At 62.5% G+C, this 111,874-nt stretch carries 102 protein-coding genes, 1 tRNA gene and 3 pseudogenes (2 of these 106 only partly in view); 54 read left to right on the plus strand and 52 right to left on the minus strand.

The window, feature by feature from the left end; genetic code table 11:
- The 7 genes from LOY69_RS01610 to LOY69_RS01640 all read right to left on the minus strand — a co-directional run.
- On the minus strand, window positions 1–182 hold the start of the coding sequence (locus LOY69_RS01610) for an NADH-ubiquinone oxidoreductase-F iron-sulfur binding region domain-containing protein (RefSeq protein WP_265074058.1). It extends 1,378 nt beyond the left edge of the window; 182 of the gene's 1,560 nt are visible here — the first part of the coding sequence; it begins with the start codon at window positions 180–182; its stop codon lies beyond the left edge, outside the window.
- Window positions 182–658: a formate dehydrogenase subunit gamma gene (locus LOY69_RS01615; RefSeq protein ID WP_110651103.1), complete on the minus strand. Its 477-nt coding sequence runs from the start codon at window positions 656–658 to the stop codon at window positions 182–184. Before LOY69_RS01615 ends, LOY69_RS01610 begins: the two co-directional genes overlap by 1 nt.
- 582 nt (window positions 659–1,240) lie before the next feature.
- Window positions 1,241–2,056, minus strand: a complete 816-nt coding sequence (locus LOY69_RS01620; protein WP_115581401.1) for an ABC transporter permease — start codon at window positions 2,054–2,056, stop codon at window positions 1,241–1,243.
- Between the two features lie 7 nt (window positions 2,057–2,063).
- The gene (locus LOY69_RS01625) at window positions 2,064–2,900 is read right to left on the minus strand and encodes an ABC transporter permease (protein WP_102882151.1); all 837 of its coding nucleotides are present in this window, start codon (window positions 2,898–2,900) and stop codon (window positions 2,064–2,066) included.
- A gap of 10 nt (window positions 2,901–2,910) precedes the next feature.
- Window positions 2,911–4,023, minus strand: coding sequence for an ABC transporter substrate-binding protein (locus LOY69_RS01630; protein WP_123391710.1), 1,113 nt, complete (start codon window positions 4,021–4,023; stop codon window positions 2,911–2,913).
- A 91-nt stretch (window positions 4,024–4,114) separates the two neighbouring features.
- Window positions 4,115–5,206, minus strand: a complete 1,092-nt coding sequence (locus LOY69_RS01635) for an ABC transporter ATP-binding protein (RefSeq protein ID WP_213664576.1) — start codon at window positions 5,204–5,206, stop codon at window positions 4,115–4,117.
- 149 nt (window positions 5,207–5,355) lie between these two features.
- Window positions 5,356–6,273, minus strand: a complete 918-nt coding sequence (locus LOY69_RS01640) for a LysR substrate-binding domain-containing protein (RefSeq protein WP_110651095.1) — start codon at window positions 6,271–6,273, stop codon at window positions 5,356–5,358.
- 316 nt (window positions 6,274–6,589) lie between these two features.
- On the opposite strand from LOY69_RS01640, the gene LOY69_RS01645 reads away from it, so the two are divergent.
- The gene (locus LOY69_RS01645; protein ID WP_102862712.1) at window positions 6,590–8,173 is read left to right on the plus strand and encodes a peptidase M20; all 1,584 of its coding nucleotides are present in this window, start codon (window positions 6,590–6,592) and stop codon (window positions 8,171–8,173) included.
- A gap of 374 nt (window positions 8,174–8,547) precedes the next feature.
- Here the strand turns inward: LOY69_RS01645 and LOY69_RS01650 are convergent, their stop codons facing one another.
- The 6 genes from LOY69_RS01650 to LOY69_RS01675 all read right to left on the minus strand — a co-directional run bounded on the left by LOY69_RS01650 (window position 8,548) and on the right by LOY69_RS01675 (window position 14,720).
- Window positions 8,548–10,272 carry a BBE domain-containing protein gene (locus tag LOY69_RS01650; RefSeq protein WP_265074059.1) on the minus strand — a complete coding sequence of 575 codons (1,725 nt, stop codon included), beginning with the start codon at window positions 10,270–10,272 and terminating at the stop codon, window positions 8,548–8,550.
- A 201-nt stretch (window positions 10,273–10,473) separates the two neighbouring features.
- Window positions 10,474–11,685, minus strand: coding sequence for a methyltransferase (locus LOY69_RS01655; RefSeq protein WP_110595350.1), 1,212 nt, complete (start codon window positions 11,683–11,685; stop codon window positions 10,474–10,476).
- 48 nt (window positions 11,686–11,733) lie between these two features.
- On the minus strand, window positions 11,734–12,423 hold the full coding sequence (locus LOY69_RS01660) for an ABC transporter permease (protein ID WP_016963588.1): 690 nt from the start codon (window positions 12,421–12,423) through the stop codon (window positions 11,734–11,736).
- Window positions 12,420–13,115 (minus strand): ABC transporter permease, encoded by a 696-nt coding sequence (locus LOY69_RS01665; protein ID WP_016963587.1) that lies wholly within the window; start codon window positions 13,113–13,115, stop codon window positions 12,420–12,422. The genes LOY69_RS01660 and LOY69_RS01665 overlap by 4 nt, the downstream gene beginning before the upstream one ends.
- Before the next feature lie 65 nt (window positions 13,116–13,180).
- Window positions 13,181–13,933, minus strand: coding sequence for an ABC transporter substrate-binding protein (locus LOY69_RS01670; RefSeq protein WP_102882144.1), 753 nt, complete (start codon window positions 13,931–13,933; stop codon window positions 13,181–13,183).
- 13 nt (window positions 13,934–13,946) lie between these two features.
- The gene (locus LOY69_RS01675; protein WP_102862716.1) at window positions 13,947–14,720 is read right to left on the minus strand and encodes an ABC transporter ATP-binding protein; all 774 of its coding nucleotides are present in this window, start codon (window positions 14,718–14,720) and stop codon (window positions 13,947–13,949) included.
- A 565-nt stretch (window positions 14,721–15,285) separates the two neighbouring features.
- Between LOY69_RS01675 and gabP the strand changes: the two genes are divergently transcribed.
- The 3 genes from gabP to LOY69_RS01690 all read left to right on the plus strand — a co-directional run bounded on the left by gabP (window position 15,286) and on the right by LOY69_RS01690 (window position 19,586).
- Window positions 15,286–16,677, plus strand: a complete 1,392-nt coding sequence (gene gabP, locus LOY69_RS01680) for a GABA permease (RefSeq protein WP_110595351.1) — start codon at window positions 15,286–15,288, stop codon at window positions 16,675–16,677.
- Window positions 16,678–16,865: 188 nt separating this feature from the next.
- Window positions 16,866–18,896, plus strand: a complete 2,031-nt coding sequence (locus tag LOY69_RS01685) for a DKNYY domain-containing protein (protein ID WP_265074060.1) — start codon at window positions 16,866–16,868, stop codon at window positions 18,894–18,896.
- A gap of 369 nt (window positions 18,897–19,265) precedes the next feature.
- The gene (locus LOY69_RS01690) at window positions 19,266–19,586 is read left to right on the plus strand and encodes a hypothetical protein (RefSeq protein WP_102862719.1); all 321 of its coding nucleotides are present in this window, start codon (window positions 19,266–19,268) and stop codon (window positions 19,584–19,586) included.
- Between the two features lie 81 nt (window positions 19,587–19,667).
- Here LOY69_RS01690 and LOY69_RS01695 read toward each other — a convergent pair whose 3' ends face one another.
- Complete coding sequence (locus LOY69_RS01695) at window positions 19,668–20,078, minus strand: hypothetical protein (RefSeq protein WP_110595354.1); 411 nt, start codon at window positions 20,076–20,078, stop codon at window positions 19,668–19,670.
- 260 nt (window positions 20,079–20,338) lie between these two features.
- Between LOY69_RS01695 and LOY69_RS01700 the strand changes: the two genes are divergently transcribed.
- Genes LOY69_RS01700 through gltS form a run of 3 tightly spaced genes read left to right on the plus strand, consistent with a single transcriptional unit; the run spans window position 20,339 to window position 23,282 of the window.
- Window positions 20,339–21,064, plus strand: a complete 726-nt coding sequence (locus tag LOY69_RS01700) for an IclR family transcriptional regulator (RefSeq protein ID WP_110595355.1) — start codon at window positions 20,339–20,341, stop codon at window positions 21,062–21,064.
- 18 nt (window positions 21,065–21,082) lie between these two features.
- Window positions 21,083–22,021, plus strand: coding sequence for a formimidoylglutamase (gene hutG, locus LOY69_RS01705; RefSeq protein ID WP_110651085.1), 939 nt, complete (start codon window positions 21,083–21,085; stop codon window positions 22,019–22,021).
- Window positions 22,022–22,073: 52 nt separating this feature from the next.
- Entirely contained in the window at window positions 22,074–23,282 is a 1,209-nt protein-coding gene (gltS, locus tag LOY69_RS01710; protein WP_110595515.1) for a sodium/glutamate symporter, read from the plus strand.
- Here gltS and LOY69_RS01715 read toward each other — a convergent pair whose 3' ends face one another.
- Entirely contained in the window at window positions 23,283–24,284 is a 1,002-nt protein-coding gene (locus tag LOY69_RS01715) for an alpha/beta fold hydrolase (protein WP_265074061.1), read from the minus strand.
- 227 nt (window positions 24,285–24,511) lie between these two features.
- On the opposite strand from LOY69_RS01715, the gene LOY69_RS01720 reads away from it, so the two are divergent.
- From LOY69_RS01720 to LOY69_RS01730, 3 genes are all read left to right on the plus strand, one after another.
- Window positions 24,512–24,832, plus strand: a complete 321-nt coding sequence (locus LOY69_RS01720) for an isochorismate lyase (RefSeq protein WP_102882137.1) — start codon at window positions 24,512–24,514, stop codon at window positions 24,830–24,832.
- 120 nt (window positions 24,833–24,952) lie between these two features.
- Window positions 24,953–25,534 (plus strand): hypothetical protein, encoded by a 582-nt coding sequence (locus LOY69_RS01725; RefSeq protein ID WP_123391646.1) that lies wholly within the window; start codon window positions 24,953–24,955, stop codon window positions 25,532–25,534.
- 347 nt (window positions 25,535–25,881) lie between these two features.
- The gene (locus tag LOY69_RS01730) at window positions 25,882–26,160 is read left to right on the plus strand and encodes a hypothetical protein (RefSeq protein ID WP_265074062.1); all 279 of its coding nucleotides are present in this window, start codon (window positions 25,882–25,884) and stop codon (window positions 26,158–26,160) included.
- 73 nt (window positions 26,161–26,233) lie between these two features.
- Here the strand turns inward: LOY69_RS01730 and LOY69_RS01735 are convergent, their stop codons facing one another.
- From LOY69_RS01735 to LOY69_RS01755, 5 genes are all read right to left on the minus strand, one after another.
- Window positions 26,234–27,388, minus strand: coding sequence for a Fic family protein (locus tag LOY69_RS01735; RefSeq protein ID WP_265074063.1), 1,155 nt, complete (start codon window positions 27,386–27,388; stop codon window positions 26,234–26,236).
- A 320-nt stretch (window positions 27,389–27,708) separates the two neighbouring features.
- A tRNA-Phe gene (locus LOY69_RS01740) sits at window positions 27,709–27,784 on the minus strand.
- A gap of 104 nt (window positions 27,785–27,888) precedes the next feature.
- Window positions 27,889–28,161: an oxidative damage protection protein gene (locus LOY69_RS01745; RefSeq protein WP_047301095.1), complete on the minus strand. Its 273-nt coding sequence runs from the start codon at window positions 28,159–28,161 to the stop codon at window positions 27,889–27,891.
- Entirely contained in the window at window positions 28,158–29,225 is a 1,068-nt protein-coding gene (mutY, locus tag LOY69_RS01750) for an A/G-specific adenine glycosylase (RefSeq protein WP_102862728.1), read from the minus strand. Before mutY ends, LOY69_RS01745 begins: the two co-directional genes overlap by 4 nt.
- Window positions 29,222–31,447 carry an AsmA family protein gene (locus LOY69_RS01755; RefSeq protein ID WP_265074064.1) on the minus strand — a complete coding sequence of 742 codons (2,226 nt, stop codon included), beginning with the start codon at window positions 31,445–31,447 and terminating at the stop codon, window positions 29,222–29,224. Before LOY69_RS01755 ends, mutY begins: the two co-directional genes overlap by 4 nt.
- Before the next feature lie 342 nt (window positions 31,448–31,789).
- Here LOY69_RS01755 and LOY69_RS01760 point away from each other — a divergent pair, with 342 nt between their 5' ends.
- The 7 genes from LOY69_RS01760 (at window position 31,790) to LOY69_RS01790 (ending at window position 37,560) form a co-directional block, all read left to right on the plus strand.
- Entirely contained in the window at window positions 31,790–33,451 is a 1,662-nt protein-coding gene (locus tag LOY69_RS01760; protein WP_102882134.1) for an OFA family MFS transporter, read from the plus strand.
- A gap of 237 nt (window positions 33,452–33,688) precedes the next feature.
- Window positions 33,689–34,282, plus strand: coding sequence for an imidazoleglycerol-phosphate dehydratase HisB (gene hisB / locus LOY69_RS01765; protein ID WP_011058736.1), 594 nt, complete (start codon window positions 33,689–33,691; stop codon window positions 34,280–34,282).
- Entirely contained in the window at window positions 34,282–34,920 is a 639-nt protein-coding gene (gene hisH, locus LOY69_RS01770) for an imidazole glycerol phosphate synthase subunit HisH (protein WP_110595364.1), read from the plus strand. The genes hisB and hisH overlap by 1 nt, the downstream gene beginning before the upstream one ends.
- On the plus strand, window positions 34,921–35,181 hold the full coding sequence (locus LOY69_RS01775) for a DUF2164 domain-containing protein (protein ID WP_102862732.1): 261 nt from the start codon (window positions 34,921–34,923) through the stop codon (window positions 35,179–35,181).
- A 42-nt stretch (window positions 35,182–35,223) separates the two neighbouring features.
- Window positions 35,224–35,961 carry a 1-(5-phosphoribosyl)-5-[(5-phosphoribosylamino)methylideneamino]imidazole-4-carboxamide isomerase gene (gene hisA, locus LOY69_RS01780; RefSeq protein WP_007921811.1) on the plus strand — a complete coding sequence of 246 codons (738 nt, stop codon included), beginning with the start codon at window positions 35,224–35,226 and terminating at the stop codon, window positions 35,959–35,961.
- 9 nt (window positions 35,962–35,970) lie between these two features.
- Window positions 35,971–36,741: an imidazole glycerol phosphate synthase subunit HisF gene (hisF, locus tag LOY69_RS01785; RefSeq protein ID WP_015633827.1), complete on the plus strand. Its 771-nt coding sequence runs from the start codon at window positions 35,971–35,973 to the stop codon at window positions 36,739–36,741.
- A gap of 63 nt (window positions 36,742–36,804) precedes the next feature.
- Window positions 36,805–37,560 carry a substrate-binding periplasmic protein gene (locus tag LOY69_RS01790; protein WP_102882132.1) on the plus strand — a complete coding sequence of 252 codons (756 nt, stop codon included), beginning with the start codon at window positions 36,805–36,807 and terminating at the stop codon, window positions 37,558–37,560.
- 84 nt (window positions 37,561–37,644) lie between these two features.
- Here LOY69_RS01790 and LOY69_RS01795 read toward each other — a convergent pair whose 3' ends face one another.
- The 5 genes from LOY69_RS01795 to gpmI all read right to left on the minus strand — a co-directional run bounded on the left by LOY69_RS01795 (window position 37,645) and on the right by gpmI (window position 44,064).
- A complete protein-coding gene (locus tag LOY69_RS01795) occupies window positions 37,645–38,457 on the minus strand; it encodes a divergent polysaccharide deacetylase family protein (protein WP_265074065.1) in 813 nt (270 codons plus the stop codon).
- Between the two features lie 116 nt (window positions 38,458–38,573).
- Complete coding sequence (locus tag LOY69_RS01800) at window positions 38,574–39,884, minus strand: S41 family peptidase (protein WP_110595366.1); 1,311 nt, start codon at window positions 39,882–39,884, stop codon at window positions 38,574–38,576.
- A 31-nt stretch (window positions 39,885–39,915) separates the two neighbouring features.
- On the minus strand, window positions 39,916–41,202 hold the full coding sequence (locus LOY69_RS01805) for a murein hydrolase activator EnvC family protein (protein ID WP_265074066.1): 1,287 nt from the start codon (window positions 41,200–41,202) through the stop codon (window positions 39,916–39,918).
- Between the two features lie 220 nt (window positions 41,203–41,422).
- Complete coding sequence (locus tag LOY69_RS01810; protein WP_404941948.1) at window positions 41,423–42,343, minus strand: DUF1460 domain-containing protein; 921 nt, start codon at window positions 42,341–42,343, stop codon at window positions 41,423–41,425.
- A gap of 185 nt (window positions 42,344–42,528) precedes the next feature.
- Entirely contained in the window at window positions 42,529–44,064 is a 1,536-nt protein-coding gene (gpmI, locus tag LOY69_RS01815) for a 2,3-bisphosphoglycerate-independent phosphoglycerate mutase (RefSeq protein WP_102882127.1), read from the minus strand.
- Window positions 44,065–44,229: 165 nt separating this feature from the next.
- Between gpmI and LOY69_RS01820 the strand changes: the two genes are divergently transcribed.
- Genes LOY69_RS01820 through secB form a run of 3 tightly spaced genes read left to right on the plus strand, consistent with a single transcriptional unit; the run spans window position 44,230 to window position 45,422 of the window.
- Complete coding sequence (locus tag LOY69_RS01820; RefSeq protein WP_102862740.1) at window positions 44,230–44,643, plus strand: rhodanese-like domain-containing protein; 414 nt, start codon at window positions 44,230–44,232, stop codon at window positions 44,641–44,643.
- A complete protein-coding gene (gene grxC, locus LOY69_RS01825) occupies window positions 44,643–44,897 on the plus strand; it encodes a glutaredoxin 3 (protein ID WP_102882126.1) in 255 nt (84 codons plus the stop codon). The genes LOY69_RS01820 and grxC overlap by 1 nt, the downstream gene beginning before the upstream one ends.
- Window positions 44,898–44,939: 42 nt before the next feature.
- Window positions 44,940–45,422: a protein-export chaperone SecB gene (secB, locus tag LOY69_RS01830; protein WP_016963308.1), complete on the plus strand. Its 483-nt coding sequence runs from the start codon at window positions 44,940–44,942 to the stop codon at window positions 45,420–45,422.
- Between the two features lie 184 nt (window positions 45,423–45,606).
- Here secB and trmL read toward each other — a convergent pair whose 3' ends face one another.
- A complete protein-coding gene (trmL, locus tag LOY69_RS01835; RefSeq protein ID WP_016963309.1) occupies window positions 45,607–46,062 on the minus strand; it encodes a tRNA (uridine(34)/cytosine(34)/5-carboxymethylaminomethyluridine(34)-2'-O)-methyltransferase TrmL in 456 nt (151 codons plus the stop codon).
- On the opposite strand from trmL, the gene LOY69_RS01840 reads away from it, so the two are divergent.
- Complete coding sequence (locus tag LOY69_RS01840; RefSeq protein ID WP_102882124.1) at window positions 46,061–46,501, plus strand: hypothetical protein; 441 nt, start codon at window positions 46,061–46,063, stop codon at window positions 46,499–46,501. The two genes, trmL and LOY69_RS01840, sit on opposite strands and share 2 nt — an antisense overlap.
- Window positions 46,502–47,115: 614 nt before the next feature.
- Here the strand turns inward: LOY69_RS01840 and ntrC are convergent.
- Together ntrC and glnL are read right to left on the minus strand one after the other, a co-directional pair.
- Window positions 47,116–48,552, minus strand: coding sequence for a nitrogen regulation protein NR(I) (ntrC, locus tag LOY69_RS01845; protein ID WP_016963311.1), 1,437 nt, complete (start codon window positions 48,550–48,552; stop codon window positions 47,116–47,118).
- Window positions 48,542–49,633: a nitrogen regulation protein NR(II) gene (glnL, locus tag LOY69_RS01850; protein ID WP_102862743.1), complete on the minus strand. Its 1,092-nt coding sequence runs from the start codon at window positions 49,631–49,633 to the stop codon at window positions 48,542–48,544. The genes ntrC and glnL overlap by 11 nt, the downstream gene beginning before the upstream one ends.
- Window positions 49,634–50,004: 371 nt before the next feature.
- On the opposite strand from glnL, the gene LOY69_RS01855 reads away from it, so the two are divergent.
- Window positions 50,005–51,099: a bifunctional transcriptional activator/DNA repair enzyme AdaA gene (locus LOY69_RS01855; protein WP_265074068.1), complete on the plus strand. Its 1,095-nt coding sequence runs from the start codon at window positions 50,005–50,007 to the stop codon at window positions 51,097–51,099.
- A gap of 19 nt (window positions 51,100–51,118) precedes the next feature.
- Here the strand turns inward: LOY69_RS01855 and LOY69_RS01860 are convergent.
- From LOY69_RS01860 to glnA, 3 genes and pseudogenes are all read right to left on the minus strand, one after another.
- Window positions 51,119–51,424, minus strand: a pseudogene (locus LOY69_RS01860) (DUF4124 domain-containing protein); the annotation flags it as partial.
- A 120-nt stretch (window positions 51,425–51,544) separates the two neighbouring features.
- The gene (locus LOY69_RS01865) at window positions 51,545–52,099 is read right to left on the minus strand and encodes a chorismate mutase (RefSeq protein ID WP_265074069.1); all 555 of its coding nucleotides are present in this window, start codon (window positions 52,097–52,099) and stop codon (window positions 51,545–51,547) included.
- A gap of 136 nt (window positions 52,100–52,235) precedes the next feature.
- Window positions 52,236–53,642, minus strand: coding sequence for a glutamate--ammonia ligase (gene glnA, locus LOY69_RS01870; RefSeq protein WP_016965623.1), 1,407 nt, complete (start codon window positions 53,640–53,642; stop codon window positions 52,236–52,238).
- Between the two features lie 331 nt (window positions 53,643–53,973).
- Here glnA and thiI point away from each other — a divergent pair, with 331 nt between their 5' ends.
- Window positions 53,974–55,428 carry a tRNA uracil 4-sulfurtransferase ThiI gene (gene thiI / locus LOY69_RS01875; protein WP_102862749.1) on the plus strand — a complete coding sequence of 485 codons (1,455 nt, stop codon included), beginning with the start codon at window positions 53,974–53,976 and terminating at the stop codon, window positions 55,426–55,428.
- A 139-nt stretch (window positions 55,429–55,567) separates the two neighbouring features.
- Complete coding sequence (gene typA / locus LOY69_RS01880; RefSeq protein WP_025130242.1) at window positions 55,568–57,388, plus strand: translational GTPase TypA; 1,821 nt, start codon at window positions 55,568–55,570, stop codon at window positions 57,386–57,388.
- A 276-nt stretch (window positions 57,389–57,664) separates the two neighbouring features.
- Here typA and LOY69_RS01885 read toward each other — a convergent pair whose 3' ends face one another.
- Window positions 57,665–58,108 (minus strand): YkgJ family cysteine cluster protein, encoded by a 444-nt coding sequence (locus tag LOY69_RS01885; protein WP_170002055.1) that lies wholly within the window; start codon window positions 58,106–58,108, stop codon window positions 57,665–57,667.
- A 265-nt stretch (window positions 58,109–58,373) separates the two neighbouring features.
- Here LOY69_RS01885 and LOY69_RS01890 point away from each other — a divergent pair, with 265 nt between their 5' ends.
- The 5 genes from LOY69_RS01890 (at window position 58,374) to LOY69_RS01910 (ending at window position 67,873) form a co-directional block, all read left to right on the plus strand.
- Window positions 58,374–60,824 (plus strand): glycogen/starch/alpha-glucan phosphorylase, encoded by a 2,451-nt coding sequence (locus LOY69_RS01890; RefSeq protein WP_102882117.1) that lies wholly within the window; start codon window positions 58,374–58,376, stop codon window positions 60,822–60,824.
- A gap of 239 nt (window positions 60,825–61,063) precedes the next feature.
- Window positions 61,064–64,705, plus strand: coding sequence for a DUF2339 domain-containing protein (locus LOY69_RS01895; RefSeq protein WP_265074070.1), 3,642 nt, complete (start codon window positions 61,064–61,066; stop codon window positions 64,703–64,705).
- On the plus strand, window positions 64,702–66,081 hold the full coding sequence (locus LOY69_RS01900) for a DUF3999 domain-containing protein (protein WP_265074071.1): 1,380 nt from the start codon (window positions 64,702–64,704) through the stop codon (window positions 66,079–66,081). Before LOY69_RS01895 ends, LOY69_RS01900 begins: the two co-directional genes overlap by 4 nt.
- Before the next feature lie 175 nt (window positions 66,082–66,256).
- Window positions 66,257–67,267 carry a class 1 fructose-bisphosphatase gene (locus tag LOY69_RS01905; protein WP_102862754.1) on the plus strand — a complete coding sequence of 337 codons (1,011 nt, stop codon included), beginning with the start codon at window positions 66,257–66,259 and terminating at the stop codon, window positions 67,265–67,267.
- Window positions 67,268–67,270: 3 nt separating this feature from the next.
- Window positions 67,271–67,873 (plus strand): DUF924 family protein, encoded by a 603-nt coding sequence (locus LOY69_RS01910; RefSeq protein WP_110595374.1) that lies wholly within the window; start codon window positions 67,271–67,273, stop codon window positions 67,871–67,873.
- 13 nt (window positions 67,874–67,886) lie between these two features.
- On the opposite strand, the gene LOY69_RS01915 is transcribed toward LOY69_RS01910, so the two are convergent.
- The 4 genes and pseudogenes from LOY69_RS01915 to LOY69_RS30440 all read right to left on the minus strand — a co-directional run.
- Window positions 67,887–68,219 (minus strand): type II toxin-antitoxin system RelE/ParE family toxin, encoded by a 333-nt coding sequence (locus LOY69_RS01915; protein WP_102882113.1) that lies wholly within the window; start codon window positions 68,217–68,219, stop codon window positions 67,887–67,889.
- Entirely contained in the window at window positions 68,216–68,488 is a 273-nt protein-coding gene (locus tag LOY69_RS01920) for a type II toxin-antitoxin system Phd/YefM family antitoxin (RefSeq protein WP_102882112.1), read from the minus strand. Before LOY69_RS01920 ends, LOY69_RS01915 begins: the two co-directional genes overlap by 4 nt.
- 168 nt (window positions 68,489–68,656) lie before the next feature.
- Window positions 68,657–69,421 (minus strand): methyl-accepting chemotaxis protein, encoded by a 765-nt coding sequence (locus LOY69_RS30435; protein WP_371826192.1) that lies wholly within the window; start codon window positions 69,419–69,421, stop codon window positions 68,657–68,659.
- Between the two features lie 93 nt (window positions 69,422–69,514).
- Window positions 69,515–70,549, minus strand: a pseudogene (locus LOY69_RS30440) (cache and HAMP domain-containing protein); the annotation flags it as partial.
- 3 nt (window positions 70,550–70,552) lie between these two features.
- Here LOY69_RS30440 and LOY69_RS01930 point away from each other — a divergent pair.
- Genes LOY69_RS01930 through LOY69_RS01940 form a run of 3 tightly spaced genes read left to right on the plus strand, consistent with a single transcriptional unit; the run spans window position 70,553 to window position 71,689 of the window.
- Window positions 70,553–70,798 (plus strand): hypothetical protein, encoded by a 246-nt coding sequence (locus LOY69_RS01930; protein WP_102882110.1) that lies wholly within the window; start codon window positions 70,553–70,555, stop codon window positions 70,796–70,798.
- Between the two features lie 32 nt (window positions 70,799–70,830).
- The gene (locus tag LOY69_RS01935) at window positions 70,831–71,085 is read left to right on the plus strand and encodes a hypothetical protein (protein ID WP_011058771.1); all 255 of its coding nucleotides are present in this window, start codon (window positions 70,831–70,833) and stop codon (window positions 71,083–71,085) included.
- Window positions 71,086–71,119: 34 nt separating this feature from the next.
- Window positions 71,120–71,689, plus strand: a complete 570-nt coding sequence (locus LOY69_RS01940; protein WP_102862758.1) for a lipocalin family protein — start codon at window positions 71,120–71,122, stop codon at window positions 71,687–71,689.
- Window positions 71,690–71,774: 85 nt separating this feature from the next.
- Here the strand turns inward: LOY69_RS01940 and LOY69_RS01945 are convergent, their stop codons facing one another.
- A complete protein-coding gene (locus tag LOY69_RS01945; protein WP_265074072.1) occupies window positions 71,775–73,139 on the minus strand; it encodes a formimidoylglutamate deiminase in 1,365 nt (454 codons plus the stop codon).
- Window positions 73,140–73,246: 107 nt separating this feature from the next.
- On the opposite strand from LOY69_RS01945, the gene hutC reads away from it, so the two are divergent.
- The 19 genes from hutC (at window position 73,247) to LOY69_RS02040 (ending at window position 97,038) form a co-directional block, all read left to right on the plus strand.
- Window positions 73,247–73,996 (plus strand): histidine utilization repressor, encoded by a 750-nt coding sequence (hutC, locus tag LOY69_RS01950; protein ID WP_102862760.1) that lies wholly within the window; start codon window positions 73,247–73,249, stop codon window positions 73,994–73,996.
- Window positions 73,993–74,565, plus strand: a complete 573-nt coding sequence (locus LOY69_RS01955) for a HutD family protein (protein WP_102862761.1) — start codon at window positions 73,993–73,995, stop codon at window positions 74,563–74,565. Before hutC ends, LOY69_RS01955 begins: the two co-directional genes overlap by 4 nt.
- A 403-nt stretch (window positions 74,566–74,968) precedes the next feature.
- A complete protein-coding gene (gene hutU, locus LOY69_RS01960; protein WP_102862762.1) occupies window positions 74,969–76,651 on the plus strand; it encodes a urocanate hydratase in 1,683 nt (560 codons plus the stop codon).
- 145 nt (window positions 76,652–76,796) lie between these two features.
- The gene (locus tag LOY69_RS01965; protein ID WP_102882107.1) at window positions 76,797–78,266 is read left to right on the plus strand and encodes a purine-cytosine permease family protein; all 1,470 of its coding nucleotides are present in this window, start codon (window positions 76,797–76,799) and stop codon (window positions 78,264–78,266) included.
- A 75-nt stretch (window positions 78,267–78,341) separates the two neighbouring features.
- Window positions 78,342–79,307: an ABC transporter substrate-binding protein gene (locus LOY69_RS01970; RefSeq protein ID WP_102882106.1), complete on the plus strand. Its 966-nt coding sequence runs from the start codon at window positions 78,342–78,344 to the stop codon at window positions 79,305–79,307.
- A 72-nt stretch (window positions 79,308–79,379) separates the two neighbouring features.
- Window positions 79,380–80,231, plus strand: coding sequence for an ABC transporter permease (locus LOY69_RS01975; protein WP_102862765.1), 852 nt, complete (start codon window positions 79,380–79,382; stop codon window positions 80,229–80,231).
- On the plus strand, window positions 80,228–81,058 hold the full coding sequence (locus tag LOY69_RS01980) for a quaternary amine ABC transporter ATP-binding protein (RefSeq protein ID WP_265074073.1): 831 nt from the start codon (window positions 80,228–80,230) through the stop codon (window positions 81,056–81,058). The genes LOY69_RS01975 and LOY69_RS01980 overlap by 4 nt, the downstream gene beginning before the upstream one ends.
- A 70-nt stretch (window positions 81,059–81,128) precedes the next feature.
- Window positions 81,129–82,652 carry an HAL/PAL/TAL family ammonia-lyase gene (locus LOY69_RS01985; protein WP_253084288.1) on the plus strand — a complete coding sequence of 508 codons (1,524 nt, stop codon included), beginning with the start codon at window positions 81,129–81,131 and terminating at the stop codon, window positions 82,650–82,652.
- Window positions 82,653–82,768: 116 nt separating this feature from the next.
- Window positions 82,769–84,307, plus strand: a complete 1,539-nt coding sequence (gene hutH, locus LOY69_RS01990) for a histidine ammonia-lyase (protein ID WP_102862768.1) — start codon at window positions 82,769–82,771, stop codon at window positions 84,305–84,307.
- A gap of 156 nt (window positions 84,308–84,463) precedes the next feature.
- Window positions 84,464–85,876 carry an amino acid permease gene (locus LOY69_RS01995; RefSeq protein ID WP_110595380.1) on the plus strand — a complete coding sequence of 471 codons (1,413 nt, stop codon included), beginning with the start codon at window positions 84,464–84,466 and terminating at the stop codon, window positions 85,874–85,876.
- Between the two features lie 12 nt (window positions 85,877–85,888).
- The gene (gene hutI, locus LOY69_RS02000) at window positions 85,889–87,094 is read left to right on the plus strand and encodes an imidazolonepropionase (RefSeq protein ID WP_170002079.1); all 1,206 of its coding nucleotides are present in this window, start codon (window positions 85,889–85,891) and stop codon (window positions 87,092–87,094) included.
- A gap of 10 nt (window positions 87,095–87,104) precedes the next feature.
- Complete coding sequence (gene hutG, locus LOY69_RS02005; RefSeq protein WP_102882101.1) at window positions 87,105–87,905, plus strand: N-formylglutamate deformylase; 801 nt, start codon at window positions 87,105–87,107, stop codon at window positions 87,903–87,905.
- A 217-nt stretch (window positions 87,906–88,122) separates the two neighbouring features.
- The gene (gene pip, locus LOY69_RS02010; RefSeq protein ID WP_102862772.1) at window positions 88,123–89,094 is read left to right on the plus strand and encodes a prolyl aminopeptidase; all 972 of its coding nucleotides are present in this window, start codon (window positions 88,123–88,125) and stop codon (window positions 89,092–89,094) included.
- Window positions 89,091–89,528, plus strand: a complete 438-nt coding sequence (gene dtd / locus LOY69_RS02015; RefSeq protein WP_102862773.1) for a D-aminoacyl-tRNA deacylase — start codon at window positions 89,091–89,093, stop codon at window positions 89,526–89,528. Before pip ends, dtd begins: the two co-directional genes overlap by 4 nt.
- Window positions 89,529–89,804: 276 nt before the next feature.
- On the plus strand, window positions 89,805–91,619 hold the full coding sequence (locus LOY69_RS02020) for a glucan biosynthesis protein G (RefSeq protein ID WP_102882204.1): 1,815 nt from the start codon (window positions 89,805–89,807) through the stop codon (window positions 91,617–91,619).
- Entirely contained in the window at window positions 91,612–94,182 is a 2,571-nt protein-coding gene (gene mdoH / locus LOY69_RS02025; protein WP_265074074.1) for a glucans biosynthesis glucosyltransferase MdoH, read from the plus strand. The genes LOY69_RS02020 and mdoH overlap by 8 nt, the downstream gene beginning before the upstream one ends.
- 225 nt (window positions 94,183–94,407) lie before the next feature.
- Window positions 94,408–95,205 carry a transporter substrate-binding domain-containing protein gene (locus LOY69_RS02030; protein WP_102862775.1) on the plus strand — a complete coding sequence of 266 codons (798 nt, stop codon included), beginning with the start codon at window positions 94,408–94,410 and terminating at the stop codon, window positions 95,203–95,205.
- A 146-nt stretch (window positions 95,206–95,351) separates the two neighbouring features.
- Window positions 95,352–96,311, plus strand: a complete 960-nt coding sequence (locus tag LOY69_RS02035; protein WP_102862776.1) for an amino acid ABC transporter permease — start codon at window positions 95,352–95,354, stop codon at window positions 96,309–96,311.
- A complete protein-coding gene (locus LOY69_RS02040; RefSeq protein WP_102862777.1) occupies window positions 96,304–97,038 on the plus strand; it encodes an amino acid ABC transporter ATP-binding protein in 735 nt (244 codons plus the stop codon). Before LOY69_RS02035 ends, LOY69_RS02040 begins: the two co-directional genes overlap by 8 nt.
- Before the next feature lie 276 nt (window positions 97,039–97,314).
- On the opposite strand, the gene LOY69_RS30445 is transcribed toward LOY69_RS02040, so the two are convergent.
- The 11 genes and pseudogenes from LOY69_RS30445 to ubiE all read right to left on the minus strand — a co-directional run bounded on the left by LOY69_RS30445 (window position 97,315) and on the right by ubiE (window position 105,409).
- Window positions 97,315–98,187 carry a methyl-accepting chemotaxis protein gene (locus tag LOY69_RS30445; protein ID WP_371826193.1) on the minus strand — a complete coding sequence of 291 codons (873 nt, stop codon included), beginning with the start codon at window positions 98,185–98,187 and terminating at the stop codon, window positions 97,315–97,317.
- Window positions 98,173–99,231: pseudogene (locus LOY69_RS30450) on the minus strand (methyl-accepting chemotaxis protein); the annotation flags it as partial. The pseudogene LOY69_RS30450 and the gene LOY69_RS30445, both read right to left, overlap by 15 nt.
- Window positions 99,232–99,354: 123 nt before the next feature.
- Window positions 99,355–100,062, minus strand: a complete 708-nt coding sequence (locus LOY69_RS02050; protein WP_265074075.1) for a 16S rRNA (uracil(1498)-N(3))-methyltransferase — start codon at window positions 100,060–100,062, stop codon at window positions 99,355–99,357.
- Complete coding sequence (gene tatC / locus LOY69_RS02055) at window positions 100,059–100,853, minus strand: twin-arginine translocase subunit TatC (protein WP_102882096.1); 795 nt, start codon at window positions 100,851–100,853, stop codon at window positions 100,059–100,061. Before tatC ends, LOY69_RS02050 begins: the two co-directional genes overlap by 4 nt.
- Window positions 100,850–101,290, minus strand: a complete 441-nt coding sequence (gene tatB, locus LOY69_RS02060) for a Sec-independent protein translocase protein TatB (RefSeq protein WP_102882095.1) — start codon at window positions 101,288–101,290, stop codon at window positions 100,850–100,852. Before tatB ends, tatC begins: the two co-directional genes overlap by 4 nt.
- A gap of 10 nt (window positions 101,291–101,300) precedes the next feature.
- The gene (locus LOY69_RS02065) at window positions 101,301–101,582 is read right to left on the minus strand and encodes a twin-arginine translocase TatA/TatE family subunit (RefSeq protein WP_102862782.1); all 282 of its coding nucleotides are present in this window, start codon (window positions 101,580–101,582) and stop codon (window positions 101,301–101,303) included.
- Between the two features lie 25 nt (window positions 101,583–101,607).
- Window positions 101,608–101,940 (minus strand): phosphoribosyl-ATP diphosphatase, encoded by a 333-nt coding sequence (locus tag LOY69_RS02070; protein WP_011058798.1) that lies wholly within the window; start codon window positions 101,938–101,940, stop codon window positions 101,608–101,610.
- 1 nt (window position 101,941) lies between these two features.
- Complete coding sequence (gene hisI / locus LOY69_RS02075) at window positions 101,942–102,334, minus strand: phosphoribosyl-AMP cyclohydrolase (RefSeq protein WP_011058799.1); 393 nt, start codon at window positions 102,332–102,334, stop codon at window positions 101,942–101,944.
- 80 nt (window positions 102,335–102,414) lie between these two features.
- Window positions 102,415–104,019 carry a ubiquinone biosynthesis regulatory protein kinase UbiB gene (gene ubiB / locus LOY69_RS02080; RefSeq protein WP_102882094.1) on the minus strand — a complete coding sequence of 535 codons (1,605 nt, stop codon included), beginning with the start codon at window positions 104,017–104,019 and terminating at the stop codon, window positions 102,415–102,417.
- Window positions 104,016–104,639, minus strand: a complete 624-nt coding sequence (locus tag LOY69_RS02085; RefSeq protein ID WP_102882093.1) for an SCP2 domain-containing protein — start codon at window positions 104,637–104,639, stop codon at window positions 104,016–104,018. Before LOY69_RS02085 ends, ubiB begins: the two co-directional genes overlap by 4 nt.
- Entirely contained in the window at window positions 104,639–105,409 is a 771-nt protein-coding gene (gene ubiE, locus LOY69_RS02090) for a bifunctional demethylmenaquinone methyltransferase/2-methoxy-6-polyprenyl-1,4-benzoquinol methylase UbiE (protein ID WP_011058802.1), read from the minus strand. The genes LOY69_RS02085 and ubiE overlap by 1 nt, the downstream gene beginning before the upstream one ends.
- 155 nt (window positions 105,410–105,564) lie before the next feature.
- Here ubiE and LOY69_RS02095 point away from each other — a divergent pair, with 155 nt between their 5' ends.
- From LOY69_RS02095 to LOY69_RS02105, 3 genes are all read left to right on the plus strand, one after another.
- Window positions 105,565–105,840, plus strand: a complete 276-nt coding sequence (locus tag LOY69_RS02095) for a polyhydroxyalkanoic acid system family protein (protein WP_102862786.1) — start codon at window positions 105,565–105,567, stop codon at window positions 105,838–105,840.
- A gap of 198 nt (window positions 105,841–106,038) precedes the next feature.
- Entirely contained in the window at window positions 106,039–106,461 is a 423-nt protein-coding gene (locus tag LOY69_RS02100) for a phasin family protein (protein WP_102862787.1), read from the plus strand.
- A gap of 10 nt (window positions 106,462–106,471) precedes the next feature.
- Window positions 106,472–107,293: a phasin family protein gene (locus LOY69_RS02105; protein ID WP_265074076.1), complete on the plus strand. Its 822-nt coding sequence runs from the start codon at window positions 106,472–106,474 to the stop codon at window positions 107,291–107,293.
- 67 nt (window positions 107,294–107,360) lie between these two features.
- Here LOY69_RS02105 and LOY69_RS02110 read toward each other — a convergent pair whose 3' ends face one another.
- The 4 genes from LOY69_RS02110 to phaC (LOY69_RS02125) all read right to left on the minus strand — a co-directional run.
- Entirely contained in the window at window positions 107,361–107,981 is a 621-nt protein-coding gene (locus LOY69_RS02110) for a TetR/AcrR family transcriptional regulator (RefSeq protein WP_102862789.1), read from the minus strand.
- A 65-nt stretch (window positions 107,982–108,046) separates the two neighbouring features.
- A complete protein-coding gene (gene phaC / locus LOY69_RS02115) occupies window positions 108,047–109,729 on the minus strand; it encodes a class II poly(R)-hydroxyalkanoic acid synthase (protein ID WP_110595388.1) in 1,683 nt (560 codons plus the stop codon).
- Window positions 109,730–109,837: 108 nt separating this feature from the next.
- Window positions 109,838–110,698 (minus strand): poly(3-hydroxyalkanoate) depolymerase, encoded by an 861-nt coding sequence (gene phaZ, locus LOY69_RS02120; protein WP_102862791.1) that lies wholly within the window; start codon window positions 110,696–110,698, stop codon window positions 109,838–109,840.
- A gap of 130 nt (window positions 110,699–110,828) precedes the next feature.
- Window positions 110,829–111,874: the 3' portion of a class II poly(R)-hydroxyalkanoic acid synthase gene (gene phaC, locus LOY69_RS02125; protein WP_102862792.1), read on the minus strand. 634 nt of this gene lie beyond the right edge of the window; only the last 1,046 of its 1,680 coding nucleotides appear in the window; its start codon lies beyond the right edge, outside the window — the gene reads right to left on this strand; the stop codon is at window positions 110,829–110,831.

Consider the following 111,874-nt stretch of genomic DNA (forward strand, 5'->3'; position numbering starts at 1 on the left):
AGGCGTCCGTCCGGGGTATCGACTTCCAGCAATGGTTCCAGCCAGTACAGGCCTCGGGAGCTGGTGCGTTGCAGTTGCAGCGGCAGTTGGTGCTGCTCGGCCTGGGCGGCGATGGCGTCGGCCACCGCGTCGGCGCCCACGGCCCGGGCCAGGGAATCACAGGGCAGATAGAGGCTAGGCATCACGCGTCCTCCCGGCAACTGTCCAGCAGCGCGTCCAGGTGTTCGGCGCTGACTCGGGCATGCAACTGTCCATCCAGCTCCAGGGCCGGCGAGCAGGCACAGGCTCCCAGGCAGTACACCGGCCGCAGGCTGATGGAACCGTCGGCGCTGCTGCCGTGGTCATCCAGTTGCAGGCGTGCGCGCAGTTGCGCCGCCAGTTGCTCGGCGCCGCGGCTCTGGCAGGACTCGGCACGGCACAGGCGCAGGATGTGCCGCGCCGGTGGCGCGGTACGAAAATCATGGTAGAAGCTGATCACCCCGCGCACTTCCGCCTGGCTCTGATTGAGCGCATGGGCGATGTCGGGGACGGCCAGATCGGGGATGTAGCCGAGCTCTTCCTGAATCTGATGGAGAATCGGCAACAGCGCACCCGGGGAGCCTTTGTGACGCTCCAGCAGGGTGTGGATCAACGGCAGATGCAGTGTTTCATCAGGCATACAGCAATTCCTCACGGTCACGGACGAACCTGGTGGTTGTCGGCTGTCCGAAAGTGTCGGCTGCGGCACTGGTTGCCACGTCACGGTAGCGCGGCGTTTCAGGCCGTTGGCCATGCACCCTGAATGGGTATCTTGTTGTACCCGGTACGGTCGTTGCCGCACCTGTTCAGGGCATAAAGGGCAGCTTGACACGCTGCCTCTGATTGAACCGCACGAAAGCGACCCGTTCGGTTCCGAATACGACCACCCATCGAGTCTAGAAGAGCCCGGGCAAGCCGTTGGAGCGAGCTGCGCACTATCGGATAAAACGCGGGGGGCGAGGCATGACGTCGGTCAGCTAGAAGGCGATTAGGCTCTGTACGAAAAGATTTGAGACGAAGGTCAGGCAAGGCGAAAACGGTCGAGGAACGGCCGGGGTCGCGTTCGACTTTACGGGTTGTAAATGAGCATTCCGATCAGACTCGCGCACGAGACCGTTTTCAACGCAGCATCACCGAGTATCAAGGCTTTTCGTACAAAGCCTAGTCACGAGCGCGAAAGAAGGGGTGGCGAGCGAGCAAGCTCCCTCGCCACAGGGGCCTGTCAGGTGCGGGCGCGGCGCTGGGCGGCGTACTGCAAGGCCAGGCGGCCCATGAGCACCAGCAGGGTCAGGCCGATCAGCAGCACCGAGATCGCCGCCACGCTGGGGTCGACGTTGTCCCGCAGGCCGCTCCAGATCCGCCGGGGCAGGGTGTTGACGTCGACGCTGGTGATGAACAGGGTCACCGCCACCTCCTCCCAGGACAGGGCAAAGCTCAGCAGCGCAGTGGAGAAGATCCCCAGCTTGAGGTTGGGCAGCATCACCAGGAAGGTGGTCTGCATCAGGCTCGCTCCCAGGTTGCGCGAGGCCAGCTCGATGCGCCGGTCCACCTGGCTCAGGGCCACCAGCATGGTCACCACGCCGTAGGGCACCACCATCACCACGTGGGCGATCACCACCCCGGGCAGGGTGTCGTAGCCCCAGCCCGGGGCGATGCGCCCCAGGTTGGTTTCCATGAAATACAGCACCAGCGCCGAGATCACCGGCGGAATGGCCATGGGCAGCAGCACCAGACCGATCAGCAAGGTCGCCAGGCGCGAGCGCAGGTACCAGATGCCGAGGCTGAAGCTCACCGCCAGTACGGTGGCGATCAGGCTGGTGGCGCTGGCAATCGCCAGGCTCTGGCCGATGCTCGACAACCAGTCGGGGTTGCTCAGCAGCGCCTCGTAGTGACGCAGCGACCAGTTGCCGTCCGGCATCGACAGGTAGCGCTTGGCGGTGAACGACACCGGGATCACCGTCAGCAGCGGGAACAGCATGAAGGCCATGGCGACCACGGCGATCAAGCGGGTACTCAGGGCAGTGCGATGTGTATTCATAGTGACCTCAACCCACCAGTCGATTGACACGGGTGATGCGCAGCAGCAGCCAGATCAGCGCGCTGACCAGGGTCAGCAGCACCAGGCTCAGGGCCGCGCCCAGGCCCCAGTTGCTGGTCTGGAACATCTGCAGGAACACGTACTCGGCGATCATCACCGTCTGCCCGCCGCCCAGCAGCACCGGGGTGATGAAGAAGCCCAGGCAGAACACGAAGACCATGATGAAGGCCCCCAGCAGCCCTGGCAGAGTCTGGGGCAGCAGCACTTGCCAGAAGGTCCGCAGCGCGCCGGCCCCCAGTCCGCGGGAGGCCAGCAGCACCCGTTGATCCAGCTGGCGCATGCTCGACAGCAGCGGGAACAGCGCATAGGGGATCATGAAGTGCAGCATGCCGATCACCACCCCCAGCTCGTTGCGGGTCAGCTGTAACGGATGATCGATCCAGCCCAGGGACAGCAGGCTGTCGTTGACCACGCCATTGCTGCGCAGGGCGATCAGCCAGCCGAAGGCCCGCACCAGCACCGAGATCCAGAACGGGATGAACACGCAGATCTCCACCATGCGCTGCCAGAACGGCGGGCTGAACACCCAGCAATAGGCCAGCAGGTAGCCGATCACCAGGGCCAGAAGGCTCACGGTCAGGCACAGGCGCAAGGTGCGCAGGAGCATGTCGTGGATCGCCGGGTCCGTGGCAATGCGCTGGTATTGCTCGATCCCGGGCTCGGGCAGGGTGAAGCTCCAGCTCACCACGCCGAAGAACGGCAGCAGGTAGAACACCACCAGCAGCAACGGCAGGGGAAACAGCAGCAGGCTGCGTTCCAGGCGTGCGGTTCGGGTTGCACTCATGGTCGACGGCTCACTTGGACAGGTGGGTCAGGTACTGCTCCAGGGTGCTGGAGTAGTGGTCGGCGTACCACTGGGTGTTGAGGAAGATCTGCTTCTTCATGTTGGCTTCGGAGGCGCAGTTGATCTCCCGCTGTTCGGCGCTCATCAACTGCTGGGTGGCGGCGTTGGACGGGCCATTGCCCAAGGCTTCGAACAGCTTCAGCTGCCCGGCGGGCTGCAAGGCGTGCTGGATGAACTGCATGGCCGGCGCGGCGCCTGCCGGGTTGTCCTTGAGCACGCCCCAACTGCTGGCGTTGAGGAAGGCATGGTCGAAGCCCCACTGGATGCGGCCCTCGCTGTCCTCGTGGAGCAGGGTGGCGCGGGTGTGCCAGATGGCGCCCATGGAGGCTTCGCCTTCGATCATCAGCTGCTGGCTTTCGGCGCCCGAGCCCCAGAACGACAGGACGTGGGGCTTGAGCTCATCGATCTTGCGCAAGGCCCGAGGCACGTCCAGCGGGTACAGCTGGTCAGCGGCCACGCCGTCGGCCAGCAGCGCGGCTTCGAGCATGCCGTTCATCCACTTGTAGAGGGTGCGCTTGCCGGGGAATTGCTCCACGTTCCAGAAATCGGCCCAGTTCTTGGGGCCGTTGTTGCCGTATTTCTGGCTGTCCCAGGCGATCACGTAGCTGAACAGGTAGCCGGCGACGCCGTGTTCGTGGGACAGCTCCGGGGCCACCAGATCCCGCTGCACCACGCTGTAGTCCAGGGGCTGGAGGACCTTGTCGCGGCCCAGGGTCATGGCGCTGTAGCTGTCCACATCCACCACGTCCCAGCTCGGCCGGCCGCTGGCCAGCTGTGAGCGGATCGCCCCTTCGGTGGGGCCGGCGCCGTCGATGCGCACCGGGATGCCGGTGCTCTGGGTGAAGCTGTCGGTCCAGGCGCTGCGGAAGGCGTTGAGCGCGTCGCCGCCCCAGTTGACTACCACCAGCGGTTTGTCCGCCGCCCAACTGATGCCACTGCGCAGCGCCAGGGGCACTGCGGCCAGCAGGCCCATGGCCTGGATAAAGGTGCGGCGGCTGACCTGCCCGCCACGGGCTTTTTCGATGAGGATTTCGATGCAGTCGCGTTGATGGTGCTGGCTCATGGGGCAAGTCCTCGCGAGGCCGATGCGCCAGGCGCCGGCCGATAGTGTGATTGGCTTTCTACGCAAACGCTCGACAGCGAGCGTGGTCGGCTCAGGCTTCCAGCAGGAAGCTGTGGCGCACCGGCCAGCTCAGCCACACCGGGGTGCCACTGGGCAATCGGGCGCCGGGGTGATCGCCGGGCACCGAGAGGTTGACCGGTGCCAGTTCCGGGCTGATGTTCAGCGCCAGGTGGGTGCTGGAGCCCTGGTAGACCCGCTCGCCAAGGCAGGCGGGCAGCACGTTGTGTTCGCCGGCTTGCGGGCGCTCGGTGTGCAGGGTCATGTGTTCCGGACGCACCGCCAGCAACTGCGGCTGGTTGCTGATGTCCCCGGTCGTGGTGGCGTGCAGCGGGCTGTCGCCAAAGCGCCCGCTGGCCTGGCCGCCGTTGCGGGAAAGGCCCTGCAGCGGGAACAGGTTCATCTTGCCGAGGAACTCGGCGACGAAGCGGTTTTTCGGCCGGTCGTAGATGGTTTCCGGGGTGTCGATCTGCGCCAGTCGTCCCTGGTTGAAGATGGCGATCCGGGTCGACAGGGCCAGGGCTTCACCCTGGTCGTGGGTGACGAAGACGAAGCTGGTGCCGACCTGGCGGTGAATGCGCTGCAGCTCGGTCTGCAGTTGCTCGCGCAGGTTCTTGTCCAGGGCCGACAGCGGCTCGTCCAGCAGCAACATGTCCGGTTCGAACACCAGGGCCCGGGCAATGGCCACGCGCTGTTGCTGACCACCGGAAAGCTCGGAAGGCTTCTTGTGCAGGTGAGCCCCCAGGCCCACCACCTCGAGGATGTGCTTGACCCGGCGCTGGCGCTCCTCGGCCTTCACCCCACGAATGCGCAGCGGGTAGGCGACGTTGTCGGCCACGCTCATGTGCGGGAACAGGGCGTAGCCCTGGAACACCATGCCGTAGTTGCGTTTTTCCGCCGGGCGCCGGCTGATGTCGACGCCACGCTCCAGCAGCTTGCCGGCGCTGGGGCTGAGGAAGCCCGCGAGGATCATCAACAGGGTGGTCTTGCCTGAGCCGGAGGGGCCCAGCAGGGTGAGGAATTCGCCTTGGCGAACGTCCAGATCGATGCCGTCCAGGGCAGTGAAGTTGCCGTAATACTGGCTGATTCCTTGGGCGCTGAGTTGAGTCGAGGGGCTGCTGGACACTACAGAGATCTCCCGGAAACCCACCTGCACGATTGAGTTTTTATTGTGTGTGCAGCAGGTGGTGAACTCATTATTGTGAAAAGCAACGCCACATCAATGGAATAATTTTTGCCTCATTGGTGAGTGAAATTTCCCATTCGACCCGGCCTTCACGGCTCGCTCAGCGGGTTGTCGCTGATGCTTTGGGCACTGACCAGCAGCTGGTTTTTCAGCCAGTCGCTGAACGCCTGGACCGCCGGCCGTTCGGCCTTGGCCGGATCGATCACCAGGAAATAACCGCGCAGGGCGCTGATGCTGATGTCGAACGGGCGCACCAGCAGCCCCCGGGCCAGGGCGTCGCCGCTGAGCAGGTTGTCGCCGATGGCCACGCCCTGGGCGGCGATGCAGGCGGACTGCGCGCAATGGGCGTCGGAGAAGGTAATGCCACGGTCGGGGTTGACCTGACTGGCACCGGCGGCCGCCAGCCAGACCCGCCAGTCGCTGCTGTCGCTCATGTGGATCAACGGAAAGTCCTTGAGGTCCAGCGGGCTCTTCAAACCGCCGATGGCGTTGATCAGGCGCGGACTGCACACCGGTGAAAAGCGCAGGGTGACGATCTGCTCCACCAGCAGCCCCGGCCAGTCGCCGATGCCATAGGCGATAAACAGGTCGGCCTCGGCGTCGCTGGTGTCGTCCTGGGCACGAGGGCTGACCACTTGCAGCTGCACTTGGGGGTATTGGCGCAGGAAGCCGTTGATGTGGTTGCACAGCCAGAAACTGGCAAAGCCCGGGTTGCAGCTGATGCGCAATTTGCCCGACACCGCCTGGCCGTCGAAGCGCCGTCCAGCGTCCTGGATGTCCGCGAGGATGCGCCGCACTTCCCGGGCGTAGCACTCGCCCTGGTAGGTCAGGCCGATGCCGCGCCCGACCCGTTCGGTGAGGGCAAAACCCAGGCTCTGTTCCAGGCTGATGATCTGGTGGCTGATGGCGCTGCGGGTCAGGCTCAGTTGCTGGGCGGCGGCGGTCACGCTACCGAGCCGGGCCACGGCGTCGAGGGCGCGCAGGGCAGTGATCGAGGGATAGCGCATGCAAACTCCGGGTCAAGGAAACCTGTCTTCGAAGGGGGCCGGCCGGTACCTGGATGCTGCCCAGGCAGGACCCCGAGGAGGGGCCGGCCGCGTCGCAGTATGGGCCGCGACGGCGCCGAACTGGTCAATTTTCTTTGACATTGCTGGCGAAAAAATTCGATTGATGTCGCAGCCGCTTCACCAATACTGGACCTCGATCCGGGCCGCAACCGACCGGACCATCCCTATAACAACAAGAGGTCCTGCAGGTCTTGCACGGGTGCCGAGGCGTCCGGGCAGCGGCCGGCCGGAACCTGGATAACCAGGAGTGCCGCGCATGTCCCGCTACAAAGCATTCGCTCTCGATTGGGTTGAGCGCCACCGCCAGCAACTGTCGGACTGGCACCAGATCATCTGGCATTACGCCGAGCCGGCGTTCCGTGAATACAAGTCCTGTGCCTGGTATGTCGAACTGCTGGAGGCCGAGGGCTTCACCGTCGAGCGCGGCAGCGGCGGCATGCCCACGGCCTTCTGCGCCACCTTCACCCAGGGCCAGGGCCCGCTGCTGGCCACCTACGGCGAGTACGATGCGGTGCCCGGCAACTGCCAGGCGGCCACCACCCGCAAGCAGCCGCGCGATGGGTTGTCGCGCTTTGCGCCGGGGCACACTGACCCGCACTCGGCCCTGGGCATCAGTGCCCTCGGCGGGGCCCTGGCGGCCAAGGCGACCATGGTGGAATTCGGCCTGCAGGGCAGCATCAGGTTCTTCGGCGAGCCGGCGGAAAAACTCCGCGCCTCCAAGCCGGTCCACGCTGCCAAGGGCTACTACGACGACCTCGACGCGGCCATCAGCTTCCACCCCACCTACATGCTGCCGCTGAACAACACCACCACCTGGGACACGCACTGCGGCATTGCCTACGCCTACATCTACAGCTTCACCTGCGAGGACCCGCAGAACTGGATCGCCGCCGATCGTTACAGCCCGATTCCGCAGAACCACCTGGCGGCCCGAGCGCCGGGGGCCAACGACGCCCTGGTGCATTTCTACACCCTCAACGAAAGCCTGCGTCGCTCGACCCTGCCGTTCACCGGCCTGTGGAGCTACAACGAGGCGATTCTCACCGCCGGCCAGGCCACCGCCGACAACCTGCCGCCGCACCTGTCGCAGATCCAGTACCTGCTGCGTTGCGACTCCATCGAGCAGGCCGAAACCATCTCCCAGGTCATGGACAACAACGCTGCGGCGGCGGCCATGGCCACCGGCTGTCGCTGGAAAAAGACCTGGGTCTGCAAGTCCCGGGGCGGCCTGCCCAACCACGTCATGGCCCAGGCCACCTACGACAACCTGGCGGCAGTAGGGGCCCCGCAGTGGGACGAAGAAGCGCGGGAAATCGCACGCGAGATCCAGCGCAACCTCGGCCTTGAAGCCATGGACAAGCCCTTCCTGCCGGCCACCGAAGCCTTGATCGAGCCCCAGGAATGCGAACGCCAGATGCGCCTGCAAATGCCGGCCTGGCAGAACTACCTGACCTCCGACGACTACCCGGAATACACCTGGCACTGCCCGACCGTGCGCCTGCTGGTGGCCCGGCCGATGCTCAGCGCGCCGCCGGGCACGGTCTATCCGGACTGGGTGTCCAACGCCTTGGGCGGCATTCGCCAGACCATCGACCCGATGATCGAGGTCGCCGCCAAGACCATCGCCGCGACCCTGGTGGACCTGCTGACCGACGAGGCGTTGCTCAGCGCGGCCAAGGCCGAGTTCGTCGAGCGTACCGGCGGCGGCATCGGCGGCAGCCGCTGGCAGGCGCCGCTGCTGCCTGAGGACTTCAAGGTGCCCCATGATTTCCGTTGGCCGGAGTACATCAGCACCGCCCGGGGCGAAGAGTGGTGGATTCCAGCGCGGGCCGACGAGTAGCGGCAGCCGCTATCAGGCCCTTGCCTGAGGTCGCTCCAAGGCACTTGGGCGAGGGGCGTTATGCCCGTTCGCTCAGGTGTTTATGCACAACGGATGGGTTGCCAGGGCCGGGAACTGTCGAATTTGTGGAGCCGTTCTCATCTTTATGCAACTGGCTGTTTTTTCGGGATTTTATTTTGTGAACAAAAAATGACCAGTCCGAGAAAGTCCTCCAGCGCTATGCAATCCAAGGCTTTGCCAGAATTCCATCAACAGACTTATCCACAGGTCGCGACAGCCTGTCGCACGGCTCCACAGCCTGCTCATCGAACCTGCGACGCAGGCTCAGCCGAGCAGGCTGTGGTCATGCTGCCGGTGGGTGGCCAGGCTGCAACCTACTCGGCCTTTGTGGCCGGGATGGACAGTTCATGACGAAACAGGTTGTTGGGGTCGATGGCGGCTTTCAAGTTGGACAGTCTGTTGATGAGTTCGCTATTCCAGCCGTAGTACAGGTTCAACCAGTCGGGGTCTACCGTGCCGGTGGCGGTGTACTTCATGTCCACATCGGGGTAGTTGATGTAGCAGCCATCGTAGGCAGGGCGCTTTGGCTTGCCGCCGTGCACGGCCGTGAAGATGTTGCGAATCCAGGCGATTTGCACCGCGTCGTCGGCAGCGTGGGTCCAGTACGTTTGGTACTGGGCTTTGAGCAGTGAGCTTCTTTGCGGAACCGCGGTGGTGCCCATGCCCTTTTTGTTGATCGCCCCGCCGTAGGAATCGATCTGCACCAGCGACTGGCTGAAGCGTTTGTCTGGCGTAGCTTCGGTCAAGTGCGTCAGCAAGGCGTTGCAGGCCTGCTCGGAGAATTGTTCGACCTGATAGTCAGACTTGTATTTGCCCCGCTGATTGTTGCCCGAGCCGTTGATCATTTGAGTGACGTACAGCCAATCCATTGCCGTGTGTTCAGCCACCGCCCCTTTGAACTTCCTGCCGGCAAGCGGGTGCCTGAGCGGGGCAATGTTGGGGGCGATGAAGCCGTCATGCAGGGTTGGCGTGATGCCCGCCGCGGCATTCATCTTGCTGATGAAGTCGTTGAGCGGGATATCGTTGGCACCGCCGACCCGGCCATTAGGGCCGGTGTACTGGATCGCCAGCACCACATGGTCGGAGGTATCCACATGGTTGAGTTTCAGCAGGGTGAACAAGCCGCCGTTGCCTACGCCTTCCACCAGGCTGGTCGCGGCGGCGTCGTTATCCGAAAACCATTGCCAATAGGCCCGCAGGAAGTTCGAGAAGTTGGGAATCAGCTCTTTCCACGGGTAGGCCAGGGGAATCCAGTAGGCTTGTTGCGGGGCTTGGGGGAGTTGGTCGAAGTAGTAGCCGATGATGATGCCGAAGTTGCCACCGCCGGCCCCGCAACAGGCGGTGAACAATGCCTTGTCGTTGTTCGAGGGACTGTCCGCGCGAACATGCCGGAACTCCAGTTGCCGTGAGTTTTCCACAGGCACAAGCATGTCGACGCCGGTGACCCAGTCCACGGTCAAGCCCTGAAGGCGCGATAACAAACCGTAACCGCCGCCGCTGATGTGCCCGCCCAAACCGACCGAATAACATGAGCCGCCAGGAAGGGTGCGCCCGGCCTGCTTGTACAGCGACAGGTAGCCGTCCCAGTTCTGATTGCCGGTCAATGCCATGAAACGATACTTCTTGTTCTGGCTATCCCAGGGAGAAGTGATGGTTTGGCTCTCGTCGTACTTCAGGCCTTTCATTTCACCGATGTCGATAATCGCCAGGTTTTGTGTCTCGCCGCTCAACTTGTTGGAAACAAAGCCCTCGTAGCAGTGGCCGCCACTGCGCACCGTAATGCGATAGCCATCATGCAGTGCTGTATTGGCTGCCGTCAGAACTTCATCAGGTGTTGTACACACATAAATTCGGTTCGCGCCCTGTTCGATACTGGGTGGCCAACGCAAGTTGAAACCCTTTTGCAGGGTTTCGTAGGTGTGTGCCTGAGGGTCGATGATGTTCATGGTTAACTCCCTGTCAGTGATGGTGAACTTGGTGACTTCCTGTCGAAACATGACCGCTTGAGTTGCGCCAGAGCTGTGGCTTGAGTGCGGCATATGCCCTGCACGCCTTAGAGACTAGTAGGCGTCATGAGCTTGGTTTTTTTCTTTTGTGAAGTTGCGGACATCCCTCGGCTTGATCGGCGACTTTCAATGGGTTGTGGGTTTCCCATGGGGTGTCCGATGTCCGTTTTTCAAGGTCACTGGCCGCAGGGGGCCTGCACGACGAACTTCGGCTAGAGCCGGTGCAGCGGCAGGTTATGGGCGTTCTGCCAGCAGGAGCAGATTGCGGGGGGTCAAGGGGGCCTTGCAGAAGGTTCCGAGGCGCACGGCATAGCCCTGCTCTTGCAGGAACAGCCCGCGATCCAGGGCCAGCCACAATTCCAGCGGGCGGCGGAACAGGCCGCGCAACAGTTCCAGGTTGCGCACCTGGGCCAGGCGCTGCCAGCCGGCGGCTTCGAGCGCGGCCCAATCCTGGCAATCGACTGTGGATAAGTCCTTGAGGGCGGCCAGGTCGCGGCAGTAGTCGGCGAAGGGCTTGTCCAGCCAGTGGCTGGGCAGCGAAGGTGTCGGCAGGTATTCGTCGAGGCCCCGCACTTGCCGTTGCAGCAGGTCGAAGGCCAGGCGCCGGGCCATGGAGGTGTCGCGCTGACGCCGGACCCGGGCGCCGGCGGTGACGGTTTCGCTCATGGGCAGGGCCAGGTCCTCCAGGGACAGTTCCAGGCGCGAGGCCTGGGCCGCTGTGGATAAGCCCCGGTAGTGGCTGGCGCGGGTGCGGTTGTAGCAGCACGGGGCAATGGCCAGCTGTGGACAACCCTGCTGGCTGGCCAGCTGGATCAAGCGCACATGCAGATCGCCGCACGCATGCAGGGCCACCGGACTGTGCTCGGCGCAGAGGTGCTGGGCTGTGTCATCGGCCAGCACGTCCTGTTGCACATGGCGGGCGGGCAAACCGTGGTGCCGGCTCAGTTGCTCGCCACTGTCGATCAGCGCCGGGTCGTATTCCAGGCAGGTCAGTTGCTGCCCGGGTTGCAGCAGGCGCCTGCCGAGGTGGCCCTTGCCGGAGCACCAGTCGAGCCAGTGAGTGGGTGTGCGGTCGAATTGCAGGCAGGCGGCGAAGGCTTCGATCTGCTGCCACTTGCGCCCGGGCACGTCGACATTGAGGCGCGGGTGAGGCGCGGGCAGTGCCTTTATGGGGAGTTCGCCCAGCGCGCCGAGTGCTCGGGCCTGCTCCGCCAGTGGGGCAAAGGGCGCCGGTGCCTGGAGTTGCTGCGGCTGGTTGTGGGCGGCTTCGGCGTCTTCCAGGGAGCGTTGGCGTAGCCACTGGGCCAGTTCGGGATGAGCGGTTTCCCACGGCAGTTGCAGATGGTGGAACGGGCGCGGGCGCCAGAGCGCCTGGTGTTCAAGCAGGAAGCCGTCCAGGGCCTGGAAGCGATCGAGCAGCGCGGGGCCTTGGAGGATCGAGGGCATGGGCGGTGGGTCCGGGCAGGCCCGCTCCCTGGTGGGAGCGGGGGAAGATCAGCGTCCCTGGCAGGCGTCGACTCGCAGCCAGCGTTCCAGCAGCTTGAAGCCGCGTACCAGGACGTAGGCCATCACCAGGTAGAACAGCCCGGCGGCGAAGAAGATCTCCACCGGCAGGTAGGTGCGGGCAATGATGGTGCGTGCCATGCCGGTCAGTTCCAGCAGGGTTACGGTGCTGGCCAGGGCACTGGCCTTGAGCATCAGGATCACTTCGTTGCTGTAGGCCGGCAGGCCGATGCGCGCAGCGCGCGGCAGGATGATGTAGAACAGCGTCTTGGGTCGGGACATGCCCAGGGCCCGCGCGGCCTCGATTTCACCCGGCGGGATGGCCTGGATCGCACCGCGCAGGATCTCGGCGATGTAGGCCGCGGTGTGCAGGGTCATGGTCACGGTGGCGCACCAGAACGGATCGCGCAGATAAGGCCACAGTGCGCTTTCACGTACCGCATCGAACTGCGCCAGCCCGTAGTACACCAGGAACAGCTGCACCAGCAGCGGTGTGCCGCGGAAGAAGAAAATGTAGGCGTAGGGCAGGGCGCGCACGTACCACAGCCGTGATGAGCGGGCGATGCCCAGGGGGATCGCCAGCAGCAGGCCGGCGATGACCGCGATGGCCACCAGCTCCAGGGTCAGGGTTGCACCCTGAGCCAGCTTTGGCAGCCATTTGATGATCACTTCCCAGTTCATTGGGCGCTCCTTGCGAAGCCGCGAGCGGCGCGTTTTTCCAGGAAGTGCATGCCGGTCATGGCCAGCACGGTCAGGCCCAGGTACATGAAGGCGGCGACCATATAGAAGGTGAACGGCTGCTTGGAAACGGTCACGGCAATCTGCGAGTGACGCATGATTTCTTCCAGGCCGATCACCGACACCAGGGCGGTGTCCTTCATCAGGATCATGAACAGGTTGCCCAGGCCCGGCAGGGCGATGCGCCACATCTGCGGCATGATCAGCCGGGTGAAGATCCGCCATTTCGACAGGCCCAGGGCCATGCCGGCCTCGCGGTGGCCCTTGGGAATGGCCAGGATCGCGCCGCGGAACACTTCAGTGGCGTAGGCGCCGAAGCACAGGCCAAGGGCGATCACCCCGGCGGCGAAGGCATTGAGTTCAAGGTCGGGGTTGCCGAAGAACTCGCCCAGGGCACGCATCAGGTTGACCGTACCGAAGTAGATGAGCAGGACCCAGAGCAGCTCGGGAACGCCGCGCACCAGGGTCGAATAAGCGCCGCCAAGCCATTGCAACGGCTTGTACGGAGAAGTCTTGGCCAAGGCGCCGAGCAGGCCGAGCACCAGTCCCAGGCACAATGCCGAGAGGGCCAGCTTGACGGTCATCAGCGCACCGGCGGCGAGCGCCGGGCCGAATCCGTAGAGATCGATATTCATGGGGTCTGGATGGCTTTGCTAAGGACCGGCGCCCAGGGGGCAGGCGCCGGTCAGGCAAGTCAGTATCAATAGATGCTGAACGGGAAGTACTTGTCGTTGATCTTCTTGTAGGTGCCGTCGGCCACGATTTCTTTCAGAGCGGCGTTCAGCTTCTCGCGCAGTGGATCTTTCTTGCGCACGGCAATCCCGATCTTGTCGCTTTCTTCAACCGGGTCGCCCTTGAACTCGTAAGGCTTGCCGGCTTCGCTTTTCAGCCACTCGTAGTTGACGTACTTGTCGGCCAGGATCGCGTCCAGGCGGCCGGACGTCAGGTCCAGGTAGGCGTTTTCCTGGGTGTCGTAGAGCTTGATGGTGATGTCGTCACCCAGGTTGTCTTCCAGCCAGGTGCCGGCCAGGGTCGCCCGTTGCGCGCCGATGATCTTGCCCTTGAGCGAGGCCTTGTCGGTCTTGAAGTCGGTCTTGGCCTTGGGCGCGATGAACTGCAGCTTGTTGGAGTAGTACGGGTCGGTGAAGTCCACCGCCTGCTTGCGCTCGTCGGTGATCGACAGCGAGGAGATCAGGAAGTCGAACTTCTTCGCGTTCAGGGCCGGAATGATGCCGTCCCAGTCGGAAGTGACCACGGTGCATTCGACTTTCATCTTGGCGCACAGGGCGTCGCCGATGTCCTTGTCGAAGCCGACCACTTGGCCGCTGGCATCCTTGTTGTTGAACGGTGGGTAGGCGGCCTCGATGCCCATTTTCAGGGTCTCGGCGGCAGCGCTGGCGCTGAAAGCCAGAGTGACGGCAGCGGCCAGGAGGATCTTCTTATAGCTCTGCATGCGTGTAGCTCCGTTAGCGGTTGCTGGACATGAATTGTTTGCAGCGTGCCGAAAGCGGGTTCTCGAAGACCTGCTGTGGCGATCCCTGCTCTTCGATCAGGCCCTGGTGAAGGAATACCACTTCACTGGAGACCTGGCGGGCAAAGCTCATTTCATGGGTGACCAGCAGCATGGTACGGCCTTCGTCGGCCAGGGCGCGGATCACGTTGAGGACTTCCTGGACCATTTCCGGGTCCAGGGCCGAGGTCGGCTCGTCGAACAGGATGACTTTGGGTTGCATCGCCAGGGTGCGGGCGATGGCGGCGCGTTGCTGCTGGCCGCCGGACAGCTGGGCCGGGTAGGCGTGGCGCTTGTCGGCGATACCGACCTTGGCCAGCAGCGCTTCGGCCACTTCGATGGCCTCGGCCTTGCTCTGGCCCAGCACCCGGCGCGGTGCCTCGATGATGTTGTCGAGCACGCTCATGTGCGGCCAGAGATTGAAATTCTGGAAGACGAACCCGATTTCGCTGCGCAGGCGGTTGATCTGCTTGCCGTCGGCGGCCACCAGCTCGCCGTTTTTCGCGGCCTTGAGCTTGAGCTCTTCGCCGGCCACCAGGATCTGGCCCTGGTGTGGGTTTTCCAGCAGGTTGATGCAACGCAGGAAAGTGGACTTGCCGGAGCCGGAGGAACCCAGGATCGATATCACGTCACCGTCGCGTGCGGTCAGCGAGATACCTTTGAGTACCTCCTGAGTGCCGTAGCGTTTGTGCAAGTTGCGGATTTCAAGCGCGGGCGTGGCCTCAGCCATGTGCGGTCCTCATAGAGTTCATTGTGCTCCTGCTGTTGGCGGCCTTCCTGGCGAGGCGCCAAGCTAGCATAGGGTTCCAAGCGCAGCCAACAGCGCTACCGGAGGTAAATAGAGGGTATGTGGCAGGTTGTCGCATCAGCACAGAAGACTGTCGCCCCATCAACAACCGAACGCCCGTTTGAACCCTGAATTCGCCTGAAATCCGGTAGGTGTCGCGTAAAAAAAGGCGCGATGGTGCCAGCTTTGGCCGGGTGTTGGAAGGGTTAACGGGCCAAAGGTCATGGATCTGCTTGCTAATTGTGCATCACGCACTTTGGGGGTGTGTTTCTGGTGCGCTGTTTCGTCCTACAAAGTGAGTCGCCCGGTAACGAAGTGGCGAAATACCATTGTTCTCAATGACTTGGGATTTCCATCGGTCGGCTCGCCAACCCCTGTTGTCCGGGACTCTGTAACATTTTGGCGCAATTCTTGCGTACGAAATAAAGAACGCCCTGTTGAATTCTTTTTACGAGAACGAATGCAGACCGGGTGGAGTGACTCTTTTTTCGTTGCAAAGGTGCTTTTCATGAGCGGTACGCAACTCTCCAATGACCTCGAACAGGGGCTCAAACCACGGCATGTGACCATGCTGTCGATCGCCGGCGTTATCGGCGCGGGCCTCTTCGTTGGCTCCGGCCACGCCATCGCCGAGGCCGGTCCGGCCGTGCTGCTGGCTTACGCCGCCGCCGGCACCCTGGTGGTGCTGGTGATGCGTATGCTGGCGGAAATGGCCGTCGCCTCGCCGGACACCGGGTCGTTCTCGACCTACGCCGATCGCGCCATTGGCCACTGGGCCGGTTTCACCATCGGTTGGCTGTACTGGTGGTTCTGGGTGCTGGTGATCCCGCTGGAAGCCAACGCCGCTGCAACCATCCTGCATGCCTGGTTCCCCAACGTGGCGATCTGGGTCTTTACCCTGGTGATCACCCTGCTGCTGACCGCCACCAACCTGTTCAGCGTGAAGAACTACGGCGAGTTCGAGTTCTGGTTCGCCCTGATCAAGGTGGTGGCCATCATCGGTTTCGTGATCCTCGGCCTCGCCGCCATCTGTGGCTTGCTGCCCAACAGCCAGGTCAGCGGCGTCTCGCACCTGGTGGACACCCAGGGCTTCATGCCCAATGGCATGGGCGCGGTGTTGGCCGCCATGCTGACCACCATGTTCTCCTTCATGGGTACCGAGATCGTCACCATCGCTGCGGCGGAATCCCACAACCCGGGCAAACAGATTTCCAAGGCCACCAATTCGGTGATCTGGCGGATTGGTCTGTTCTATCTGGTGTCGATCTTCATCGTCGTGGCCCTGGTGCCGTGGAACGACCCAAGCCTGGCCCAGGTCGGTTCCTACCAGACCGTGCTCGATCGCATGGGCATTCCCAACGCCAAGCTGATCGTCGATCTGGTGGTGCTGGTGGCGGTGACCAGTTGCCTGAACTCGGCGCTCTACACCGCCTCGCGCATGCTCTTCTCCCTGGGCAAGCGGGGCGATGCTCCAGCGGTCGCCAAGCGCACCAATGCCAGCGGCACGCCATATTGGGCGGTGATCCTGTCCACCGCTGCGGCTTTCCTTGCGGTGTTCGCCAACTATGTAGCGCCGGCTGCGGTGTTCGAGTTCCTCCTGGCCAGTTCCGGCGCCATCGCCTTGCTGGTGTACCTGGTGATTGCCGTATCGCAACTGCGCATGCGCCAGAAACGCATGGCCGCCGGCGAGAAGATCGCCTTTCGCATGTGGCTGTTCCCCGGCCTGACCTACGCGGTGATCGTGTTCATCGTCGCGATCCTGGGCATCATGCTGTTCCAGCAAGAGCATCGGGTGGAGATCCTCGCCACTGGCCTGCTCAGTGTCATCGTCATCGCTGCGGGCCTGTTGGTGGCCCGTCGGCGCAAGGCCGAGCGCAGTGGGGCTCTGGCGCTGAACTGACGGTTTGATTCACTGCTTGTGGAAAAAGGCTGCGCTCAGAGATGACCGCGGCCTTTTTCATGTCCGGATGCAAGGTGGCATGTCTGCTTGTGGCGGGCTGATGCTCAGTCGCGGTCTGGCGTCGGGGCGCTTTACGCTCGCAGGTCGCCTGCTGATAATCCGACGCTCGGTCAGCTTGGGATGCAGCGATGAAGGGCTTGGACATGGACTTTGCCGAGTGGGAAAAGCTCGACCTTGAATGGCATCAGGGGTTTGCCTTCGTGGAGGGGGCGCTGTTGGTGGAGGAGCGGGCCCGGGATGTCTACCTCATGCTGCAGCGTGAGGGGCGGACGCCGGCTGAGCAGGCTTCTCAGGCCGCGGCCGAGCAATACCCGGTTTCCCCGCTGGTAGAGGGCGAACCGCTCTGGCGCCATCGTGTTCATCGGCACCTGCTGCGTGATGCCCGGGCCGATTACTATGCCTTGCCCCGTTACTTCGAACGTTACGGCTACCACCCGTTGCAGGCGTTGCCGGTGCGCGTGTGTCGCGGGTTGCGAAGCCTGGGCCATGACCATTGGAGCGATCACCAGCGGGCCTACTTCTGTCACGACTATGGGCTGGCGCTGATCGAGGACGCACACCCAGAGCGTCTGGCGCTGCTGCACCCGGTGCCGGAGGACTGGCCTTCATCCGCGGTGCTGTTCAGTGACGGCGCCAAGGTCTTCCTGGGCGCACGGGCGATCGCCAGCGCCGAGGACCGGGTGCGTGGCACCAACCATCCGGCTTATCAGGTGATCAATGATCAGGTCTGCCGGGGCGGCGTGCCGCTGCACCAGAAGGACGGCTCGCCGTTGCCGATTGCCAATCCGGACGGTTTTCACATGCTGGCCCGGCGCTGGGGCACCGACGGGCATTCGGTGATCGTCCAGGCGCAGCAGGGCTCCAGCATTGCCTACGAGTATTTCTACCGCATCGACAAGGCCGATTTGGCGACGTTTTGTGTGCTCAATGAGCGCTACGCCAAGGACGCCCAACGGGCCTACTTCCTGACCGGGAAAACCCTGCGTTATGTCGGCGACTTTCGCTTGCTGAACCGCGTTGAGTCGGTGTTCGATGCTGCGGGGCGAGTCTTGAGTCGCAGTGAAACGCCGGACCCGTACGTGGCCGTGGACGACCAGTTTGTCTACTGCAATGGCACCCGCTTGCGCGGGGCCCATGCTCCGAGTTTTCGCCACCTGGGGTTTCATTACTACGCCGACGAGCAGCGCGCCTATCTGTTCAACAAGCCGCTGGACGTGGATGTGCAGAGTTTTGTGGTGGCCCGGCTGGAGCGCGGTGAGTACAACCATTCACCGGTACTGGTGGGCGACAAGCACGGCCCTCTCGGTTCGGCTGGGGTGATTGATGACGGGATGCTGCAGGAGTGGGCCGCGTTCTTCGAGGCTCACCCGCAGTTGCAGGGCTACTGGTGGCACCGTTTGCAAAAGCCCTGTGAGCCAGCGGCGACAATGCCCGTCCTGCGCTCCATCGGCTTGGGGTTTGAGCTGGGGCACCAGGTGCACTTTCATGGTCGCGCTATCAATGGTCTGGATGCCGGCAGTTTCAAGCTGCTGGACACACACCTGTGCGGTGATGCCAACGGCTTGTACCTGATCCCCTTTCATCGTGCCGAGACCCAGGTGCCGGAGCGATTTTCTTCAGCCTCCGTCGACCAGTACCGTGCCCTGGGTGGGCCCTACCTGACCGATGGCCAGACGGTTTTTTGCCACAGGGTCTTTTATCAGGCGCCTGAGCCGCTGGGTAAGGCGGATCTGGCCAGCTTCGAGTCTTGTGGGCATGGCTGGGCCAGGGATAAGGGCGCGGTGTACTACTACAGCGAAAGAAAAAGGAACCTCGACCCGGCCCACACGCGCTTCATGGGCAGCTACGCCTTCAGCGCGACGCAGATGTTTTCTGCCGGCAAGGCGCTGGAGGTGGAGTTCAGCCCGGAAGAAGTGAGGGTTCCCCATCCGGACTTCTTGCAGCTGGGCACGCGCAAGCTGTTCTGTGGCCGGCGCCCGGTGAGTGCCAAGCGCATCGACCTGGCCAGCCTGGAGTTTCTCGCGGACCGCTATGCACGGGACAAACAGCGTTTTTACCATTACGACGGCTACGCGACGCTCAGCGAAATCAGCGCTGAGCAGTATTGCCAGGCAACGACGAAGGACCTGGCCGGGGACCCTGAACATTTGGCTGTTTGAACGGTAAAAAGGCTGCTGTCAGCATTGACGGCGGATTTTTTTATCGGATCTGTGACTTGTTACATGGCGTTTCATGGACAGCCCGCTGGCGAAATAGTAGCCTGCGCGCTCTTCGATAAGAGCTCTTGCGTGCCAGCGTGAGAGGAGCTAGGGAATAGCGCTGTATTGCAAGGGATTGAATGCTTGTCGGGGCTCTGAATCCGCCTTTCGTCTCTCTCCCTTGATCCATTTGCGTCGGCCCATGCTCCTGATTGTTCGCACTTGCCCCTGGCATGGCTGACGGTCCCGGCTCGAAGAACGAGCATTCAGGGTTCAATGGTGATCGCCCGGCCATTGCTCTCTTAAAGAAAGGGCGGCAAGGAGACGCGCATGGCGTTCACTAAAATCATCTTCAAAAACCCGAACACCGGAGCCATCAAGGAAGCGCCAGTTGGTTTCTCCTGGACCGTGTTCTTCTTCGGCTTCATCCCGGCACTGTTCCGCGCCGACTGGAAATGGGCCGCCATCATGTTCCTGCTGGCCATGTTCACTTTCGGCCTGAGCAACCTGGTGTTCATGTTCATGTACAACAAGCTGTATGTTCGCGACCTGATCGGTTCGGGCTTCAAGGCCCAGTCCATCGCCAGCGGCGACCTGAACTTCGCCAGCTCGCGCATCGGCATGGAAATCCCTCGGCTGGAAGCGGCCTGAGCATCACGCCAGGCGGTTTAGCTGAAACGGAAAAGGGCGCATTCATTGCTGAATGCGCCCTTTTTCATGCCCGAATGAAACTCAGCCTTCGGTGCTGAACAGTGCCTGGGATGCGGCCAGGTAGTCGGCCTGGAAGGCCTCGGACTCGATCCAGGCCAGGGCCGTGGCCTCGTCGGCCTCGGTGGACCAGTTACGGTATTCGATCAGGGCCGCCAAGATGAAATCCGTGGCGCCCTGTTCGCCCTCCTGCTCGTAGACCAGCTCCAGCAGCGGGTCCGAGAGGAACACCGTGCACAGCGCTTGCTGGCTGGTTTTCTCAGCGTCACGCATTTTCACGAACAGCTCGGTCAGGTCTACCGATTCGAAGTCGATGCGGCTGTCGTTGGGGTCCAGTTCCAGCTCCGAGGTGGGGGCTGTGCGCTTGGCGCGGTTTTGCTTGGCCTTGGCCTTTGCCCGGGCGGCACGTTTGTGTTGTTTGTCGATCGATGCCATGGGCGTCTTACCTTGTTGCACAAAGGGGGCGGCGCTCGCGGATATCAGGCGAGCGGCCAGTCAGGCGGGAGAGGATGCCAGCAAATCACCGCGCTGGCACCCGCCATGGTCTCTTGGCGGGCACCGCCGATCCTGTATGAGCCGCGGGCTATTGCAGCGGTGCGCCTTTGCCGAAGGTTTTTTGCAGTCTTTTCCCACTGCTTGGGAATCTGATTTCATTTGCCGGGAAACTCCATGCACCATGGCTGCAAGAGGCCGCTATGCACTACCACACGCCCACTGACCGTCTGCTGCAAATACTCGTGGCCCTGGGGCAATCCCCGGAGGCCATGTCCGCCAAGGAGCTTTCGCTGAATTTGCAGCAGCCCTTGAGCAGTACCTATCGCCATCTCAAGACCCTGTTGCGCTGGGGGCTGGCCCAGGACAATGGCCAGGGCCGCTACCTGCCCGGGCCTGCTTGCCTGCAACTGGCGAAGAAGTTCGACCGCGAAGGCCTGCTGGTGACCCTGGCCAAACCGGAGCTCAACCGCCTGGCCGAGCTCAGCCAGGAAAGCGTCGCGCTGATGGTGCCCAGCAACGGGCAGGCGATCTGTATTGAACTGGTGGACAGCCCGCAGCCCCTGCGCTGCTGCTACCAGAAGGGCCTGGCGCAGCCGCTGCTGCTGGGCGCCTCGGCCAAGGTGTTGCTGGCCTACATGGAGCCTGAGCTGTGCTTGTCGATCCTGCGCCAGCGCGGCGTCGAGGAAGCGGATGTGGCCACGTACCTGGAAAGCTACGCGACGATTCGCGCAGCCGGGCATGCCGTGAGCCTGAGCGAGATCGACCACGGCATCTGGGGTGTCAGCGCGCCCTTGCTCGATAGCCGTGACCGCCTGCAAGGCGCCATCAGCCTCATGGCCCCGGCGTTCCGCGCCGAACAGCGCAGTGAGCGGCTGATCCGCTGGACCCGCGAAGCCGCTCAGCGTCTGAGTGCTCGACTGGATTGAATTGACTGGAGCAAGACCATGATCACTACCGCCCCCATGCACCTCTGGCAGGGTCGTATCGACCTGGCCGAAGGCCTGGCCGCCCGGCGCTGGCACCAGTGGGTACAACCCTGGAGTGAACAGCAGTCGGCGGGTGTTGCCTTGCTCGGGTTGGCCTGTGACGAAGGGGTCAAGCGCAACCAGGGGCGTACCGGTGCCAGCCAGGGCCCGGCGGCCTTGCGCGCGGCCCTGGCCAACCTGGCCTGGCACGGCCAAGGCCCGCTGTATGACGCGGGGGACGTGGCCTGTAACGGCCACCATCTGGAAAGCGCCCAGCAGCTCTACGCCAATCGCCTCGGCCAGTTGCTCGAACAGGGGCACTTGGCCCTGGGCCTGGGTGGTGGTCATGAAATCGCCTTTGCCAGCTTCAGTGGCCTGGCCGATTACCTGCGCCGCCAACAGCCTTGTCCGCGGATCGGCATCCTCAATTTCGATGCTCACTTCGACCTGCGTCATGCACCGCAAAGCAGTTCCGGCACGCCGTTCCGACAGATCGCCGAGTATTGCCGACAGGCCGGCATGCCCTTCGAGTATTGCTGCCTGGGGGTCAGCGAGTTGAGCAATACCCAGGCGCTGTTCGAGCAGGCCCGGGAGCTCAATGTGCGCTACCTGCTGGACCGGCAGATGCAGGGCTGGAACCTGCCGGCAATCGAGGCCTGCCTCGACGCTTTTCTCGACGGTATCGACGTGCTGTACATGACCATTTGCCTGGATGTGCTGCCAGCCAGCCAGGCTCCCGGCGTCAGTGCACCCTCGGCCCACGGAGTGGACGTGCAAGTGGTCGAGCACCTGGTACGCCGCGCCCGGGCCAGCGGCAAATTGCGCGTAGCCGACATTGCCGAACTCAATCCCGGGCTCGACCAGGACCAGCGCACCGCCCGCGTGGCCGCGCGCCTATTGGCCAGCCTGATTCACTGAGGGGCACACCCCTCGCCGCGCAACACCACAATGACAAGAAGAGATGTTTGCCATGCCGACTTTTGAATTGGACGCGCTGACCACCCTGGCGCTGGCCCTGATCCTGCTGGGGGTGGGAGCCCAGCTGAAGAAACGCAGCCGCTGGCTGACCCAGCTCTGTGTCCCGGCGCCGGTGATCGGCGGTTTCGGCTTTGCCCTGATCGTCTGGCTGCTGCGCGACCAGCAACTGCTGGCGATCAAGCTCGACACCGCGATCCAGACGCCCCTGATGGTGGCGTTCTTCACCACCGTGGGCCTGGGGGGCAGCCTCGGCCTGCTGCGTCGTGGCGGCAAGATCCTGTTCGTCTACCTGGGGGCTTGCTGGTCCCTGGCGCTGCTGCAGAACCTGGTGGGTGTCGGTGCGGCCAAGGCGCTGGGCATCGATCCGCTGCTGGGCATCATGGCCGGTGCGGTGTCCCTGGAGGGCGGTTTTGGCGCGGCGGCGGCCTTTGGTCCCATCGCGGAAAACCTCGGGGCGGTGGGCGCCACCACGGCGGCCCTGGCTTCGGCCACCTTCGGCATGGTTGCCGGTGGCCTGCTGGGCAGCCCGCTGGCGCGCTGGCTGATTGAGCGCAACCGCTTGCAGATCCAGGCCGATCAGGTCAGCACTTTGCAGCACCTGGAAAGCGCCGCCCAGGGCTCGGTGGCGCCTCTGGATGCGCCGACCTTGCTGCGCCTGCTGACCTGCGTCCTGCTGATCATGGTGCTGGGCTTCTGGATCGGCAGCGCATTGAACGAACACCTGGGCATTGTGCTGCCGAGCTACGTGGGGGCGATGTTCGTGGCGATCATCCTGCGCAACCTCAATGACCGGGCGCGAATCATCGACATCCCCGACAGCGCAGTGAACACCCTGGGCGACGTATGCCTGGGGGTGTTCCTGACCATGGCCATGATGAGCCTGAAGTTCTGGGAGCTGGAACAGCTCGGCCTGCCGCTGCTGGTGATCCTGGTGGTGCAGGTGCTGGTGATGGTGCTGCTGTGTGTGTTCCTGCTGTTTCGCCTGTTCGGCGGCAACTACGACGCCGCGGTGCTGTGTGCCGGCTTCATGGGGCACGGCCTGGGCGCTACGCCCAATGCGGTGGCCAACATGGGCGCGATCTGTGATCACTACAAGGTCTTTTCCTTCAAGGCCTTCATCATCGTGCCGCTGTGCGGTGCGGTGTTGATCGACATCGTGGCGATCCCACTGATCACCTGGTTCATCAACGCCTTTGCCTGATCAGCGCTCCAGCATCAGCTGTTGCCCGGGGCTGTTCGGGGCCAGGCTGGCGTGCTGCAGCCAGTGCAGCAGCAGCGGCCAGAGCCGGCTTTCGAAGCGGCTGTGGAAGAAGGCGAAATGGCCGATCTCGGCCTCGCCGATGTCCTCGGGGTGAAGGCGCAGATGTGTACGTGGGCTGTTGCTGAAGTAGCCCAGTAGCCGCTCGATGGCCGTCACGGTGCCAAAGGGGTCGTCGCTGACACTGATGGCGAGGATCGGGGCGCTGACCTGGGCGAAGGGCTGCCCACTACGCTTTGCGGCCAGCCTGCGGCCGCTGGGGCGGCCTTCGTAGCGTGGGTGCGGGGTGGCCCAGTCGCGGACCACCCCAGAAGGTGTGTCCTCCATCCAGCCCAGGCGCTTGCCGGGGAAGTAGCCGTAGAGGCCCGTCAGCAGGGGCATCAACACATGCCATTTGCCCAGCATGCGCCAGCGCAGCCGGGGCTCGTAGTCACGCCAGTAGGCGAATTGCGCGCCCATGGTGGCCACGCGACGGATCACCCCGGCGGAGGCGGCCAGGCCCACGGCGCAGCCGCCGAAGCTGTGGCCCACCACATCGATCGGCTGTCCGGGAAACTCGCGCTGGGCCCGTTGCAGCATGGCTTCGAAATCCAGTGCACCCCAATCCGACCAGGACGCCTTGAACCCCTTGAGCGAGCCCTGACGCGACTCGCCGATGCCGCGATAGTCATAGGTCATCACGTCGAAGCCATTGGCGAACAGGTAGTCGGCGAAACGAAAGTAGTAGCGGCAGCGCACCGAGGTCGCGGCGTTGATGATCACCACCGGCCGTGCTGGATCGGCTAATGGGTGGCGCCAAGTGAAGCCGCCAAGGAGAACGCCATCCGCCGCCGGTTCGCTGAAGGTTGCGCTGGGGCCTGGATCTGCACCTGCACCTGCACCTGAATCTGGACCGGCAGCGGCGGGGCGGGTGGCAGGCAGTTCGGGGGAGGACAGCAGGGACATGGGCGGTTGTTCCTGGGCGGCTGGTGTGGAGTGGGCAAGCCACCTCGCTCAGCGACGAAGTTGTTGTGCGTTCATTAATACCCGGCCCATCCGGGGTGCGGCAACTGCCAGCGCGTCCGCTCGTTGGGGGATGCCTGGTTGCCGGCGACTTTACTCCCGTGCCGGCCCGTGAGAATAATCCGACCCCCGGCCACGGCCGGGCCCCTGACCCCGATGGAGCGTTGAGCATGGAAGTGAAGCAGCAAATGACCCCGGAACAATGCCAGGGCATGGAAGATATCCGCCGGGAAATCGACACCCTGGATCGGGCGGTAATCGCGCTGCTGGGTGCGCGTTTCAAGTACGTGCTGGCCGCGTCGAAGTTCAAGACCTCGGCGGCCACGGTGCGGGCCGAGGAGCGCTTCAAGGCGATGCTCGCCACCCGCCGCGAATGGGCCGAGGCCGAAGGCCTGAGCGCGGATGCCATCGAGAAGCTGTACAGCGATCTGGTGCAGCATTTTATCGCCGAGGAGATGAAGCATTGGCAGGCGGCGCAGGCGCTTGCCTGAAGTTGCTTGCCGACGTTCGGCGTTGATCGGACTCTGCGGCAGAGGGCAGGCCCTCTGCGTTGATCGGCGTCGCCGCCGGTAGGCTGGCGGCCTTTTCTCGAACGATCAGGAACGACAACCATGCAACTTCGCTCATGGACAGGGCTGGCGCTGGCAGCGCTTTTGGCTGCGACCGGGCAGGCACAGGCGAGCGAGCCTTCCTCGGTGTATCTGCGTTGCAGCATGACGCCCGAGCAATACGCCCAAGCCATGGCTGCGCCGCCACGCCCGGCGATTTCCTACAGCGATTGGCAGAAGTGGTTCGACAGCAAGGACATGTACGGCTCGGCCCGGGTCGATGCCGAGTGGTTGCAGGATTCCGGTGCGCGCAGCCTGCAGGAAGTGGTGCAAATGTGGACGGGCACTGGCGGCTCCTCCCAATACGATCCGCAGACCGGTCGCTGGCAGTTCGCCCTGCTGGAGTTCACCGACAACTATGGCGAGATGATCCAACTGCTGGCGCCGCTGCGCAGCGTAGCCCCTTACTGCCAGCCCGGCTCCGACAGTTTCCTGCTGATCTACTCCTACATTTGGGGCGATGGCGACAACGCCTACCTGACCCTCAACAAGCAGCGCAGCCAATTTGCCGTCAAACCCACCCAGGCACAACGCGTCGAGGCCGATGCGGCGCTCAAGGTGTTGATGGATGCCGGTTCGCAGTGAAGTGGTTGGGCGGCTGAAGTGCTGCAGCGCCCTCTTTTGGGGTTGGTTTGAGCGCGGGCGGGTCGGTTACTTTCAGTCACCAGGTGAGGGCTTGCGCTGATCGGACCTGCTCTTTACTCTGCGCCGGTCGCTGCCAAATCAGCGGCCGGGCGTAGGAACCCGATCATAAGATGCGTACCAGCACCCAGCGCTTTGGGTGCTGTTTGCTGCCTATGCGTTATGGCGGCTGTACGCGGGCACGCTTCGGCGTGGCCGGATCTTGTGACCGGTTCCTACCCCCGCGTGCAGCTGCCACCTGGCCGGTAGGAAGTTGGGTGGTAGCTCCTCATACACAAGGAGTGTCACCAATGAACGGATATATCCCTCTTCAACACACGTCAGCGGACAACCCCGTCCTGCTGATCAATCCTCATGCGCCGCTGGTCGATCTCCTGGCCTGTGCCGATCAGCGCATACGCGCCCTTCACAAGCTGATGAACAGCCTGTCCTGCATGACCGCGCAAACGGCTGACGCCAGCGACCTGTTCCAGATCGCCGACATCGCCTCGCTGCTGCTCGGTGATGGCGTGGCCCTGCTCGATGTGGCCCAGGGGCAGGCGATGGAGCGGGCGGATAAGGCCTTCTGATTGGCGCAGGCGGTGCGCCAGTGCGGCCAGGGTTGGTTTGACTCTGGTCGCCCTTGGAGAGCCTGAGGGCGTGTCATGGCGCTTCAAGCGGTGCCGGTATGAACCCTTGCTCTCGAAGCGCCTTGATCATTCCTCTGATGAGGTAGCTGTTGGAGAAACCGATGGTGTACTGCCGGGCGTTGGTGCTGATGGGTAACAGCATGCCCTGGTCCACCAGTTTCTTTATTTGATAGGTCCTTTGCCCGGCAGTCAGCTTGGGCAGCGCCTGGGCGATATCGCTCGATTTAACAACACCTGACTTGATCGCCGTGGTCAGTACCGTTTCTTCCGCAGCAGTGATCCATTGTCGATCCCGAGCAAAGGTAATGGCGGGAGCCAGGATGTACCGGGTCAGGTAGCGATAGTCGGTGAGGCGGTTGACCTTTTCCAGATCGTCCCTAATGCCCTCTAGAGCATAGGTACACCAGGTCTCCAGCCCGGCCTTGGTTCCTTGGTCCGCGGTGGCGAGCATGGCGTAGTAACGTTCCCGATCGTTGAAGAAAACAGCGGTAGGGTTGAGTACGCGGCCACCCGTATCGACGTTGAAGCCATATTTCATCAGCTGTGCGTAAGTCAGGAGGCGCACCACGCGACCATTGCCGTTGCCAAAGGGGTGAATCCAGCCAAACCGGTGATGGGTCAAGGCCACTTTCATCAAGTCGTATTTGGGCAGGTCCTCCCGATTGACGAACTCCACCAGCTCTTGCATGTAGCTGGGCACCATCAGGGCATCAGGAGGTAGGTGGGCGGCCTGAGCGATCTGCACTGCGCCCTGGCGATAAGCTCCAGGCGTCTTATCGCCCTCTCGCTCCAGGTCCTGGACGGTCATCGCGTGCAGCTCTCTGATGGTGAGCTCGGTAATCGGTGTTCCCGGGCCAATGGTTTGCTCGATGTAGTCCAAGGCTTTTTCGATGTTCGCCACTTCGCGTAGCTGATCGGTGTCCTCGGCTGTGCCTTCAACCTTGCTCTCGATGTAGTCGGCAAGTGTTGTGTGGTTGCCTTCGATGCGCGCCGAACCCAGGCTTTCCAGGATGTGGAAGATCGTTTTCAGCTGATAGAAGACCGCAGGAGGCGTATCGCCTTCCAATCGCAAGCGCCGAAGGTGCTCAAGCTCGCTGAGCACGTCCACCAGATTGGAGTCGAAGGACGGGTTTAGCAGCTCAAGATCGTGATGGAAGAATGCAGGCATTGTGCAAACATCTCGAAAGCCGAAAAAATTATCTATGATTTTTTTGCTGTAAGCCCTGTTCTATAGGGGTTTTGGTCGAATATCAAAAGATGATTATCTCAAGATGGTTCTTCATTTAAGTGGCTGTTTGAGAAAAGCTGAGGCGAGATGCGCTGTATTGGCGGCGTGATGGTCGCGCAGGGGCTTGGTTGTGCAGAAAAGAAAGCGGGGGGTATCGCGCGGGGAGCGGGAAGGGTCAAATTCCAGGCAACAAAAAACCCGCACTAGGCGGGTTTTTTGGTTGCTTTCACGTGATGTAAACACCACCTGAAAGCTGAAGGTGGTGCCCAGAGACGGAATCGAACCGCCGACACGGGGATTTTCAATCCCCTGCTCTACCGACTGAGCTATCTGGGCAACGGGGCGCATTAAACGGGTTTTTCAGGGGAGCGTCAAGCAAGTTTTGAAAAAAAGTTTAATTATTACCGCCGCTTACGCTCCGCCCCCGATTTTCCGTGGGTTTACTCCGCCGGCGGCACGTAGCCTTCGGCCTTGGCGTATTCCTCGCCGGAGAAAAATTTATCCATCTCGCCCTGCAGATATTTGCGGTCTTCGGCATTCATCATGTTCAGGCGTTTTTCGTTGATCAGCAGGGTCTGGTGTTTCTGCCAGTCAGCCCAGGCCTTGGCCGAGACGTGTTCGAAAATATCCTGGCCTTTGGCGCCCGGGTACGGGGGGCGTTCCAGGCCCGGCAATTCTTCCTGGTACTTGCGGCACATTACGGTGCGGGTCATGACGACTCTCCTGCATTCAAGACTTCGGCCGCGCGTTTGAGCAGTGTTTTCACCGGGGCGGCAAGGCCCAGGCGCGGCGGGGTGGCGAGGTTATACCAGAGCCAGTCGGCCTCGGCGACGTGCAGCGCCGACTCTTCGACCCGGATCAGCCAGGGCTCGATGGCCAGCTGGAAGTGACTGAAGGTGTGGACCAGGCCGGGCATCTGCTGTTGCTGGCCCAGCTCCAGGGAGTGCTGCGATGCCAGGTGCGGGATGTCGTCCAGGCCATCCAGTTCCGGCAGGCTCCACAAGCCGCCCCAGAGGCCGCTGGAGGGGCGCCGGTAAAGCAGGATGGCGCCTTCGCGGTTGGCCAGTAATGGCATCAGGGTGCGCTTCTGCGGCACCTCCTTGCGCGGCTTGGGAATCGGGTAGCGGGTTTCCAGGCCGAGCATGTGGGCTTCGCAGCCGCGCTCCAGGGGGCACAGCAGGCAGCTGGGCTTGCTCCGGGTGCAGAGGGTCGCCCCCAGGTCCATCATCGCCTGGGTGTAGTGGTTGACCCGGCTGTGGGGTGTGAAGCGTTCCGCAGTGGCCCACAGCTGCTTGGCCACCTTGGGTTCGCCCGGGTAGCCCTCCTGGGCGGTGAAGCGTGCCAGTACCCGCTTGACGTTGCCGTCGAGGATCGGCGCCCGCAGGCCCATGCTGATGCTGGCGATGGCACCAGCGGTGGACAGGCCGATGCCCGGCAGCTCGGTGAGTTTTTCCACATCCCGGGGAAACTCGCCGCCGTACTCGGCCATGACGATCTTCGCGGTCTTTTGCAGGTTGCGCGCCCGGGTGTAGTAGCCCAGGCCAGTCCACAGGTGCAGCACTTCGTCTTCCGGAGCTTCGGCCAGGGCCTGCACCGTGGGCAGCGAGGCCATGAAGCGGTCGAAGTAGTTGAGTACGGTGCTGACCTGGGTCTGTTGCAGCATGATCTCCGACACCCACACCCGATACGGGTTGATGTCCTGCTGCCAGGGCAGGTCATGACGACCATGGCGGTCGTACCAGTCCAGCACCGCCGGTGCAAAGGCCTCGGCTCTCATCGCTTGAACAGCCCCTTGAGTGCGTTCTTCAGTTCCGGGCTGACCTTGTCACCCAGTTTTTCGTCGATCTTCTGTTGCAGGCGGTCACCGGCCAGCTTGGCGGCTACCTGGCCCAGGCCGTCCTTGTCCAAGCGACAGGCCTTGGCCCCCAGTTCCAGTGGGCCGCGGCAGCGCAGGGGCAGTTCAACGCCGGCGAAGCGTTCACCGACCTGGCAGGCCGGGTCCGGGTTATCGCTGAGGTCACCCTCGACGACGATGCCGACCCGGTAGTCCATGCCCAGCACCCGCAGGTCGATATCACCATTGCCGTTGACGGTCATGCCGGGGATGCGCACTTTCAGGTCCGGGTTGCTGGCCACGCCGTTGCGAAACGTCAGGTTGCCCTTGAGCTCCTGGAACGGTGTGTCCTTGCCCCGTGGTGTGCTGCTGAGGTTCTTGCGGTTGAGCACCGCGATGCCCTGGCACAGCTGCTGTTCGATGTTGGCGTTGAGCAGCACGCCGTTGTTGATCACGAAGCTGGCAGTACCGTTGAGGCTGTCGATCAGCGCCTTCTGGCTGTTGCCGCTGCCGCTGAGGTTGCTGTTCAGGGTCACCAGGCCTTTGACCGGAGGATTCTGGCCCTGGCTTTCGAGGATGCGTTCCACCGGCACGCGGTTGATCTTGGTCTGCAGGCTCAACTGCGGTGTGCTCTGGCGCACATAGAGATTGCCGCTGGCCTCGAAACTGCCGTTGTACAGCTCACCGCGCAGGCTGGACAGTTTGAGCAGGCCGCCCTGGCCGCTGGCCTTGAGCGCGGCGTTTTGAATCGGCAGCTTGTCCAGGATCAGTTGGCCGAAACTCAGGTCGGCGTCGACGTCGAGCTTGTTCAGGCGCTCCACCGGCAGCAGTTTGTCGGTGCTCCAGGCGCCCTTGGTCGGCGAGCTGGGCAGCGGCGTGGTGCCGGCCCCAGCCATGGCATCGGCTTCGCTGCTTTGCACTTCGGCCTTGCGCGCCGTGGCGGCACTATTGGCTTCGGCCGACTTGGGCGGCAGGTAGCGGTCGACGTTGAAGGTGTCGGCCTTGAGCTGGGCGCGCAGGGATTGCTTGGCGAAATCCTCGATCGCCAGGCGGCCGCTGAAGGTGCTGTCGTCGAGCTTCAGGTTCAGGTCTTCCAGGGCCAGGCTGCTGGGCGTGCCTTGCAGGCGGCTGACCAGCTCGACCTTGCTCAGGCTGCCTTCGGCCATGGCCGGCAGGGTCTGGCCGATGCTGTCGACGAATTTCGCCAGGTCGAACTGGGCAATGGAGAGCCCGCCGCTGATCTGCGGGGTCTTGTCCAGGTCATTGACCTTGAGTTCGCCCAGGGCGCGCAACTGGTTGAGGGAGATTTTCAAACCGGTCCACTGGCCGACGTTGGCGGCCTTGTCCAGCAACAGCTGGCCCTGGGCGGCGAAGGTCACGGTCTTGCCTTGCAGCGGATCGCCGGTGGCCTCGCCGGACAGGCGCATGTCTTCGAACTGGTAGCGCTGCAGGGCGCGATCGAAGCGCAGCTCGCCATTGAGCTCGGTGCGTACCCGCACGGCAGGCTGGTTGCTGGCCAGGAATGCGGTGAGCTTGACCGGGGTGTTGCTGGCTTCGTGAATTGGCCCGGTGCTCAGTTGGATGCTTTCGGCGGTGAACTGCTTGCCGGTCTGTTCATCGTTGTACTCAACCCGGGCGTTGTTCACGGTCAGGCTGTCGATGTCCAGGCGGATGGGCTGCGAAGGCTTGTCTGTGCCGACGCTGGGTTGGCCCGCTTCGCCGGTGCTGGTGGCCGGGGTTTGGGCCTGCTTGTCGGTAGGGGCGGCCTTGCCGATGTCCTGCCAGTTACCGTGGCCATCCTTGTCGCGGTTCAGGCGCAGGTTGAGGCCTTCGACCCGCACATCGCTCATCTGCACTTCACGGCGCAGCAGCGGCAATACCCGGACCGACAGGCCAAGCATCTGCAGGTCGGCGAAAGGTTGGGTCGGGTTGGCCAGGGTGGCTACGCCGGCGTCGTGCAGTTCCAGGCCGAGCCAGGGGAACAGGCTCCAGCCGATGTCGCCATTGAGCGTCAGCTCGATGTGGGCCTTGTCGCGGGCAATCTGGCGAATCTCTTCTTTGTAGTCGTTGGGATCAAACAGGTGGGTCAGGGCGAAGCCCAGAGCCACGATGATCAGCAACAGCCCGAGAATTACCAGACCCAGGATTTTGCCGAACGCTTTCATGGGCGAGTCCTTGTGTGTCGAATTCAAAATTTAGCCAGGGAGTATAACGCTCTGAACCTGGCGACTGGTCACCCATTGCTGTTAGAGGTTTTTTCGTTGTAACGGCCATTTTTTTGCCAGAGGCCTGGCCTGCGGGCGAAGCAGTCGCGGGAAAAAAGGTGATGCCAGTTTGGGTATTTAGTTTGTCGCAAATGGTAACCTCTCGCGGTTCGTCCGTCCTTCTGCGACTGAATGTCGCGCCTGCCCAAAGGAAGCTTTACTCATAAAACGACCGCGCCTGCGTGCCAAGGTCGTCGCAGGGGAGTGGCCGATGAACAATTCTAATAATTGGGGGAAACATCCATGAGCTCTAGCACTGCGGTGGCCAGCCCGGCCGCTCAGCCAGCGTTCTTGTCCAAAGAGCGCATCATTGCCAAGCCCGGTTTCAACCGCTGGCTGGTCCCACCGGCCGCTCTGGCCATTCACCTGTGCATCGGCATGGCCTACGGCTTCTCGGTGTTCTGGCTGCCACTGTCCAAGGCGCTGGGCATCAGCGCGCCAGTGGCGTGCGCGCCGGGCATGGGCTTTATCGAGCAGGTCTTTTCGTCCCAGTGTGACTGGCCGATTTCCATGCTCGGCTGGATCTACACCCTGTTCTTCATCTTCCTGGGCTGCTCGGCAGCGATCTGGGGTGGCTGGCTGGAACATGCCGGGCCGCGCAAGGCCGGTGTGGTATCGGCGCTGTGCTGGTGCGGCGGCCTGCTGATCTCGGCGCTGGGGGTCTATACCCACCAGATCTGGCTGATGTGGATCGGCTCCGGGGTCATCGGCGGTATCGGCCTGGGCCTGGGCTACATCTCCCCGGTGTCGACCCTGATCAAGTGGTTCCCGGACAAGCGCGGCATGGCCACCGGCATGGCGATCATGGGCTTTGGCGGCGGCGCCATGGTCGGCGCACCTCTGGCCGCAGCCCTGATGAGCCATTTCGCCACGCCCACCAGCGTCGGCGTGTGGCAGAGCTTTTTGGTGATGGCCGCCATCTACTTCGTGTTCATGATCGGTGGCGCCCTGGCCTACCGGGTTCCGCCTACCGGCTGGAAGCCTGAGGGCTGGACCGCTCCGGCGAAAAAAGCCGCCAATGCGATGATCACTCACCGCCACGTGCACGTGAACGTGGCCTGGAAGACCCCGCAGTTCCGCCTGGTGTGGCTGGTGCTGTGCCTCAACGTATCGGCCGGTATCGGCATCCTCGGCATGGCCTCGCCGCTGTTGCAGGAAGTGTTCGCCGGCAAGTTATTGGGCAACGATCTGAGCTTCAGCCAGCTGGACGCCGGGCAACTGGCGCAGATCGCCGCGATTGCCGCCGGCTTCACCGGACTGTTGAGCTTGTTCAACATCGGCGGGCGGTTCTTCTGGGCGTCGTTCTCCGACTACCTGGGTCGCAAGAACACCTACTTCGTGTTCTTCGCCCTGGGCTTTGCCCTGTACGCGCTGATTCCGAACCTCGGCCATCTGGGCAATATCGCTCTGTTCGTGGCGGCGTTCTGCATCATCCTGTCGATGTACGGCGGCGGTTTCGCCACAGTGCCGGCCTACCTGGCAGACCTGTTCGGCACCCAGATGGTAGGCGCGATCCACGGTCGCCTGCTGACCGCCTGGGCGGCGGCCGGTGTGCTGGGGCCAGTGCTGGTGAACTACCTGCGCGAGTATCAGTTGAGCATCGGCGTTGAACGCGCCGCGGCGTATGACATCACGCTGTACATCCTGGCCGGTCTGCTGGTGCTGGGTTTCCTGTGCAACCTGCTGGTGCGCCCGGTGGCCGACAAGTACTTCATGACCGACGAGCAACTGGCGGCCGAGCAGGCCCTGGGCCATGACAAGGGCGCTGACAGCAGTGTCGTGCTGGAGTGGAAAGCTTCGTCCGCCAGTCTGCCGGTGGTGATCGCTGCCTGGCTGGTGGTGGGCATTCCCCTGGCCTGGGGTGTGTGGGTGACCTTGCAGAAGACGGCGGTGCTGTTCCATTGATGGCTTCGCCGGCAAGCCCGCTCCTGCTCAGGAGCCGGCTTGCCGGTGCACAAGGTGCCTCGGTCTTGTAGGCCTGGCACCTTCACCAGCAAGTCAGTTTCTACAGTTGTCATGACAGGTACAGCCCCGTAGCCATTGGCTGGCGCCCGTCAGGATATTGTCCAGCGTGTTTCTGTTTGGCCGCCGTCGGGCCTATACTATTCGCCTTTTTCGCCCAATGATTTTGCGGAGCTGGTGATGGCCGAACGTAAGGCATCTGTCGAGCGCGACACTCTGGAAACCCAGATCAAAGCCTCGATCAACCTGGATGGCACCGGAAAGGCCCGATTCGATATCGGCGTGCCCTTCCTTGAGCACATGCTGGACCAGATCGCCCGGCACGGGCTGATCGACCTGGACATCGAAAGCAAGGGCGACCTGCATATCGACGACCACCACACCGTGGAGGATGTCGGTATCACCCTCGGCCAGGCGTTCAGCAAGGCCATCGGCGACAAGAAGGGCATCCGTCGCTACGGTCACGCCTATGTGCCGCTGGATGAAGCCCTGTCCCGCGTGGTGATCGACTTCTCCGGCCGTCCCGGCCTGCAGATGCACGTACCCTTCACCCGCGCCACTGTCGGTGGTTTCGACGTTGACCTGTTCCAGGAATTCTTCCAGGGCTTCGTCAACCATGCCAACGTGACCCTGCACATCGATACCCTGCGCGGCACCAACACACACCACCAGATCGAGACCGTGTTCAAGGCCTTCGGCCGCGCGCTGCGCATGGCGGTGGAGCTGGACGAGCGCATGGCCGGCCAGATGCCGTCCACCAAGGGCGTGCTGTAATGCAGACCGTCGCCGTTATTGACTACGGCATGGGCAACCTGCACTCGGTGGCCAAGGCCCTGGAGCACGTGGGCGCCGGCAAGGTGCTGATCACCAGTGATGCCAACGTGATTCGCGAAGCCGACCGCGTGGTGTTTCCCGGCGTGGGCGCCATTCGCGATTGCATGGCCGAGATCCGTCGCCTGGGCTTCGACACCCTGGTGCGCGAAGTCAGCCAGGATCGTCCTTTCCTCGGAATCTGCGTGGGCATGCAAGCCTTGCTCGACCACAGCGAAGAGAACGAGGGCGTTGACTGCATCGGCCTGTTTCCCGGCCAGGTGAAGTTCTTCGGCAAGGGCCTGATCGAGGACGGCGAGCACCTGAAGGTGCCGCACATGGGCTGGAACGAAGTGCAGCAGGCGGTGGACCATCCGCTGTGGCACAACATTGCGGACCGGGCGCGCTTCTACTTCGTGCACAGCTACTACATCCATGCCGGCAATGCCCGGCAGGTGGTAGGCAGCGGTCACTATGGCGTGGACTTCGCAGCAGCGCTGGCCGAAGGCTCGCGTTTCGCCGTGCAGTTCCACCCGGAAAAGAGCCATACCCACGGCCTGCAGTTGCTGCAGAACTTCGCTGCCTGGGACGGTCGCTGGTAAATGGCGATCAAGAAATCCAAGCCGCCGATACTGCGCCTCACTGCCGAACAGGAAAGTGAGGCGACACACAAGATCAAGCGCTTCATGGAGGAGCGCTTCGAGCTCGACCTGGGCTCGTTCGAGGCGGCGGAGATTCTTGAACTCTTTACTCGCGAAATTGCTCCGCACTATTACAACAGGGCGATTTTCGATGTGCAGACGCACCTCAAGGAGAGGTTCGAGAGCATCGAAAGCGATCTGTGGGCGCTCGAGAAAAATTGATTTTCGAGTGAAGCTGAACAATCGAATTTGAAGGTTTGCCAGATGCTGATTATTCCCGCTATCGATCTTAAAGACGGTGCCTGTGTACGTCTGCGCCAGGGCCGCATGGAAGATTCCACGGTGTTCTCCGACGACCCGGTGAGCATGGCTGCCAAGTGGGTTGAAGGCGGTTGCCGTCGTCTGCATCTGGTGGACCTGAACGGTGCCTTCGAAGGTCAGCCGGTGAACGGCGAGGTGGTTACCGCGATCGCCAAGCGTTACCCGAACCTGCCGATCCAGATCGGTGGCGGCATCCGCTCCCTGGAAACCATCGAACACTATGTGAAGGCTGGCGTGAGCTACGTGATCATCGGCACCAAGGCGGTCAAGGAGCCGGAGTTCGTGGCAGAAGCCTGCCGCGCTTTCCCGGGCAAGGTCATCGTTGGCCTGGACGCCAAGGACGGTTTCGTCGCCACCGACGGCTGGGCTGAAGTCAGCAGCGTGCAAGTGATAGACCTGGCCAAGCGCTTCGAAGCCGACGGCGTGTCCGCCATCGTTTATACCGACATCGCCAAAGACGGCATGATGCAGGGCTGCAACGTGCCGTTCACCGCGGCCCTGGCGGCGGCCACCAAGATCCCGGTGATCGCTTCCGGCGGTATCCACAACCTGGGCGACATCAAGGCCCTGCTGGATGCCAAGGCTCCGGGAATCATCGGCGCCATTACTGGTCGCGCGATCTATGAAGGCACCCTCGATGTCGCAGAAGCCCAGGCTTTCTGCGATTCGTACCAAGGCTGAGGACTCGCCATGGCACTGGCCAAACGCATCATCCCTTGCCTGGACGTGGATAACGGCCGGGTGGTCAAGGGCGTCAAGTTCGAGAACATCCGTGACGCTGGTGATCCGGTGGAAATCGCTCGTCGCTACGACGAGCAGGGCGCCGACGAGATCACCTTCCTCGACATCACCGCCAGCGTCGATGGGCGCGATACCACCCTGCATACCGTCGAGCGCATGGCCAGCCAGGTGTTCATCCCGCTGACCGTGGGCGGTGGCGTGCGCACCGTGCAGGACATCCGCAACCTGCTCAATGCCGGCGCGGACAAGGTCTCGATCAACACCGCGGCGGTGTTCAACCCCGAGTTCGTCGGCGAAGCGGCGCAGCATTTCGGCTCCCAGTGCATCGTGGTGGCCATCGATGCGAAGAAGGTCTCCGGTCCTGGCGAAACCCCGCGCTGGGAGATCTTCACCCATGGCGGACGCAAGCCCACCGGGCTGGATGCGGTGGAGTGGGCGAAGAAGATGGAAGGCCTGGGTGCTGGCGAAATCCTCCTGACCAGCATGGATCAGGACGGCATGAAAAACGGCTTTGACCTGGGCGTGACCCGGGCCATCAGCGATGCGCTGGGGATTCCGGTGATTGCTTCCGGCGGCGTTGGCAACCTCCAGCATCTGGCCGACGGCATCATCGAAGGTCACGCCAGCGCGGTGCTGGCGGCGAGCATCTTCCACTTCGGTGAATACACGGTTCCCGAGGCCAAGGCCTATATGGCTCAGCGCGGGATTGTTGTGCGATAGCCACTGGACAGCATGGCGTGCTCGCGGCACTCTTGGGCACGCCATGGATTCTGGTATCCCGTCATGTTCAAACGTCTTCTTGTGGTTGTCGCCAGCGCTTCTCTGCTCCTTGGCAGCTTGGCCCGCGCCGCTGAAACCGCCGACACCTCCCTGGTGCTGCTGACGGAAAACTTCCCCCCCTACAACATGGCCAAGAACGGCAAGAACTTCGCTCAAGGCGAGAATATCGACGGTATTGCCGTGGATATCGTCCGCGAAATGTTCAAGCGTGCTGGGGTCAATTACAGCCTGACCCTGCGCTTCCCCTGGGAACGCATCTACAAGATGGCTCTGGAGCAACCCGGCTATGGCGTGTTCGTCATGGCGCGCCTGCCAGACCGCGAACGGCTGTTCAAGTGGGTCGGCCCCATCGGCCCGGATGACTGGATCATGCTGGCCAAGGCCGGCAGCAAGATCACCCTCGAATCCCTGGAACAGGCGCGCAAATACAAGATCGGCGCCTACAAGGGCGATGCCATTGCCGAGACGCTGACCAAGCAGGGCCTGGCACCCCAAGTGGTGCTGCGCGACCAGGACAATGCCAAGAAGCTGGTGGCGGGTCAGATCGACCTCTGGGCCACCGGCGACCCGGCCGGACGTTACCTGGCCAAGCAGGCAGGCATCACCGGTCTCAAGACCGTGCTGCGCTTCAATAGCGCCGAGCTGTACCTGGCCCTGAACAAGGACGTGCCTGACGAGGTAGTGGACAAGCTTCAGGCTGCTCTGGAGCAGATGCGCAAAGAGGGGATGGTGGAGGAGATCATGGGGCGCTATCTCTAGATCAGCGGCAAGTTGCAAGTGGCAAGCTACAAATAACAGCAGGTCGGCGGCGCGTTGGCTTGCAGCTTGAGGCTTGCCGCCGCCCTATCTGTACTTGCCGTTCTTGCCATGCCCGGCCATGGCTTCGTTGCTGCGCAGGCTGATCATCGACTTGATATCGATCCATTCGATGCCCTGGGCCTTGAGCTTGGGCAGTTCGCGTTCGAGCACGGCCAGGGTCTGGGGATAAGGGTGGCCGATCATCACCGCCGAACCCTGTTTGCGCGCCAGCTTGATCGCCGTCTGCAACTGCTGGGCAATTGCCGCCTCGGTGCGCTCGTCATCCAGGAACACATCCCGGGAAACACTGGCCAGACCGATCTTCTGCGCTTGTGCGGCGGCGACCGTCTGGGCGCTGGTGCGGCTGTCGACGAAGAATTTGTGGCGGCGCTGCAAGTCGGCCATCAGCCAGGCCATGGCCTGGGGCTGGGCGGTCATGCGGCTGCCCATATGGTTGTTGATGCCACTGGTGTAGGGCACGGCCTGGAAGGCGGCGTCCAGGCGTTTTTGCAGCTCTTCGATGGGCAGCTCGGGGTGCCAGGCGAAGGGGCCGGTGGCCGGGTCCATGGGCATGTGCAGGATGATGATCTTGCCGGCGCGATGGGCCTCACGGGCGAATTCGGCAGCGTGGGGCGTGTCGGGCATGATCGCCGTGGTGACCGGGCCGGGCAGGGCCAGTACGCGGCGGTCACGGGGCAGGTTCTGGCCGAGGTCGTCGATGATCAGGCTCAGGTAGGCCTTGGGCGCAGCTGGTACTGCGGGTTCGGTAGCGCGGGCCTGGGAAAGGGGGGCCAGGCACAGCAGGGCGAACAGCGGAGCCCAGAGCGAGCGGAACAGAGTGTGGCGGTGGGAAATCATGAGGGTCGGGGTCGGGCCTTATAGGGAAATGGGCGCCCTGGCAGGCGCTTCGCTGGCAAGCCAGCTCCTACGCAAACCGGCTCCTGTAGGAGCCGGTTTACCGGCGAAGGGTTCAATCACTTGCCGCGAGTGATGCTCAGCCCTTTGAGCAGGCTCAGGGCCTGGGCCAGCTGGTAGTCGTCATCCTGCGGCATCGGCTTGGCCTTGCTCGACGAGCCGCTCGGCTTGTCGGCACCACCGTTGCCGTTGCCCAGGTGGCCCTGCAGGTCAGCTTCCTTGAAGTACTCGCCGTCCTGGGCCTCGCTGGTGATCTTGGCGCGGCGCACTTCGATGTCCGGAACGATGCCCTGGGCCTGGATCGAGCGGCCGTTGGGGGTGAAGTACAGGGCGGTGGTGATCTTCAGCGCGCGGTCGTTGTTCAGCGGCAGCACGGTCTGCACCGAGCCTTTACCGAAGCTGGTGGTGCCCATCAGCACCGCGCGTTTCTGGTCCTGCAGGGCGCCGGCGACGATTTCCGATGCCGAGGCGCTACCGCCGTTGATCAGCACCACCATCGGCACGGCTTCGCTTTCGTCCTTGCCGGTGGCGGAGAAGCGCAGCTCGGAGTTGGCGATGCGGCCTTTGGTGTAGACGATCAGGCCCTTGGTGATGAAGTGGTCGACCACTTCCACCGCAGCCTGCAGCACGCCGCCCGGGTTGTTGCGCAGGTCGAGGATGATGCCGTTGAGCTTCTTGCCGTTGTCCTTGCGCAGCTTGGCCAGGGCCTTGGAGACTTCCTCGCCGGTCTTGACCTGGAACTGGGTGATGCGGATGTAGCCGTAGCCCGACTCCAGCAGCTGGCTCTTCACGCTCTTCACCTGGATGGTGGCGCGGGCCAGGGTCACGTCGAACGGCGTGCCGCCGTCGCGCACCAGGGTCAGGGTGATTTTCTGGCCGATCTTGCCGCGCATCTTGTCCACGGCTTCGGTCATGGTCTGGCCACGGGTCGGCTGGCCGTTGATCTTGACGATCAGGTCGCCGGCCTGGATGCCGGCCTTGGACGCTGGAGTGTCGTCGATGGGCGAGACCACTTTGATAAAGCCGTCTTCGGCGCCGACTTCGATGCCCAGGCCGCCGAACTCGCCGCTGGTGCTTTCCTGCAGTTCGGCGAAGTCTTCCGGCCCCAGGTAGGCCGAGTGCGGGTCGAGGTTGCTGAGCATGCCCTTGATGGCATTCTCCAGCAGGGTCTTGTCATCCACGGGTTCGACATAGGCCGCCTTGATCCGGTCCATGACCTCGGCAAAGGTGCGCAGTTCTTCCAGCGGCAAAGGTGCCTTGGTGGTCGCGGCGGTCGCCGATTGAGCGGTTTCGGCGGCAAACGCCAGAGGCGCTCCGATCACCAGGGCGATCGTCAGGGCCAGCGAGGTAAGGCGGGACAAATGCAGCATGTCGAACGAACTCCTAATTTAGATGCAGCGCTTATCCTTGCGCGTGGCACCACTGTGCCGGGTCGCTGGGGCGGCCCTGCTGACGAATTGCAAAGTACAGCGCAGGAGTGTCCTGTCCGCCACTATTGCCCACTGTGGAGATGGACTCTCCGGCCTTGACCACATCACCGGCTTCTTTGAGCAGTGTCTGGTTATGTCCGTAGAGACTCAGGTAACCGTTGCCATGATCGAGGATCACCAGCAGCCCGGCGCCGCGCAGCCAGTCGGCGAACACTACCCGGCCACCGTGTACGGCGTGCACCTGGCTGCCGGCGGCGGCGCTGATCATCACCCCGTCCCACTTGGAACGGGAGTCGTCGCCACGGGTTTCACCAAAGCGTGCCAGCAGTCGACCATCAATTGGCCATGGAAGTTTTCCCCGGGCTGCAGCAAATGCACCGCCGAAGGAAGGGCCGGCGCTGGAAACCAAGGCGCCCGGGCTTGATCTGACGGGCTTGCGCGGGGCATCGCTGGCGTCGGCCTGGGCCTCACGTAAACGCTTTTTTTCGGCTTCCTGCTGGGCGATCAGCGCTTTCTGACGCGCCTCTTCTGCCTCGCGAGCCTGGCGAGCCAGGGTTTCTTCAATGGTTTTCAGGACTTTGGCCAGGTCGGCCTGGTCCTGTTCGCGGGCCTTGAGCTTGTCGTCCCGGGCCTTCACGTCGTTGTTCAGCTTGGCCAGGGCCAGCTGGCGCTCCTTGCGCACTTTGTCGAGTTCTTCACGCTGGCTGTCGAGGCTGCTCTTCTGCACCAGCAACTGGGCCTGTTGCAGGGAAATGTCCTTTTCCACATTGGCCAGCTGACGCAGGGTCTCGTTGAAATTCTTCAACTGCTCCAGGCGCGCCTGGCTCAGGTAGTCGTAATAGGTCAGGGTGCGGGCGAATTTTTCCGGATTCTGCTGGTTGAGCAGCAGCTTGAGGTATTCCTGGCGCCCGTTCTGGTAGGCCGCGCGGGCCTGGATGGCGATCAGTCGTTGCTGTTCAGTGCGCGCGCTCTGGAGTTTTTTTTTCTCCTCATCGAGTCGCTGCAGCTCGGATTCGCTTTTCTTCAGCTCTTTCTGCAGGGCTTCGACCTGCTTCTCCAGCTTGCCCATCTCGGTCTCGGTGCCGCGCAGTTCTTTCTGCACACCGGATTTTTCTTCCTGCAGCTTGCCCAGCAGCTTTTTCAGCTCGGCAATGTCCTGACGCGTGGCGTCCAACTGTTGTTGGGTTTGCGCGCGCTCATCGGCAAAAGCCGGTTGGAGCAGGCAGATCAGAGCAAGGGCAATCAGGGCGCGAAGCATAGAGGCGGGCGACACCAGGGAAAGGGACGGTCTAGTATGCCCGCCCATCGCGGCAAAAAAAACGCCTCAAAGCCAACTGCTTTGCGGCGTTCGTCATAAAAAGCCGTTTCCGGGCGGTTATTGGGCCATTTGCTATCAGGGTGCAGGTGGTTATTGCCGCAAACCCCGATCAAGCAGGGCCCGTTCGCTGGCGTGGCTGGCGGTTGATCGCCGTTGGCAATCAGCCGTGGGTGAGCGCCTGGCTGGGTTGCCGTGCTGATTGCGCGTCGATTTCCGGCGCCGATTGCGGTGTGAAAGCCTGGCCGTCTTGTCGGGTTCGCAACACCACGATGCCCGGGATGTTCTGCACGTATTCCATGAAGGGTGAATCCATGACCTCGCGTTGCATCTTCTTGGACGATGCATTGCGCAGCACGGGGCCGTTGGCGGTGTTGATGAAGAGCCCGGTATGGGTGACGTCCAGGCCCGCAAGATGGGTGTAGATGCCGATGTAGTCGCCAGTCTGCAGGCGGCTGAGCAACTGCTCGTCAATCGACGTGCTGGGTATGTAGGTAATGTCGCGGTCGACCAGGGGCAGGCCTGGCAGGTACAGGTCCCCGTTGGCCTTTTGGTTGAGGTGTTTGGTCACGGTCACCGCATCTGCGCTCAACTGCGCAGTCAGGTCTTCGGTCAGCGGTTGCCCGGCATGCGCCCAGTCCGTGAAGAAGTGCCGGCGGTCTGCATAGTGCACGCCGTCGCCGGTATAGCGGGTCTGGATGAGGTTCTTGATGAAGCTGTCCTGGTCGGTGGATTTTCGCAGGGCCTCGACGTAATCCAGGTAGGTGAAGCAATCCAGGCCCCTGAAGTCGACGACCAGCTTCTCTGCCAGGGTCGCCGAGCCCTGCAACATGTTCGCTGCGTAAGGCGTGTGCATGAACGCCCGTGAAATCTGCTCGCTCAGCTGGCCCGTGCTTTGCGCCCCGGCCTGTTGGCGAACCTTGAGCAGGGCGTTCAGTTTCTCGGCGGTGTAGCTGTCCATTTCTACCGAGGGGCGCTGATCTTCGAACGCAGCCACTTCAGCTGTGTGTTTGTGTTCAACAGGAGCGGGGCTGGCGCAACCTGCGAGAACGGAGGCTAAAAAAAATACAGCGGTCTTGTTCATTCGGTTTCTCCAGATGCTGCACAATCGTAACTGATAATTATTACTATTTGTGCGGCGGTGCTGCGGGTGGTGCTGCCTGGGTGCGCTCATCAGCTGGAGAGGCTGCGAGGCAAAGGCTGCTGCTGATACGCAAACGCCCGATACGGCGTATCGGGCGTTTGTGCAGGAAACAGCCAGCTTCAGTTTCAGGCGTCCAGCAGTATCGACTTGCCGGTCATCTCTTCAGGCTGCGCCAGGCCCAGCAGTTTGAGCATGGTGGGCGCCACGTCCGCCAGGACCCCGCCTTCACGGACTTTCAGCGCACGCTTGCCCACATAGATGAAAGGCACCGGCTCGGTGGTGTGAGCGGTGTGGGCCTGGCCGGTGGACTCGTCGGACATTTGCTCGACGTTGCCGTGGTCGGCGGTGATCAAGGCTTCGCCGCCGACCTTTTCCAGGGCATCGACGATGCGCCCGACACACAGGTCCAGGCATTCCACGGCTTTCACCGCAGCTGCGAACACACCGCTGTGGCCGACCATGTCGCCGTTGGCGTAGTTGACGATGATCACGTCGTAGCGCTGGTGCTCGATGGCATCGACGATCTTGTCGGTGACTTCAGGAGCGCTCATCTCTGGCTGCAGGTCGTAGGTGGCGACTTTCGGCGACGGAATCAGGATGCGTTCTTCACCCGGGAAAGGTTCTTCACGGCCGCCGGAAAAGAAGAAGGTCACATGGGCGTATTTTTCGGTTTCGGCGATGCGCAGTTGGGTCTTGCCGTTTTTCGCCAGATAGTCGCCCAGTACGTTTTCCAGGCTGCCTGGAGCGAAGGCCGCCGGCGCGGGGATGCTGGCGGCATACTGGGTGAGCATGACGAAGCCGGCCAGTTTTGGCTGGCGTGCGCGTGCGAAGTCCTTGAAGTCGTCCTCGACGAAGACCCGGGTCAGCTCGCGGGCGCGGTCGGCGCGGAAGTTCATGAACACCACGGCATCGCCGTCTTCGACCTTGACCGGCTCGCCGATGGTGGTGGCCTTGACGAATTCGTCGCTCTCTTCACGGGCATAGGCGGCTTGCAGGCCTTGCTGGGCGGTGGCGGCGTTGAACTGGCCCTGGCCGTCGACGATCAGGTTGTAGGCCTGGGCCACACGGTCCCAGCGATTGTCGCGGTCCATGGCGAAGTAACGGCCGATCAGGCTGGCGATGCGGCCCTTGCCCAGGGTCTTGAAGGTCTCGTCCAGCAGTTCGATGGACGACTGAGCGCTTTTTGGCGGCGTGTCGCGACCATCGAGGAAGGCGTGCAGGTAGATCTTTTCGGCGCCGCGCTTGAAGGCCAGTTCGGCCATGGCGATCAGGTGGTCCTGGTGGCTGTGCACGCCGCCGTCCGACAGCAGGCCGAGGATGTGTACGGCCTTGTCGGCGGCCACGGCCTTGTCCACGGCCGCGCAAATGGTCGGATTCTCGAAGAACTCACCGTCACGGATGGCCTTGGTCACCCGGGTGAAGTCCTGATACACCACGCGACCTGCGCCCAGGTTCATGTGGCCGACTTCGGAGTTGCCCATCTGTCCGTCCGGCAGGCCGACGTCCATGCCCGAACCGGAGATCAGGCCGTTGGGCATGCTGGCGCACAAGCGGTCCAGGACTGGCTTCTTGGCCGCATAGACGGCATTGGATTCGTGGCTCTCGCTGTGACCGAAGCCATCCAGAATCATCAGGACCAAAGGTTTAGGCGTGGTAGTCATGGCGTCCACTCGTGGCTGGATAGGGAAGTGTTGAAAAAGGAGGTGTGGAAAAACGGAGTGGCAGTTTAAAGCGAAGTTCCAATGGCGTCACCGCCGGGCGGGGTTTGGCCGACCTTGAGGGCTGTGTATACTGGCCGACATTTTAACGCCCTGGAACCTCCTTAGATGGTTGCTCACCTGATTCAATTCGCCACTGAACACTACTTGCTCGTCGGCGCCTTCGCCATCCTGCTGGCTCTGTTGATCGCTCATGAATTGAGCCGCGGTGGCCGCAGCCTCAGCACCCGTGAACTGACTGCGCTGGTCAACAGCGAGCAGGGCGTAGTGATCGATATCCGTCCGTCCAAGGACTTCGCCGCCGGCCACATCGTCGGCGCGCTGAACATTCCCCAGGACAAGCTGGCCGCCCGCGTCGGCGAGCTGGAGAAGCACAAGGCCAAGACCATCATCCTGGTGGACGCCCAAGGCCAGCACGCCGGCACCCACGCCCGTGAGCTGCTGAAGTCCGGTTTCACCGCGGCCAAACTGTCTGGCGGTGTGTCCAGCTGGAAAGCCGACAACCTGCCATTGGTGAAGTAATGCCCAAGGTCATCGTCTACTCCAGTGATTACTGCCCTTATTGCTCGCGGGCCAAGCATCTGCTCGGGAGCAAAGGCGTAGCCTTCGAAGAGATCAAGGTCGATGGCAAGCCGCAGGTGCGCGCCGATATGGCTCAGAAGGCCGGACGCACGTCCGTACCGCAGATCTGGATCGGTGCCACCCATGTAGGTGGTTGTGATGATTTGTTTGCCCTGGAGCGCGCCGGCAAGCTCGACGCGCTGCTGGCGGCCTGAAATTCCTAACCCTATAGACCCCAAGATCAAGAAGGATCTGAGATGACTGACCAACAGAACACTGCTGCTGCCGAAGACGAAAGCGCACCGCAATTCTCCCTGCAGCGCATCTATGTGCGTGACCTGTCCTTCGAAGCGCCGAAAAGCCCGGCCATCTTCCGTCAGCAGTGGGAGCCAAGCGTCGGCCTGGACCTGAACACCCGCCAGAAAGCCCTGGAAGCCGACTTCCACGAAGTGGTGCTGACCCTGTCCGTGACCGTGAAGAACGGCGACGAAGTGGCCTTCATCGCTGAAGTGCAACAAGCCGGCATCTTCCTGATCAAGAACCTGGACGAGGCTTCCATGAGCCACACCCTGGGTGCCTTCTGCCCGAACATCCTGTTCCCTTACGCTCGCGAAGCGCTGGACAGCCTGGTGACCCGTGGTTCATTCCCGGCGCTGATGCTGGCTCCGGTGAACTTCGACGCGCTGTACGCCCAGGAACTGCAACGCCTGCAGTCCGCCGGCGAAAACACCGTTCAGTAAGTACGGGTTGCGGTACGAAAAAAGCGCCTGTAACGGCGCTTTTTTCATGCTCGGGCGTCAGCTGTCCCAACCCTGTAGCCGCTGCCGCAGGCTGCGATCGACCACTAAGTGGGCGCCGTGATCGCGCATGCAAGAAGGCCCCTCGGGCCTTGTCGCAGTCTGCGGCAGCGGCTACAGAGAAGGGTTACTTGAAGCCCAGTTGCCGCCAGCCTTCATAGACGGCCACGGCCACGGTGTTGGACAGGTTCAGGCTGCGGCAGCCTTCGCGCATGGGCAGGCGCAGGCGTTGTTCGCCGGGCAGGGCGTCCAGTACGTCCGCCGGCAGGCCACGGCTTTCCGGGCCGAACAGGAAGGCGTCGCCTTCCTTGAAGCTGGCGTCATGGAAGGGCCGCGAGCCCTTGGTGGTGAAGGCGAACAGGCGCGGATGGCCGAGGCTTTCCAGGCAACTGGCGAGGTCGGCATGGCGTTGCAAGGTGGCGTATTCGTGATAGTCGAGGCCGGCGCGGCGCAGGCGCTTGTCGTCCATTTCGAAACCCAGCGGCTCGATCAAATGCAGGTGGCAGCCGCTGTTGGCGCATAGCCTGATAACGTTGCCGGTATTCGGCGGTATTTCTGGTTGAAAGAGGATGACGTGAAACATGCACGGCTCCGAAGAGAAAGACAGGCTGCATTCTACGCCTGAAGAAGACCCGCGACCGAAGCTAATGCCGAAGGTATTCGGCTCCCTGGCGATTGTCGGGGTGATGGTGGGGCTGATGATTGGCCGCCTGACCCAGCCCGATCCTGTGGAGTTGCAGCAGGTCGAGGTGGCCGCTGATGGCCTGGTGCTGTGGTTCAACCATGAGCCCAAGGTTCACGGCGAACATATCGACGGCGCCGTGGCGTTGCTGTTCGACGCCCAGGGGCGCGTGCAGAACGGTCAGCTACAGGTCAATCAGAAGAATGTGAACTGGCGGGTGCGCCTGGCGGACCGGGGCTTGCTGCTGAATCTGGTGGCCGCCCGTCCGCTGCGGGGCGATTGGGCGGGTAGCGAGGTGGAGGGGCGCTGGCGCCTGGCGATCCACCTGCGGGAGGAATAAAAGAGGGAAACCCCGGCCTGCCTGTACCAAGGCCCCCAAAAGCGGGAGGGGCTGATCGCCTTGGGGGCGATGAGTCCCGGTGTAAAGAAGGGGATTCCCGGCCTGCCTGTACCAGGGTCCCCGAAAGGGTTGTGGGCGCGTCGCTCAAAGCGTGATGAGCCCGGTGTTAAAGAGGGAAGCCCCAGCCTGCCTGTACCGAGGTTCCCGAAACCTTGGGCTCGTCGCGATGCGCGTGATGAGCCCGGTGCTAAAGAGGGAATTCCCGGCCTGCCTGTACCGAGGTTCCCGAAAACGTGGCCCGTCGCTGTGAGCGTGATGGGCCGGGTATTAAAGAGGGGAATCCCCGGCCTGCCTGTACCAAGGTCCCCTAAACTGGGTAGTGATGGGGTTATTGCAGGGGGCGTGCCAACTCTGGCTAGTGCTGCATGAATTGCCTGGACAAAAAGCCAAAAGCCCCGGAATCCGGGGCTTTTGCGTTTTCGAAGGGATAATTTTCAGATTTGAAGGCCAGGCCTTGAATAATGGCGCTGTGCTCGATTGCGGTTCATCGCGCCTTCGAGCAGTGCATGCACCCCATCCTGGTGCACGCACATCCTCGTTGTTGGGGGGAGGGCTCAGCCTTCTTCGCTTTCGTCCTCGTCGCCACCGTCCACCTTCATCCCCAACTCCTTGATCTTGCGGGTCAGGGTGTTGCGGCCCCAGCCCAACAGCACTGCGGCGTCGCGGCGGCGGCCGGCGGTGTGCTTGAGGGCGGTTTCGATCATGATCCGTTCGAAACTCGGCACCGCGCTGTCCAAAAGGCTCGACTGGCCGCGGGCCAGGGCCTGATCGGCCCACTGGCGCAGGGCCTGTTCCCAGTTGGTTACCGGCGCCGAATCCTGGGGCAGGCTCAACAGCTCCGGCGGCAGGTCGCTGATGTGCACCTCGCGCCCCGACGCCATGACGGTGATCCAGCGGCAGGTGTTCTCCAGCTGGCGAACGTTGCCCGGCCAGGGCAGGTTCTTCAGGTATTCCTCGGTTTCGTTCTTCAGCAGCTTGGGTTCCACCGCCAGCTCCTGGGCGGCACGGCTGAGGAAGTGCTTGGCCAGGGTCGGGATGTCTTCGCGACGGTCCGACAGGCGCGGGATATGGATGCGGATCACGTTGAGGCGGTGGAACAGGTCCTCACGAAACTTGCCGGCGTGCACCAGGGTTTCCAGGTTCTGGTGGGTGGCGGCGATGATCCGTACATCGACCTTGACTGGAGTATGTCCACCGACCCGGTAGAACTCGCCATCGGCCAGAACCCGCAGCAGACGAGTCTGGGTATCGGCCGGCATGTCGCCGATTTCGTCGAGGAACAGGGTGCCGCCATCGGCTTGCTCGAAACGTCCACGGCGCAGGTTGGCAGCGCCGGTGAAGGCGCCTTTTTCATGGCCGAACAGCTCGGACTCCATCAGGTCCTTAGGGATAGCCGCCATGTTCAGGGCGATGAACGGCGAAGCCGCCCGCGGGCTGTGGCGATGCAGGGCGTGGGCCACCAGTTCCTTGCCGGTGCCCGACTCGCCGTTGATCAACACCGTGATGTTGGAGTGACTCAGGCGCCCGATGGCGCGGAACACCTCCTGCATCGCCGGCGCTTCGCCGATGATCTCCGGGGTGCGGGCCAGGGTCGGGGCCACTTCCAGGCCCTGCTGCTCCTGAGCATGCTGGTTGGCACGCTTGACCAGGGACACCGCCTCATCCACATCGAATGGCTTGGGCAGGTACTCGAAGGCCCCGCCCTGATAGGAGGCGACAGCGCTGTCCAGGTCCGAATGCGCGGTCATGATGATCACCGGCAGGCGAGGGTGCAGCTCGCGAATCCGCGCTAGCAGGTCGAGGCCGCTGGCACCGGGCATACGGATGTCGGAGATGATCACGTCTGGCTGCTGGCGTGCCAGGCGACTCATCACCCCGTCGGCGCTGTCGAAGCTCTGGGTGGTCATGCCTTCTTGTTGCAAGGCTTTCTCCAGGACCCAACGGATAGAACGGTCGTCATCGACGATCCACACGGTTTCACTACGGCTCATGTCGATGGGCTCCTTGTTCCAGAGGCAGAAAGATCGAGAAGGTGGTGTGGCCGGGATGGCTGTCACATTCGATCAGGCCCTGGTGCTGGCTGATGATGTTCTGAGTAATGGCCAGACCCAGCCCGGTGCCGTCCGGGCGGCCGCTGACCATGGGGAAGAAGAGGGTGTCCTGCAGCTCGGCAGGGATGCCCGGGCCGTTGTCGATGATCTCGATCTTGGTCACCAGGCGATGGCGCACATGGCCGATGGTGAACTGGCGCATGGTGCGGCTGCGCAGGGTGATGCGCCCCAGGCGCATTTCGTTCTGGCTGCTGATGGCTTGCATGGCGTTGCGCACGATGTTGAGCACCGCCTGGATCATCTGCTCGCGGTCGATCAAAACGTCGGGAATGCTCGGGTCGTAATCGCGTACCAGGGTGATGCAGCCCTGGCTTTCGGCTTCCACCAGGCTGCTGACCCGCTCCAGCACTTCATGGATGTTGGTCAGAGCCAGGGACGGCAGCTTGTTCGAGCCCAGCATGCGGTCCACCAGGTTTCGCAGGCGGTCGGCCTCTTCGATGATGACGTTGGTGTAGTCCTTGAGGCTTTCCTCGGGCAGCTCCCGGGCCAGCAATTGTGCGGCGCCGCGAATCCCTCCCAAGGGGTTCTTGATCTCGTGGGCCAGGCCGCGCACCAGCATCTTGCTGGTTTCCTGCTTGGACAGCTGGGCCTCTTCCTTGGTGATGCGCAGCAGCCGGTCGCGGGGGTGGACCTCCAGCAGCAGCAAGGTATCGCCATTGCTGAGGATCGGCGTTACCGCGTAGTCGACGGTCAGGGTCTGGCCGGTCAGGGCGGTGAGCATGGCTTCGCGCTTGGTGAAGGGGTGCGCCTGTTCCACCGCCTGGCGCAGGGAGCTCAGGGCCTCGGCGGATTCGGTGAACAGCTCGCTGATGAATTGCCCATGGCTGCGCTGGCCGCTGATGGCCAGGAGCATCTCCGCCGCCGGGTTCATGTACTCAAGGCGCAGGTCGGCGTTGAGCAGGATGGTGGCGGTGGTCAGGTTGTCCAGAAGCAGACGGTGCAGTGGGTCGCTGATGGTCATGGGTAAGTGGTGACCTCTTTTGAAGCAAGACAATCCGGGGCCGGTCCCGAATTGCGCGCGCGGGTAAGGCGCTGATGTGGAGAAAATGCAAAAACCAAACCAAGGCTCCGAAAAGAAGCGTCCAAGCCCTGAAACAGCCGTTTGAAGCTCGATTGCGTGGCGCTTTGCCAGCCCCGGCGGGTATTTTCGAACCAAAATGGGCTGTAAATGGTCTCCGGGTGCAACTTGTTGCACCAATATAGTGCATGAATCTGCATGGTGCTTGCGCGGTGCTCGACGGTGTGGGAATCAACGCCCGTTTTTCAGCGGCCGCTGTCAGGGAGCGGGTTTAAAGTGCTCGAACCTAATGCTTCAAGGTTTAGGATGCGGCCATGGAAAACGCCCCTCTGCTGTTCCAGCTCCCCGATGACGACACCCTGTACCAGGCCCTTCTGGATCGCGACCCGGCCTATGAAGGCTTTGCCTTTGTCGGGGTGAAAAGTACCGGTGTGTTCTGTCGCCTGACCTGTGCCGCACGCAAGCCCAAGCGTGAGAACACGGTGTTTTTCAGCTCCATCAAGGGCTGCGTCGAAGCGGGATTCCGCGCCTGTCTGCGTTGTCGCCCCCTGGAGCGGGCCGGAGTGCAGGAGCCCTGGGTGCAGACCCTGCTGGATCAGTTGCAAAGCGCTCCCGAACGCCGCTGGTACGAAGACGACCTGAGCCGCCAGGGCCTGGACCCATCCACCGTGCGTCGCGCGTTCAAGCGCTACTTTGGGGTGACCTTCCTGGAAATGGCCCGCCTGCGACGCATGGGCCAAGGCATGCAGCAGCTGTCCTGCGGCGAGTCGGTGATCGAGGCGCAGATCAGCGCCGGCTTTGATTCCGACAGTGGCTTTCGCCGTGCCTTTGCCCGCCTGGCCGGCCAGCCGCCGTCGAACCTGCGGGGGCGCGAGTTGCTCAAGGTGGACTGGTTGCAGACTCCTATCGGCGTGATGCTGGCGGTGGCCGACGCCCAGGTCCTGCATCTGCTGGAGTTTTTCGATCGCCCGGCCCTGGCCAATGAGCTGCAAAACCTGCAAAAGAGCAGCGGCTCCAGCATAGGGTTTGGACGTTTCGCCCCTATCGATCAAATCGAGGCCGAGCTGCAGCGTTATTTCGCCGGAGAAGCCGACGGTTTCCACACTCCCCTGGCGATGAACGCCTCGTCCTTTACCCGAACGGTATGGCAGGCCTTGCGCGCCATCCCTCTGGGCAGTACCTGCAGTTATGCCGAAGTAGCGAGCCGGATCGGCTCGCCGTCAGCGGTGCGTGCCGTGGCCCGGGCCAACGGCGCCAATCAGATCGCCATCGTCATCGCCTGTCACCGGGTCATTGGTAGCGATGGCGCGCTGACCGGCTACGGCGGCGGACTGTGGCGCAAGCGCTGGCTGCTGGAGCACGAGCGCCGCATGGGCACTGCGCAGGTTCACTCCGCGAGCGGGCTGTAGCGGGGCGGTTGAAGTGGGCTCAGCGGCGATGGGCCCGCAGCAGGGTGAAGGTGATCGGCGCGCTCTGCTGCAGGACCCGCTCGCCGCCTAGGACCTGCACTGCCAGGCGATGTTGGCCACGGTCGATATTCACCAGCGGCAACTCAGGACCCCGGCTCGGGGTTCCATACGCCTGATCGTCCAGCAGCAGACGCAGGCGATGCTGCGGCTGCAAGTCCGGCACCAGCGCTACCTGCACCGTGAAGCTGCCGTTGTTGGCCCGCAGCGCGCCGTGCTCTGGCACGCCCCGCAACTGCAGTTGTGCGTAAGGTTCTGCGCTGGCGGGCAGCGCCGTTATCCACAGCAGGCAAAAAGCAGCGACGCGCATCACGGTGATTCCAGCCCTTTACAGGTTCGCGGTTGAAAGGCTCAGCATAGGGCGGCGCGAGGCTGGGCGCGGGCGCGGTTAACCTTTGAACACACATAACTCCGCGGTGGCGCGGACCATTGCCAGTTGGCGCAACGGGTCGCGGCTGGCGGCCTGATTGGCCTGGGCCAGCCATTGCGGGCATTGGCGATCGCCGGCATGGGGGCTGAAGTCGGCCAGTTGCTGCAACAGGCGTTTTTGTAACTGATCAAGTTGTGGACGGATCTGTCCGGCCAGGTCCTGGCGCGGGGTGTCTGGCGCCCGGCCTTGCAGGTGCCAGCTGGACAGCCTGGCGTACTGCACCAGTTTGTTGGCTTCGATCTGGGCGGCGAAGAACTGCCCAACCCTTTCCTCGCTCAGGTGATAGGTGGCGGCCTGGGCCGTGGCGCCGGCAATTACCTGCTGTTCCCGAGGACGGTCCTCGACCGCCTTGTGGCTGTCCCATTTGCTCAGGGCTACCTGATCGGCAATGGCCAGGCGTTCGCCGATGCTGCCGAGCAACGGGGCGAGAGCGGCGGGGGCTTCGGTGGCGCAGGCGGCTGTGGTGAGCAGGCTGCAGGTGAGGGCGAGGCACAAGTTGAGGCGCGAAGTCATGGGCGGGCTCGGCAGATAAGAGAAGGGCGGCGGCCATGATGCACGCAACCACCCCGGGCGTGGCAAATGCGCGGGCATAAAAAAGGCCTCCCGAAGGAGGCCTCTTGATCACGCGGCTTGCGCCGACGCTACCGGATCAGCAGCTGTAGTACAGCTCGTATTCCAGTGGGTGTACGAAGGTACGGACCTTGATCTCTTCTTCGCTTTTCAGGGCGATGTAAGCGTCGATGAAGTCGTCGCTGAAAACGCCGCCTTTGGTCAGGAACGCACGACCTTTGTCCAGCTCTTCCAGGGCTTCCTTCAGGCTGCCGCAAACTTGTGGGATCTCTTTGGCCTCTTCAGGCGGCAGGTCGTACAGGTTTTTGTCAGCGGCGTCGCCAGGGTGGATCTTGTTCTGGATACCGTCCAGGCCGGCCATCAGCAGAGCAGCGAAGGCCAGGTATGGGTTGGCAGCCGGGTCCGGGAAACGGGCTTCGATACGGCGGGCTTTAGGGCTCGACACGTAAGGAATACGGATCGAAGCGGAACGGTTGCGTGCCGAGTAGGCCAGCATGACCGGGGCTTCGAAGCCTGGAACCAGACGCTTGTAGGAGTTGGTGGCCGGGTTGGTGAAGCCGTTCAGGGCCTTACCGTGCTTGATGATGCCGCCGATGAAGTACAGAGCGGTATCGGACAGGCCGGCATAGCCTTCGCCAGCGAAGGTGTTCTTGCCGTCTTTCCAGATCGACATGTGCACGTGCATGCCCGAGCCGTTGTCACCGTACAGTGGCTTAGGCATGAAGGTGGCGGTGCGACCGTAGGCGTCGGCCACGTTGTGCACGACGTATTTCAGGGTCTGGGTTTCGTCGGCCTTCTTCACCAGGGTGTTGAACTTGACGCCGATTTCGTTCTGGCCGGCAGTCGCCACTTCGTGGTGATGAACTTCAACGGTCAGGCCCATTTCTTCCAGTGCGTTGCACATGGAGGTACGGATTTCGTGGTCGTGGTCGAACGGTGGAACCGGGAAGTAGCCGCCTTTGACGCCTGGACGGTGGCCCTTGTTGCCGCCTTCGATGTCCTGGTCGGACATCCAGGAACCTTGTTCGGAGTAGATCTTGAACATGGAACCGGAGATGTCGGACTTGAATTTCACTTGGTCGAAGATGAAGAACTCTGGCTCTGGACCGGCGAATACGGTGTCGCCGATGCCGGTGGCTTTCAGGTGCTCTTCGGCGCGCTTGGCAATGGCGCGTGGGTCGCGGTCGTAACCTTGCATGCTCGAAGGTTCGATGATGTCGCAGACCAGGATCAGGGTCGGTTCTTCTGTGAACGGGTCCAGCACGGCGGTTTCGTCGTCCGGCATCAGGATCATGTCGGAGGCTTCGATGCCTTTCCAGCCAGCGATGGAGGAACCGTCGAACATCTTGCCGGATTCGAAGAAGTCTTCATCCAGCGCATCACGGGCCGGCATGGTCACGTGATGTTGAGTGCCCTTGGTGTCAGTGAAGCGCAGATCAATCCATTTGACGTCATGATCTTTGATGAGTTGAACCGACTTCGACATAGTGTCCTCCGGGTGGCTTCGGGCTTGGTGTTGGAGTGCCCTTAGAATGTGGGTGATGCCGGCGCGAATACTCTGCCATGGCAACCTGCCTCACAAGGGAGCAAATTGCATGCCAGTGCCCCGAGATGGGTTTTCTGCCCCAAAATCACGCTTTCTGCGGCGGATTTGGCGTAATGCCGGCATTTGGCGCACTGCAATGTAGCGTCTTCTTTGGTAAATGACCCGTTTTGGTGCGCCTAAAACCTTCTGCACATTAATTGGTTAAACCTTGAGCAATTTCCGCTATAATCCGCGCCCCCCTTTTTCGGCTGGCCCAGCGCGCGCAGTTTTCATGAAACTAATCGTTAAAGTTTTCCCGGAAATCACCATCAAGAGCCGCCCGGTACGGATGCGTTTCATCCGTCAGTTGGCCAAGAACATCCGTGCCGTGCTCCGCGATCTGGACCCGGCCGTGGTGGTCAATGGTGTGTGGGACAACCTCGAGCTGGAAACCGCCCTCAGCGAGCCCAAGGCCCTGAAGGAGCTGACCGAGCGCCTGAGTTGCATGCCCGGCATCGCGCATTTCCTACAGGTTGACGAGTACCCGCTGGGCGACTTCGACGACATCGTTGCCAAGTGCAAGCAGCACTTCGGCGAGGCCTTGCCCGGGAAGATTTTCTCGGTGCGCTGCAAGCGTGCCGGCAAGCATGAATTCAGCTCCATGGACGTGGAAAAGTACGTCGGCAGCCAGCTGCGTCGGCAGTGCGGTGCCGCCGGCATTTCCCTCAAAGAGCCGGAAATCGAAGTGCGGATGGAAATTCGCGACCAACGGTTGTTCGTGATCCACAGCCAGCACAACAGTATCGGCGGCTACCCGCTGGGCGCCCTGGAGCAGACCCTGGTGCTGATGTCCGGCGGCTTCGACTCCACGGTCGCCGCTTATCAGGTCATGCGCCGTGGCTTGATGAGCCACTTCTGCTTCTTCAATCTGGGCGGCCGTGCCCACGAACTGGGCGTGATGGAAGTCGCGCACTATATATGGAAGAAGTACGGCAGCTCCCAGCGGGTGCTGTTCGTCAGCGTGCCGTTCGAGGAAGTGCTCGGGGAAATTCTCGGCAAAGTCGACAACAGTCATATGGGCGTCATTTTGAAGCGTATGATGTTGCGTGCCGCCTCAAGCATCGCCGACCGTCTGCACATCGATGCACTGGTGACTGGCGAGGCGATTTCCCAGGTGTCCAGCCAGACGTTGCCCAACCTGTCGGTGATCGACTGCGTGACCGAGAAGCTGGTGCTGCGCCCGCTGATTGCCAGCCACAAGCAGGACATCATCGACCTGGCCGAAGAGATCGGCACCGCCGACTTCGCCAAGCACATGCCGGAGTACTGCGGGGTCATCTCGGTGAACCCCAAGACCCATGCCAAGCGCCATCGCGTCGAGCATGAAGAGAAAGAATTCGATATGGCGGTGCTCGAGCGTGCGATCGAGCGGGCCAAGCTGGTGCCGATCGATCGGGTGATCGACGAGTTGGGCCAGGATTTGCAGATTGAAGAAGTCAGTGAGGCGCTGGCCGGTCAGATCGTCATCGACATCCGTCACCCGGATGCCCAGGAAGACGACCCGCTGGAGCTTGCTGGCATCGAAGTACAAGCGCTGCCGTTCTATGCATTGAACGCCCGCTTCAAGGAACTGGACCCTACGCGCCAGTACCTGCTGTATTGCGACAAAGGCGTCATGAGTCGCCTGCATGCTCACCATCTGCTCAGTGAGGGACATGCCAATGTGCGCGTTTATAGACCGAGCTAAGTGCCCGGGGATGTTCGCCTGTGGCTTGCGTCACCGGCCCCCCGACGCCGCCGTCCAGCTGTAACGGCCAGGCCTGACTCTATTGTTAATCGCTGCCAGCATTTGTCAGCACACCGAATCCTCTGATCGAGATACACAAGTGATCGAAAATCTACGCAACATCGCCATCATTGCCCACGTTGACCATGGTAAGACCACCCTGGTAGACAAACTCCTGCGTCAATCCGGCACCCTGGAGCGCAACGAGCTCAACGACGAGCGCGTGATGGACTCCAACGACCAGGAAAAAGAACGCGGTATTACCATTCTGGCGAAAAACACCGCCATCAACTGGAACGGCTACCACATCAACATCGTGGACACCCCGGGCCACGCCGACTTCGGCGGCGAAGTTGAGCGCGTAATGTCCATGGTCGACTCCGTGCTGCTGCTGGTCGACGCTCAAGACGGCCCGATGCCGCAAACCCGTTTCGTGACCAAGAAGGCGTTCGAAGCCGGCCTGCGTCCAATCGTGGTAATCAACAAGGTTGACCGTCCGGGCGCGCGTCCTGACTGGGTTCTGGACCAGATCTTCGATCTGTTCGACAACCTGGGTGCCACCGAAGAACAGCTGGACTTCAAAGTCGTCTACGCCTCGGCCCTGAACGGCATTGCCGGTCTGGACCACACCGAAATGGCTGAAGACATGACCCCGCTGTACCAGTCGATCGTCGACAACGTGCCAGCGCCAAGCGTTGACCGTGACGGTCCGTTCCAGATGCAGGTTTCCGCTCTGGACTACAACAGCTTCCTGGGTGTGATCGGCGTTGGCCGTATCGCTCGCGGTCGCGTCAAGCCCAACACCCCGGTTGTGGCCATCGACGTCAACGGCAAGCGCCGTAACGGTCGTATCCTCAAGCTGATGGGTCACCACGGCCTGCACCGTGTAGACGTTGAAGAAGCCGCTGCTGGCGACATCGTCTGCATCAGCGGTTTCGACGAGCTGTTCATCTCCGACACCCTGTGCGATCCGACTGTTGTCGAAGCGATGAAGCCACTGAGCGTCGACGAGCCAACCGTTTCCATGACCTTCCAGGTCAACGACTCGCCATTCTGCGGTAAAGAAGGCAAGTTCGTGACCAGCCGTAACATCAAGGAACGTCTGGACAAAGAGCTGCTGTACAACGTTGCTCTGCGCGTTGAAGAAGGCGACTCGGCTGACAAGTTCAAGGTTTCCGGCCGTGGTGAGCTGCACCTGTCGGTACTGATCGAAACCATGCGTCGCGAAGGCTTCGAGATGGGCGTTGGCCGTCCTGAAGTGATCATCCGTGAAGTGGATGGCGTGAAGCAGGAACCGTTCGAAAACGTCACCATCGACATCCCTGAAGAATCCCAGGGCAAGGTCATGGAAGAGATGGGCCTGCGTAAGGGCGACCTGAGCAACATGGTTCCGGATGGCAAGGGCCGTGTACGCCTGGAATACAACATTCCAGCCCGTGGTCTGATCGGTTTCCGTAACCAGTTCCTGACCCTGACCAACGGTGCAGGCATCCTGACCTCGATCTTCGATCGCTACGCTCCGATGAAGTCCGGCCACATGTCCGGCCGTCAGAACGGCGTCCTGGTATCGGTAGAAACCGGCAAGGCCCTGACCTACTCCCTGGAAACCCTGCAGGCGCGCGGCAAGCTGTTCGTCGAGCACGGCCAGGAAATCTACAACGGTCAGATCGTTGGTCTGAACAGCCGTGACAACGACCTGGGCGTCAACCCTACCAAGGGCAAGAAGCTCGACAACATGCGTGCTTCGGGTAAAGACGAAACCATCGCCCTGGTTCCACCTGTTCGCTTCACCCTGGAACAGGCTCTGGAATTCATCCAGGACGACGAGCTGTGTGAAGTGACTCCTAAGTCCATCCGTCTTCGCAAGAAGATCCTGGACGAAGGCGAGCGTACTCGCGCTGCCAAGAAAGCCAAGAACTGAGTCTTTAGTTCCGGCTGAATGAAAACGCCCCCGGTCGCGAGACCGGGGGCGTTTTTTTATGCCTGGAGAAAACCTGTAGCCGCTACCGAGCCTGCGAGGCTGCGACCGGGCGCGCAGCGGCCGTCAACCCAGGCGGCGCGTAGTGCCTGAGCTACCGTGCTGGCCGTCTTGCGGCTGCCTTGCAGCCGTTCGCAGCCTCGCGCTGCTCGGCAGCGGCTACAGCAGCGTTAGCTGCGGTGGGAGGTGGGCAGCCTTAGCAGCCTGAAGGGCAGGGGATCAGAAACGTTCCAGGGTTCGACTGCTGGTATTGGTCGGGCGCTCCTGGGGCTTGGGCTTGTAGGCGCAGTAGCCCGGGCGCGGGCCGATCTTCGGGTGGTTGCGGCAGGTGTCCGGGCGCTTGTCATAAATGGTGCACAGGCGGCTTTTACGATCCAGATACAGGCAGTCGTTGTTGCTCATGCGCTGCAAGGTGAAGATTTCCGACTTCTGGTTGTAGCGCTCGACGATGCCTTCTTTCTGCAGGCGCTTGGCAATGTTCTTCGCCGGTTCGCCGCGCTCGAATTCGTCGACGATACCAATGCGGATCAGGTCCTTGATCTTCACTTCCACCGGCAGGGTGCAGCAGCTGGACATGCAGGAACCGCACATGGGCGCGGTGTATTTGGCCCAGGTATCGAGACGGTCGATTTCCGCGGCGGCGATCAGATTGGACTTCATCAAGGTGGTGCTTCCGGCATGTTCCAGGGCGCGCGATCATACCGGGACTGGTGGATTTTTGAACGACTTTAGGTCGGATTTTTCTTGTGTTCCTTGCGATTAGTCCCTGGCGGCACGGCATCTGCATCTTTTTCCCCGCAGGCGCGCAAGGCTCTCTCGTGAGTCGAGCCATTTGAGACAGCGCCGAACCAGAGCCTTCGCTCCGTGTCAGACCGACTAGGCTCAGACCATTCCATGCTCACTGTGTATCTCGTCAGAGGTCGTATCGATGACTCAGGAATCCCTTGTTCGTGACGCTGAGGTGGCCGCCTTTCGCGAAGCCGTCTTGACCAAACTCACCTACGCGGTTGGCAAAGACCCGGATCACGCCTTCGACCACGACTGGTTCGAGGCCATTGCCCTGGCGGCGCGGGACCATATGGTCGATCACTGGATGGATCACACGCGACAGATGTACCGCAAGGGTCAGAAGCGGGTGTATTACCTGTCCCTGGAGTTCCTGATCGGTCGCTTGCTGTTTGACAGCCTGAGCAATCTTGGCCTGCTGGACGTGGCCCGCGAGGCCCTCACCGATCTGGGGGTGGACCTGGAACGCATCCGCCTGCTGGAGCCCGATGCGGCCCTGGGCAATGGTGGCTTGGGGCGCCTGGCGGCGTGTTTCATGGAGAGCATGTCGACCCTGGGCCTGGCCGGTCACGGCTACGGTATCCGTTACGAGCACGGCCTGTTCCGCCAGGCGATTGTCGACGGTTGGCAGCAGGAACAGACCGAACACTGGCTGGATTTCGGCAACCCCTGGGAGTTCGAGCGCCCCGAGGTGATCTACTCCATCGGCTTTGGCGGCAGCGTCGACAGCGTGACCGACGAAGCGGGCAACATTCGCCAGGTCTGGCGGCCGGTGGAAACCGTCAGGGCGGTGGCCTATGACACCCCAGTGGTGGGCTGGCGTGGGGCCAGCGTCAACACCTTGCGTCTGTGGCGGGCCCGGGCCATGGAGGATTTGCACCTGGAGCGCTTCAACGCCGGTGACCACCTGGGGGCGGTGGCAGAAGTGGCCCGGGCCGAGAGCATCTCCCGGGTGCTGTACCCGGCCGACAGCACCGAGGCGGGCCAGGAACTGCGTCTGCGCCAGGAGTACTTTTTCGTCTCGGCGTCGTTGCAGGATTTGCTGCGGCGCCACAAGAACATGCACGACTCGGTGCTCAGTCTCGGCGAGCACGCGGCCATCCAGCTCAATGACACCCACCCGTCGATCGCTGTGGCCGAGCTGATGCGCCAATTGGTGGACCTGCACGGCATTGCCTGGGATGCGGCGTGGCAGGTCACCGTGCAAACCCTGTCCTACACCAACCACACCCTGTTGCCCGAGGCCCTGGAAACCTGGCCGGTGGGCCTGATGGAGCGCATGCTGCCGCGGCACATGCAGATCATCTATTTGATCAACGCCCAGCACATCGACTCGTTGCGGGCCAAGGGCATGCACGATTTCGACGTGCTGCGGGCGGTGTCGCTGATCGAGGAAGACAACGGCCGCCGGGTGCGCATGGGCAACCTGGCGTTCCTCGGCTCCCACAGCGTCAATGGCGTGTCCGGCCTGCACACCCAGCTGATGCGCAGCACGGTGTTCTCCGAGCTGCACAAGCTGTACCCGGAGCGGATCAACAACAAGACCAACGGCATCACCTTCCGCCGCTGGCTGTATCAGGCCAACCCGCAACTGACCGAAATGCTGGTGGACGTCCTGGGCCCCGAGCTGCTGGACAATCCCGAGGCGCTGCTACTGGGGCTGGAACCCTTCGCCGAGAAAGCCGCCTTTCGCAAGCAGTTCGCCGAACAGCGGCTGCACAGCAAGCGTGCTTTGGCGGCGATCATCCATGAGCGCCTGGGCATCGCGGTCAACCCGGCGGCGCTGTTTGATGTGCAGGTCAAGCGTATTCACGAGTACAAGCGCCAGTTGCTCAACCTGCTGCATACCGTGGCGCTGTACCAGGCGATCCGCGCCGAGCCGGAAACCGATTGGGTGCCCCGGGTGAAGATCTTTGCCGGCAAGGCGGCCGCCAGTTATCACCAGGCCAAGCTGATCATCAAACTGACCAACGACATCGCCCGTACGGTGAACAGCGACCCGACTGTACGTGGCTTGCTCAAAGTGGTGTTCCTGCCCAACTACAACGTCAGCCTGGCGGAAAGCATCATTCCCGCCGCCGACCTGTCGGAGCAGATCTCCACCGCCGGCTTCGAGGCTTCGGGCACCAGCAACATGAAGTTCGGCCTCAACGGCGCCCTGACCATCGGCACCCTGGATGGTGCCAACGTCGAAATGTGCGAGCAGGTGGGCGCCGAACATATGTTCATCTTCGGTCTCAGCGCCCAGCAGGTGGAGGCGCGCAAGCGCAATGGCGAATTCAGCGCGGTGCCGGATATCGCCGCCTCCCATCGGCTCAGCGATGTGCTGCAGGCGATTCGTGGCGGGGTGTTCTCCCCGGATGATCCGTCGCGTTACACCGGGCTGATCGATTCGCTGATCGACTACGACCGGTTCCTGGTCTGCGCCGATTTCGATGCCTACTGGAGTGCCCAGGCTCGGGTCGAGGAGCGTTGGCACGACGCCAAGGAATGGTGGCGTTCGGCGGTGCTCAACACGGCGCGCATGGGCTGGTTTTCCTCGGACCGGACCATCCGTGAATACGCCACGCAGATCTGGAAGGCGCTGGAGTGAGGCGTTTGGGAGAATTCTCAAACTGTGCATAAGGCCCAACGTTTGTTGGGTCGGGTCGATATACTGAGCGCCGATTTTATCTCCCGGATGGTGTCTTTCGGGCCACGCTCGGCTTCCAATCGGGGACAGACCTTCGCCGGCAAGCCGGCGCCTACAATCTCCGTAGGGGCCGGCTTGCCGGTGAACGCGTCAACACAGCTGTACCTGTCCTTTAGTGGACCGCTTAGGGATATCGACACATGCAATGGATGTTCATGCTGTTGGGGTTGGTGCTGGGGTGGATCGTTGATGAGTCCATCAGTGATGCCCTGATCGGTGCCCTGCTGGGCCTGGCTGTCGGCCTGGCCATTCGCTTCGGCGCCCTGCATCGTCAGGTTGTCGACCAGCACCGCGAGCTGGAACAGGCGAAAAAGGCCCTGGCCACCCTGGGCCAGCGTCTTGCGCTGTTGGAAAGCAACGCTAGCCCCGCCGCCGAACCTGCGGCCGAACCCCTGGTCAATGCCCCGCTTGCCGAGGCTCGCGCAGGCACGAGCGCCGCGGCGGAACGCGAAGACCTGCCTGAATTCATTCTTGATGAAGTCCAGCCTGTGGAGCCGGCTGCCCCCGAGCTGGTCTGGGAGCTGCCCGCTGCGGTGCCCCCTGCCACGGCAATCCAAGCCAGCCAGCCGCTGCCGGAGTCGGTCTGGCAACCCGGGCCCCAGGTGGCGTCCCGGGAGCCACAGCCAGCTGCGGCCCCTATGGACCTGCAACCGAACCTGATCGAACGCGCCATCAGCGGTGCACGCAACTGGCTGTTTGGCGGCAACACCGTGCTGCGGGTCGGCGTGGTGCTGTTGTTCCTCGGCCTGGCCTTCCTCCTGCGCTATGCCACCGAAGGCATGGTGGTACCCATTGAATTGCGTTATGCCGGAGTGGCGGCCAGCTCCCTGGGCCTCTTGGGGCTGGGTTGGTGGCTGCGGCGACGCAACAGCAATTACGCGCTGATGCTCCAGGGCACCGGCATCGCCGTGCTCTACCTGACGGTGTTCGCGGCCATGCGCCTGCATCCGTTGCTCGACCCTTCTGCGGCTTTGGGCCTGCTGGTGGCCGTGACCGTGTTTTCGGCGATCCTGGCCATTACCCAGGATGCCCTGGGTCTGGCGGCGGCCGCCGCCCTGGGCGGTTTTGCCGCGCCCATCCTGACGTCCACCGGCGCCGGCAGCCATGTGGCGCTGTTCAGCTACTTCGCCCTGCTCAATGCCGGCATCCTCGGCATTGCCTGGTTCAAGGCCTGGCGCCTGCTGAACCTGATCGGCTTTGTCGGCACCTTCGGCATCGGTTTCGCCTGGGGCCTGCGCTCCTATGCCCCGGAGCTGCTGTGGAGTACCGAGCCGTTCCTGATCCTGTTCTTCCTCATGTACCTGGCCATTGGCCTGCTGTTCACCCGGCGCAAGCTGCTGGAAATGACCGATGCTCCGGCGGACGCCGATCGTCAGGCGCTGCTGCACTGGTCCGCACGCAAGGGTGACTACGTCGATGGCAGCCTGCTCTTCGGCCCGCCGTTGGTGGCTTTCGGTTTGCAACTGGCGCTGGTCCGGCATCTGGAGTTCGCGGCGTCTTTCAGTGCCCTGGCCCTGGGCTTGATCTACATGGTCCTGGCGCGGGTGCTGATGGGCGGTCGCGCCCTGTTGCTGGGGGAAACCTGCCTGGCCCTGGGTGTGATTTTCGCCAGCCTGGCCATTCCGTTGGGTCTGGATGCGCGCTGGACGTCCGCGGCCTGGGCCGTGGAGGGCGCGGGGATCTTCTGGCTCGGCCTGCGTCAGCAGCGACCATTGGCCCGGGCCTTCGCCTTGCTGTTGCAGGTGGGCTCGGCCCTGGCTTTCCTCAGCGAATTGAGTCCCGGGAACACCAGCCTGCTGGCCGGTGCGCCTTTGGGGGCATTGCTGCTCGGTGGCGCGTTGCTGTTCAGCTTCGACCAACTGCGACGGGCCGATAAGTCCTTGCCTTCGACCTGGGAGCAGGGCATTGCGCCGCTCTTGGGGGTGCTTGGGCTGGGTTTCCTGTATCTGCTGGCGCCCTTGTTCTTCTTCACCCAGGGCACGGCCATCAGTTGGGCCCTGGCCGGGCTGGTGACCTTGTGGGTCGGCCTGCGCCTGCAATCGCGGGCCTTCCTGTTCACGGCATTTGGCGTCCAGTTGCTCGGCGGGGCCTTGTTCCTGATGCGCCTGCAAGGGGCGGACGGCGACGCCAGCGCGGTCTTCAGTGCCGGCTGGAGCGGCCTGATGAGCGCCTCGCTGATTGGGCTGGCGCTGATTGGCGGCATGCTCCTGGCCGCCCGCAATGACATGGTGCGCAAGGACCCGCGCTTGTTGCGGGGGCTGTCGGTGGTGCTGCTGGCGGGCTTGATGATGATCAACCTGGCGGTGCTGTTTGTGCTGCCTTGGCGTACCGCCAGTGGGGTCTGGGCCGCCAGCGGGCTGTTGATCATCTGGCTCAGCCTGTACTTGCAGCAGCGGGCCAGTTTTGTCTTTGGCCTGGTGCTCCAGGTGATTGGCGGCAGCACCTTCCTGCTGGCCGGCTCGGACTGGTATTTCGTGGCGGTGGCGGACGCTGCGCGGCCCCTGGCCAATGGCGACTTCTGGACGCCGATGGTCCTGGCCCTGGCGGCGCTGGTCGGGGCCTGGCGCTTGCAGCGGGGCCATCATGGCTCGGCGTTCGATGCCTTGAGTCTGGGGCGCCTGTCCGACCTGTTGTTGGCCTGGGGGGCTTGCTGGTGGGCCTTTACTTGGCTCAAGGAGGTACTGCGCTTCGCCCCGGCCCATTGGCAGGCGAGCCTGTTGCTGCTGATCACCGCCGCCAGCGTGCTGCTCTGCGCGCTGCTGGCGGTGCGCCTGCAGTGGAAGTCCCTGGGGCTGGTGTGCAGCCTGCTGATACCGGTGGGCGCCCTGGTGCTGCTGGCGGCTTGGGCACCGCGTTATCACCCGGCGGCGGATCTGGGCTGGCTGGCCTGGACCCTGCTGTTCGCCGTGCACTTCTTCAGTCTGCGGCGCCTGGCGGCATGGCTGCCGACGCGGGTCCTGAGCATCGCCCATGTGCTGGGTTGCTGGCTGCTGCTGGGGGTGTTGGCGCAGGAACTGCGCTACGCCTTGCTGCTGTTGTCCGAGCAGTACAACGCCTGGCGCTGGCTGGGCTGGGCGATCCTGCCGAGCCTGTACCTGGTGGCCATGGCCGCGCCGCGCCATTGGCCGTGGCCGGTTGCCGCGCATTCCAGGGAGTACCGCCTGTATGCCGCGCTGCCCCTGGCGGTGTTGATGCTGGGCTGGTTCTGGCTGGCCAATACCTTCAGCGACGGCCGAGCCGAGCCGTTGCCTTACTTGCCGCTGCTCAATCCCCTGGAGCTGGGGCTGCTGTTTGCCCTGTTCGGGGTCTATGTGTGGTCCCGCAGCGCGGTGCAGGTGCTGGCGCTTCGGAGCGATTACGCCGAGCGCGGCGCCCAGTTGGTGGCGGGGGTTTCCCTGTTCGCCTTCTTCACCGTGCTGGTCATGCGCGCGGCTCATCATTGGAGCGGTGTGCCGTTCCAGGCGGATGCGTTGCTTGAGTCGATGATGGTCCAGGCCGGGCTGTCCATCGTCTGGACCCTGATTGCCCTGGGCTTGATGATTGGCGGGCATGTGCGCCATCGCCGCGAAGTCTGGCTGATCGGCGCGGCGTTGATCGCGGTGGTGGTGGCCAAGCTGTTCCTGGTGGAGTTGAGCAACCGTGGCGGGCTGGCGCGGATCGTCTCTTTCATCGGGGTTGGTGTGTTGTTGCTGGTGGTGGGGTATTTCGCCCCCTTGCCGCCTAAGCGGGTCGAGGCCGAGCCTGAAGCCGGCAAGCCCTTGAATGAAGGAGTGTCGTCTTGAGTCAGAAGTTGAACCTGGGCTGGTGGGGGGCTGCGGGCCTGTGTGTGGCGTTGTCCGCCGTGGCCCAGGACAAGCCCGGGGACTTCAAGTCCCAGGTGCCCTTGACCCTGAGCGGCGAAGGCCCCTGGTACCGCCTGGAGCTGCCGCTCGCCGTGCAGCTCCAGGCCAGCCAGACCGATCTGCGGGATGTTCGCGTGTTCAACGCCGCCGGCGAGCCCCAGGCCTATGCCGTGGCCCGTCAGCAGGCGCAGACTCGCGAGCAGCGCAGCCTTACTGATGTGAAGTGGTTCCCGCTGTACAACTCGGCGCAAGCTGGCGACAGCATCCCCAGTGTGCGGGTGCAGTCCAACGCCAATGGCACGCTGGTGGAAGTGCAGCCGGCCACTGAGTTGGAGGCGGGTGAAGAAGTCCTGCGAGGCTGGTTGCTGGATGCCAGCGCCATCAAGGCGCCGCTGCAACAACTGGTGCTGGACTGGACCAGTGAGCGCGACGGTTTCCAGCGTTTCAGCATCGAGGCCAGTGACGATCTGCAGCACTGGCAATCCTGGGGAGAAGGCCAGGTGGCACGGCTGTCGTTTGCCGACGAGCGGGTCGAGCAGCATGAGGTGGCTTTGCCCGGGCAGTCGGCACGTTACCTGCGCTTGCTGTGGAACACCCCGCAGGCGGCGCCGGTGCTCACTTCCGCGCAGTTGCAGAGCAGTACCACCAGCAGCCTGCCGTCGCCGCTGGTGTGGTCGCAACCGCTGGGCGGCACGGCCGCCAAGGCCGGTGAGTACAGTTGGCAGTTGCCCAAGGGGCTGAATGTCGAGCGCGTGCGGGTCGAGCTCAAACAGGCCAATAGCCTGGCGCCCGCAACATTGTACGGACGCCGTGAGAGCAGCCTGCCCTGGCAGCCCCTGAGCAATGGCCTGCTGTACCGCCTGACCCAGAATGGCCAGGACGTGCAGCAGAACGAACTGCAATTGCCGGGGCAGACCGTGCAGCAGCTCAAATTGACAGTGGATGAGCGTGGCGGCGGCCTGGGCGCCGAGGCGCCGACCCTGCAATTTGCCGTGCGCGGCACGCAACTGGTGTTCCTGGCTCGTGGCGCCGGGCCCTATACCCTGGCGCTGGGCAACCCGACCGCAACAGCGGCCAACCTGCCGTTGGCCACCCTGATTCCTGACTACAGTCCGCAGCGTCTCAAGGAACTGGGCCAGGCCAAGGTCGAGGGCGCGGCGCAACTGACGACGTCCACTGCGGCGTCGCCGGACGTCGCCGTGGCCAGCGGGCCTGACTGGAAAAAAATCGGCCTGTGGGCGGTGCTGCTCCTGGGGGTACTGGCATTGGCCGGCATGGCCTTCAGTCTGCTGCGCAAGCCGGCGGTCAAATCCTGAGCGGTTGCGGGGATGGCAGAGGGCGCTGTGGCCAGTCATGCCTGGGGTTTTGTGGCTACGCTGAAACCGGTGCCTGAACTCTATCTGCCGGTTCCCTGTCTGAGAGGAGGAAATGCGCCCCGACTCGCGTTAAACTGCGCGGGTTTTTAGTCCCCCCATTCCTCCGGAGCCTTCCATGTCCCGCGTTACCCTGAGTCGCTATTTGATTGAGCAGACCCGCAGCAACAACACTCCTGCCGATCTGCGCTTCCTGATCGAAGTGGTGGCGCGTGCTTGCAAGGAGATCAGCCACGCTGTGTCCAAAGGCGCCCTGGGTGGTGTTCTGGGCAGCATGGGCACGGAAAACGTGCAGGGCGAAGTGCAGAAGAAGCTCGACGTGATCTCCAACGAGATCCTCCTGGAAGCCAACGAATGGGGCGGTCACCTGGCCGGCATGGCGTCCGAGGAAATGGACAATGCCTACCAGATCCCGGGCAAATACCCGAAAGGCGCCTACCTGCTGGTATTCGACCCGCTGGACGGTTCGTCGAACATCGATATCAACGCGCCTGTTGGCACCATCTTCTCGGTGCTGCGTTGCCCGAATGAGTACCTGAGCCAGAACGAAGCCTTGAACGAAAAGGCCTTCCTGCAGCCGGGCACCCAGCAGGTTGCTGCCGGTTACGCCATCTACGGCCCGCAGACCATGCTGATCCTGACCCTGGGTCATGGCGTCAAGGGCTTCACCCTGGACCGTGAAATGGGCAGCTTCGTGCTGACCCACGAAGACATCAAGATCCCGGAATCCACCCAGGAATTCGCCATCAACATGTCCAACGAGCGTCACTGGGAAGCTCCGGTCAAGCGCTACGTGAGTGAGCTGCTGGCCGGCGACACCGGGCCACTGAAAAAGAACTACAACATGCGCTGGGTCGCGGCCATGGTCGCCGACGTGCACCGTATCCTGACCCGTGGCGGCTTGTTCATGTACCCACGCGACAGCCGCGAGCCGGAGAAGCCGGGCAAACTGCGGCTGATGTACGAAGCCAATCCGATGTCCTTCCTCATCGAACAGGCTGGCGGTTCTTCTACCGACGGTCGCCAGCGCATCCTCGACATTCAGCCTGAAGGCCTGCACCAGCGTGTTGCCGTATTCCTTGGTTCCAAGGAAGAAGTGGCTCGTGTGACGGGCTACCACAAGGAATAAGACATGGCCCAGTCCTGGCAGCCTCTGCTTGATTGGTGGTTCGGTTCAGCCGAAAAGCCGGCAGAGGTGGTCGCTGCCAAGGGCAGGCTGTGGTTTGGCAAACGCGACAGCCAGGACCTCGAAGCGCGCCAGCGCTTTGGTGGTCTGGTGGAGCAGGCTCTGGCTGGCGGATTGACCGAGTGGACGCAAAGTCCCCAAGGTTGGCTGGCCCTGGTGCTGTTGCTCGATCAGTTGCCGCGGATGATCTATCGCGATACGCCCAAGGCGTTCTCCGGCGATACCCGTGCCCAGGCACTGGTGGCGCAAGGCATTGCCGCGGACCTCGACCGGCGCTTGCCGGCCATGCAACGCAGCTTCATCTACCTGGTGTTCGAGCATTGCGAGCACCTGCCGGTGCAGAACGAAGGGGTTTCCCGCTTTGCTGCCCTGCACGACGAACAACCGGAGGAAGATCGCCCGGTGTTCGCCGATCAGCTGGACTACGCCGAACGGCACCAGAAAATCATTGCCCGCTTCGGGCGCTTTCCCCATCGCAACGCCATCCTCGGTCGTGAGTCCACTGCCGAGGAGCTGGCTTTCCTGCGCGAGCCTGGTTCGCGTTTCTGACGGCCGGCAAGCATTACTTGCCCGCTCGCAATAGGCGCTTCATCAGCAATGACGGCAGGTCTTTGCGTGTATCGGCAATGATGTGGATAAAGACGGTGTTCTCCCGCACTTCGTAGATCACCCGGTTCATACCGCAAAGTACCTGACGATAGTGGCGCAGATTGAGCTGCTGAATTTCGTCAGGTACCACGCCAGCGTAGGGCGAGGTCGCCAGTTGAGCCACGGTGGATTTCAAGTGCTGGAAGGTGCTGTGCCAGGCTTGGGGAGAGAATCGACTGATCAGGTATTGTCTGAGCTCTTTCAGGTCGCGTTCTGCCGAATGCAGAATGACCACCTTGAATCTCATTGCAGGTCGTCCCGCTCCAGGTCGGCAAACACCTGCTCTGCATCACGGAACTGACCGGCTTCAATCTCCCGGTTGCCCAAGGCCAGAAGTTTCAACATGGCCAGGGTCGCTTCCTGTTCCTCAAAGCTCTGTACATCCATAACCACCAGCTTGGCTTCGCCATTCTGGGTAATAACCAGAGGCTCGCGGCTTTCCGTCAGTTGCTTGACGATCTCGGCGGTGTGGCTTTTCAGGTAACTGATGGGCTTGATCTGGGATGAAAGCTTCATGGGGCGGGCTCGACTGTAAAGGCAGGCCTGAGTTTAGTCTTAATCCAGTTCTGTTGGGGGCGTGCAGACCAGCGACTGTATTGCCGAATGTCCGCAATCGAATGATTTCACCGGCAAGCCGGTTCCTACGAATACTGGTAGGAGGTGGCTTGCCGGCGAAGCTGCTCCTCAGATACGGAAGCTGCCCACCAGGTGCTGCAGGCGCTTGGCCTGTTGTTCCAGGTCGGCGCAGGCGCGCAGGGTGGCTTGCAGGTTTTCCACCCCTTCCTGATTCAGGGTGTTGATTTCGGTGATGTCGACGTTGATCGACTCCACCACCGCGGTCTGCTCCTCGGTGGCGGTGGCCACCGACTGGTTCATGCCGTCGATTTCGCCGATGCGCTGGGTCACGCTGCCCAGGCGTTCGCCGGCCTGGTTGGCGATGCCGACACTGCTTTCGCTCTCACGCTGACTCTCGGTCATGGTGCCCACCGCTTCACGGGCGCCCACTTGCAGCTCCTCGATCATTTTCTGCACTTGCTGCGCCGAATCCTGGGTGCGGTGGGCGAGGTTACGCACCTCGTCCGCTACCACCGCGAAACCGCGTCCGGCCTCACCGGCGCGAGCCGCTTCGATGGCGGCGTTGAGGGCCAGCAGGTTGGTCTGCTGAGAAATGCTGGTGATGACTTCGAGGATCTGCCCGATGTTCACCGTGTTGCTGTTGAGGGTCTCGATGTTGTCGCAGGAGCTGCTGATCTTTGCCGACAGCTGATGCATGGCGGCGATGGTCTGATCCACCACTTGCTGGCCGTCTTGCGCCAGGCTGCGGGCCTCGCTGGAGTGCTGCGAGGCGAGGGCGGCGTTCTGGGCGATTTCCTGGGCGGCGGCGCCCAGTTGGTTGATGGCCGCGGCCACGCTGCTGGTGCGCGAAGCCTGTTGGTCGGAGTTGAACATCGACGAGTTGGAGGCGGCGACTACGCGCAGGGCCACTTCGTTGACCTGGCCGGTGGCCGAGGACACTTCGCGGATCGAACTGTGGATGCGTTCGACGAAACGGTTGAACGACACCCCCAGGGTGCCGAATTCGTCGTGGCCATGGATCACCAGGCGTTTGGTCAGGTCGCCTTCGCCTTCGGCGATGTCGTGCATGGCCCGGCCCATCACGTGCAGCGGTTGCATCAGGATGCGGATCAGCATGCCCAGCAGGCTGATGATGATCACTACCGCGATCAGCATGGCGATGATCGCCGAGGTGCGAAATTCACTGAGCACGGCGAAGGCGGTGTCCTTGTCCAGGACCAGGGCCACGTACCAGTCGGCCGAGGGCACGCCGTTGACGTGGGTGAAGGAGATGAACTGGGTCTTGCCGTTCAGCTGCACTTCTTTCAGGCCGGGGCTGATGCTCGGGGCACCCGCGGGATAGGCTTCGGCGAGGCTCTTGAGCACCAGTTTGCTGTCGGGGTGGATGAGGATCTTGCCGTCGGCGCTGACGATGAAGGCCTGGCCATGACCGCCGAAGTTCAGCGAGTTGATGATGGCGCTGATGCTCGACAGGTCAATATCGGCGCCGGCCACGCCGATCATCTGGTTCTGATGCTGCACCGGGGTGGCCACGGTGATCACCAGTTTGCCGGATGAAGCGGCGATGTAGGGTTCGGTGACGATGGTCCGTTGCGCGCCGGTGGCCGCCTTGTACCAGCCGCGGGCGCGGGGGTCGTAGTCGGCGGCGCGATTGCCGGCCGGCACCGAAAACATCACGCCGTCCTGGCCGCCGAAGTAGCTGAGCTGGAAGTTGCTGGTATAGGCGGGCAGGCCGACGCTGCGTTTCAGGCTCTCGGCGCCGTTGCCATCCACGGCGATCTGCTGGGCCAGAGACTGCAGGAGCTGGATGCGGCTTTCCAGCCAGGTCTGGATATTGCTGGTGGTCAGGCTGCCCAGTTCCTGCATGGTGGACTCGGTGCTGCTGCGCAGGGCCTCACGCTGTCGGTAGTCATTGAACAGAATAAAACAGGCGAACGCGACGGCCACCACAAGGGCGGCGGCAAGCAGGATCTTGTGGCTGAATTTCATATTGCTGGTCATTAAGTGAACTACCGCGATGGGCTGGTCAACGAGGGGCGTCAATTTGCCACAGTGGAGGGCTTTGCGCTGCAGTTATGTCGACTGGCTATTACTGAAGATGAGGCCTCGTGGAGAAAAACCGACGAACAGCAGGGCAAGGCGAAAAGGTGTTTGATTTACCGGGAAAATGCCCGGAGCACCGGGCAAGAAATACCCGGCCGAGCGGGGAACCAGAAGGGGGTTTTCTCTTCTAAGCTTCTGGTTGGCTGACAGGCCTTCCCCCTTTCGTCCAGGAGTTCACCATGTCCCTGCGTTCTCTCGCTCTGTTGTCGTTCTGCGTGCTGCTGGCTGCGTGCAGCAAGGTCAATCAGGAAAACTATTCCAAGCTCTCGGCGGGCATGCCCAAGGCCGAGGTTGAACAACTCCTGGGCAAGCCGACTGACTGTTCGGGCGCGCTGGGCATGTCCAGCTGCACCTGGGGCGACAAGAACAGCTTTATCAGCGTGCAGTATGCCGGTGACAAGGTTCTGATGTTTTCCGGGCAAGGCCTGAAGTAAAAAACCGGGGCTTCGGGCCCACGGGAGAAAAATAATGATGCGTTTTGTTTTCACTCTTCTGGTCGGCCTGCTCTTGGCCGGCTGCGCCACGTCCCGGGACGATTCGCTGGCGCCCAAGACCGTCAACCACGTCGATCTCAAGCGTTACCAGGGGACCTGGTACGAGCTGGCGCGGTTGCCGATGTATTTCCAGCGTAACTGTGCGCAATCCGAGGCCCGCTACACCCTGTTGCCGGAGGGCAACGTGGCGGTGCTCAACCGCTGCCTGACCCCGGAGTGGAAGTGGGAGGAGGCTCGTGGCACGGCAACGCCTCAGGTGCCGGGCAAGACCGACAAGCTGTGGGTCGAGTTCGATAACTGGTTCTCGCGGCTGCTGCCGGGGGCGACCAAGGGCGACTACTGGGTGCTGTATGTCAGCGATGACTACAAGACCGCGATTGTCGGCAATCCCAACCGCCGTTACCTGTGGTTGCTGTCGCGGACCAAGGAGGTCAATGAGACGGTGCGTGAAGAGTTGCTGAGCAAGGCGCGTCAGCAGGGCTACGACACCACGCGACTGATCTGGCGGGTGTCGGACTCGGCCATGGCCAAGACCTCGAAATAGATTCATTCCCTGTAGCAGTCGGCTGGCCGGCGAAGGCGTTCGTGAGAATGCCTTCGCCAGCACGTCGGCTCCTACGAACTTGGGGTCAGTTGAGCAGCTCGCGCAGGACTTGGGTGAAGGCCCGGCTACTGTCTTCTTCGGCGGCGTGACGTCCGTTACGCACCACCCACTGACCACCCACCATCACATCCCGTACCTGGCGGTCGCCGCCGGCAAACAACCAACGGTTGAGAATCCCGTCGCCATCCGCGGTGGCCAGGTAAGGGTCGTTGCCATCCAGCACCAGCCAGTCGGCGCGCTTGCCCACGGCCAATGTACCTACGGGTTGCCCCAGCGCCTGAGCGCCGCCAGCGAGCGCGGCATCGTACAAAGTGCGGCCGACCATGGGCTGGTCGGCGCGGTACAGGCGGTTGCGACGCTGGTCCCGCAGGCGTTGGCCGTACTCCAGCCAGCGCAGTTCTTCCACCACGCTCAAAGACACGTGGCTGTCGGAGCCGATGCCCAGGCGTCCGCCTTGGGCGAGGAAGTCCACCGCCGGGAAGATACCGTCGCCCAGGTTGGCCTCGGTGGTCAGGCACAGGCCGGCAATGGCCCGGCTTTTGGCCATGAGGCTGACTTCTTCCGGATCGGCGTGAGTGGCATGGACCAGGCACCAGCGTTGATCCACCGCGACGTTTTCATACAACCATTGCAGTGGGCGGCGTCCGCTCCTGGCCAGGCAGTCGTCGACTTCCTTCTGCTGTTCGGCGATGTGGATGTGTACGGGACATTGGCGGTCGCTGGCGGCCAGGACTTCGCTGATCTGCTGTGGCGTGACCGCGCGCAACGAGTGAAAGCACAGGCCCAACTGCTGGTTGGCCTGTTGCGCCAGCAGGGGCTGCAAGTGCTGTTGCAGTTGGAGGTAGTTTTCCGTGCTGTTGATAAAGCGGCGTTGGCCGTCATTGGGGGCCTGGCCGCCGAATCCCGAATGGCTGTACAGCACGGGCAGCAAGGTCAGGCCGATGCCGCTGCTGGCGGCCGCCTGGCTGATGCGTCGGGACAGCTCGGCAGGGTCGGCGTAGGGCTGGCCGTCGGTGTCGTGATGCACATAGTGGAATTCCGCCACTGAGGTGTAGCCGGCCTTGAGCATTTCGATGTACAGCTGGCGGGCGATGATCTCCAACTGTTCAGGGCTGATCTTGCCCACCAGGCGGTACATCAGGTCGCGCCAGGTCCAGAAGCTGTCGTTGGGGTTGCCGGCCACTTCCGCCAGCCCGGCCATGGCTCGCTGGAACGCGTGGGAGTGCAGGTTGGGCATGCCGGGTAGCAGCGGGCCCTTGAGCTGTTCTGCACCTTCTGCACTGGCGTTGGCCTGGATGTGAGTCAGCAGGCCGTCGGCACTGACTTCAAGACGTACATGGTTGGCCCATCCATCAGGCAGCAGCGCGCGTTCGGCGAAGAAGGCGGACATGGTTCAAGCACCCCATCGTGTGTTATTTGTATATACATATACAGACGTTTGCCTGCTCGGTAAACTCCGGCAAGCTAGTCACCTTTTTTGCTCAACAAGGATTTCCCGTGCCGACTCCGCCTGCCAAATCGCCGCTGGCTGCCCATCTGGGCGATAGTCCGGCGCCCTTGTATGCCCGCGTCAAACAGATGATCACCCAGCAGATCGAGAGCGGAAACTGGCCGCCGCATTACCGCGTTCCCTCGGAAAGCGAGCTGGTCAATCAGCTGGGCTTCAGCCGCATGACCATCAACCGCGCACTGCGGGAAATGACCGCTGAGGGCATGCTGGTGCGCATGCAGGGCGTGGGGACCTTCGTCGCCGAACCCAAGAGCCAATCGGCCTTGTTCGAAGTGCACAACATTGCCGACGAGATCGCCTCCCGCGGTCATCGCCACACCTGCCGGGTCGTCACCCTGGGCGAAGAGGCTGCCGGTTCCGAGCGCGCTCTGGCCCTGGACATGCGCGAAGGGCAGCGAGTCTTCCACTCGCTGATCGTGCATTTCGAGAACGACATCCCGGTGCAGATCGAGGATCGCTTCGTCAACGCCCTGGTGGCGCCGGAGTACCTCAAGCAGGACTTCACCCTGCAAACCCCTTACGCCTATCTGTCCCAGGTCGCCCCCCTGACCGAGGGCGAGCATGTGGTGGAGGCGATTCTCGCCGAGCCCGAAGAGTGCGAGCTGCTGCAGATCGAGCGTGGCGAGCCGTGCCTGTTGATTCGGCGTCGCACCTGGTCCGGGCGCCAGCCGGTGACCGCCGCCCGGTTGATCCACCCCGGTTCCCGTCATCGTCTGGAAGGGCGCTTTCATAAATGATCCAGTCCACTTTGTTACGCGCCGCCGACTACCCGCGCATGCCATGGAAAAACGGCGGCGGCAGCACCGAAGAAATCACTCGTGACGCCGGCACTGGCCTGGAAGGTTTTGGCTGGCGCCTGTCGATTGCCGATATCGGCGAATCCGGCGGCTTTTCCAGCTTTGCCGGTTATCAGCGAATCATCACCGTGCTGCAGGGTGCGGGCATGCAACTGACGGTCGATGGCGAAGAGGTTCGGCCCTTGCTGCCCCTGGACCCCTTTGCCTTCAGCGGTGCCAGCCAGGTCAATTGCACCTTGCTGGAGGGCGCGATCCGCGATTTCAACCTGATCTATTGCCCTGAGCGTTACGTCGCCCGCTTGCAGTGGTTCGATGGTCAGCAACGCTTCTTCACCCAGGCGCACACCGTGCTGGTGTTCAGTGTCGCCGAGCAGACCTGGGTGGACACGGGCAGCATCCCGGTGCAGGCATTGGGGCGTTATGACTGCCTGCGCCTGGATGACAATGCCGGGGTTATGGAAATCGCCACCGATGGACGCTGCTGCGTCATCGAACTCACCGCCATCTGATCATTGTGGCTGGGTGCAGGCCGGGATACGGCCTGCTACCGGCTTCTATTCGTTCCCTCGCTGCGCCGGAACCCCAGCCCGCACCTGCCGTGCAGAACGGGCACACATCTCCCTGCAATTGCTGTTTCTCTCGCGCACCAGTTTGTTACCGAACGCCCCAGCACAGCGCAAAACCGGGTTTTGGTAACAGCTTCGCTGCGGCCAAAAAACTCTTCTGGAAAATTCTCGCCCTGTTGAAAGCCTTGTCCAGCAAGGCTTGCGGTTTGCTCTCAAGGTTTTTCAGGTACGTCTCAAGCGAGTTGGCCGCTTGATTGCATATGCTTGTATGTACAAGTAAATATGTGTGCGTAAGAGTCGATGGAATCCTCTTCGCACCTTGGACTCATCGCCGAGGAGTTTTTCCGTGACTGACAGCAAACCCACCCAATTCCGCAACGTCGAAATCCGCGCTGCACGTGGCAACAAGCTGACCGCCAAGAGCTGGCTGACCGAAGCGCCGCTGCGCATGCTGATGAATAACCTCGACCCGGAAGTTGCAGAGAATCCCAAGGAACTGGTGGTCTACGGTGGCATTGGCCGCGCCGCGCGCAACTGGGAGTGCTACGACAAGATCGTCGAAGCCCTGACCCAGCTGAATGACGACGAGACCCTGCTGGTGCAGTCCGGCAAACCGGTGGGCGTGTTCAAGACCCACAGCAACGCGCCGCGGGTGCTGATCGCCAACTCCAACCTGGTGCCGCATTGGGCCAGTTGGGAGCACTTCAATGAACTGGACGCCAAGGGCCTGGCCATGTACGGCCAGATGACCGCCGGCAGCTGGATCTACATCGGTAGCCAGGGCATCGTCCAAGGCACTTATGAAACCTTCGTTGAAGCCGGTCGCCAGCATTACGACTCCAACCTCAAGGGTCGCTGGGTCCTGACCGCCGGTCTGGGTGGCATGGGCGGCGCGCAACCGCTGGCCGCGACCCTGGCCGGGGCGTGCTCGCTGAACATCGAGTGCCAGCAGACCAGCATCGACTTCCGCCTCAAGACCCGCTACGTCGACGAGCAGGCCACCGACCTGGACGACGCCCTGGCACGCATCAAGAAGTACACCGCCGAAGGCCGCGCGATCTCCATCGCCCTGTGTGGCAACGCCGCAGAAATCCTGCCGGAACTGGTACGCCGTGGCGTGCGTCCGGACATGGTCACCGACCAGACCAGCGCCCACGACCCGCTCAACGGCTACCTGCCCAAAGGCTGGACCTGGGAGCAGTACCGCGACCGCGCCAAGACCGAGCCGGCTGCCGTGATCAAGGCCGCCAAGCAGTCCATGGCCGAGCACGTCAAAGCCATGCTGGCCTTCCAGAAAATGGGGGTTCCGACCTTCGACTACGGCAACAACATCCGCCAGATGGCCCAGGAAGAGGGCGTGGAAAATGCGTTCGACTTCCCAGGTTTCGTCCCGGCCTACATCCGTCCGCTGTTCTGCCGTGGTGTCGGTCCATTCCGTTGGGCGGCGCTGTCCGGTGATCCGCAGGACATCTACAAGACCGACGCCAAGGTCAAGGAACTGATCCCTGACGATGCCCACCTGCACAACTGGCTGGACATGGCGCGCGAGCGCATCAGCTTCCAGGGCCTGCCGGCGCGGATCTGCTGGGTCGGCCTGGGCCAGCGCGCCAAGCTCGGCCTGGCGTTCAACGAGATGGTGCGCAGCGGCGAGCTGTCGGCGCCGATCGTCATCGGCCGCGACCACCTGGATTCCGGCTCGGTGGCCAGCCCGAACCGTGAAACCGAATCCATGCAGGACGGCTCCGACGCCGTGTCCGACTGGCCGCTGCTCAACGCCCTGTTGAACACTGCCAGTGGTGCGACCTGGGTTTCCCTGCACCACGGTGGCGGTGTCGGCATGGGCTTCTCCCAGCATTCGGGGATGGTCATCGTCTGCGACGGCACCGATGAAGCGGCCGAGCGGATTGCCCGGGTGCTGCACAACGATCCGGCCACCGGGGTCATGCGTCACGCCGACGCCGGCTACCAGATCGCCATCGACTGCGCCAAGGAACAGGGCCTGAACCTGCCGATGATCACCGGTAAGTAACCGCAGCATCGGTTCACCCCACTCTCCCTGTAGGAGCCAGCTTGCTGGCGAAGCAAGCACCACGGTGCATCAGCTGCACCGCCTCGCGAGCAAGCTCGCTCCTACAGTGGAAATCGTCTGCAGTGCCCATAGAGGTTTGACGTCCATGGCCTTAGCGAATGATCGTGCAAGCAGCAAGCCGTTGATCGAAAGGCGTTCGATCGACTACATCCCGGAAGCGGAAAGACACGGTCGTCTCTTGAGCCAGTTCACCCTGTGGCTGGGTGCCAACCTGCAGATCACGGCCATCGTCACCGGCGCTCTGGCGGTGGTGTTGGGCGGTGATGTGTTCTGGTCGTTGATCGGGCTGTTGATCGGGCAACTGCTGGGCGGCGCAGTGATGGCGCTGCATGCGGCGCAAGGACCGAAGCTCGGTCTGCCGCAGATGATTTCCAGCCGGGTGCAGTTCGGGGTCTATGGCGCGGCCATCCCGATGGTGCTGGTGTGCCTGATGTACCTGGGTTTCACCGCAACCGGCACGGTGCTTTCCGGGCAGGCGCTGGGCCAGATGTTCGGTGTCAGTGACAGCATCGGCATCCTGATTTTCGCCAGCGTCATTGTGCTGGTCACGGTGCTTGGCTATCGGGTGATTCACTACATCGGCCGGGTTGCCAGCGTGATCGGCGTGATCGCCTTTTTCTACCTGTTCAGCCGGCTGCTGAGCCAGACCGACGTCAGCGCCTTGCTGGCGATTCGGCACTTCAGCTGGAGCAGCTTCCTCCTGGCGGTGTCGTTGGCCGCATCCTGGCAGATCGCTTTCGGGCCTTATGTCGCCGACTATTCGCGCTACCTGCCGAGCAAGACGTCGCCATTGAAGACCTTCCTCGCCGCCGGTGCCGGTTCGGTGATCGGTGCCCAGGTGGCGATGGTGCTCGGGGTGTTCGCCGCGGCCCTGTCCAAGGGCCAGTTCGCCGGTCGTGAGGTGGCTTACATTGTCGGCTTGGGCGGCACTGGCGCCATAGCGGCGTTGCTCTATTTCAGCATTGCCTTCGGCAAGGTGACCATCTCGACGCTGAACTCCTACGGCAGCTTCATGTGCATCGCCACCATCATCAGCGGCTTTCGCGGCGAGCTGAAAGTGACGCGCTTGCAGCGGTTGATCTTCGTGTTGCTGATCGTCGGTGCCGCGACCCTGATCGCGCTGCTGGGCCAGCACTCGTTCCTCGGCGCATTCAAGTCTTTCATCCTGTTCCTGCTGGCGTTCTTCACGCCCTGGAGCGCGATCAACCTGGTGGATTTCTACTGCATCACCAAAGAGCGCTATGACATCCCGGCGCTGTCCAACCCGGACGGCCGCTACGGGCGCTGGAATGCCATGGGCATCACTATTTATGTGTTCGGCGTGCTGATCCAGATGCCGTTCATTTCCACCCACTTCTATACCGGCCCCCTGGTGGCGAGTCTGGGCGATACCGATATCTCCTGGATCATCGGCCTGGTGGTGCCCGCGGCGTTGTACTACGTCTGCGCGAAGAAGTGGCATGGCGCGGTGCCCGAGCACCTGATCCTGCCGGTAGAGCAGGACGCGCCCAACGAACAAAAGCTGAGTCAGGCCCGTCGCGCTGCTGCGGTGTGAGTCTTGACGGGACGTGGACAGGGCTGGATGCCTCTTAACTGCCGTAAGCCAACTCATGATTAGGAGCGTCACACAATGAAAATGCATAAGACCCTGCTGACCACGTTGCTGTCCATGGGCTTGCTGGCCGCTTCCGGCGCCCAGGCGGCCGGCTGGTGCGAGTCGGGCAAACCGGTGAAGTTCGCCGGCCTGAACTGGGAAAGCGGCATGTTGCTGACCGACGTCCTGCAGTTCGTCCTGGAGAAGGGCTACGACTGCAAGACCGATAGCCTGCCGGGCAACTCCATCACCATGGAGAACGCCCTGGGCAGCAATGACATCCAGGTCTTCGCCGAAGAGTGGGTGGGCCGCAGCGAGGTGTGGAACAAGGCCGAGAAGGCCGGCAAGGTGGTGGGCGTCGGCGCGCCGGTGGTGGGAGCCGTCGAAGGTTGGTACGTGCCGCGCTATGTGATCGAGGGCGACGCCAAGCGCAAGCTCGAAGCCAAGGCGCCAAACCTGAAAAATATCGCCGACCTGGGCCAGTACGCCAGCGTGTTCAAAGACCCGGAAGAACCGAGCAAGGGCCGCTTCTACAACTGCCCGGCCGGTTGGACCTGTGAGCTGGACAACAGCGAGATGCTCAAGAGCTACGGCCTGGAAAGCAGCTACACCAACTTCCGCCCGGGCACCGGCCCGGCCCTGGATGCGGCGGTGTTGTCGAGCTACAAGCGTGGCGAACCGATTCTCTTCTACTACTGGTCGCCGACCCCGCTCATGGGCCAGGTGGATCTGGTCAAGCTGGAGGAGAAACCCGGCGTCGACAAGAGCGTGAGCATCAAGGTCGGCCTGTCCAAGACCTTTCATGACGAAGCTCCTGAACTGGTGGCGGTACTGGCCAAGGCCAACCTGCCCATCGATCTGCTTAACCAGAATCTGGCGCGCATGACTCGCGAACGCATCGAGTCGCCGAAACTGGCGAAACTCTTTCTCAAGGAACATCCTGAAGTCTGGCACCCATGGGTCAGCGACGACGCTGCCAGGAAAATCGACGCGGCCTTGTAGGTCGGGCTTTTCCGACGGTTCACAAGAGCCGTCGGAGGCTGGACCACAACCTCCTTTGATCGAGAGTTTCTTATGTTTCCAGAAAGCTTCACCTTTTCCATCGCCGACTGGGTCAACGGCTGGGTCGACTCCCTGGTGACCAATTACGGTGATGTGTTCCGGCACATTTCCGACACCTTGTTGTGGGCCATCGTCAACCTTGAAGGCTTGCTGCGCATGGCGCCCTGGTGGCTGATGCTGGCGATTGTCGGCGGCATTGCCTGGCACTCCACCCGCAAGCTGCTGACCACGGCGGTGATTGTCGGCCTGCTGTTCCTGGTGGGCGCCGTCGGCCTGTGGGACAAGCTGATGCAGACCCTGGCGCTGATGCTGGTGGCGACCGTGATCTCGGTGCTGATCGGCATTCCCCTGGGGATTCTCTCGGCTCGCAGCAACCGCTTGCGTTCGGTATTGATGCCGCTGCTGGACATCATGCAGACCATGCCCAGCTTCGTGTACCTGATCCCGGTGCTGATGCTGTTCGGCCTGGGCAAGGTGCCGGCGATTTTCGCCACGGTGATCTATGCCGCACCGCCGCTGATTCGTCTCACCGACCTGGGCATCCGCCAGGTGGACGGTGAAGTGATGGAGGCGATCAACGCCTTCGGCGCCAACCGCTGGCAACAGCTGTTCGGCGTGCAACTGCCTCTGGCCCTGCCAAGCATCATGGCGGGGATCAACCAGACCACCATGATGGCCCTGTCGATGGTGGTGATCGCCTCGATGATCGGGGCCCGCGGCCTGGGCGAGGATGTGCTGGTGGGAATCCAGACCCTCAACGTCGGGCGCGGCCTGGAAGCGGGGTTGGCGATCGTGATTCTGGCGGTGGTGATCGACCGCATTACCCAGGCCTACGGTCGTCCACGTCATGAGGTGAGCAAATGAGCAGTGCTGCCGTGAGCAAGATCGAAGTCAGGAACGTCTTCAAGATATTCGGCAACCGCCCCTCTGATGCCCTGGCGATGATCCGCCAGAGCCAGAGCAAGGATCAGGTACTGGCCCAGACCGGCTGCGTGGTGGGGGTCAATGATCTGTCCCTGAGCATCGGCACCGGTGAGATCTTCGTCATCATGGGCCTGTCCGGTTCCGGCAAGTCGACTCTGGTGCGCCACTTCAACCGCCTGATCGACCCCACTAGCGGGGCGATCCTGGTGGATGGCGAAGACATCCTGCAATACGACATGGAAGCCCTGCGCCAATTCCGCCGACACAAGATCAGCATGGTGTTCCAGAGCTTCGGCCTGCTGCCCCACCGCAATGTTCAGGACAACGTCGCCTACGGCCTCAAGGTGCGTGGCGAGAGCAAGTCGCTGTGCGCCGAGCGGGCCCTGCACTGGATCAACACCGTGGGCCTCAAGGGTTACGAGAAGAAGTACCCGCACCAGCTGTCCGGCGGCATGCGCCAACGGGTCGGCCTGGCCCGGGCCCTGGCCGCGGACACCGACATCATCCTCATGGATGAAGCCTTCAGCGCCCTGGACCCGTTGATCCGCGCCGAGATGCAGGACCAGCTGCTGGAGCTGCAGAAGACCCTGCACAAGACCATCGTCTTTATCACCCATGACCTGGACGAGGCGGTACGCATCGGCAACCGCATCGCGATCCTCAAGGACGGCCGCCTGATCCAGGTGGGTACGCCGAAGGAGATCCTGCATTCGCCGGCGGATGAGTACGTCGATCGTTTCGTCCAGCGCCGCGCCGCCACCGTGTAGGAGCCGGCTTGCCGGCCAAAGGTCCGGCAAAGCGGCAGACAACCCAAGGTTTGCAAGAAGAGGTCCCCCGATGTCCCAGGCTGAAAAAATCGTTATCGCCGACGCCCCTCTGGGTTGGCAGGATGTTGTCGCTGTCGCCCGTCATGGCGCGCAGCTGGCGCTTTCGGCCCAGGCCTGGGCGCGTATCGACAATGCCCAGGCCATCGTCCGCCAGGTGGTGGACAGTGGCGAACGGGCCTATGGCATCAGCACGGGCCTTGGCGCCTTGTGCAACGTGGTGCTGGCCGGTGAGCAACTCAGCCAGCTGTCGCGCAACACCTTGCTCAGCCATGCCTGCGGTGTCGGGCCGGCGCTGGCCGATGAGCAGACCCGGGCGATCCTTTGTGCCGCCATCATCAACTACAGCCACGGCAAATCCGGCATCCACCGGCAAGTGGTCGAGGCGCTGCTGACCCTGCTCAATCGTGGCATCACTCCACAGGTGCCGTCCCAGGGTTCGGTGGGTTATCTGACTCATATGGCCCACATTGGCATCGCCTTGCTTGGCGTCGGTCAGGTCAGCTATCGCGGTCGTGTTGTCAGCGCCGAACAGGCCCTGGCCGAAGAGGGGCTGCAGCCGGTGCAACTGGGGGCAAAGGATGGCTTGTGCCTGGTCAACGGCACGCCGTGCATGACGGGCCTGAGTTGCCTGGCCCTGGCCGATGCCAGTCGCCTGTTGCAGTGGGCCGACGTGATCGGCGCCATGAGCTTCGAAGCCCAGCGCGGTCAGATCGACGCCTTCGATGCCCAGATCATTGCCCTCAAGGCGCACCCCGGCATGCAGGTGGTGGGCAGCAACCTGCGGGCCTTGCTCGATGGCAGTGAAGTCATCGCCGCTAGCCGCGGCATCCGCACCCAGGACGCCTTGAGTATCCGCTCCATTCCCCAGGTACATGGTGCAGCCCGGGATCAACTGGCCCATGCGATCAAACAGGTGGAAACCGAGCTCAATGGCGCGACCGACAACCCGTTGCTGCTGGGCACCCCGGATCACTATCGGGTGGTGTCCCAGGCCAACCCCCACGGGCAATCGGTGGCGCTGGCGGCGGATCTGCTGGCCATCGCCATGGCCGAGATCGGCTCCATTGCCGAACGTCGCCTGGACCGCTTGATCAACCCCCATGTCAGCGGCTTGCCGGCGTTCCTGGTGAGCGAGCCCGGGGTCAACTCCGGAATGATGATCGTGCAATACGTAGCGGCTTCGCTGTGTGCCCAGAACCGTCAATTGGCACAGCCGGCGGTGCTGGACAACTACGTGACTTCGGGCCTGCAGGAGGACCACCTGAGCCTGGGCACCAATGCCGCCCTGAAGCTGCATCAGGTGCTGGAGAACTGTACCCAGATCCTGGCCATCGAGTACCTGCTGGCGGCCCAGGCCTTCGAGTTTCTCAAGGAGCAGCGTTTCGGCACCGGCACCGGTATTGCCTGGTGCCTGCTGCGCGAGCGGGTCCCGGCCTATGACCAGGACCGCTGGCTAGCGCCGGACATTGCCAGCGCTGCGGCCCTGCTCAAGGACCCGGAGCTGCTGCACAAACGCTTTTCCAAGGTGCAATGAACCGTTTTTTCCATCACCAGCGTGCCAAGGCGTCACTCGCGCAAAACCGCGAATGACGACGGATAACGGAAGCTTCCGGAGCGACTGGTAGTTATTACAAAACTCTCAAAAGGAGCATGAATGTGACTGCGCTAAACCTGATTCCCGGCCAACTGACCCTGGCCCAACTGCGGGCCATCTATCAGCAGCCGCTGACCCTGACCCTGGACGACAGCGCCTCGGCGCAGATCGACGCCAGCGTCGCTTGTGTCGAGCAGATTCTCGCCGAGAACCGCACCGCCTACGGGATCAACACCGGTTTTGGCCTGCTGGCTTCGACCCGCATCGCCAGCGCCGACCTGGAAAACCTCCAGCGCTCCCTGGTGCTGTCCCATGCCGCTGGCGTGGGCGAGCCCATCAGCGACGATCTGGTGCGCCTGATCATGGTGCTCAAGGTCAACAGCCTGAGCCGCGGTTTCTCCGGCATCCGCCGTCAGGTGATCGATGCCCTGATCGCCCTGATCAACGCCGAGGTCTATCCGCATATCCCGCTCAAGGGCTCGGTGGGCGCTTCCGGCGACCTGGCGCCTTTGGCCCACATGTCCCTGGTGCTGCTGGGTGAGGGCAAGGCGCGCTACAAGGGCCAGTGGCTGGAAGCGACCGCGGCCCTGGAAGTCGCCGGCCTCAAGCCGCTGACCCTGGCCGCCAAGGAAGGCCTGGCGCTGCTTAACGGCACCCAGGTGTCCACCGCGTTCGCCTTGCGCGGGCTGTTCGAAGGTGAAGACCTGTTTGCCGGTGCTCTGGTGTGCGGCGGCCTGACGGTGGAAGCGGTGCTGGGTTCGCGCTCGCCGTTCGACCCACGGATTCACGCCGCTCGCGGTCAGCGCGGGCAGATTGACACCGCTGCGGCTTATCGCGCCTTGCTGGGGGACAGCACCGAGGTGTCCGCCTCGCACCAGAACTGCGACAAGGTCCAGGACCCGTACTCCCTGCGTTGCCAGCCGCAAGTGATGGGCGCCTGCTTGACTCAGTTCCGCCAGGCGGCCGAAGTGCTGGTGGTCGAAGCCAACGCGGTGTCCGATAACCCGCTGGTGTTCGCTGCCGAAGGCGATGTGATTTCCGGTGGCAACTTCCACGCCGAACCCGTGGCCATGGCGGCCGACAACATGGCCCTGGCCATCGCCGAGATCGCGTCCCTGAGCGAGCGCCGTATCTCGCTGATGATGGACAAGCACATGTCCCAGCTGCCGCCGTTCCTGGTGGCCAATGGCGGGGTCAACTCCGGCTTCATGATTGCCCAGGTGACCGCTGCGGCCCTGGCCAGTGAGAACAAGGCCCTGGCCCACCCGCACTCGGTGGACAGCATTCCCACTTCCGCCAACCAGGAAGACCACGTTTCCATGGCGCCGGCCGCCGGCAAGCGCCTGTGGGAAATGGCCGAGAACACCCGCGGTGTGCTGGCCGTGGAATGGCTGGCGGCCTGTCAGGGCCTGGACCTGCGCGAAGGCCTGAAAACCTCGCCGACCCTGGAAAAAGCCCGCGCCACCCTGCGCGAGAAAGTGGCGTATTACGAGAAGGACCGTTTCTTTGCACCGGATATCAACGCGGCCAGCGAGTTGTTGGCTTCGCGGTGCCTGAATGGGCTGCTGCCAGCCCAGTTGTTGCCGAGCCTGTAATGCACGCCGGGCCGCCAGATCACTCCGCGCTCGGCCGAGAGCGGTGGCCCGATTGGGTTCGCTTCACCTGCAAGATGGGCGCGGAGCGTCCGCTTCTGCCGCCCCGCGCTACGGCGCGGGGCGCACTTGTCCGATAACAATAAAAGGGACGATGACATGCAATCGCAAGAAACAGGATTACGTCGGGGGCTGACGGCCCGCCACATTCGCTTCATGGCCCTGGGGTCGGCCATTGGCACCGGATTGTTCTACGGCTCGGCCTCCGCCATCCAGATGGCCGGCCCGGCGGTGCTGCTGGCCTACCTGATTGGTGGTGCAGCGGTGTTCATGGTGATGCGCGCCCTGGGGGAGATGGCCGTGCACAACCCGGTGTCCGGCTCCTTCGGGCAGTACGCCAGCCAGTACCTGGGGCCCCTGCCGGGCTTTATCCTGGGCTGGACCTACGCGTTCGAGATGTTGATCGTCTGTCTGGCGGACGTCACCGCCTTTGGCATCTATATGGGCTTCTGGTTTCCCGAGGTGGCGCGCTGGATCTGGGTGCTGGGCATCGTCCTGCTCATCGGCGGGCTGAACCTGTGCAGCGTCAAGGTTTTCGGCGAGATGGAGTTCTGGCTGTCGCTGCTCAAGGTCGGGGCGATCATCGCCATGATCCTCGGTGGTTTCGGCATCATGCTGTTCGGTATCGGCAGCGCGGCCACCGAGCAGGCCACTGGCGCCAGCAACCTCTGGGCCCATGGCGGTTTCATGCCCAATGGCATCAGCGGGGTGATCGCTTCCTTTGCGGTGGTGATGTTCGCCTTTGGCGGCATCGAGATCATCGGTGTCACCGCCGGCGAGGCCAAGGACCCGCAGCGGGTCATCCCCAAGGCGATCAACGCGGTGCCGCTGCGCATCCTGCTGTTCTATGTGCTGACCCTGTTCGTGCTGATGTCGATTTTCCCCTGGCCGCAGATCGGCACCCAGGGCAGCCCCTTCGTGCAGATCTTCGACAGCCTGGGCATCAGCTCGGCGGCCACCATCCTTAATATCGTGGTGATTTCGGCGGCGGTGTCGGCGATCAACAGCGATATCTTTGGTGCCGGGCGCATGATGTACGGCCTGGCCCAGCAAGGGCAGGCGCCCAAGGGCTTTGCCCAGATTTCTAAGGCCGGCGTGCCGTGGATGACCGTGGTGGTGATGGCCGTGACGCTGTTGGGTGGGGTGGTGCTGAACTACCTGATCCCGGAAAACATCTTCCTGCTGATCGCTTCCCTGGCCACCTTCGCCACGGTCTGGGTGTGGCTGATGATTCTGCTGACCCATGTGGCCATGCGCCGCTCCATGACCGCCGAGCAAGTGGCCCGGTTGCAGTTCAAGGTGCCGTTCTGGCCTTGGGCGCCGGCAGCGGCGATTGCCTTCATGCTGTTCATCTTCGGCGTGTTGGGCTATTTCCCGAAAACTCAAGCGGCGCTGATGGTGGGCGTGGTGTGGATCGTTCTGCTGGTAGTGGCCTATATGCTGTGGGTCAAGCCGGCGGCGGGGCAGGCTCAGCAGATCCGCGTCGATTCTTCTTTACCTACTGATCATTAACGGAGGCCTTGGATGAGAACTCTTTGGCAACACTGCAACGTCGCCAGCATGGCCCAGGGCACTTACTCGATCATCGAGGACGCGGCCATCGTGACGTCAGGGGCGCACATCGAGTGGATCGGCCGGCGCCAGCAGGCGCCGGTCGCCGATGACCACCAGGTCCAGGACCTGGCAGGCGCCTGGGTGACTCCGGGCCTGATCGATTGCCACACCCATACGGTGTTCGGCGGCAACCGCAGTGGCGAGTTCGAGCAGCGCCTGCAGGGCGTGAGCTATGCCGAGATCGCCGCGGCCGGTGGCGGTATCGCCAGCACCGTGCGGGCGACCCGCGCGGCCACTGAAGAGGAGCTGTTCGTCAGCGCCCGCAAGCGTCTGCTGAGCCTGTTGCGCGACGGTGTCACCAGCGTCGAAATCAAGTCCGGCTACGGCCTGGACCTGGCCAGCGAGCGCAAGATGCTGCGGGTGATCCGCCGTCTTGGCGAGGAGTTGCCGGTCAGTGTGCGCAGCACCTGCCTGGCGGCTCACGCTCTGCCGCCGGAATATGCCGAGCGCAGCGACGACTACATCGAGCATATCTGCAGCGAGATGCTCCCGGCCCTGGCGGCCGAAGGGCTGGTGGATGCGGTGGATGCCTTCTGTGAGTACCTGGCGTTTTCTCCGGAGCAGGTGGAGCGGGTGTTTATCGCCGCGCAACAGCTCGGCCTGCCGGTGAAACTGCACGCCGAACAATTGTCGTCCCTGCATGGCTCGAGCCTGGCAGCGCGCTACCGGGCGCTGTCTGCCGATCACCTGGAGTTCATGACCGAGGACGATGCCATGGCCATGGCGGCTTCGGGAACCGTGGCGGTGCTGTTGCCGGGGGCTTTCTATTTCCTCCGGGAAACCCAGTTGCCGCCGATGGAAGCCCTGCGCAAGCACGGGGTGAAGATTGCCGTGGCCAGCGACCTCAATCCCGGGACTTCGCCGGCGTTGTCGCTGCGCCTGATGCTGAACATGGCCTGCACCTGTTTGCGGTTGACGCCGGAAGAGGCGTTGGCCGGGGTCACCCTGCACGCGGCCCAGGCCCTGGGCATGGAGCAGACCCATGGTTCACTGGAGGTGGGTAAGGTGGCGGACTTTGTCGCCTGGCAGATCGATCGTCCCGCCGACCTGGCCTACTGGCTGGGCGGCGACCTGGAAAAACGCGTCGTGCGACACGGCGTTGAAGTGACTGTTTAGGAGACAGGTTGTGGATAAGGTTCTGACATTCAAACAAGGCCGGGTGCCCCTGCTGATCAGCATGCCCCACGCCGGTACGCGCTTGACCCCGGCAGTGATGGCCGGGCTGGTTCCACAGGCGCAAAGCCTGCCGGACACCGACTGGCATATTCCGCGGCTGTATCAGTTCGCCGAGGAGCTGGGAGCCAGCACCCTGGCGGCCGAATACTCGCGTTTCGTCATCGACCTGAACCGGCCGTCTGACGACAAGCCGCTGTACGTCGGTGCTACCACCGGCTTGTACCCGGCGACGCTGTTCGATGGCGAGCCGTTGTTCGTTGAAGGGCAGGCGCCGTCCAAAGAAGAGCGGCAACAGTACCTGGAGCAGGTCTGGGGGCCCTATCACCGCACCCTGCAGGAGGAGCTGGCGCGGCTCAAGGCCGAGTTCGGCTATGCCTTGCTGTTCGATGCCCACTCCATTCGTTCGCTGATCCCTCATCTGTTCGAGGGCAAGCTGCCGGACTTCAACCTCGGCACCTTCAACGGCGCCAGCTGCGATCCGCAACTGGCCGGCCGTCTGGAGAGCATCTGCGCCGCCCACGGCGATTACACCCATGTGCTCAATGGTCGTTTCAAGGGCGGTCATATCACCCGGCATTACGGCAACCCGGCCGAGCACATTCATGCGGTGCAACTGGAACTGGCGCAGAGCGCCTATATGGAGGAGTTCGAGCCATTCCGCTATCGCGAGGACCTGGCGGCCCCGACCCAGGTGGTGCTCAAGGCATTGCTGCAGGGGCTGCTGGCCTGGGGGCAGGAGCGTTACCGCTGACATTGCTTGCGCCTGCAAGCTGGCTCCTATCGCGGATGCACGCCTTTATGTAGGGGCGAGCTTGCTCGCCAAGCGCGCTGCGCAACTCGTTGCAATCCCTTGAACAACCCTGTTTTCTTCAAGGACATGCTGATTGCGTAATTCGGGTTTATGATGCCAAACGGCAGCATAAATGAAGTCCCCAGCAGGGATGAACCCGACCTCCACGGAGCGCGTAATGCAGACTTTGTACCCGCAGATCAAACCCTATGCCCGGCACGATCTGGCCGTCGACAAGCCCCATGTGCTGTATGTCGACGAAAGTGGTTCACCGGAAGGTTTGCCGGTGGTGTTCATTCACGGTGGCCCGGGGGCGGGCTGTGATGGGGCGAGTCGCTGCTATTTCGACCCGAACCTGTACCGCATCGTCACCTTCGACCAGCGCGGTTGCGGGCGTTCCACCCCCCACGCGAGCCTGGAGAACAACACCACCTGGGACCTGGTGGCGGACCTGGAGCGGATTCGCCAGCACCTGGGCATCGACAAATGGGTGCTGTTCGGTGGCTCCTGGGGTTCGACCCTGGCCCTGGCCTATGCCCAGGCCCACCCGGATCGGGTGCTGGGCCTGATCGTGCGGGGCGTCTTCCTGGCCCGTCCCCAGGAAATCCAGTGGTACTACCAGTGTGGCGCCAGCCGCCTGTTTCCGGATTACTGGCAGGACTACGTGGCACCGATTCCCCTGGAGGAGCGTCATGACCTGGTCAGCGCCTTCCACAAGCGCCTGACCGGCAATGACCAGATCGCCCAGATGCATGCCGCCAAGGCCTGGTCGGGTTGGGAAGGGCGCACCGCGACCCTGCGTCCGAACCCGCTGGTGGTGGACCGCTTCTCCGAGCCACAGCGGGCGCTGTCGATTGCCCGGATCGAATGCCATTACTTCATCAACAACGCGTTCCTCGAACCGGACCAGTTGATCCGCGACATGGGCAAGATTGCCCATCTGCCCGGGGTCATCATCCACGGTCGCTACGACGTGATCTGCCCCCTGGACAACGCCTGGGAGCTGCATCAGGCCTGGCCCAACAGCGAGCTGCAGGTGATACGCGACGCTGGTCACGCCGCCTCGGAACCGGGCATTACCGACGCTCTGGTACGCGCCACTGATCAGATGGCGCGCCGCCTGCTTGACCTGCCGCCCGAAGAAGCATGAAGGGCCTGTTGCAGCGCGTGCGCGGCGCGCGGGTGGAAGTGGCCGGGGAAATAGTCGGTGCGGTGGACCAGGGCTTGCTGGTGCTGGTGGCGGTAGAGCCCGAGGACACTCGGGCCAGCGCCGACAAACTCCTGCACAAGCTGCTTAACTATCGGGTGTTCAGCGATGCTGAGGGCAAGATGAACCTGTCCCTGGCGGATGTGCAGGGCGGGCTGCTGCTGGTGTCGCAGTTCACCTTGGCGGCAGACACCAAGAGCGGGTTGCGCCCAAGCTTTTCCACGGCTGCACCACCGGCCCTTGGCGAAGAGCTTTTTGACTACCTGATAGCGAAGGCGCAACAGTTGCATGGCAAAGTGGCATCAGGGCGTTTTGGCGCGGACATGCAGGTGCATCTGGTCAACGATGGCCCGGTAACCTTCCTGTTACAGACCTGAAAACGCCTGAAACAGCTTTTTCCGCCGATTTGAGCCGGAAACTGCTGTTTTTCACGATAAATACTTTGTTACCCCTGATGCGTTGTAACGCGGGCTACTAGATAATCGCGCGCTACGGGGATCAGCGTTCGTTGGTCCATTTTGACTTTAGTAGAGACTTGTCCACGGCCGTTTGGGGAATCATTTAGCCCCATCGGAGTCGGAACAATGCTCGCCAACCTGGCATATAGATAGCTGGCCGTTGGTTCTTTGATCTGTTTTCGGCGAGGGTTGCTCGTGATTGTTAGTCCCTGTAATGCACCAAACTTGTTTGCCAAACGGTTACGAAACGCACTGGTGACGGGCTCTGCGCTGGTCTGCCTGTTCGGCGCCGGTCAACTCATGGCATTCAACCTGGATGATGTGTCGGCCAAGGCCAAAGACTTGGCCGGGCAGAAGTATGAGGCCCCGCGCAGTAACCTGCCGAACGAGTTCCGTGAGATGAAGTTCGCGGATTACCAGAAAATCCGCTTCCTCAGCGAAAAAGCCGAATGGGCCAATCAGAAGACCCCGTTCAAGCTGTCGTTCTATCACCAGGGCATGCACTTCGACACGCCGGTGAAGATCAACGAGATCAGCGCCAACACTGTTTCCGAGATCAAGTACGACCCGAGCCGCTTCGATTTCGGCGACGTCAAGTTTGATCCCAAGGCCACCGAAAAGCTCGGCTATGCCGGTTTCCGTGTGCTGTACCCGATCAACAAGGCTGACAAGCAAGACGAAATCATGACCATGCTGGGCGCGAGCTACTTCCGCGTCATTGGCAAAGGCCACACTTATGGCCTGTCCGCTCGTGGTCTGGCGATCGACACCGCCCTGCCGTCCGGCGAAGAGTTTCCGCGTTTCAGCGAGTTCTGGATCCAGCAGCCCAAGCCAACCGACAAGCACCTGGTGATCTACGCCCTGCTGGACTCGCCACGGGCCACTGGCGCCTACCGCCTGACCCTGCGTCCGGGCGCCGACACCGTCGTCGACGTCAAGGCTCGGGTGTTCCTGCGTGACAAGGTGGGCAAGCTGGGCCTGGCCCCGCTGACCAGCATGTACCTGTTCGGCGCCAACCAGCCGTCGAAAGTCCTCAACTACCGCCGCGAGCTGCACGATTCCAGTGGCCTGTCGATCCATGCCGGCAACGGCGAGTGGATCTGGCGTCCTCTGAACAACCCGAAACACTTGGCCGTGAGCAACTTCTCGGTAGAGAACCCGCGTGGTTTCGGCCTGCTGCAGCGTGGCCGCGACTTCAGCCACTATGAAGACCTCGACGACCGCTACGACAAGCGCCCAAGCGCCTGGATCGAGCCCAAGGGCGACTGGGGCAAAGGCACCGTCGACCTGGTAGAGATCCCGACTGCGGACGAAACCAACGACAACATCGTGGCCTTCTGGAGCCCGGAAAAGCAGCCTGAACCGGGCCAGCCGCTGGACTTCGCCTACCGTATGCACTGGACCATCGACGAAGCCGCCCTGCATTCGCCTGACAGCGCCTGGGTGCAGCAGACCCTGCGCTCCACCGGTGACGTCAAGCAATCCAACCTGATTCGTCAACCCGATGGCAGCGTTGCCTACCTGGTGGACTTCCAGGGCCCATCCCTGGCGGCATTGCCGGAAAACGCCGAAGTGCGCAGCCAGGTCAGTGTTGGCGACAACGCCGAGCTGGTGGAAAACAGCGTTCGCTACAACCCGGAAACCAAAGGCTGGCGCCTGACTCTGCGGATGAAGATCAAGGATGCGAGCAAGGCCACCGAGATGCGGGCCGCGTTGGTGCGCAACATCCCGGTAGCCGAGCCGGCCAAGGCCTCGACGCCAAACTCCAACTCCTCCGTTGCCAAGGCCGACAAGATCGCCGCCAAGCAACAGGAGAAGAAGGAGAAGGAAGCCGCTGCGGCAGCGGCCAAGCAGGCTGACGCCAAGCCGGCCAAAGACGCCAAGAACGCCAAGGACCACAAAGACGCCAAGCAGCCTGCTGCCGAGGCGGCCCCAGCCACACCGGAACCGGTTAAAACTGAACAAGTCCTGACCGAGACCTGGAGCTATCAGTTGCCTGCCGATGAGTAACTCTCAACTACAGCCAGAGACTCTTGCCGAGTACCTGGCGCACTTGCCGATGTCGGATGCGCAGCGCGCGGAGCTCGCGGGCTGCCAGTCCTTCAGCGAACTGCACCAACGTCTGTCGTCAACGACCTTCGACGCTCCAACCGATGCCGCCCAGGTATCGGTGGGCCAGCGTCTGTCCCTGAGCACCGCCGCGGAACTCGAAGAAGCGGAGATGCTTGCGGTCGACGCCGAAGGTCGGGTCTGCCTCAAGGCCACGCCGCCGATCCGCCGCACCAAGGTGGTACCGGAGCCGTGGCGCACCAATATCCTGGTGCGCGGCTGGCGGCGCCTGACCGGGCGCACCAACCCGCCGGCGCCGAAGAAGGATGAGCGTGTGCTGCCGGCTGCCCGCTGGCGCACCGTGGGTTCGATCCGCCGCTACATCCTGCTGGTGCTGATGCTCGGCCAGACCATCGTCGCCGGCTGGTACATGAAAGGCATCATGCCGTATCAGGGCTGGTCCTTCGTCGACCTGGAAGAGGTGATGCACCAGCCGCTGATGCAGACCGCGCAGCAAGTGCTGCCCTATGCTCTGCAGACCAGCATCCTGATCCTCTTCGGCATCCTGTTCTGCTGGGTGTCGGCGGGTTTCTGGACTGCGTTGATGGGCTTCCTGGAGCTGTTGACCGGTCACGACAAGTACCGCATTTCCGGGGCCAGCGCCGGCAACGAGCCGATTCCCAAGGACGCGCGTACCGCACTGGTGATGCCGATCTGCAACGAAGACGTGCCGCGGGTGTTTGCCGGCCTGCGCGCCACCTTCGAGTCGGTGGCGGCTACTGGCGATCTGGATCGCTTCGACTTCTTCGTCTTGAGCGACAGCAACGACAGTGATATCTGCGTCGCCGAGCAGCAGGCCTGGCTGGATGTCTGCCGGGAAGCCAAGGGCTTCGGCAAGATCTTCTATCGCCGCCGCCGGCGCCGGGTGAAGCGCAAGAGCGGCAACCTCGACGACTTCTGCCGTCGCTGGGGCGGCGACTACAAGTACATGGTGGTGCTCGACGCCGACAGCGTGATGAGCGGCGAATGCCTGACCAGCCTGGTGCGCCTGATGGAAGCCACGCCGGACGCGGGGATCATCCAGACCGCGCCACGGGCCTCGGGCATGGACACGCTGTATGCGCGCATGCAGCAGTTCGCCACCCGGGTCTATGGTCCGCTGTTCACTGCCGGCCTGCACTTCTGGCAGTTGGGCGAGTCGCACTACTGGGGCCACAACGCGATCATCCGCATGAAGCCGTTCATCGAGCACTGCGCCCTGGCGCCATTGCCCGGTAAAGGTGCCTTCGCCGGTGCGATCCTGTCCCACGACTTCGTTGAAGCCGCGCTGATGCGCCGTGCCGGCTGGGGCGTGTGGATTGCCTACGATCTGCCTGGCAGTTACGAAGAGCTGCCGCCGAACCTGCTGGACGAACTCAAGCGTGACCGGCGCTGGTGCCACGGCAACCTGATGAACTTCCGCCTGTTCCTGGTCAAGGGCATGCACCCGGTGCACCGCGCGGTGTTCCTCACCGGGGTGATGTCCTACCTGTCGGCGCCGTTGTGGTTCTTTTTCCTGGTGCTGTCCACGGCTCTGCTGGCGGTCAATACCCTGATGGAGCCGCAGTACTTCCTTGAACCGCGGCAGCTGTATCCGCTGTGGCCGCAGTGGCACCCGGACAAAGCCATCGCGCTGTTCTCCACGACTATCGTGCTGCTGTTCTTGCCCAAGCTGTTGAGCATCATCCTGATCTGGGCCAAGGGTGCGAAAGAGTTCGGCGGCAAGTTCAAGGTGACCCTGTCGATGCTTCTGGAGATGCTGTTCTCCATGCTGCTGGCGCCGGTGCGGATGATTTTCCACACCCGTTTCGTCCTGGCCGCGTTCCTCGGTTGGGCCGCGACCTGGAACTCGCCACAACGTGACGACGACTCCACGCCATGGAGCGAAGCCGTGCGCCGCCACGGTCCGCAGACCCTGCTGGGCTTCTGCTGGGCCTTGCTGGTGATCTGGCTGAACCCCAGCTTCCTCTGGTGGCTGGTGCCGATTGTCGGTTCGCTGATGCTGTCGATCCCGGTGTCGGTGATCTCCAGTCGTGTCGGTCTGGGCCTGAAGTCCCGTGACGAGAGTCTGTTCCTGATTCCCGAGGAATATGCTCCGCCTCAGGCGCTGCTGGCCACCGACCAGTACACCCACGAGAACCGTTGGCATGCGCTCAACGACGGCTTTATCCGCGCCGTTGTCGACCCGCAGCAGAACGCTCTGGCCTGTGCCCTGGCCACGTCCCGTCACACCCAGGCCGAGCCGATCGAGTGGCTGCGCCAGGAACGGGTGCGCCATGCCCTGAAAGTCGGCCCGGCGGCCTTGAACAACAGCGAGCGCCTGGCGCTGTTGAGCGATCCGGTGGCCCTGGGACGCTTGCACCAGCAAGTCTGGAGCGAGGGCCACAGCGATTGGCTGGATGCCTGGCGCCAGTCGGTGGATACTGATCCCCATGCGCCGCTGCTGCCGTTGCAGCCGCTGATGGCGGCGCCGCAACCGGCCTGAAGCCAACGCCCTTGAGCCTCCACTCAAGGGCGTTTTGCTTGGCGTGGCCAATAGCCCCGTATCCCCCCTTTGTAACAACAAAAATCCTTGTGCAAACGGCCGAGTGCGTTAGCATCGCTCCCGCAAATTTCTGTGCGTGATCGACAATGGCTTGATATCCGAAGATTTTCATTCCAGGCCTGCCGCGTGCAGACACCACAATAAAATGGCTTCAGGGGACTTGAGATGAAGAAGTATCTTTCGCTGCTGCTGGCAGGCGCCGCCGCCATGCTGGCGGTCACTACCGCCCAGGCCGGCGCCATCGATGACGCGGTCAAGCGCGGTACGCTGAAGGTCGGCATGGACCCGACCTACATGCCGTTCGAGATGACCAACAAGCGTGGCGAAATCATCGGCTTCGAAGTCGACCTGCTCAAGGCCATGGCCAAGTCCATGGGAGTCAAGCTGGAGTTGGTTTCCACTGGCTACGACGGCATTATCCCGGCCCTGCTCACCGACAAGTTCGACATGATCGGCAGCGGCATGACCCTGACCCAGGAACGCAACCTGCGCCTGAACTTCAGCGAACCCTTCATCGTGGTCGGCCAGACCCTGCTGATCCGCAAGGACCTGGAAGGCACCATCAAGTCCTACAAGGACCTGAACAGCGCCGACTACCGCATCACCTCCAAGCTGGGCACCACTGGGGAAATGGTCGCCAAGAAGCTGATCGCCAAGGCCAAGTACCACGGCTACGACAACGAGCAGGAAGCGGTGCTGGACGTGGTCAACGGCAAGGCCGACGCCTTTATCTACGACGCCCCGTACAACGTGGTGGCGGTGAACAAGGTGGGCAACGGCAAGCTGACGTTCCTCGACAAGCCGTTCACCTACGAGCCTCTGGCCTTTGGCCTGAAGAAGGGTGACTACGACAGCATCAATTTCATCAACAACTTCCTGCACCAGATCCGCGAAGACGGCACCTACGATCGCATCCATGACAAGTGGTTCAAGAGCACCGAGTGGCTCAAGGACATGGAGTAACGCTGCTTGGGCGGTGCGGGTCGTTTCAGTGACCGCGCACCGTTCTCCTTCGCCGGCCAGCCGGCTCCTACGGGGGCATGTGTAGGCGCCGGCTGGCCGGCGAAAGCGTCTGATTTCGCAATACCCACTCCGGAACCTGCACAGCAATGAAACAGAAAAAAGCCCAATGGCCCTGGCACGTATTGACCGTGCTGGTGCTGATCGGCCTGGCCGGCGCCCTCTACTACGCCACCTCGCTGATGTCCTATGAATGGCGCTGGAACCGTGTCCCCCAATACTTCGTTTACCAGGCCGAAGAATCCCAGCGGGCGGCGGAGATCTCCACCGTCGCTGAGGTTGTGCGCCAGGGCGGCAAGGCTCAAGTCACCCTGCGCGGTGACTCGGGTGCCGAGCAGCATCTGAGTGTCGACGAAGGCAGCCTGCAGGTGGCTAGCGGCGATGACGTGGCCGAAGGTGACGTGATTGGCGTGACCCGGCATTGGGCGGCGGGCCCCCTGTTGTGGGGCTTGTGGACCACCTTGTGGCTGTCGGTGGTGTCTGGCGTATTGGGCCTGCTCATCGGCCTTGGCACCGGCCTGTGCCGGCTGTCCAGCAACCCGACCCTGCGCGACCTGTCGACGATTTATGTCGAGCTGGTGCGGGGGACGCCGCTGCTGGTGCAGATCTTCATTTTCTATTTCTTCATCGGCACGGTGCTCAACCTGTCCCGAGAGTTCGCCGGGATCGCCGCGCTGTCGCTGTTTACCGGGGCTTATGTGGCGGAAATCGTCCGTGCCGGGGTGCAGTCCATCACCCGCGGGCAGAACGAAGCGGCCCGCTCCCTGGGGCTCAGCGCCGGCCAGTCGATGCGTCACGTGGTACTGCCTCAGGCGTTCAAGCGAGTGCTGCCGCCCCTGGCCGGGCAGTTCATCAGTCTGGTCAAGGACACTTCGCTGGTGTCGGTGATCGCCATTACCGAGCTGCTCAAGAGCGGCCGGGAAGTCATTACCACCTCGTTCTCGCCGTTCGAGATCCTGTTCTGTGTGGCGGGCCTGTATTTGTTGATCAACCTGCCGCTGTCGAAGATGGCCAGTCGGCTTGAGCGGAGGCTCGCGCAAAGTGATTGAAGTCCGCGATCTGGTAAAAGTCTTCGACACCCGCGGCCAGGTGGTGCGTGCGGTGGATAACGTCACCACCCAGGTGGCCAAGGGCGAAGTGCTGGTGGTGATCGGTCCGTCCGGTTCCGGCAAGTCGACCTTCCTGCGTTGCCTCAATGGCCTGGAAGAGTTCGACTCGGGTTCGGTGAGCATCGACGGCCTGCAACTGGCCGATCCCAAGACCGATGTGAACGCCTATCGCCGGGAAGTCGGCATGGTGTTCCAGCATTTCAACCTGTTCCCCCACATGACCGTGCTGGAAAACCTCTGCCTGGCGCAGAAGGTGGTGCGCAAGCGGGGCAAGCAGGAGCGCGAGGCCAAGGCCCTGGCGTTGCTGGAGAAAGTCGGTATCGCACAGAAGGCCCACGAGTTTCCTTCGCGGCTTTCCGGCGGCCAGCAGCAGCGGGTGGCGATTGCCCGGGCCCTGGCGATGGAGCCCAAGGTCATGCTGTTCGATGAGCCGACCTCGGCCCTGGACCCGGAAATGGTCGGCGAGGTGCTGGATGTGATGAAGACCCTGGCCCTGGAAGGCATGACCATGGTTTGCGTCACTCACGAGATGGGTTTTGCCCGGGAAGTGGCGGATCGGGTGCTGTTTTTCGATCACGGCAAGCTGCTGGAAGATGCGGCGCCGGAGGTGTTCTTCGCTGCGCCGAAAGACCCTCGGGCCCAGGCTTTCCTGCGTCAGGTGTTGTAGCCGCTGCCGAAGGCTGCGAACGACGACGCAGTCGGCGCCAGGGGCATCGGGGCTCTCCAGCAGGATCGTGGTGAACGGCTTTGCGTCTGCTGCGCAGCCGGTCGCAGCCTGCGGCAGCGGCTACACCGCCAGCAGGCGCTTGAGGGCCTGGCACTCCCCTGTAGCCGCTGCGAGTCAGCTAGGTTGAGCCGAGGGCCGAAGACACTTCAGGCGGCCACTGCCCAAGACCGCGATCGTAGTGATCATCGCCGCCTTGGGCGGTGGCGGCCAGGGCCGTCAGACCCGGAAGCGCCCCACCAGGCTTTGCAGGTGAATCCCCAACCGCGCCAGCTCGGCGCTGGAGGCCGCGGTTTCTTCGCTGGCCGATGAAGTCTGTTCAGACACATCACGCACATTCAACACGCTGCGGTTGATCTCTTCCGCTACCGCGCTCTGCTGCTCGGCTGCCGCGGCGATCTGCTGGTTCATCGCCTGGATGGCCGACACGGTGCGGGTGATGTTCTCCAGCGACCCCCCGGCCCGGCGGGTCAGTTCAACGCTGCTGTCGGTGAGACTGCGGCTGGTGTCCAGGGTGCTGGCCACTTGCTGGGTGCCGCTTTGCAGGCCGACGATCAGCTCGGCAATCTCTTCGGTGGATTGCTGGGTGCGCTGGGCAAGACTGCGTACTTCGTCGGCAACCACGGCGAAACCACGTCCGGCTTCACCGGCCCGGGCCGCTTCGATGGCGGCGTTGAGGGCCAGCAGGTTGGTCTGCTGGGCCACCGACTTGATGACATCCAGTACGCTGCCGATCTTGTCACTTTCCTGCTTGAGGTGGCCCATGGCTTCGGTGGAGTGGCCTACCTCGCTGGCCAGGCGCTCGATCTGGGCAATGGCCTCGTTCACCACGCGATCACCCTCGCGGGCCTGCTGATCGGCGGCTACAGCGGCCTCTGAGGCCTCTTCGGCATTGCGCGCGACTTCCTGCACCGTGGCGGCCATTTCGTTCATGGCCGTGGCCACCTGATCGGTTTCCACCTTCTGGCTGTTGACCCCGGCGCTGGTCTGCTCGGTGACGGCCGATAACTGTTCGGCGGCGCTGGCGATCTGGGTCACGCCGTCGCTGATGCCACCGATCAGTTCCCGCAAGCCGAGGGTCATGCGTTGCATGGCTTTCTGCAGTTGGCCAAGTTCATCGTGGCGATCCACTGCCAGGTTCTGGCTGAGATCGCCGGCCGCCACACGTTCGGCGGCCTTGAGGGTCTGTTGCAGCGGCTGGATGATCTGTCGAGTGATGGCCCACGAGGCAATCAGGCCAAACACCAACGCCAGTACCGTGGCAATCAGCAGGGTGCTCTTGGCCTGGCTGGCATCGCTGTCACGCTTGGCGGTCTGTACGCTGGTCAGTTGGTTGCTCAGTGTCATCAGCCGGTCGCCCTGGGCAGCCATGCGCAGGAGGGCCGCGGCACTGGCCTCTTCGGCGTCGCTGAAGTTGCTGACGGCCGCTCGGTAGGCTTTAAGCGAGTCACTGGCCTGCTGCAGGTTGGCAATGTGCTGCTCCGGCAGGCGGGTCGGCAGGCTGGTGAGGTTGTTCAGCGCGTTATCGATGGCATCCAGAGCCGGCTGTTTGGCTGCCGGCTTGGCGCTATAGGTGTAGCCACGCACCTGGAAGCGTGCCTGCTGGATCAGTTTGGAGAGGTCGATGACGCTGTTGAACTGAGCCACGCTGTCGCCTTGCAGCAGCGACTTCTCGACCTCGGTCACACGGGCCACGGCATTGTCGGCACTGGCGCCGAGCTGGGCCCGGGCGGCCTCGCGGCTGGTAGTGGCGCGGGTCATGTCGGCAAAGGCTTTCTGGTACTCGGCCACGGCGCTCAGTTGCTGGTCCAGCATGGCAATGCTTTCAGGTTGCTGCAGTTGCTCACGGGCAGCCCGCAGACCTTCGTCGAGTTGTTTGAGTATGTCGTTGACGGCGGCCGGGCCTTGGTCGCCATGGTGCATCTCGTAGTTGAGACGGGCGATGCGCAGGTCTTTGGTCATGCCATAGAGTGTGGAGATGTTGCCCAGTTTGTCGCCACGGTCGATCACTCGGCCCAGGCCAGTCCAGCCAGTGGCGGTGATCAACAGGGTCAGAAGCAGTACCAGGCCGAAGCCGATACCGAGTTTGCGGCTGACGCTTACATTTCCCAGGTTCCTGGCTAGCCAACGGTACATGCTGCGAACTCCCTTTTAGCAAGATGGGCTTAACCATAGGCTATCGGCGGGAGCGGTGGATTCTGTAGGTAGATGGCTAATTGATATTGCGGGTGAAAGCTCCGGCTGGCACGGAGCCTTTGCTCAAAACAGGCGTGAGAGGAGGGCTGTGACAGCGGTTTCGACCCGCAGGATGCGTTCACCCAATTGCACCGGTTGCAGGCCGGCCTTGGCCAACAGATCGATCTCGTAGGGGATCCAGCCACCTTCGGGGCCGATGGCCAGGGTGACCGGTTCATCCAGGCCGCGGGGGCAGGGCGGGTACTGGCCGGGGTGACCCACCAGGCCCAGGGTGCCTGCGCTGAGGGCCGGCAGGCGATCCTCGACGAAAGGCTTGAAGCGTTTTTCGATGACCACTTCAGGTAGCACGCTGTCGCGAGCCTGCTCCAGGCCGAGAATCAGCTGTTCACGAATGGCCCCGGGTTCCAGGAATGGGGTTTGCCAGAAGCTCTTTTCCACCCGGTAGCTGTTGACCAGCACCAGCCGTGGCACGCCCATGGCGGCGACGGTCTGCAGCACTCGACGAAGCATCTTCGGGCGTGGCAGGGCCAGCACCATGGTCAGCGGCAGCTTGACCGGGGGGGGCTGGTCCAGGGTGATTTGCAGCTCGGCTTCGGTGGCTTCCAGGCGCAGCACCTGGGCTGAACCCATCAGCCCGCCGATACGCCCGACCCGCAGGCTGTCGCCCACCGCTACCCGATGCACTTCCTGCATATGGGTCAGGCGCCGGTCGCGCAGCACCACCAGGTCGGCCGCGATGAAGTCGGCCTCTTCCAGAAGCAGCAGGTTCACGCTTGGGTCGCTGGCGGCTGGTCGTTGTGATCGTCAGCCGGGGCATCGTCCGGGTGGTCGCCGCGCTTGCTGATCAGCCCGCCAAACAGCACGCCGATTTCGAACAGCAGCCACATGGGCACGGCCAGCAGGGTCTGGGAGAAGATATCCGGCGGGGTGAGAATCATGCCCACCACAAAGCAGCCAATGATCACGTAAGGCCGGATCTTCCTCAGGTAGGCCACGTTGACCACGCCGATCCACACCAGCAGCACCACCGCTACCGGGATTTCGAAAGCCACGCCGAAGGCGAAGAACAGGGTCATGACGAAATCGAGGTAGCTGGTGATGTCGGTCATCATCTCCACGCCGGCCGGAGTGGCGGCAGCGAAGAACTTGAAGATCAGCGGAAACACCAGGAAGTAGGCGAAGGCCATGCCGATGTAGAACAGCAGGATGCTCGACACCAACAGCGGTACGGCGATGCGCTTCTCATGCTTGTACAGCCCGGGTGCGATAAAGCCCCAGATCTGATGCAGGATCACCGGGATCGCCAGGAACAGCGAGACCATCATGGTCAGTTTCAGCGGGGTGAGAAACGGCGAGGCGACGTCGGTGGCGATCATCGTCGCACCCACCGGCAGGTACTGGCGCAGTGGCGTGGAGACGATGGTGTAGATCTGCTGGGTGAAGGCGAACAACCCGGCGAAGATGATGAAGATCGCCGCTACGCAGCGCAGCAGGCGGGTACGCAGCTCGGTGAGGTGCGACACCAGCGGCATGTGTTGGTCGTTCTCTGGGATATCGCTCATGGGGCTCGCGGCGGCAAAGTGGGGTCGTGGGGGGCCGTGGTGGCGGGTGTCGCCACCGGGGCCGCAGGCTCGGCAATCGGAGTCGTTGGCAGCGGCGCTTCGGTCACAGGGGCCGTTCCAGCTACCGGCGCAGAGCTTGGCGAGTGAATCGTCTGCTCGGCTATCGGTTCGACCGGAGTCGGTTGCTGCTGGGTCGGGGCGAGGATCTTCCGCGCTTCCTGCTCCAGGGACAGAATGTGCTCGTTGTGCAGTTGCCGGCGGATTTCGTCGGCCCCGATTTCACGTTCAACTTCCTGTTTTATCGCGTTGAAGCTGCGCTTCAGGCGCCCGACCCACAGGCCGGCGGTACGCGCCGCGCCAGGCAGGCGCTCGGGGCCGAGCACCAGCAGGGCCACCAGGCCCACCAGCAGCAGTTCAGAGAAGCTGATACCAAACATTAGTCAGTGCTCACGAGTCTTTGCGGGTCGGCTCTTCGACTTTTTGTGCCTGCACATCGATGGTGTGCGGCTGGTTCAGCGGAGCGCTTTGTTGTGGCTGAACCGGTGGCACGGGCTGTGCCGCTGGCGGTACTACGGGCTCGGCGGGCTTTTCGTCGTCGTTCATGGCCTTGCGAAAGCCCTTGATCGATTCGCCGACGTCGGTGCCCAGGTTCTTGAGCTTCTTGGTGCCAAATACCAGTACCACGACCACCAGGATGACGACCCAGTGTTTCCAGTCAAAAATGCCCATGCTGCGTTTCCTCTTAGAAAGTTGTTCAGGCGGACGGACGCGAGGCTTTCTCGGCGTGTCCAGACAGACCGAAGCGGCGATCCAGTTCATCGAGCACGGCCTGGGGGTGCTGACCCAACTGTGCCAGCATGACCAGGGTATGGAACCACAGGTCTGCGGTTTCATAGATCACATCGCTGCAGTCACCGCTGATGGCGGCGTCCTTGGCGGCGATGATGGTTTCCACCGATTCTTCACCGACTTTTTCCAGAATCTTGTTCAGCCCCTTGTGATACAGGCTGGCCACATAGGAGCTGTCGGCTGCGGCGTCTTTACGCTCTTCCAGCACTTGGGCCAGACGGGTGAGGGTATCGCTCATGTCAGTGTCCTGCAGAATAAATCGCGTGCGGGTCCTTGAGGACCGGTTCGACGGTTTTCCACTCGCCGTCTTCGTAGACGCGGTAGAAACAGCTGTGGCGGCCGGTGTGACAGGCAATGTCGCCGATCTGCTCGACCATCAGGATGATCACGTCAGCGTCGCAGTCCAGGCGCATTTCATGCAGCTTCTGCACGTGCCCGGACTCTTCGCCCTTGCGCCATAGCTTGCCACGGGAACGTGACCAATAGATGGCGCGGTTCTCGGCAGCGGTCAGGCTCAGGGCCTCGCGGTTCATCCAGGCCATCATCAGCACGCGCCCGGTCTTGTGATCCTGGGCGATGGCCGGCACCAGGCCGTCCGCATCCCACTTGATCTGGTCCAGCCAATCTTTCATTTTCGACTCCGACAACCGGGCTCAACCCGCTGGTGACGCCTCGGCGATTTCGACAGTTTGCCAGCAGGTCGCGCCACTGGCTATCGGCGAACGATCAGATACAAACCCACCGCAATCATGATGCCGGCAGGCCAGTGGCCCAGCTCCTGCAGCGGACCGCCGGCGGCCAGAACGGCGCCGCCACCCAGATGGGCGGTGCCCAGCAGGCGCAGGAACCAGTCGTCCTTGCGCTTGTGCCAGGGCGCCGGAGGGTTGGCGGCGTGGGGCTGCGACATGCGTTCCAGCAGGTCGCGGGTCATGTTGGCCAGGTGGGGGAGCTGTTCGATCTGGTTGTGGATATTGCCGAACACGGCTTTCGGGCTGACCCGTTCGCGCATCCAGCGTTCGAGGAAAGGTTGCGCGGTGTTCCACAGGTCCAGGTCCGGGTACAGCTGGCGGCCCAGGCCTTCAATGTTGAGCAGGGTTTTCTGCAGCAGCACCAGCTGCGGCTGCACTTCCATGTTGAAGCGCCGGGCGGTCTGGAACAGGCGCATCAGTACCTGGCCAAAGGAAATGTCCTTCAACGGCTTTTCGAAGATCGGCTCGCACACGGTGCGAATCGCCGCCTCGAATTCGTTGAGCTTGGTTTCCGCCGGAACCCAGCCGGAATCAATGTGCAACTGGGCCACGCGGCGGTAGTCACGCTTGAAGAAGGCGAACAGGTTGCGCGCCAGGTAGTCCTGGTCTTCCGGGGTCAGGCTGCCGACTATGCCGCAGTCGATGGCGATGTACTGCGGGCTCCAGGGCTGCACGGTGCTGACGAAGATGTTGCCCGGGTGCATGTCGGCGTGGAAGAAACTGTCGCGGAACACCTGGGTGAAGAAGATCTCCACACCGCGCTCGGCGAGCATCTTCATGTCGGTGCGCTGGTCGGCCAGGGTTGCCAGATCGGTCACCTGAATGCCGTAGATGCGCTCCATCACCAGCACTTTCGGCCGGCACCAGTCCCAGTAGACCTGGGGCACATACAGCAGCGGCGAGCCTTCGAAGTTGCGCTTGAGCTGGCTGGCGTTGGCCGCCTCGCGCAGCAGGTCGAGCTCGTCGTAGATGGTTTTCTCGTAGTCGCTGACCACGTCCACCGGGTGCAGCAGGCGCGCGTCGGCCGAAAGCTTTTCCGCGGCGCGGGCGAGGATGAATAGCCACGCCAGGTCTTGGGCGATGATTGGCTTGAGCCCGGGGCGGATCACCTTGACCACCACTTCTTCACCGGTCTTGAGCTTGGCGGCGTGGACCTGGGCCACCGAGGCCGAGGCCAGCGGCTCGATGTCGAAGCGGCTGAACACGTCGCTGATCTTCTTGCCCAGTTGCTCTTCGATCAGGGCCACGGATTTCTGCGAATCGAACGGTGGCACCCGGTCCTGCAGCAGCATCAGTTCGTCGGCGATGTCTTCCGGCAGCAGGTCGCGGCGGGTGGAGAGGATCTGCCCGAACTTGATGAAGATCGGCCCCAGGTCCTGCAGCGCCAGGCGCAGCCGGGCACCGCGGCTCAGTTCCAGCGGCTTGCGCGGGAACCAGCGCCAGGGCAGGGCGAAGCGCAGGGCCAGGAGAAACCAGGGCAAGGGCAGGGCAAACAGCAGGTCATCGAGGCGGTAACGGATCACGACGCGCTGGATGCGCAACAGACGGCGGACGGCAAGCAGCTTCATGCGTTATCGCTTGGGTCAAGGGAGCGGGAAAGGCGCTCGAAGCGCGCCTCGAGACGTTCCAGGTCGAGTTTGGCCTGATCCAGCTCACGAAAGCGCGCTTCGGCTTCGCGCTGACCCACCAGGGTGCGCGATTCTTCGGCGAGGAATTCGGCGAGGTTCTGATTCAGGCTGGCAAATCCTTGTTGATACCAGCGGGCGCGGCTGCGCACATGGCCACTGAACAGTTGGGTGGCCACCGGGCCCAGCCACCGGGACAGTTCGTATTCCCAGTCCAGCTCCAGGTCCTGGAGGATGGCCGCCAGGTCCAGCAGCACGCCGCTGTCGCCTTCCAGCTCTACTTCGGGGCTGTGCAGGATCGCGGTCTTGTCCTTGCTCAGTGCCAGGCGCATCAGGCTTGAAGCCGGTGCGCGGAGGGTGCAGTCAGGGTCCGCAGCCCACTGGGAGGCCAGCATCAGGCCTTCGTCGCTGGGCAGGATGAACAGCTGCAATGCCGGGTTGCGGCAATCCACTGCGATCACCTTGCCATTGAGGTGCTGCAGGCGCGGCAGAGCCGTACTGTCCAGACGCAACACCCGATTGATGCCGGTCTCGACGCTGGCGAGCAGGCCGCTGAGCAACATCAGGGCTTGATGCCGCGGTGCAGGGCGACGATGCCTGCGGTCATGTTGTGATAGGTCACGCGGTCGAAACCGGCCTCGACCATCATCGACTTCAGGGTTTCCTGGTTGGGGTGCATGCGGATCGATTCGGCCAGGTAGCGATAGCTCTCCGAGTCGTTGGTGATCAGCTTGCCGGCCAGGGGCATGAAGGCGAACGAATAGGCGTCGTAGACCTTGGACATCAGCGCGTTGGTCGGCTTGGAGAACTCCAGCACCAACAGCCGGCCGCCGGGCTTGAGCACTCGCAGCATGGAGCGCAGGGCATCTTCTTTATGGGTGACGTTGCGCAGGCCGAAGGCGATGGTCACGCAGTCGAAATGGTTGTCCGGGAAGGGCAGTTTTTCCGCATCGGCCTGAACGAATTCGACGTTGCCGGCCACACCCAGGTCCAGCAGGCGGTCGCGACCGACCTTGAGCATGGACTCGTTGATGTCGGCCAGTACCACTTGGCCAGTAGGGCCTACCAGGTGGGAGAAGCGCTTGGTCAGGTCGCCAGTGCCGCCCGCGATGTCCAGTACGCGATTGCCGGCGCGTACGCCCGACAGCTCGATGGTGAAGCGTTTCCACAAACGGTGCATGCCGCCGGACAGTACGTCATTCATCAGGTCGTACTTGGCCGCTACCGAGTGGAACACTTCTGCGACTTTTTCCGCCTTCTGGCTTTCAGGAACGTTCTTGAAGCCGAAGTGCGTGGTGGGTTCGGCATCGCTGCCTTTGCGCTGATCAGTCATATCGCTGTCACCAAAAGAGAATGCGCGACATTCTAATGCCGGTGGCGGTCTTTGTCTTGGCAAGGCTGAATGTAAGATAGCGATCCGCCGGGACGTTTTGACGCACTCAGGGTCAAGATGCTTCAGGCAAGTCCCGAAACAGCAGGAGTCCTTCAATGGCCCGTATTAGTGTTGAACGTGCCCATGGCCTGGGTAAGCAGGTGGCCCGTGAAAAGGCTGACAAACTGGCGCAGAAACTCGCCGATCAGTATGGCCTGGAGCCGCAATGGGCAGGGGATACCCTGAATCTCAAGCGCTCAGGCGTCAAAGGCGCGGTGCATGTGGGCGAAGAATCGATCCGTATCGATGTGGAACTGGGGCTGTTGATGTCCGCCATGAGCGGCACCATCAAGTCGGAAATCGAAAAGGCCCTGGACAAGGCCCTGACCTGAGTCCACCCGCAGGAGCCGGCTTGTCGGCGCATCGCAGGCACGGCAACGGTGCCAGGCAAAGCGCCTCGCCGGCCAGCAGGCTCCTACATGATTTGATGACATTCGTTAGGGTGCCGATTCTAATTTTTCTCTTTAGGTTGTGCCTCAGGTCCTCTTTCCGAGGGCAGTTCCTCAAACCTTCTGCGCGTGAGGTGCACCATGGCCAAAGTAATTCTGAAGAAAAAAGTTGATGTTCAATCAACTGCTCTGAGCGAAGTCAAATCCTATGCCCGCAAGATCTGGCTGGCAGGCCTGGGTGCCTACGCCAAAGTTGGCCAGGAAGGCAGCGACTACTTCCAGGAGTTGATCAAGGCTGGTCAATCCGTTGAAAAGAAAGGCAAAAAAGTTGTCACTGAACAACTTGAAGCTGCCAACAGTCAGATTGATAGCGTTAAAGGGGATGTCAGCACTCTTAAAGGCAAAGTCGAAGTGCAACTGGATAAAGTCGAGAAGGCTTTTGACACGCGCGTCGCCAGTGCCTTGAATCGTATCGGCATTCCGTCTAAACATGACGTTGAGACACTCTCTGCTAAGCTCGATGAGCTGACGGCGTTGCTCGAACGTGTCGCGCGTAAACATTAAGGAGAACGGGATGGCTGGTAAAAAGAATACTGAAAAAGAAGGCAGCTCGTGGATCGGGAAAGTCGAAGAGTACTCCCGTAAAATTTGGCTTGCTGGTTTAGGCGTGTACTCGAAAATCGACTCTGACGGCAGCAAGCTTTTCGAGACACTGGTCAAGGACGGTGAGAAAGCCGAGAAACTGACCAAGAGCGTAGTTGGCAAGAAAGTGGATGCTGCCAAAGACTCCGCAAGTTCCGCCAAGTCGCGCATCAGCGACGTCAAGGACCGCGCCCTGGGCAAGTGGGATGAACTGGAAGGCGCTTTCGACAAGCGTTTGAACAGTGCCATCTCGCGTCTGGGCGTACCGAGCCGCAATGAGGTCAAGGCGCTGCACGACAAGGTCGATACCCTGACCAAGCAGATCGAGAAACTCACAGGTGCCAAGGTCGCGCCGGTTGCGGCCAAAACCGCTGCCGCCAAACCGGCGGCAAAACCTGCTGCCAAACCACTGGCCAAGCCTGCCGCCAAACCGGCAGTCAAGGCCGCCGCAAAACCTGCCGCCAAGCCAGCAGCGAAAACAGCGGCCGCCAAACCGGCAACCAAACCCGCCGCCAAGCCCGTTGCCGCCAAGCCAGCGGCCAAACCCGCTGCGAAGCCGGCCGTGGCGAAAAAGCCTGTAGCCAAGAAGCCTGTAGCCAAGAAGCCTGTAGCAGCCAAGCCCGCTGCAGCAGCCAAGCCTGCAACTGCGGCACCAGTGGCCTCGGCCAACTCGGCGAATTCCGCCGCAGCGCCTGCCCCGGCTGTAACTCCGACTGCAGCGCCAACTCCAGTGACGCCAAGCAGCCAGTCCTGATTACATCAGGCACACAAAAAACGCCCGGCCTGCGAAGGTCGGGCGTTTTTTATTGGGGAGCCATCGGCTACCCCTGTTCATCCAGGTAACGCAGGGCCATCTGTTCCGTGGCCAGTTTTGCCGGTGGCAGCAGGTGCGGCGCCACCAGCATCATGATCTGGTAGACCACCAGGCGTACTTCGCCTTCGCGATCGAGAATCCGTTGGTAATCCAGTGAGAACAGCAAGGTCATGGTGATCTGTTCCACCAGCTGGCCCAGGGCTTGGGTGCCGCTGACCAGTTGGCCTAGGGCCTTGAGCCGAGCCAGCAGGGAAGCCAGGGTGCGCTTGAGGGCGTTGAGCAGATTGCGAATGCCTTTGGCCAGTTTCGGCAGGCGTCCCGCAAGGTTGGAGAGGTCCTGGAACAGAAAGCGGTAGTGGGCCAGGCGCTCGACAATCAAGTGTAGGAACAACCAATAGTCTTCCGGCGCCAGTTGGGCATCGGACGGAGGGTCCAGCAGCGGTGTCAGCTCGTTCTGGAAACGCTCGAACAAGCCGAGCACCAGAGGTTCCTTGCCATGGAAGTGGTAGTAGAGGTTGCCGGGGCTGATCCCCATTTCATTGGCCACCTCCATGGTGGAGACATTGGGCTCGCCCTTCTGGTTGAACAGTTGCAGGGCACATTCGAGTATCCGGTCGCGGGTCTTCATCCTGACTTCTTGTCGGTCCATTGAGGGGTACGACTCCAGCGGCGGAGTCGTGGTGCAAAGTGTCTTCAGCGCACGCGCACGTAGGTGCCTGGAGCAGCCTCCATCGGTGGGTAGTTCTGGTTGCCCAGGGTGGTCAGGGTTTCCCGCTGCGCTCCGGAGTGTTCCTGAACCCAGGTCAGCCATTGGCTCCACCAACTACCGTCGACGTGTTTGGCGTCGTAGTACCAGGCTCGAGGGTCGCTGCTGAGCTTGTGGTTCTCCACGTAGTTGGCCTTGGGGTTGCTTGGTGGGTTGAGGATGCTCTGCACGTGCCCGCTGTTGGACAGTACAAAACGTTTCTCGCCTCCTAGCAGCAGGGTCGAGCGGTATACCGCGTCCCAGGGCGTGATGTGGTCGTTGATCCCGGCCACGCTGAAGCTGTCCACCGTGACCTTCTGCAAGTCGATCGGTGTGCCGCAGACTTCCAGTCCACCCTCGTGGCTCAGCGGGTTGTGCTTGAAGAAGTCCAGCAGATCGCCGTGCAAGGCGGCGGGCAAGCGGGTGCTGTCGTTGTTCCAGTACAGGATGTCGAAGACCGGCGGCTCCTTGCCCAGCAGGTAGTTGTTGACCCAGTAGTTCCAGATCAGGTCGTTGGGGCGCATCCAGGCAAACACCTTGGCCATGTCGCGGCCGTCCAGCACCCCTTGCTGGTAGGAGCGACGCTTGGCTGCCTCCAGGGTTTTCTCATCGGCAAACAAGGTGGCCGGGCTGTCCAGCTGGCTGTCCAGCAGACTCACCAGGTAGGTGGCGCTGGCAACCCGGCGCAGTTGCCGCTTGGCCTGCAGGTGGCCTTGCAGGGCGGCGATGGTCAGGCCGCCAGCGCAGGCGCCCACCAGATTGACTTCCCGACTGCCGGTAATGGCGCGAGTGACATTCAGTGCCTCTTCGGCCGCTTCCACATAGCTCGACAGGCCCCATTCGCGATGGCGCACGTCCGGGTTGCGCCAGCTGATCATGAACACCTGCAGGCCGTTCTTCAGCGCGTACTGAACGAAGCTGTTGGCCGGGCTGAGGTCGAAAATGTAGTACTTGTTGATCTGTGGCGGCACGATCAGCACTGGCTTGGCGTACTGTTTTTCGCTCATGGGGCTGTACTGGATCAGTTCCAGCAATTCATTGCGAAACACCACCGAACCCGGGGTTACGGCCAGGTTCCGGCCGACTTCGAAGGCGTGTTTGGTCACCTGGCTGGGCAATCCGTTGTTGTGCAGCAGGTCATCCACCAGGTTGCTGATGCCGCGCACTACGCTGTTGCCACCGGTGTTGAAAATCTCCTTGAGGGCCAACGGGTTGAGCAGGGTGTTGGAGGGCGCCACGGCGTCATTGAGCAGGGAAAAGGCAAAGTGTGCCCGGGCCCGGTCGTCCTCGCTCATTGTGCTCTCGTCGATCCAGTTCCGGACTTGCTTCTGCCAGCTCAGGTAAGCCTGCAGACCCCGTTTGTAAAAAGGGTTGAGGGTCCAGGCCGGGTCGGCGAAACGGTTGTCCTTGGGGTTGGGTTTGTGCAGGGTTTCCCCCAGCAGCACGCGTCCCAGCTGGCCGCCCAGCGCTAAGGTATGACGGGCGCTGTGCAACGGATTACGTAGACTGTGGGCCGCGAGGCTGCGCAACGTGGAAAGCAGATCCCGGCCGCGCAGACCGGTGATCGCACTCTGTGCGTTGATATAGGCTGCGGGGGAGGGCAGCGAGCCCTGCGCAGGTTTGTCTTGCATGAGTCAACACTCCTTCGTCAAACCACTAACAAGCAGACCAATCCAAGACAGACAACATAGTCGGTCCTGGCCCTTCTTGCGCGCGACGATCCTGTCGACAGGTATCTTTTACTTCACGGGACGCAAAGGTTGGGGATGCGGATGCATCACTGCCCTTTGTCGTTCCTCCTGGAGGAACTTCATGATGATGGGGGCAACGGCCTCGGCCCGGGTGATCAGGAACAGGTGGCCGTCATCGATGATGTGCAGCTGGGCGTTGGGAATTCGCCAGGCCAGCATACGCATGTTGACCAAGGGGATCAGCGGATCGTCATCACCGGCCAGCACCAGGGTCGGCTGGCGGATCTTGTGCAGCCAGTGAATGCTGGTCCAGCCCAGGCCGGCGAACAGCTGCCAGTAATAGCCCAGCTTGCCGGCCGAGCGCACCTTGGCCGCGTGTTCAGCGGCCAGGTTCGGGTCGCGGCGGAAGGAGCCACCGTAGATCAGCGGGGCGATGCGCATTACGTGGGAGGGCTGCACGTAGCGCCGCGGGCTGGCCATCATCCACAGCACTTTGGGCTTGCCGGGGACCATGAAAGCGCCGGCGGCGGTGGCTGCCAGCACCAGCTTCTTGCAGCGCTCCGGGTAGTCGTAGGCGAATTGCTGGGCCAGGGCCCCGCCCCATGAAACGCCCACCGCGTTGACCTGGCCATAGTCCAGGTAATCGAGCATGCGTGCGGTCAGCTTGGCCAGGCCCGGGAAACGATAAGGCCGGCTTGGGGTCGAGGAGCCGCCAACCCCCGGGACGTCGAAGGCAATGACCTCCAGGTCCGGGTCCAGGGCTTGGACGAAGGGGAACACCAGCTCCAGGTTGGCGCCGATACCGTTGAAGATCAGCAGCGGCGTCAAGTGAGGCTTGCCGGGGCGTACCGCAGTGCGGATGGTCTGGCCGTCCAGATCAACGGTACGGAAGATGAAAGAGTGTGGCATGCCGTAGCCCTGTGAATTGAACCATTGGAGGCGCCTTCCCGGGCGTCCTCCGGATTTCCTGAGGCCAGGCCTCGTACCAAGAATAGGGCTTGGCGGCACCTCCTGGCGCCGCGTCGTTTACTACCTGGGCTCAACGTTCGTGGACGTAGGTCCCCGGTGCAGCCTCGGCGGCTGGGTATTTCTTGTTGCCCAGAACACTGGGTGCCGCTTTCAGTTCGCCCGAGCGCTCGGCTTGCCAGGCTTGCCAGTGCAACCACCAGGAGTCGGTGTGCTTGACCGAGTTTTCCTGCCACTGATCGGGACAGGCAGGGATATCGCTGCTGGTCATGTAACGCGCTTTCGGGTTGCCTGGCGGATTGAGGATGCTCTGGATATGACCGCTGCTGGACAGCACGAACTCCACATTGCCGCCGAACAGTTGTGCCGACTTGTAGCAGGACTTCCACGGGGTGATGTGATCGTTGGTGCCGGCCAGGGAGAAAATGTCGGCCGTGACCTGCTTCAGGTCGATCGGCGTCCCGCACACTTCCAGTGCATTGGGGCGGATCAGCGGATTGTTCTTGAACATCTCGATCAGGTCGCCGTGGAACGCGGCAGGCAGGCGGGTGGTGTCGTTGTTCCAGAACAGGATGTCGAACACCGGCGGCTCATTGCCCAGCAGGTAGTTGTTGACCCAGTAGTTCCAGATCAGATCGTTGGGGCGCATCCAGGCGAACACTTTGGCCATGTCCCGGCCTTCGAGGACGCCGGCCTGATAGGAGTGGCGCTTGGCCGCTTCCAGAGTCTGCTCGTCGACGAACAGGGCTACCTGGGTATCCAGGGTGGTATCGAGCACGCTGACCAGCAGGGTCAGGGCATTGACCTTCTTCTCCCCCAGCGCTGCATAGTGGCCCAGCAAGGCCGTGCAGGTGATGCCGCCGGAGCAGGCACCGAGCATGTTCACGTCTTTGCTGCCGGTGATCGCGGTCACCACGTCGACGGCCTCTTTCAGGGCCTCGATATAGGTGGACAGGCCCCATTCCCGCTGCGCCTTGGTGGGGTTGCGCCAGCTGACGATGAAGGTCTGCACATTGTTGCGCAGGCAGAACCGCGCCAGGCTCTTGTCCGGGCTGAGGTCGAAGACATAGAACTTGTTGATCTGCGGCGGCACCACCAGCAGTGGGCGTTCATGCACCT

Source organism: Pseudomonas sp. B21-059 (genome assembly GCF_026016285.1).
Lineage (GTDB): Bacteria > Pseudomonadota > Gammaproteobacteria > Pseudomonadales > Pseudomonadaceae > Aquipseudomonas > Aquipseudomonas danubii.

What these genes read in the sequence shown, in the direction of transcription:
- LOY69_RS01615 (WP_110651103.1), bottom strand. Translation starts at nt 658, where the DNA reads ATGCCTGATGAAACACTGCATCTGCCGTTGATCCACACCCTGCTGGAG.
- LOY69_RS01620 (WP_115581401.1), bottom strand. Translation starts at nt 2,056, where the DNA reads ATGAATACACATCGCACTGCCCTGAGTACCCGCTTGATCGCCGTGGTC.
- LOY69_RS01625 (WP_102882151.1), bottom strand. Translation starts at nt 2,900, where the DNA reads ATGAGTGCAACCCGAACCGCACGCCTGGAACGCAGCCTGCTGCTGTTT.
- LOY69_RS01630 (WP_123391710.1), bottom strand. Translation starts at nt 4,023, where the DNA reads ATGAGCCAGCACCATCAACGCGACTGCATCGAAATCCTCATCGAAAAA.
- LOY69_RS01640 (WP_110651095.1), bottom strand. Translation starts at nt 6,273, where the DNA reads ATGCGCTATCCCTCGATCACTGCCCTGCGCGCCCTCGACGCCGTGGCC.
- LOY69_RS01645 (WP_102862712.1), top strand. Translation starts at nt 6,590, where the DNA reads ATGTCCCGCTACAAAGCATTCGCTCTCGATTGGGTTGAGCGCCACCGC.
- LOY69_RS01650 (WP_265074059.1), bottom strand. Translation starts at nt 10,272, where the DNA reads ATGCCGCACTCAAGCCACAGCTCTGGCGCAACTCAAGCGGTCATGTTT.
- LOY69_RS01655 (WP_110595350.1), bottom strand. Translation starts at nt 11,685, where the DNA reads ATGCCCTCGATCCTCCAAGGCCCCGCGCTGCTCGATCGCTTCCAGGCC.
- LOY69_RS01660 (WP_016963588.1), bottom strand. Translation starts at nt 12,423, where the DNA reads ATGAACTGGGAAGTGATCATCAAATGGCTGCCAAAGCTGGCTCAGGGT.
- LOY69_RS01665 (WP_016963587.1), bottom strand. Translation starts at nt 13,115, where the DNA reads ATGAATATCGATCTCTACGGATTCGGCCCGGCGCTCGCCGCCGGTGCG.
- LOY69_RS01670 (WP_102882144.1), bottom strand. Translation starts at nt 13,933, where the DNA reads ATGCAGAGCTATAAGAAGATCCTCCTGGCCGCTGCCGTCACTCTGGCT.
- LOY69_RS01675 (WP_102862716.1), bottom strand. Translation starts at nt 14,720, where the DNA reads ATGGCTGAGGCCACGCCCGCGCTTGAAATCCGCAACTTGCACAAACGC.
- gabP (WP_110595351.1), top strand. Translation starts at nt 15,286, where the DNA reads ATGAGCGGTACGCAACTCTCCAATGACCTCGAACAGGGGCTCAAACCA.
- LOY69_RS01685 (WP_265074060.1), top strand. Translation starts at nt 16,866, where the DNA reads ATGAAGGGCTTGGACATGGACTTTGCCGAGTGGGAAAAGCTCGACCTT.
- LOY69_RS01690 (WP_102862719.1), top strand. Translation starts at nt 19,266, where the DNA reads ATGGCGTTCACTAAAATCATCTTCAAAAACCCGAACACCGGAGCCATC.
- LOY69_RS01695 (WP_110595354.1), bottom strand. Translation starts at nt 20,078, where the DNA reads ATGGCATCGATCGACAAACAACACAAACGTGCCGCCCGGGCAAAGGCC.
- LOY69_RS01700 (WP_110595355.1), top strand. Translation starts at nt 20,339, where the DNA reads ATGCACTACCACACGCCCACTGACCGTCTGCTGCAAATACTCGTGGCC.
- hutG (WP_110651085.1), top strand. Translation starts at nt 21,083, where the DNA reads ATGATCACTACCGCCCCCATGCACCTCTGGCAGGGTCGTATCGACCTG.
- gltS (WP_110595515.1), top strand. Translation starts at nt 22,074, where the DNA reads ATGCCGACTTTTGAATTGGACGCGCTGACCACCCTGGCGCTGGCCCTG.
- LOY69_RS01715 (WP_265074061.1), bottom strand. Translation starts at nt 24,284, where the DNA reads ATGTCCCTGCTGTCCTCCCCCGAACTGCCTGCCACCCGCCCCGCCGCT.
- LOY69_RS01720 (WP_102882137.1), top strand. Translation starts at nt 24,512, where the DNA reads ATGGAAGTGAAGCAGCAAATGACCCCGGAACAATGCCAGGGCATGGAA.
- LOY69_RS01725 (WP_123391646.1), top strand. Translation starts at nt 24,953, where the DNA reads ATGCAACTTCGCTCATGGACAGGGCTGGCGCTGGCAGCGCTTTTGGCT.
- LOY69_RS01730 (WP_265074062.1), top strand. Translation starts at nt 25,882, where the DNA reads ATGAACGGATATATCCCTCTTCAACACACGTCAGCGGACAACCCCGTC.
- LOY69_RS01735 (WP_265074063.1), bottom strand. Translation starts at nt 27,388, where the DNA reads ATGCCTGCATTCTTCCATCACGATCTTGAGCTGCTAAACCCGTCCTTC.
- LOY69_RS01745 (WP_047301095.1), bottom strand. Translation starts at nt 28,161, where the DNA reads ATGACCCGCACCGTAATGTGCCGCAAGTACCAGGAAGAATTGCCGGGC.
- mutY (WP_102862728.1), bottom strand. Translation starts at nt 29,225, where the DNA reads ATGAGAGCCGAGGCCTTTGCACCGGCGGTGCTGGACTGGTACGACCGC.
- LOY69_RS01755 (WP_265074064.1), bottom strand. Translation starts at nt 31,447, where the DNA reads ATGAAAGCGTTCGGCAAAATCCTGGGTCTGGTAATTCTCGGGCTGTTG.
- LOY69_RS01760 (WP_102882134.1), top strand. Translation starts at nt 31,790, where the DNA reads ATGAGCTCTAGCACTGCGGTGGCCAGCCCGGCCGCTCAGCCAGCGTTC.
- hisB (WP_011058736.1), top strand. Translation starts at nt 33,689, where the DNA reads ATGGCCGAACGTAAGGCATCTGTCGAGCGCGACACTCTGGAAACCCAG.
- hisH (WP_110595364.1), top strand. Translation starts at nt 34,282, where the DNA reads ATGCAGACCGTCGCCGTTATTGACTACGGCATGGGCAACCTGCACTCG.
- LOY69_RS01775 (WP_102862732.1), top strand. Translation starts at nt 34,921, where the DNA reads ATGGCGATCAAGAAATCCAAGCCGCCGATACTGCGCCTCACTGCCGAA.
- hisA (WP_007921811.1), top strand. Translation starts at nt 35,224, where the DNA reads ATGCTGATTATTCCCGCTATCGATCTTAAAGACGGTGCCTGTGTACGT.
- hisF (WP_015633827.1), top strand. Translation starts at nt 35,971, where the DNA reads ATGGCACTGGCCAAACGCATCATCCCTTGCCTGGACGTGGATAACGGC.
- LOY69_RS01790 (WP_102882132.1), top strand. Translation starts at nt 36,805, where the DNA reads ATGTTCAAACGTCTTCTTGTGGTTGTCGCCAGCGCTTCTCTGCTCCTT.
- LOY69_RS01795 (WP_265074065.1), bottom strand. Translation starts at nt 38,457, where the DNA reads ATGATTTCCCACCGCCACACTCTGTTCCGCTCGCTCTGGGCTCCGCTG.
- LOY69_RS01800 (WP_110595366.1), bottom strand. Translation starts at nt 39,884, where the DNA reads ATGCTGCATTTGTCCCGCCTTACCTCGCTGGCCCTGACGATCGCCCTG.
- LOY69_RS01805 (WP_265074066.1), bottom strand. Translation starts at nt 41,202, where the DNA reads ATGCTTCGCGCCCTGATTGCCCTTGCTCTGATCTGCCTGCTCCAACCG.
- LOY69_RS01810 (WP_404941948.1), bottom strand. Translation starts at nt 42,343, where the DNA reads ATGAACAAGACCGCTGTATTTTTTTTAGCCTCCGTTCTCGCAGGTTGC.
- gpmI (WP_102882127.1), bottom strand. Translation starts at nt 44,064, where the DNA reads ATGACTACCACGCCTAAACCTTTGGTCCTGATGATTCTGGATGGCTTC.
- LOY69_RS01820 (WP_102862740.1), top strand. Translation starts at nt 44,230, where the DNA reads ATGGTTGCTCACCTGATTCAATTCGCCACTGAACACTACTTGCTCGTC.
- grxC (WP_102882126.1), top strand. Translation starts at nt 44,643, where the DNA reads ATGCCCAAGGTCATCGTCTACTCCAGTGATTACTGCCCTTATTGCTCG.
- secB (WP_016963308.1), top strand. Translation starts at nt 44,940, where the DNA reads ATGACTGACCAACAGAACACTGCTGCTGCCGAAGACGAAAGCGCACCG.
- LOY69_RS01840 (WP_102882124.1), top strand. Translation starts at nt 46,061, where the DNA reads ATGCACGGCTCCGAAGAGAAAGACAGGCTGCATTCTACGCCTGAAGAA.
- trmL (WP_016963309.1), bottom strand. Translation starts at nt 46,062, where the DNA reads ATGTTTCACGTCATCCTCTTTCAACCAGAAATACCGCCGAATACCGGC.
- ntrC (WP_016963311.1), bottom strand. Translation starts at nt 48,552, where the DNA reads ATGAGCCGTAGTGAAACCGTGTGGATCGTCGATGACGACCGTTCTATC.
- glnL (WP_102862743.1), bottom strand. Translation starts at nt 49,633, where the DNA reads ATGACCATCAGCGACCCACTGCACCGTCTGCTTCTGGACAACCTGACC.
- LOY69_RS01855 (WP_265074068.1), top strand. Translation starts at nt 50,005, where the DNA reads ATGGAAAACGCCCCTCTGCTGTTCCAGCTCCCCGATGACGACACCCTG.
- LOY69_RS01865 (WP_265074069.1), bottom strand. Translation starts at nt 52,099, where the DNA reads ATGACTTCGCGCCTCAACTTGTGCCTCGCCCTCACCTGCAGCCTGCTC.
- glnA (WP_016965623.1), bottom strand. Translation starts at nt 53,642, where the DNA reads ATGTCGAAGTCGGTTCAACTCATCAAAGATCATGACGTCAAATGGATT.
- thiI (WP_102862749.1), top strand. Translation starts at nt 53,974, where the DNA reads ATGAAACTAATCGTTAAAGTTTTCCCGGAAATCACCATCAAGAGCCGC.
- LOY69_RS01890 (WP_102882117.1), top strand. Translation starts at nt 58,374, where the DNA reads ATGACTCAGGAATCCCTTGTTCGTGACGCTGAGGTGGCCGCCTTTCGC.
- LOY69_RS01895 (WP_265074070.1), top strand. Translation starts at nt 61,064, where the DNA reads ATGCAATGGATGTTCATGCTGTTGGGGTTGGTGCTGGGGTGGATCGTT.
- LOY69_RS01905 (WP_102862754.1), top strand. Translation starts at nt 66,257, where the DNA reads ATGTCCCGCGTTACCCTGAGTCGCTATTTGATTGAGCAGACCCGCAGC.
- LOY69_RS01910 (WP_110595374.1), top strand. Translation starts at nt 67,271, where the DNA reads ATGGCCCAGTCCTGGCAGCCTCTGCTTGATTGGTGGTTCGGTTCAGCC.
- LOY69_RS01915 (WP_102882113.1), bottom strand. Translation starts at nt 68,219, where the DNA reads ATGAGATTCAAGGTGGTCATTCTGCATTCGGCAGAACGCGACCTGAAA.
- LOY69_RS01920 (WP_102882112.1), bottom strand. Translation starts at nt 68,488, where the DNA reads ATGAAGCTTTCATCCCAGATCAAGCCCATCAGTTACCTGAAAAGCCAC.
- LOY69_RS30435 (WP_371826192.1), bottom strand. Translation starts at nt 69,421, where the DNA reads ATGTTCAACTCCGACCAACAGGCTTCGCGCACCAGCAGCGTGGCCGCG.
- LOY69_RS01935 (WP_011058771.1), top strand. Translation starts at nt 70,831, where the DNA reads ATGTCCCTGCGTTCTCTCGCTCTGTTGTCGTTCTGCGTGCTGCTGGCT.
- LOY69_RS01940 (WP_102862758.1), top strand. Translation starts at nt 71,120, where the DNA reads ATGATGCGTTTTGTTTTCACTCTTCTGGTCGGCCTGCTCTTGGCCGGC.
- LOY69_RS01945 (WP_265074072.1), bottom strand. Translation starts at nt 73,139, where the DNA reads ATGTCCGCCTTCTTCGCCGAACGCGCGCTGCTGCCTGATGGATGGGCC.
- LOY69_RS01955 (WP_102862761.1), top strand. Translation starts at nt 73,993, where the DNA reads ATGATCCAGTCCACTTTGTTACGCGCCGCCGACTACCCGCGCATGCCA.
- LOY69_RS01965 (WP_102882107.1), top strand. Translation starts at nt 76,797, where the DNA reads ATGGCCTTAGCGAATGATCGTGCAAGCAGCAAGCCGTTGATCGAAAGG.
- LOY69_RS01970 (WP_102882106.1), top strand. Translation starts at nt 78,342, where the DNA reads ATGAAAATGCATAAGACCCTGCTGACCACGTTGCTGTCCATGGGCTTG.
- LOY69_RS01975 (WP_102862765.1), top strand. Translation starts at nt 79,380, where the DNA reads ATGTTTCCAGAAAGCTTCACCTTTTCCATCGCCGACTGGGTCAACGGC.
- LOY69_RS01980 (WP_265074073.1), top strand. Translation starts at nt 80,228, where the DNA reads ATGAGCAGTGCTGCCGTGAGCAAGATCGAAGTCAGGAACGTCTTCAAG.
- LOY69_RS01985 (WP_253084288.1), top strand. Translation starts at nt 81,129, where the DNA reads ATGTCCCAGGCTGAAAAAATCGTTATCGCCGACGCCCCTCTGGGTTGG.
- hutH (WP_102862768.1), top strand. Translation starts at nt 82,769, where the DNA reads ATGAATGTGACTGCGCTAAACCTGATTCCCGGCCAACTGACCCTGGCC.
- LOY69_RS01995 (WP_110595380.1), top strand. Translation starts at nt 84,464, where the DNA reads ATGCAATCGCAAGAAACAGGATTACGTCGGGGGCTGACGGCCCGCCAC.
- hutI (WP_170002079.1), top strand. Translation starts at nt 85,889, where the DNA reads ATGAGAACTCTTTGGCAACACTGCAACGTCGCCAGCATGGCCCAGGGC.
- pip (WP_102862772.1), top strand. Translation starts at nt 88,123, where the DNA reads ATGCAGACTTTGTACCCGCAGATCAAACCCTATGCCCGGCACGATCTG.
- dtd (WP_102862773.1), top strand. Translation starts at nt 89,091, where the DNA reads ATGAAGGGCCTGTTGCAGCGCGTGCGCGGCGCGCGGGTGGAAGTGGCC.
- mdoH (WP_265074074.1), top strand. Translation starts at nt 91,612, where the DNA reads ATGAGTAACTCTCAACTACAGCCAGAGACTCTTGCCGAGTACCTGGCG.
- LOY69_RS02030 (WP_102862775.1), top strand. Translation starts at nt 94,408, where the DNA reads ATGAAGAAGTATCTTTCGCTGCTGCTGGCAGGCGCCGCCGCCATGCTG.
- LOY69_RS02035 (WP_102862776.1), top strand. Translation starts at nt 95,352, where the DNA reads ATGAAACAGAAAAAAGCCCAATGGCCCTGGCACGTATTGACCGTGCTG.
- LOY69_RS30445 (WP_371826193.1), bottom strand. Translation starts at nt 98,187, where the DNA reads ATGCAACGCATGACCCTCGGCTTGCGGGAACTGATCGGTGGCATCAGC.
- tatC (WP_102882096.1), bottom strand. Translation starts at nt 100,853, where the DNA reads ATGAGCGATATCCCAGAGAACGACCAACACATGCCGCTGGTGTCGCAC.
- tatB (WP_102882095.1), bottom strand. Translation starts at nt 101,290, where the DNA reads ATGTTTGGTATCAGCTTCTCTGAACTGCTGCTGGTGGGCCTGGTGGCC.
- LOY69_RS02065 (WP_102862782.1), bottom strand. Translation starts at nt 101,582, where the DNA reads ATGGGCATTTTTGACTGGAAACACTGGGTCGTCATCCTGGTGGTCGTG.
- LOY69_RS02070 (WP_011058798.1), bottom strand. Translation starts at nt 101,940, where the DNA reads ATGAGCGATACCCTCACCCGTCTGGCCCAAGTGCTGGAAGAGCGTAAA.
- hisI (WP_011058799.1), bottom strand. Translation starts at nt 102,334, where the DNA reads ATGAAAGATTGGCTGGACCAGATCAAGTGGGATGCGGACGGCCTGGTG.
- ubiB (WP_102882094.1), bottom strand. Translation starts at nt 104,019, where the DNA reads ATGAAGCTGCTTGCCGTCCGCCGTCTGTTGCGCATCCAGCGCGTCGTG.
- LOY69_RS02085 (WP_102882093.1), bottom strand. Translation starts at nt 104,639, where the DNA reads ATGTTGCTCAGCGGCCTGCTCGCCAGCGTCGAGACCGGCATCAATCGG.
- ubiE (WP_011058802.1), bottom strand. Translation starts at nt 105,409, where the DNA reads ATGACTGATCAGCGCAAAGGCAGCGATGCCGAACCCACCACGCACTTC.
- LOY69_RS02095 (WP_102862786.1), top strand. Translation starts at nt 105,565, where the DNA reads ATGGCCCGTATTAGTGTTGAACGTGCCCATGGCCTGGGTAAGCAGGTG.
- LOY69_RS02100 (WP_102862787.1), top strand. Translation starts at nt 106,039, where the DNA reads ATGGCCAAAGTAATTCTGAAGAAAAAAGTTGATGTTCAATCAACTGCT.
- LOY69_RS02105 (WP_265074076.1), top strand. Translation starts at nt 106,472, where the DNA reads ATGGCTGGTAAAAAGAATACTGAAAAAGAAGGCAGCTCGTGGATCGGG.
- LOY69_RS02110 (WP_102862789.1), bottom strand. Translation starts at nt 107,981, where the DNA reads ATGAAGACCCGCGACCGGATACTCGAATGTGCCCTGCAACTGTTCAAC.
- phaC (WP_110595388.1), bottom strand. Translation starts at nt 109,729, where the DNA reads ATGCAAGACAAACCTGCGCAGGGCTCGCTGCCCTCCCCCGCAGCCTAT.
- phaZ (WP_102862791.1), bottom strand. Translation starts at nt 110,698, where the DNA reads ATGCCACACTCTTTCATCTTCCGTACCGTTGATCTGGACGGCCAGACC.